Genomic DNA, 112,612 nt, shown 5'->3' with positions numbered 1-112,612 from the left:
CGGGAGGAGGCTGATCGGATCCAGGCCGAGCTGGCCGCGGCCGAGCAGGAATGGCAGGAGTGGATGGTCGCCCGTAGGCGGGTCGATGCGGTCCTGGCTCCCGGCGCCGGCACCGCCGGGACGGAGGTCTCCTCGGATCCGTCGGACGCGGAAATGCCGTCGCCGCCCGGGGATGCGATCAGGCCGAGGTCGCAGGTGCTGGTGTGGCGGGAGGGCCTTGCCCGGTCTGTGCTGTCGGTGGACTACCAGCGCATCGTGCAGGTGCTCGCGGACCGGTCCCGGCTCCATCAAGGGCCGCTGACCTGCCAGGAGATGGCCGCGGTGTTCGGGATGGACGTGGTCCCGGCGCGGGTGGAAGGTTTGCGGTCGAAGGCGAAACGCCTGGTCGCACGTGGCTGGCTGACCGAGCCGGGACCGGGCCGGTTCACGCTCGCGAAGGGTGTGGCCGGGCCAGGCGCCGGGTCATGAGCAGGGTCATCGACCAGCAGATCATCGCCTCGGCGCTGGTGGTGCGGCGTTCGTAGTCGCGTGCCAGCCGGCGGGTGCGCATCAGCCAGGCGTTGGTGCGCTCGACGATCCACCGCTTGGGCAGCACCACGAACCCCTTCCGGTCGTCGCTGCGTTTGACGATCTTCAGGACGAGAGCGAGTGCGGCCAGGCAGTGCTTGACGAGGCTGCCGGTGTAGCCGCCGTCGGCCCAGACCAGTTCCAGCCGGTGATGCGCATCGGCCACCCGCTGGAGCAGGACCTCGGCGGCGGTGCGGTCCCCGATGTCCGCGGCGGTAACCATCACGCCCAGCAGCAGGCCGAGCGTGTCCACCACGACGTGCCTTTTTCGGCCGTTGATCAGCTTGCCGCCGTCGAAGCCGCGGCTGTCCGATCCGACCACGGCATCGGCCTTGACCGACTGGGAGTCGATCACGGCGGCCGTCGGTTCCGCGTCCCGGCCCTCCCTCATCCGGACCCGGCCGCGAAGCCGGTCGTGGAACTCCCAGGCCAGGCCGTGGTCGCGCCAGCGGCGGAAGAACGCGTAGACGCGGTCCCAGGGAGGGAAATCGGCCGGCATCGCCCGCCACTTGATTCCGTTGTCGACCAGATAGCGGATCGCGTCCAGTATCGCCCGGTGGCAGTAGGCCTCCGGCTGCCCGCCCCGGCCCCGCAACCAGCCCGGCACCGGCAGCAGCGGCCGAACGGCAGCCCACTCCGCGTCCGTCATATCCGACGGATAACGCCGCTGCCGAGCTCCGTTGTCGGCCGCGTTTCCGAACTGGTGTGCCAGGCAGTCACACTCCGGGGCAACTGAACTGGACTGCCCGGCCGTCCACACGGAACACTCCAACACCGGGGCCTCCTGACGTTGCTCGGTGATTCGACACCAACGAGCTGTTCAGAAGGCCCCACCTCTATGCCGCGACGCCTCCACGATCACCCGGTCGGAAACCTCAGTTCGAGACACACCCCACACAGCCGGAACGACAACAGCGACTGAACTAAGCACGAAGGGGGTGAAGTTAGGGAGGCGAGTAGCGTTCCGGTCAGAACCGACGGAGCGGGGGGATCGTGAGCACTGAGGCCGTTGTCGCCATAGCCGGTGCCGGCGTCAGCGCGGTCGCGGCGGGGGTCGCCATCTGGCAAGCGCTGGTCGCGAAGGAGCAGGCACGCACCGCAGAAGACTCCGCGCTCTCTGCTCGTCGCCAGGCTGATGCAGCTGAAGCACAGGTGCAGCTCATGCAGAGGCAGATCGACGGCGAGGAGGCGGAGCGACACGATACCAAGGGCCCTTCTTTCACCTTCAACGATCGCCGGATCGATGAAGACCGGTGGGGGCAGCCCAGGGCGACGGTGCTTCTTGTGCAAGACAGCGGCCCCGCGCTGTCCAGGGTGTTGGTGACCGCGTCCGGACAGTACGTAACGGGCATTCGCGTGGATCCTGACGAGATGGCGGCCCAGCCGTCCCTAGACTTCGGCGGGAGTTCGGCCGGGACCGCGCTCGAAATCTGCGTCGGCATTGAGTACCGCCACGTTCTCCCTGTCCAGGTGACACTTCGGATTGACTGCACAGCGCGTGGCACCGGCGCAACATGGACTCGTGACGTAGCTGGCAGCGTTCAGCGACCTCCAGAACGACGTATCGGCCGCACCCGTCCGTGATCAGAGTGCCCGTCCACACCTGCAAGGCAGTGTTGGGGTGTCGGTCCGGTGGGCCATGATGAGCGGATGAGCGTGGACATCAGCAACTATGAACTCGTCTGGCCTGCTTCGCTGTTCATCTCGGAGGGTGAGCGGATCGTCCGCTCCACGGGCAGGTTCTGGGAGGAGCGGGCATCGTGGCTGCTGACGGAGGCGCTCGCAGGGACAACTGCGGTTGCGGACTTCGATGAGCTGCCGAGCACCAAGAAGGGCAGCGACGATCCTTGGGCCACGAGTTCTGGCTCTGGATGGGGCATCGCCGAGGTCATGGACAAGCGCGACTGGCTCGCTGAGCTGATCAAACGAGCCCCTCAACTGCGGCATGCGTCCGCTCCGCGGCCCTACTGGCCACAACGTCGCGGGATGGGTTCATCGCACGACGGGAGCACTCCGCGCGACACACGACGGGACTTCGCAAGGATCATCTGGGACTTTGCCGATCGAGGCTATCTGGTCGAAGTCTTCGGCGAGGAATGCATAGACGACCCAAGCGAACTTCCAGACGGCTCAGAGGTAATCGAAAGGCGACTTGGGATTCCCCGGCTTTGGCCGCTTGATCCGGAGTCATGGAACGAGGACACGTTCTTCGGTCTCATTGAGGTGTTTCACGATCTCGTGAGTCGTCCACGATTGCGCAACTTTCACTCGTATGGTTCGTGCGGATGGCATCACTCCGAGTTCCACACTGCTCCAGCAAGGATTCTTTATCGCTGGAAAGTCAATGAAATGCTGCGTTCTGCGGGCATCGAGTACGAACTTGCAGCAGAGGGTGAGGACATCGGACGCCTGGTGGCCGTCACGGATGATGCCCGCGGTCATCTTGTCCACCAGGTGATCAGTGCTGCTCCGGTCGATGTCAGGGCCAGGGTCGACCACGCCATCGCGCTTTTCAGGGCTCGGGGCACATCGCCTGAGGGGAAGCGGTCGGCAATCGTGACACTCGCCGGAATCTTGGAAGAGCGACGCCAGTTGATCAGAGAAGATGTGGGCAGGCAGGATGAGGGATCCCTATTCGAGATCGCCAACCGCTATGACTTGCGTCATCGCAGGGCTGACCAGCGCGGCGACTATGATGAAGCCTTTCTCGACTGGATCTTTTGGTGGTATTTGGCCACAGTAGAGCTAACCAACCGTCTGATCGCTGCACGGTCCAGCGCCTGAAAGGCGTAGGTTCGGCCGTCGCCGTGAGTGTGATCGCGGGGGTCTCGTGCAGGCAGTAGGGGTCACCCACATTTCGGCCGAGTCTCTGCCCGAGATGCATCCATGCTGGCTTAGGATGTGCTATCTAACAGGGCGTCGCCTCCATCACTTTCCGCCCGGTGAATCAGGTAGTTACCTGATTATCGGTAACGGGATGGGTCATCGGGAGGGATTCTTGACTTCGGTGGCGCGGGTAACGATCTGACTGAACGAGGGAATACAGGGTGTTTTTGATCTTGACCCAGGACCGGGACCGGACCCCGGGTTTGTAGACCGACGCGAGGTCCTTGCAGACGATTCCTTCCACATTCGCGGCCCGGGTGTGTGCGAGAGCCTGGGCGCTGCGTCCGACGACCGCGTCCGGCACCGAGCAGTTCGGCCCGGCCAGCTCCAGTGATCGAAGCGTCTGCCTTCGCTCGGCATAGGGCCGCCTCAACAGGCTGTCGGCGCCAAGAATTAAAACGTCGAACACGCAGGTGCGCGGGTACGGATTCTGCACGGCGGGCGGCCAGCTGGGGGGAGCGGGCCAGTCCCATCCGGGTCTGAAGCCGCTCGAAGTCGGCGTGGCCGTTCTCGTCCAGGGCGATGATCTCGCCGTCCAGGACTGCCGGCATTCCTCGAAGCGCCGCTCCTAGCCTCGCTGTTTCGGTTGGGCTTGGCTGAGCTGGGCTGACGTCTCTTTTCGGTGGTCGTCGCGGTTTGTGTGGGGTGGGTATGGCTTTGGCCCGACGCTCGGGTCGGGTGCTCCAGGGCTCCTCGGGTCGTGGGCGGACAGCGACTGGTCGTTGGCTCAGGTGGCTGGTCTGGGTAGGGCCGCGAGACGGGTGAATGCTGTGGTCAGCTCGTGGCGCCAGGGCCAGGTGGCGGCGATCCGCAGGTGGAGGCGTCGCCCGCCACGGGTGAGGCGGGCGGCTGCGTGCAGCAGGCGGTAGCGGAGTTTCTTCGGCTCGGCGGTGGCCAGTTCGCCGTCCAGCAGGAGGGTCTGGGTCCATGCGAGCAGGTCGATGGCGGTCAGTGCCAGCTCCAGCCACGCTTGGTTGATGGCGAAGTGGCGGGAGGGGAAGCGGCCGAAGCCGGTGGTCTTGCCGCATCGGATGCGGTCCTCGACGCGGGCATGCCCGCGGTGGCGGACCTCCAGGAACTGCAGCGAGCCTTCACCGACGGGAGTGTCGGTGATGAACGCCTGGTGGCGCATGCCCTCGTCGAGGTCGGACAGCGACAACTGCGCGCCCGGGTGGGGGCGTTCGCGTCGGACGATGATCCGGGTGCCGTCGGGGTGTCCGGCCAGGTCGAGCATGCCGGTCAGCTCGGCGACCTCGGCGCCGGCCCGCAAGGTGCCGTCCTGCTCCAGAGCCGGATGCCAGAACCGGTCGGGCAGGGCACGGACCGCCCGGCGGACCGGTTCGGTGACTGCGTATCCGACGGAGAACGACGTGCGGATGCCCCGGTCCCGCAGGGAACGCAGGTGGGCGAGGAAGGTTTTCGCGCCGCCGGCGCTGTCGGTGCGGACCAGGATCGGGGTGCCGTGGCGGTGGGCGTCGGGGATCTGGGCCAGTGCCCCATCCAGGACGGTGATGTGGTCGGTTGCGGTGTTCGCGCCCGCGTTGCCCGGCCGCAGCACGCCGGCCAGGGCCTCGCCGGTGTTGTCCAGGAAGCACAGCAGAGGGTGGTAGCCGAACCCGCGTTTGTAGGTGGGCGCCGCCTCCTCCTTGTCGGAGTGGCAGGTCACCAGGGTGGCGTCGATGTCCAGGACCAGGCCGGGCAGGTCCCGGCCGCCGGCACGGGCCGACGGTATGCCTTCTCGGGTCTCGGCGGCCTGCAGCCAGGCGAGGTCCCGGGCCGCGGCCCTGGACCCGCGCAGTCCGGCGAGTGCGGCCGGATCAAGGCCGGCCAGCAGACGCCAGGCAGTCGCGGTGGAGGCGACCGGGCCGAACACGGGGGCCTGGTCACGCAGTAGGGCCAGGTCGCTGATGGCCTCGCCGCCGTCGGCGAGCATCACCGCCACATCGACCGCGATCCTGCCCGGATCGTGCCCGGTGCCACGCGGACGAAGCCGGCGCAGTGTGTCGGTGAAGGCCGCTGTCAGGCCGGTGGCATCAGCGAGGTCGGCCAAAAGCCGGGAACCCGCGTGGCTGACCACCCCGTGACCGTCGGCCGACACGACCAGCTTGGGACGTGACCCGGTAGTGTGCACGCAGAAAGTGCCTTCCTGCTGTGGTGACAGAAGCCCTAGACAAGCCTCATCATCCCAGCTCAGAAGGCACTTTCGCGTTCCCGCTCAAGATCCGGACGCAACCGCAAACGAAACGCGAAGGCTAGAACGTGCAGGTCCGTGTAGGCCGCGGTGATGTCCTCGCCGGACCGGGACCGGAACTCCACCGTCCCGTCGCCCGGGGCGTAGATGACGACCCGCTGGCCGTCCTGCTTGGTCTCTGCCGCCCACCGGTCGTCACCGCCCGGCAGGGGCAGACGGCCCGGCGAGGCGAGCATGGGCATGATCCTCGGCAGGGTGACCATGCCCAACCATCTCCGTACCGGCCCTGCAGCGCGCACCAGCTGGCGGCGTTTCTCCCGCAACTGCGCGCCACGACCAGCCGCCCGGCCTACAGATCGCGGTGCCAAGCCGGGCGGGGGGTTGCGCCCCACAACCCGGCGGCCCAGGGTGGTTGATCCCCTACCGTGTCCGCCTCAGTAGGTTGTCCGGCGCAACGACGGCCAAGCGCTGCCGCCCCGGCCGACGCCGACTCGTGTGCGCGGATGCGGGGGTCAGTCTTCGCGGCGCTGGGACTGCTGGGTGCGGCCTCGTCCTTCCCGGTAGCGGAGGACTTCGCGCCACCAGTCGAGCTTGTCTGCTGACTGGTCCGGGATGAGGATCTGGGCTGCCAGAACGGCGGCCGAAACGAGGGCCATCGCCAGCGCGCTGGCGGCCACCGCCCACCAGGGCGTGCCGGCAATGGCCATGCCTGCCCCGGGCACCTGTCCACTGAGAAGGGTGGTGACGGTGGCGACAGGGCCATGCCAGCCCGGCTGCGGCGGTGGATCTCCGCTCGGGAGATCTTCCGGACGATCAGGAAGCCGGCTCACCGGTTTCGCGTCCTCGTCCTGCGCAGGGACTCCGCTCGCATCCCCGGCAGCAGGCGGAGCTGGCCGCGGCGCATCCGCTCGCGGGCCTTCTGACGGAAGCGGAAGCGGGCGTTCTCCACGTCGCCAATCTTCACGTGCAGCAGGTCGGCGATCCCGCTCTGCGAGTATTCGTGCAGCGTCAGCAGCATGACGGCTCTGACGCGTGGTGGCGAGCTGCTGATGAGGCCGGTCACGCGGTCGCACAGATCGGCCAGTGCCTCGGGCACCGGTTCGCGGACCGTCTGCCCCAGGGCCCGCTGGACCAGGTCGGATGGCATCCGCGCTGCCGCGGCCAGGAACCGGTCCTGGCGCTCGCCCCGCCAGGAGACGAACTCCCGCGGGAACACGATCAGGCACATGCCGAAGAAGAAGGACTTGAGCGTGGTGGGCCGGCCGTCTCGGCCCCGGTGGGCGGCCGGCCGGTACCCACCGCGCTTGAGGCGTCTGATGAAGAGCTGCATGGCTGCGGCGATCGTATGAACCGCGAGCTGATCGCGGACGGCATCGTCGCGATGCAGCGTGGACAGTTCCTCCTCCGTCATCCACAACGGCGTGGCCGACTTGCCGGCGAGAACGGTAATCTCGCAGGTGCGCATCTTCTTCCGCAGCCGGCCGTACGCGTACAGGTACAGCTCGGCGGCGAACTGCTCGTACAGCGGACCCGTGAAACCCGCCCGGGCCAGGTCCGCGACCCGTTCCAGGTCGTGCCGCACGTGATCGGGCAGCTCGGTGTCCGCGCCGCCCCCAGGGTGGCCGCCCGGCCCGCTCGTCGGTCGTCTTCCACCTAAAGCCATGAACTCTGCCTGTTCTCTCGCCGCCAACGCCTCACGGCCGATGCTGCTTGTAGAGGCCGGTCGTCCTGCTTTATGCATCAGAACGCTGTAATTCCTTCACGCACGACGAAAAAGTTGCCGAGCAATTCCCGGCGAGGCAGGCCGCCGACGCTCCTGCTGCGTCGCTCGCGGACACCACGGAACACTGTCCGGGGGCTGTCCGGACAGCCAGTCGGTCATCCGCGGCACTTGTCTGGACACCATCCGGACACCGGCGGCCGGGCCGACGACGCCGCCGTAGGCTTGACAGCCAGCCGAGCAGCCGGAGGAACCGTTGAGCAGCGCCGAGGAATTCGCCGACGACCTGCGCCGGCTGCGCGCCGCGGCAGGCGACCCCTCATTCCGGCAGTTGGCAGGCCGCACAGCCCAGGGCAAAACCACCGTCAGTGACGCGTTCATCGGGAGGCGGCTGCCCACCTGGCCGGTAGCCCGGGCACTGGTGGTCGAACTCGGCGGAGACGAAGAGGAATACCGAGGCCGCTGGGCGAAGGCCAAGAACGCGGCAGGACGCCCACCAGAAGTCCCGCAATGGCTGACCTCGGTACGCTCCGACATCCCGGACCTGGTCACCGGAGCCGACTTCGCCACAGCCTGCGCGCTCGCCTCCAGCGACCCCAAGAAGGCACTCGCCTCGGCCTGGGAGGTCGTCCGGCTGTCCGCTGTCCAGATTTCACACGCCCTGTACGACGACCTGCCCGGAAACTGGTCATCGAACATGATCGCCTCGCTGCGCCGGGCCGAGGAGGACGGCTTCCTGCCGGCAGGAACCGCGGCGGCAGCCAACGCCGTCCACCACGTCCACGTCCCGAACACAATGCTGGAGACCCCCGAGGCACCCACGCACGAGATCCTCCAAGTGGTCTTCCTCGCCTACCGGCTGGCCTGGCAGGCACACGACGTCGTCAAGAACAGCGCCGCCGCCCGCGCAGCAAGTCCCCCGCAACCCGCGGGTCGCGGAGGCAGCTCGGCGCGGCCGGCGTCCAGCACCCCGCCCGTGTCCGACCGCGCATCGGGTTGACACGTCTCGTCTCAATGGGGACCGGCCCTGCCGGATCCTGGGACAGTGGCGGCGTGATCCCTGCGAACGTGAACGACGCCCCACCCCTGGTCTATACCGACAGCATCGACGTACCGGTGCTGTTCCGGGACGGGCCGGACAGCCGGCCCTTCAAACAGTGGCGTACCGCCGCCGCCCTCCCGTGGCCGTCGAACGCCGCGTTCCCGGACCACGACGGCTGGTACCTGCCCACCACCACCTGGCGCGAGATCCTCAAGGCCGCAACCGAAGTAGGCCGCGACGTCACACCGAACCTGCTGCACGTCCCGCAGCTGGCCCACGCCGAACTCGTCGCCCGCGTCGCACCGCTGTACGCGTACATCGGCATGCACCACTTCGTTCCCAAGAAGCCCAAGGCGCCGCTGCCGGGCAGTACCGGGCGGCGGCTGACGGTCAACGCGGTCTACGAGTACGCCACCGAGCAGTCCGCACGCCACGCGCTCGGCTACCGACTGGGCATGACGATGGCCGAATGGGCGTGCCGCTCGCTGATGGGCCTGGGCCAGACCTGGCACATCGAGGACGGCGGACCCGATCCCTCTCTGGAGCACCTGTTCAAAAACCCTTCGCTGAAGCTGCCGGACCTGTGGGGCCGGCACGAGGCGGAGAACGCGTACTGGCTCATCGAGGCCAAGGGCGGCAACGTCCGGGTAAAACGGCTCAGGGACGGCTGGGTCCAGCTCGAAGGCGGCAGCAAGATCCTGGGCGCCTACGCGCACCGCCGCGTCCTGGTCGGTGCCTCGGTCCAGCCCGGGGGCGATCTGTTCCTGACCGTCGACCACGACCATCACCCGGGGAACCCGCCCCTGCCCCACCCCGGTGGCAAAATTCCGCCCGGCGCCCCCAGCACGCCGGAGGACCACCTCGGGGAGGACGACGACGCCCTCATGGGCACCGCCCGCGCCCAGATGCTCACCTTCCTCGCCCTGCGCTCCGCCCCGGCATCACGCTTGCGGACCGTCGCGCTGTCCAGCGACCGCACCACCCGCCGGCGCCGCCGCGACGGGCTGACCACCCCGCTGGAAAACGACGAGGCAACTCTCGCCGCACGCACACGTGCCCGCGGGGCGGCCATCGGCGCCGATGATCCAACCCGTTATGAATGGGCCCGGGCCATTGGCCTGGACGACTTCCTCACCTGCCGCATCCCCGGCACCGAGCTGCAACTGGGCATGTCCCGACGCCTGTTCGCCGCCTGCGCCCAGCTCCACCGCGAAGACCAGGCCATCGCGGAGCGCACCCCCGGCATGCGGGCCGAAGACCGCGACCGCGTCGAGGAGGACGCCGATGAAGACGCCGAGCTGGAACGGCGCCGGACCCAGGGGCGCATCTTCCGCGAACAGCAGGAAGACGCCCGTCCCCGTATCGCGCCCCGGGTCCGCGCCGCCTACGACCGGGGCGACACCGAACGGTGGAACCAGCTCCTGCCCAGCGCCCAGGAACCACCGCTCGACCTCACCGAGCACCCCGACCTTCTCGAAGCGGCAACCCCCGAGACCTATCTCGCCCTGCGCCAGGAAGACCTTCCGCAGCGCGGCCGGTGACTCCTCCACCACGGCAGCCTGACGCAGTGCCCGAGAACGGCAACCCACCATCCATCCGGCAGGCCGTGGGGCGTCGCAGCGTCTTCCCGTCGATGGCCCGGCAGTTGGCCATGTGCAGCACGATTGGGGGGCCGTTCGCCGCCGCCGAGGGCACGGGCGCGAAGACGCCTCGGCTCAGGCGCTGGCCGGCGCCCACGACACCGCGCCGGTTCCACCCCGTTCACTCGGGTTGAGGCTTCCGCGGGAAACCGGACGGTGACCTGCGCCGACCTGCGGGCTACCGCGGTCAGGGGTTGCGGAAGCCTCGCCCGGGGTCGCGGGCAAAGTCGGCATCGAACGCGGTGAACCAGTCGACCGGGGCGAGGTTGACCATGCCCAGCGCCTGGTTAGCCTCGTTGCCGCTGTTCTCGATGCCGTCCAGGCTCTGGTCGAACAGCATGAGCACGTCACCGTCCTCGAACAGCTCCTCGGAGGCGGCTTCCCACCCGAAGTCGCGCCGGTCCTCCGGGAGACCGGCGACGCTCTCGGCGACCAGTCGGGGGCGGTTGCGCGTCAGTGCCCGGGCGCGAGCGATGCCCAGGTGCAGCGCCATCTCCTCACCCGTACAGCGCGGCACGACCTCGACCCCGCCGGCCAGATCGGCCGCCAGGTCATCAAAGGCACGGGCCATCTGCCGCCGCCACGGCCCGCCCTGGTTGAAGGTCACCCGCGGCAGGGAACCGAACAACCCGCCGACACCCGGGCCCAACGGCTCTCCGCCCAGCGACGCCACCTCCCGCCACGCCTCATCCGACAGGTCCTCCAGCGCACGGCGCAGCACCGCCGCCGACCGGGCCGTGAGCACCGGGTAGTCCTCATCGCCGGTGCCCTCGTCGTCCTCGTCCCAGAAATCGGCGCCCACAACGGCGATGCGCGCGCACAGGTGCCCGCGTACCTGCTTCGCGGCCTGTTCCGGGGCGTCCAGAGCGGTGTCGATGATCTGCAGCTCGTCGGAGAAGTACGCGGCGCTCAGCAGTGCGGCGGCCTGCGCCAGCACCTCCTGGCAGCGTGTGGCGTCCGGTTCGTCGGCGCGGGGGAAGACCACGGCGCAGTCGTTGTCCGCCAGGCGGTCGATGATGCTGGCGACCACCCCGGCCACCAGCGCCGCGTCGTCCCAGGGCTCGGCCAGCTCCAGCAGCTCCACCACCACAATGCTGCCGGCCATCTCCACGAAAGCCTCGAACGCGGTACTGAACGACCCGTCGGAGTTCAGCAGCTGCCCGGCCACCACCTCCGGGAACCCCTGCTCATCGGACAGCCGCTCACGCAGATTGCCGCTCTTCCAGTACAAGCCGCGGGTCACCCGAAAAGTCCCCACCGGCCGGTCCTGGGCCGTAAGCCGGACCCGCCAGGTCTGCACGCCCCGCTCGGCCGGGTCCAGGAACCGGTGCACGTGGGTGAACTCCACCATCAGCTGTGTCGGGTCGGCCGGCACGGCGGCGGCTTGCTGGTTGTTCATCGGCGCCTACAACTTCCTGCACACGGGAACCTGAGACCGACCAGCCTAGGGTCTCATCGTCCTGCGCCGGATCACGACCGGACGCGGCACTCAGCACCGCCTCAGCCCGAACGCCATTACGCCGGGGTCCTCTCAGGCAGACGCCGGTCAGCCCGCTCGGCGCCACGACAGGGCCGCCGGACGTACCGCGCCAGGACCGAACCTGGCATTCAGCTCGTCGATGACAGGCTCGGCGCGCAGCCGGTTCTCCCGGGCCCGGTCCAGGCTGATCTGCCCGCCCGCGCTGCCGGCCGCGGCGAGCTTGTCCACCGTAAGGGTGATCGCGCGGATACGGGCGCGCTCCAGGTGCAGCGCCTGGAACACCCCGTACGCAGCCGTGCGCAGGTCGTCGGTGTGGCATGAGGGTTCGGGAAGCGTCCGGGTGCGGGTGATGGCTGAGCCGTCGGCGAAGGCGACCTCCAGTGCGAGGGTGCCGGCGATCTGCTGCCGGGCGCGCAGCCGGGCCCCCAGGGCGACCGCGGATTCCAGCAGCGCGGTACGAACCGCTTCGGCGTCGAGGGTGTCGCGGTCGAAGATGCGACGCTCCCTGGTGGAGGAGGGCAGGCTGGACGGGGTCACCGGGCGCGGGTCGATGCCGAGGGCGCGGTCGCGCAGCAGGCGGCCGGCCCGGCCGCCGAGGATCCGCTGCACGGTGCCCTCCGGGGTCGCGGCCAGCAGGCCGACGCTGTGCAGACCGAAGGAGACCAGCCGCTCGGCCTGGACCGGGCCGATGCCGTGCAGCATGCCGACCGGCAGCGGATCCAGGAACGACCTCACCGCCACCGAGTCGTCGGGCACCAGGGCCACCGGCAGCGGCCCCTTGGAGGCCATCGCAGCGACCGTCCAGTTCGGGCCGGCCCCCACCCGCACGTCGATCCCCAGGAGGGCCGCGGCGCGCAGCCGCAACCGCATGCCCAGATCCCAAGGGGAGGCGTCCCAGTAACGAAGCGCCCCCGCCACATCGACCAGCGCGGCAGCCGGCGGGAGCACCTGCACCACCGGCGAGACATCGCAGGCCAGGTCAAGCAGGGCCCAGTAGCCCGCTTCACCGGTTCCCGGCCGGCACCGCACATGCAGCACATGCGCTCCCCGCACAGCAGCCTGCTGCGGCATCTCCATGTGGCCACCTCCCGGATCGAACCCCAAAGCTACTCGAACTTAATTCGAACACGCTGCGCGGGATGCACTCTCCTCAGAAGCCAAGACCGGTGCGGCGATACAGCGGCCCGCGACACCCCAACGTCTCAGCCGCTACCCGAGGGCCCGCATCGCCTGGCCTACCGCGCGGAACGCGACACGGGACCGGCGTCTCCAGCCGATGGTGCGACGGACCGGCGGACGCGATGACGACCCGCCGACTGCCCTGGGTCCGAGCCCAGGCGCCTGATAACACGGAAAATGCCGTCAGGCAAAACGTCTTTTCTCAGCATCATGGAATACACACCGCCACCTCCCGCCCGTGCCGACGAAAGGAGCCGCCACCGCCACCTCCATGCGCATCCCTGACACAGAGCCGCATTCCGTGCGGGACCATCAGCGCTCCCATGTGTCAGCCCGGCGCTCGCACCCGTCGAAGCAGCTCCGCCGCAGGCACGCCGATGGGTGCCGCCCGGTCCGGCCGACACCCATCCTCGCCACCCGTAGCGGCCCGCTACGCCGCGGCGTAGCTGAGCCGCAGCAGGTCGCTGGCGCGCTCCAGGTCGTTCTCGGTGCGCAGCCGGACCTCCAGGTCACCGGTCCCGTGATGACCCAGACCGCTCACATCCCGGCTGAACCCAGGTACGAGGTCGACCTTCTTGGGATCCGCCCGCAGGTATACCAGCACCTCACTGCGGTGGCCGCGGCCGACGCAGGCGACGTTCCGCAGCCTGCGGTAGGCCCGGTACTGCTTGCGCTCGATCCGCCGCACGTCCTCGCCCAAGGACACCAGCACCTCGTCCAGCGCGTCCCGCAGCTCGCCGATCCCGCCCCCGGTCGGCTGCCTCTTCGGCATGCGCCCGGCGCGGCCCGACCCCGCTCCCCGGCCGCGGTCGCGGGCCGCGGCGGTGACGACCGGCTCAAGGCCGAGCAGGCCGGCGCCGAAGAAGCGGTAGCGGACCAGGTCGATGCAGCGGCGGATCTCACCGACCGCGTGCCGGTCGTAGCGGGTGAAATCCTCCGCGACGCAGATCAGCCTCGGTGCGCTCCACAGCACCTGGGCCGCGGTCGGAACCCCGAGCCGGTCGCGGACCAGGGCCTCGAATTCCGCCCGGTGATCGGTCAGCCATGCCAGGTAGAACAGCCCCTGGGTGATCACCCCCGGGTCACGCTCGCGCTTGTACTCCACCACTACCGGAGCACCGTTCTCGTCGATCCCCAACGAATCGATCCGCCCGCCGTGCACCGGGCCCGTGCTGTACTCGCTCGCCAGGAAGCGGACGCCCAGCAGCGCGGGCATGTTCGCCTCGACCAGCCTCTGGAGATCCCGCTCGAATCCCAGCGCCTGCGGTACGATCTCTATAGCGTTGCCATCACCCAGCGTGAACAGCTTCAACTACGCCACCCTTGCGATCCTTCACACCGATCACCGACGTGACACCAACACGGCAGGGATGCGCAATTATTTCCGGCGCAGAGGTTCACCGCAGCCGCCTGATGGGTAATCAGTTCTCAGGTCGGAGCGCGTGGCGTATTTGTGGCGCGGCGGACCCAACGTTGCGCCAGATACCTCTCTGACCTGCGGAAACGTCTGGGAGAGTAACGTCCTCCGGAGCCGTTACTCTTTCCTGCCGCCCTGCCGCCCCGCCCTGGCAGCGTATGCGTGCGTCGCAAGTGGCCTGGGTACGCCGCTTGCGTGCGGGGCTGGGACTCTTCATCGTGCTTGTGCGTCCGGTCATCTGTGTGACTTTGGCGGGCGTCCCTCCCCCGCGCTCCGCGGTCGGCCCGTGTCATCTGCGAGTGGGTCAGCGGCTGAAGGCAGTCCACGCCCGGGCGTGATAACACGGAAAATGCCGTCAGGCAAAACGCCTTTCTTGATGAAGATGGATAGCGGATCCCTGTTCAGCCAGCGGCTGTTCTCCCATGGAGAACAGCCGCTGCTTGGCTGGACTTCGTGGGGTTTGTGTCCATCGTTTTGTCTTGCTCCTGAAGCCGACGTCAAGGAAGTGCATGCCCCAACGCTCCGCCATACCAGCAGCCCACTCCGCTCCGACCCGGCACGCTGTCGATGCCACCCCCGCAGGGCTACGGACCTCACGACTGCTGACCACCGAAGAAGTGGCCCGACTCCTGCGGGTCGATCCGTCCTCGGTTCGGCGGTGGCGGGCGGAACGTCCCCCGCAGGGTCCGCCCTTTATCCGGCTGTCCGAGCGCGTGGTTCTGTACGGCGCCGATGATTTGCAGGGCTGGCTGGACGAGCGCCGTTCCGTGCCTGGCTCTCGGCGGAAGGCGGCCTGACGTGGCCTACCGTCACCAACTTCCCATCGCTGTCCCTCTGTCGCACGACGTCGAGCAGCGCCCCGGCCGGAAGCTCCCCTACAAGGCGCGCATGCGCTGGGTGGACCCCCACACCAAGCGCCGACGCTCCGTCGCCCAGATGCACGCCACTAACGAGGCGGCGCAGGATTGGATCGACTCCCTGCTCGCCTCGGCGGGCCGGGGGATCGACCCGTCGGCCGCGACCCAGTCCCTGGCCGAGTACGGCGACGCCCATATGCAACTGGCGCTGCGCGGGCTTGAGCCCAAGACCACCGACCCCTACCTGGCCGGGTGGCGGCTGCGGGTCGTGCCCGCGCTCGGGCACCTGCCGGTGACCATGGTCACCAACGGGGCCGTCGACCGCACCGTCTACGCGTGGATCGCCGACGGCGAGGGCCGCTCGACGGTCAAGAACAGCCTCGCCGTCCTGGTGCGGGTCATGGAGCAGGCTGTCCGCGACGGTCTGATCACCGCCAATCCCGCCCGGATCAAGGGATGGCAGCGGCAGTACCAGCTGGCCGAGGATGAACTCGACGACCCCCGCTCCCTGGCACTGCGTGACTGGGACGCGCTCCAGGAACTCAGCCAGGCCCTGGTCGCCAGATCCTTCGACCAGTACCGCGGCTGGGGCGATGTGGTGACCTTCGCCGCCTGCACCGCCGCCCGCATCGGCGAAGTCTCCGGCGTGCGGGTCAAGGACATCGACACCGCGAACTGGATCTGGAACCTCCGGCGGCAGACCACCCCGTCCCCCGGCGGCCTCGCCGACAAGAACACCAAGGGAAAGGTCGCCCGCCGCGTCCCGCTCATCGACGAGCTGCGTCCCATGGTTGCCCAGCGCGTGCTCGCCCTCGGCGGAAGAGCCGATGCCCGGCTGTTCACCGGCCCCCGCGGCGGCCGGATCACCACCGCCGTGCTGCGCGACGCCACCCACTGGGACGAGGTCGTCCAGTCCCTCGGCTACGAGCACCTGCGCCGGCACGACCTGCGCCACACCGGCCTGACGTGGATGGCGGACGCCGGGGTCCCCCTGCACGTCCTGCGGTTGATCGCCGGGCACGGCTCCCTGCAGACAACCCAGCGCTACCTCCACCCCGACCTGCAAAGCGTCGTCCGTGCCGGACGGGACCTCAGCACCCACCTGACCGCCACCCCGGGCCTCCCGCCGCCCTCCCCCGGCATGTCCGCGACCCTCCGCCGGTTGTAGGAACCGGACAACGCCACGCACGGCTGAGACGATCTCGGTCCCTGGCAGAATCACGTTGACCTGCGGTTTTTCCGCGGCCGTGGTCCCCAGGTGGTCCCCAGGACCCTGACGCCCCGTCACATGGAAACTGTTGCCGACAAGCCGAAGGGCCCGCTGACCTGGCCACATGCCAGTCAGCGGGCCCTTCTCGCACCGTCGGGACGACAGGATTTGAACCTGCGACCCCTTGACCCCCAGTCAAGTGCGCTACCAAGCTGCGCCACGTCCCGGTGCTTGGTCGGTGCCGATCCGGCGGGCGGTTCGGTTGACCTTGCACGAGAAGAATAGCGCACCCCGGGGGGTGGTCGCTCGCAGGTTGTCGCCGGGGGTGGCAGGGCGTGGCAGGGGTGGGCGCCGGCTCCGGTGGACGAGGACGTGGCCACCCGTCGCGGTTCGGATGTGGTCTCGGCGACGGTGCGGAGATGAGGTGGCCGCCCCACGGGGGATGAGTAGCCGTACTCATGTGGGGCCGGTCACAGCGGCGCATCGTGGGGGTATGGCGAAGGTGATTGCTCAGCAGACGACGGCGGCCTACGCGGCCCAGGCCGCGATTTCGTTCGGGGTGGCGCTCGGGGCGATGGTGATTGGGGTGGCTTACCTGCCGGTGGGCGGGTGGGTCCGGGCGTTCTTGGGGGTGGGGTTGCTGTACGTGGTGACGGCGGCGTTCACGCTGTCGAAGGTGATCCGCGACCGGCAGGAGGTCGGGCAAATGGTCAGCCGGGTGGACCAGGCCCGGCTCGACAAGCTGCTCACGGAGCACGATCCGTTCAAGGTGGAAGGGCTCTGACCGCGGGGCTCGCGGGAGCAGCATGAGCTGCGGAAGTCGCGGGGGGCTGCGACCCGCGGAAGCGGCACGAGCTGCGGGACCCGCGGAACCTACGGGAGCTGCGGGAATCGCGGGGGCTGCGGAAGTCGCGGAAGTCGCGGAAGTCGCGGAAGCTCGGGCCACCGCCCCCTCCCGCAAGGGCCGCGCCCCTCCCGCAAGGGCCACCGCCCCTCCCGCAAGGTCCCCACCCCCTCCGGCACCCCCACCGCGCCCCCTCCCCCCACCCCTCACGAGGCGCCCGGCTCGTCCCCGACGAGATACCGCGCACCCGGCCCCAGTGCCGCCGCCGCATCCCCGCTGTTGTAGAGCCCGCACCGCGTCAGCGAAAGGCACCCGCAGCCGACGCAGCTGGTCAGGCGGGCGCGCAGCCGCTGCAGGTCGGCGATCTGCGCGTCGATACGGCGCTGCCAGGTGGTCGCGACCGCGTTCCACTCCGCGGCGGTGGGGACGTGGTCGAGCGGCAGGCCGGCCAGGGAGTCGCGGACTTCGTCCAGGGTGAGGCCGATCCGCTGGGCGGCGCGGATGAAGGCGAGCCGGCGCAGGGTGGCCCGCCGGTAGCGGCGCTGGCCCCCGGCGGTGCGTTCGGCGTGGATGAGGCCGATCTCCTCGTAGTAACGCAGTGCGGACGCGGCCGTGCCGCTGCGGGCGGCCAGCTCGCCGATGGGCAGCAGATCGCGGGTGGAGAGCGCCATACGGCCGAGCGTAGCTTGACTTCAAGCCGGCTTGAAGTTGCATCGTCGTGGCATGACGACTGAGACGGGGGCCCGGGCGACCGGGCGCATGGGTACGTACGACGACCTGCGGCCACTGATGTCCCGGATGACCGGCGACGAGAAGCACGGGCCGGCCGCCACCTCAACGCTCGACGTGCTGTGGGTGCTCTACGACCGCGTACTGCGGGTCTCCGCCGACCGCCCGGACGATCCCGAACGCGACCGATTCCTGCTGTCGAAGGGGCACGGCCCGATGGCGTACTACGCGGTGCTCACCGCCAAGGGCTTCATCCCGCCGGAATGGCTCGCCGGGTTCGGGACGTACGACTCGCCGCTCGGCCACCACCCGGACCGGACGCTGGTGCCGGGGGTGGAGATCGGGTCGGGGTCGCTCGGGCACGGGCTGCCGCTCGCGGTGGGTACGGCGCTGGGGGTACGGGCCCAGGGTCTGGACCGGACGAAGGTGTGGGTCCTGGTCGGCGACGCCGAGCTGGACGAGGGCAGCAACCACGAGGCAGTGCAGTACGCGGCCGCGGTGGGCCTGGAGCAGCTGAACGTGGTGGTGGTGGACAACGCGTCGGCCACCTACCCGCCGCCCGGCGGGCTCGCCTCCCGGTTCGCGGCGGAAGGCTGGTCGGCGGTGACGGTCGACGGGCGGGATCACGCGGCGCTCCACGAGGCGTTCACCGCGCCGCACCCGGGCAGTCCGCACGCTGTCGTGGCCCGGGTCGAAGCCCAGAACTGACGGCCGCCCGCGCCCCATCCGCCGAACAGAGCAGAACCGAAAGGCCCCCCGTGGACACCATGCGTGAACGCTTCAGCACCGTCACCACCGAACTCCTCGACGACGACCCCCGGCTCGCCCTCGTGCTCGCCGTCATCTCGGGCGACCTCTTCAAGGAGGCGGCCCGCGCCCATCCGGACCGGGTGATCGACGTCGGCATCCGCGAGCAGTTGCTGGTCAGCGTCGGCGGCGGCCTCGCGCTCACCGGGCTGCGCCCGATCGTCCACACCTTCGCGAGCTTCCTGGTCGAGCGGCCCTTCGAGCAGGTCAAGCTCGACCTCGGGCACCAGGGCGTGGGCGCGGTGCTGGTCAGCGCGGGGGCGTCGTACGACGTGGCGGCCGGCGGGCGTACCCACCAGTCACCGGGCGATGTGGCGCTGCTCGACACACTGGACGGCTGGACCGTGCACGTGCCGGGGCACCCGGACGAGGCGGAGGCGCTGCTGCGGCACGCGGCGGCGGACGGCGACAGCCGTGTGTACGTACGGCTCGGGCTGCAGACCAACGCGGCGCCGCTGCCGGTGTCGCCGGGACGTTTCCCGGTGGTGCGGGAGGGGCGGGCCGGGGTGGTGCTCGCGGTCGGGCCGCTGCTGGACGCGGTGCTCGCGGCGACCGAGGGGCGGGACGTGACGGTGCTGTACGCCTCGACGGTACGGCCCTTCGACGCGGCCGGCGTCCGCGCGGTGGTGGCGGACTCGCGGCAGGCGGACCTGGTGCTGGTCGAGCCCTGCCTCGCCGGTACGTCGGCGGCCCAGGCGGACGAGGCGCTCGCCGACGTACCGCACCGCGTGCTGGCGCTGGGCACCCGCCGCGAGGAACTGCGGCGGTACGGGTCCTGGCAGGAGCACGTCGCCGCGCACGGCCTGGACGCGGCGGGCCTGCGCGGACGTATCGACGCGTTCCTGCGGGTCTGAGCGGGATGCCTCTCTTACGGGTCGTGCCTCCGGCGGCGCGTACCGGGGCGGGGGTCAGGGCGGGTCCGCTCCGCGGTCACGCCGCCGTCGTGGGCCCGCACCGGCACGTCTCCTCGCCTCACACCAACGACAGGCGGCGCCGAGCGGGTCAGCTCTGCGGTCACTTCGGCGGCGGGTTCCCGGCCGGGCCGGACGGAACCGGGTCCGCCGGGGAGTCCTCCACCGTCACCCCCGCCACCGCACCGCCCGCCGCGTCCGTGCCGGCCCCGGCGGTCACCGTCGTGTCGCCCGGTGCGGTCGTCGCCTTCGCGGTGCTGCGCGCACCCGCGCCGCGGCGGGCGTCCTCCGCGCTGTTCTGGGCACCGAGGCTGCCGAAGTAGAAGCCGGCCACGGTGGCGAGGACGGTCATCAGCGACGTGACGATCGTCTTGCGGAGGTCGCTGGAGTCGCTGCCGGAGGAGAGCATGGTGACGGCGAGGGCGAACCCGACCAGGGCCAGGATGAGCAGGGCGATGACGCTGCGGGTCAGGCCGCGGACACCACGCGGTTCGCGGAGGTCACGCAGGAAGTCCCGTACGTCCTGGTCGTCGGCGGCCCGGTCGATCAGCCGGTCGGTGAGCTGCCGGCGCCAGGCGGTGGCCCGGATCACGTCGAGGATCAGCGGGACCACCGCGACGCCGGCGATGACCACCACCACGATCGCGATGAGGACGAAGGCGTGCATGCCGTCGAGGCCGGAGATCGGCTCGGCGGCACGGGACATGCTGTGCGGCATGCGGGATCCCCCCAAAGGCTCCAGGGCGGGCATGCTCGCAGCGCGCCGGCGTACGGGTCAAGTCCCTTACGGCACACGGTGATTGGACCCGCGGGGAGCCGCCGGGAGCGGCAGGGGAAGCCGGCCCGGCTGCCACCACCGCCTGCCGGAAGCCGCCACGACGCCCACCACCGTCCCGCCGGAACACCCCCCGGCCCCCGCGACACCCCCGCTGTGACCAACCCCGCCCGAATACGTGACCGTTGCATCTAGCGGCGAAGCCCCTCGCTGCGCACAATCGAAACCGAACACCAGGTCCGTTATTCCCCGCGAAATCGACCAGATCCGATCAGCGGACCGGATCCGGACGCCCGGAACCGAAGACTCGTAGCACCGCGACAGCCGCCCCCACCGCCGACCGCACCACCCACCGCACCACCCACCGCACCCCGACCGCCCCGCCGGCCCCGGAAGCCCGTCGTCCGCCCCGGAAGCCCCCCGCCGGCCCCGCACAACTCCAAAAGATCCCGGAAGACCCCGCAAACCCCCGCACCCCAAGGGAGCAGCACGATGCACGAGGCGCCGCCGTCCGGGAGACTCCCCTACTACGAGGACGTGTCGCCGAGCACGGGAGCGCTCCCGCCGCGGGCCTGGTGGGCGGTGTCGGACGCCCGGCGGGTGAACCTCGGCGGTGCCTGGCGGTTCCGGCTGTCGGCCACCGCGACCGCGGAGGACGACTCCTTCGCCCGGCCGGGCTACGACGCCTCGCGCTGGAACGTGCTGTCGGTCCCGTCGCACTGGCCGCTCCAGGGGTACGGCAAGCCCGCGTACACCAACGTCCGTTACCCCTTCCCGGTCGACCCGCCGCGGGTGCCGACGGAGAATCCGACCGGCGACCACCTGCGGGTGTTCGATCTGCCGGACGACTGGCCCGGCGGCGCCGCGGTGCTGCGCTTCGACGGGGTGGACTCCTGCGCCCGGGTCTGGCTGAACGGCGAGGAGCTGGGCGTCTTCAAAGGCAGCCGGCTGCCGGTGGAGTTCGAGGTCGGCGAACTGCTCCGGCCACGCGGCAACACGCTCGCGGTCCGGGTGCACCAGTGGTCGTCCGGCAGTTACCTGGAGGACCAGGACATGTGGTGGCTGCCCGGGATCTTCCGGGAGGTCACGCTGCTGGAGCGGCCGGAGGGCGCGGTCACCGACTTCTTCGTGCACTGCGGCTACGACCACACCACCGGCACCGGCACCCTGCGGGTCGACTGCGACCCCCAAGGGACCATCAGCGTGCCGGAGTTGGGTCTGGACATCGCGACCGGTGAGCAGGTGATCGTGCCGGTCGAGCCGTGGTCGGCGGAGGAACCGCGGCTGTACGACGCCGAGTTGTGCACCGAAGGCGAGCGGATCCCGCTGCGGATCGGTTTCCGGACGGTCGCCGTCGAGGACGGAGTGCTGAAGGTCAACGGCCGGCGGATCCTCTTCCGCGGGGTGAACCGCCACGAGTTCGACCCCGACCACGGCCGGGTGGTGGACCTGGAGACGATGCGCCGTGATGTGCTGCTGATGAAGCAGCACAACATCAACGCGGTACGCACCAGCCACTATCCACCGCACCCGGCCTTCCTCGACCTGTGCGACGAGCTGGGGCTGTGGGTGGTCGACGAGTGCGACCTGGAGACGCACGGGTTCCTGGAGGTCGGCTGGCGCGGCAACCCGGTGGACGACGAACGGTGGACGCCGGCGCTGCTGGACCGGGCGGCCCGGACGGTGGAGCGGGACAAGAACCACCCGTCGGTGGTGATGTGGTCGCTGGGCAACGAATGCGGCACCGGCAGGGGGCTGTCCGCGACGGCGTCCTGGATCAGGCAGCGGGACCCGGCCCGGCCGATCCACTACGAGGGCGACTGGTCCTGCCCGGACGTGGACGTCTACTCGCGGATGTACGCCGACCACGCCGAGACCGAGTTGATCGGGCAGCGCGCCGAACCCCCGCTGGCGGATGAGGAGTTGGACCGGCGGCGGCGTGACATGCCGTTCGTGCTCTGCGAGTACGCGCACGCGATGGGCAACGGACCCGGCGGTCTGACGGAGTATCAGCGGATCTTCGAGACGTACGAACGCTGCCAGGGCGGCTTCGTCTGGGAGTGGATCGACCACGGACTGCGGCGCAGGACCGCGGACGGCACGGCGTACTACGCCTACGGCGGCGACTTCGGCGAGGAGGTGCACGACGGCAACTTCGTCTGCGACGGCCTGGTCTTCCCCGACCGCACCCCCTCCCCCGGCCTGGTCGAGTACAAGAAGGTGATCGAGCCGGTGCGGATGACCGGCGATGCCGCGCGCGGCATCGTCACCGTCACCAACAACCATGATTTCGCCGACCTTTCCGGACTGACCTTCCAGTGGTCGTACGAGGAGAACGGCGACGCCAGTGACGGTGGCCGGCTGAAGGTGCCGGCGCTCGCGGCGGGCGAGAGCGCCGAGGTGGAACTCCCCCGGCTGCCGCGGACCACGGACGCCCCCGAGGCGTGGTGGACGGTGCGCGCGCTGCTCACCGAGGACACCGCCTGGGCGCCGGGCGGGCACGAGGTGGCCTGGACCCAGTTCCCGGCCGCGCTGCCGGAGCCGGCGGCCCGGCCGGTGGCGTACCCCGGCAGGCCGCATACGCCGCGGCGCGCCGAGGGCGGGCTGATCGTGCTCGGCCCTGGCACCTTCGACGCGGCGAGCGGCACGCTGAGGTACATCGACGGCGCGGTGGTGCGGGGCCCGGCGCTGGATGTGTGGCGGGCGCCGACCGACAACGACCGCGGGATGGCGGACCGCCACCCCGACCGCCAACTGGACCGGCTGTGGCGGGAGTCGGGGCTGCACCGGATGCGGCACCGGGTGGACCGGGTCACCGTCGGCGGTGACACGCTGACCGTCGAGACCCGGGTCGCGCCGGCCGCCTCCGGCCTCGGGCTGCGTACCGTCTATGCGTGGTCCGCGGCCGGTGACCGGCTGCGGCTGGACGTACGGGTGACGCCGGAGGGCGACTGGCGGCTGCCGCTGCCCCGGCTCGGGGTGCGGATGGGGCTGTGCCCGACCCTGGAACAGGCCGAGTGGTTCGGCGGCGGCCCAGGCGAGGCGTATCCCGACACGCGGGCCGCTTCCCGGATCGGGCACTACCGCTCCACGGTGGACGCGCTGCAGACGCCGTACGTCCGCCCGCAGGAGAACGGAGCGCGGGCCGATGTGCGCCGGCTGGAGCTGCGCCGGGAGAACGGCACCGGGCTGCGGGTGGAGGGCTCGCCGGCGTTCTGGATGACGGTCAGGCCGTGGACCACCGAGAGCCTCGACGCGGCGGCACACACTTGTGACCTCAAGCGGGACGGCATGCTCTGGGTGCATCTGGACCACGCCCTGCACGGGGTGGGCAGCGCCTCCTGCGGACCGGAGGTGCTGCCGGCGTACCGGCTCTCGGCGGCGCCGGCCGCCTTCTCCTTCACCTTCAGCCCGCTGCCGGCGCGGGAGGACGACGAGGAAGAGGCGCAGTGACCGGGATGTGCCTGCGGGCAGGTGCGGGAACGGAACGGCCCGGTGGCCGTGGGGCCGCCGGGCGGGGACGGGGACAGGCGCTGGAGTGCGTGGCGCTCACGCCTCCGCCAGGTCCTCCTTTTCGAGGGACGCGGCCGGGTGGACCGGCCAGCCGCCCTGCGGGACGGGGGCCACTTCACGCCACCACCAGTCGTCGCTCCGGGCGGCGGAGGGTTCGAAGGGGGCACCGACGCGGGGCGTGGCGATCTTCGATCCGGTCTCCCGGGCCGCGGCGACCGTGCCCTCGGCCGGCTCGGACCAGGCGTGCTGGGCGAGGTTGAAGGTGCACCAGTGGATCGGCAGCATCACGCCGGACGGTGTGCCGCCGGAGAGGTCGACGTGGGCCCGCATGCCTTCGGCCGGGGTCATGTGGATGTCCGGCCAGAACCACACCATGTAGAGGCCGTTGTTGGTCGCGCGTCGTGTGGATCTCGCTCAGATCCACACCATCTGACACCGAACACTAGGATCGGCCAATGCCTGACATAGGGTGGTCCGCTTCCGAGCTGCGAGAGCTGGAGGATCTGCGCCGGCGAGAGACCGGAACGTGGGACGACCGCATCGGGTACATCGCCGGCAGCTACACCGTCAGCGCGTGCACTTCGACGGGTGGCTGCGGAGGGACGATTCCTCCGGGTCAGTCCGTCGTATTCACGAAGCTGGCGACCGGAACCGGTTTCACTATCCACTGATTGAACGTGCCTCTCGCCAGGCGCCCCGAAACTCTACGAGTTTCGGGGCGCCTGGCGAGAGCGTAGTTACGCTCCGTAATGCGGTTCCCTGACCGACAGACTGTTCAAAGTTTCTTTACTGGATCAAGGCGGCCCACTGGCGCCGGCCGCGCGCGCTGGCGGCCGGTGGCCGCCGTCGCTCCTGTCTACCGTCCCACCGCTCAGCGCGCAAGAAAGCAACAGTGACCCACCAGGCCCGCATATAACCCCCACCGGTCCCAGGCCAACACCATCACGGAACACACCGGGCACAGGCAGGTCACGCGAGACGGGGCACGACCGCAGCCACCACGGCACAGCAGACGCGAAACCGCCCGACGTGACGTTCACGAACGAAATGGCGTGGCTTGGCATAGTGGGGGTGCAGCGAGACACACGCGCGCCTGAGCGGTCGACAGACCCAGCGCCTTGGCTGGCTTTCCGTAGCTGAGGTCCGAACCGGCAGCAGCCAAGCGCACGGGTTCCGGCCTCCTTCGAAGGGTTTCGATGAGTGAATGAAATAAAGGAATCCCCCACTTCGGTAGAGGACGCACTTTGCCAAAACGCTCAGCCCCCACCCTCAAAGGGATGGGGGCCGTTCGAACGGTCAGAAGCGGGAGTCAGGCCAGAAGGTCCTTCTGTCCGGCTTGCACACTTGCGGTGAACAGCTCGTAGTCCCGACGAGAGACGATCAAGACCTTTGCGTCAGGGTCACCCACATCGACGGAGTCGCGCAGCGCCACAACCCCGTCGACAAAGGCGACCTCCAGGCAGTTGTCTCCACCGTTAGACAGTTCGCTCTTGGCCCAGTTGGCGTTGGTGAGGTCGACGTTACTGTTCATGTGTGGCTGTCCTTGATCAAGTCGTGGATGAAGCGGCGCGAAGCTGGGCCGTCGAGAGCCTGCGTGCGAAGGAAGTCGAGGGCCGAGGCGTATCTGCCCACGTCCCTATCTTCCTCCAGGTAGACGGAGGTTGTCATCGTCTCAACGACCGCAACCGGCGGTCCTACCTGGAAGTGTAGGAGCTGGAACGGGCCGTCGATGCCCGCATGGGCGCCGGCCGAGAAGGGGAGCACTTGGACTTCTACGTGGCTGTGCTTCTCCATCATGTCCAGCAGGTGTTGGAGCTGGCCCCTCATGACCTCCGGTCCGCCGACCGCGCGGCGGAGAGCTGCTTCGTCCAGGATGCTCCACATGGTGATGGGATTCTCCCGGGTCAGGGCGACCTGCCTGGCCAAGCGTAGATCCACGAAGTGCTTGACCTCGCGCTTCGAAGGCCACTTCTGGCTGCGTTCCACGATGGCCGTCGCGTAGTCCTCGGTCTGGAGCAGCCCAGGTACGACGTGCAGGTACGCCTCGGCCATGGCGGCCATTCCTTCCAGGTGTAGGTAGTCCTCGAACTCGTGAGTCCGGATGGCCTCCTTGTACTCGTCCAGCAGGTTCGTCCGCTTGCCGGATGCCGCGAGGGAAGCCATGGCCTTGATCTTCGCGCGTGTCTCCTCGGAGTCGACACCGTAGATCTGGAAGAAGGCCGTCAGGCCAAGGCCCGAGACCCGCTGCTTGCCGTTCTCAATCTTGCTCAGTGCAGGCTTCCCCGCGAGGCCAAGCCGCTCTGCGGCCTCTTCCATCGAGAGCCCGGCGCCGCTGCGGAGGGACCGCAGGGCCGATCCGAGCCTGCGTCGATGCACGTTGGGCCGTGCTTCCACCATCGGCCTGCCTCCCTCGTCGTCGGTTGCAGGGTAGCGCCCGCAACGTTGCTGGCATATGCCAATCCGCATATGAGCAACGTTTCTTATTCTTGAAGGTTGCCAGCAACGTTTCTCATAGTCCACAGTTGCTACCGCTGGCGGTTCAACTCCCCGTGTTGGCACCGTCATTGTCCGTACGGTGAATCGCCCGCACTTCGAACCGCGACCCGGCGAAAGGCATGACCATGACCCCCAACTCTCGCTACCTCAGCAGGCTGGACCTGGCGTGCGAGCAGTCGGCGGTTCGCCACGCGAGGAAGCACGCCGAGGTGGTCCTGCGCGAGTGGGGCTTCCCCGACGACATAGCGTTCGACGCGCTCACGATCGTGGCGGAACTCTCGTCCAACGCGGTTCGACACGCTGGGGTCGACACGCAGCCCTTCGACCCGAGCGGGGGACAGCCGCGGGTACCCACCTGTGCGCTCGTCCTCTGGATCAGTGGTGGGCGGCTGTGTCTCTCGATGTCCGACGAGAGCCCTGAGCCCCCCGTCCTGCGGCCCGAGTCCGACGACGCCGTGACCGGTCGGGGTGTGCGACTGATCGCGGGCCTGAGCGAAGGCGCCTGGGGCTATCAGCCGGCCAACGACCGACCCGGAAAGATCGTTTGGGCTTGGCTGCGCCTCCCCGCCAGAAGGCCCCGAGCCAGTACGCCCGAAGCGGACGGACGGGCTGAGAGCGTCACCCCGACGCCGTTATCCACCTCGTATCCTTCGGGCGCCCGGCAGAAGGCCGTGAGCGCGTGATGACCTCTACCGCGCTGCTGGACTCGGATGAAGATTCACATGAGACAGGCGATCTCTGGGACGAGATTGAGTCGCTTCCCCTGAGCGACACGATCATGAACGACCTGGAAGCGGTACTGGACGAGGACGCGCATCCGGAGCCGGAGGATTTTCGAGGTCTGGCGAATCGCCTTCACTCAGCGCTCCGCGCAATGCTGAGAATCGGCAGGCCGAGCCGTTCAATGGAACCGTTGACTATCAATCTCCTGCTGGAGCCGCTTCCTCAGTGTGAACTCAAGGCACTGGGATATCTCAGGCGTCTGGCCACTGCGGTTCTGGACCTTGCTGACGAGTACATAGCGTCTGTTCCCTCAGTGTCTTCCGCCGACTCCCATCGTGGCGGCCCTTAAATAGCCCCGCTCCGGTCACGAGAGCCCGCGAGGAAGATCCGTGACCGGAGCGGCCCCAGCTTGAATGAACGTATGGCGAGGAACCGCGAGAAAGCAACGGACATGACGATGACATCACTCCCCGATCCACTACGTCACGTGTGCGGCGAATCAGCACACATGTCTGACGGATTCGTCCAAAGTGTGCTCGACCTCGTGCCCGAGAGTGAGTGCGCCCCAAGCGATGTGGAGCAGGATTTTCGCTGCGCCCTGCAAGAGCACGCCTTCCCCATTCACTACGGCCTCGCCCTCGAACTGCCTTGGGACAGCACGGACATGATTTTTTCGATGGAGGTACGAGCTGACTGCCTTGCTCCCTCGTCGGACGCCTCCGATATATGCACGTTTTTCGAGCATCACCCCGGCGGCCACACCTGGGAACTTACGGAGAGCCCGTTGTTCGGAACAGTCTTCAGTCGCACATAGCACGCTCGCGCAGAACACCCCCTCGTAGCTCAAAACGGAAGGGCCCGAGACGCCCACCCCCGTAGACGGTCGTACGGCGTCCCGGTGACCTCGGTTCGAGTCCGGGCGAGGGGACGGCAGTCCGAACAAGGACTGCACTATGGAAGTGGAGAAATTTTGACCAGGAACGGGCAGAAGAAAACGAAATCGACGGCTGGGCCGACCGTTGTTGCGGGCAGGGTTCCCGTGGAGAGAATCACCCCGGACCCCAACGGCAACCGCGCCGAACGGCGCGCGGCGGCGAAGCAGAAGCCCAGCAACTGATGCCGGCGCAGAAGTCCTTACCCGGAGGCCCGGTTCCTGGTCCCGACCCCATACCCCGCACTCCACCCAAGCGGCCCGAGGTCCCCTGAGACTCCCGCCTCCGCGAATTGCCAACCGCGGGCGCTCCCAAACTCCGTGCGGCTCGCGGAGGCGGGGATTAACCCCCACTCCGGCCCTTGAGGGGCTGGGGCGGGTCAGCAAGGTAAGTACCCACCCGAAGGAATGAGAGGGACATGGAGAACACGCCCCAGACCACCGGGAGCGATCTGCTCCTCGCCAAGGGGAAGGTCGCTGCGGCTCGCGCCCGTACGGCCATCCCGTCCGACAACACCGGCGGCAAGTCCGACCAGAACGACACCTGACAGGACTGACTCATGACCGCAAAGCACCGTGCGGTCGTCGCGCGCCTCGGCGAGGACTTCCTCGCCGGGGCGTTCGGCCGCACCTTCCGCCACGTCCCTGGTGAAGCCGGCATGGTTGCCGACATCTTCGGCTGGGACGACCTCAACGAAATTCTCGGCCGGCATCGCCTGGAGGTGCCACGTCTCCGGCTCTCCGCTGATGGCGTGACCGTGCCCCAGGACGCCTACGCGCAATCCATCGTGAACCGCCGGGCCAATGTCTGGCAGAACCTTCACCCTGCGGCCTTCCACCAGCAGCTCGCCGACGGCGCAACGCTGGTGATTGATGCCCTCGAAGAACTGCACCCGCCGGTGCACCTCTTGGCTGACGACCTTCAGTCCTGGCTCCGCGCACGCATCCAGGTCAACTTGTACGCCTCCTGGACGGGCAAGGAGGGCTTCGGCACCCACTGGGACGATCACGATGTTGTGGTGGTCCAACTGGACGGCTCCAAGCGCTGGAAGCTTTACGGGCCGACGCGCATTGCGCCCATGCACCAGGACGTAGCCGAACCGGAGGCCCCTCCCGAGGAGCCCACGGCCGAGTTCGTACTGACGGCTGGAGACCTTCTCTACTTACCGCGGGGCTGGTGGCACAGCGTCTCAGCCTCGGAGGGCGAACGGTCCCTTCACCTCACCTGCGGGCTGACCTCCGTGACCGGCGCGGACCTCATAACGTGGCTGTCCGAGATCCTGCGTCGGGACGAAGCTGTACGGGCAGACCTTCCCCGGTTCGGAACGCCGGAGGAGAAGCAGCAGTTCGCCGATCGGCTGCGCGACCTGCTGATGAATGAATTCTCAGACGGTGCCGATCTGGTCGACCGCTTCGCCGCTCACCGCGATGCGACGGAACGCGTTCGGATGCGCCCCTCGCTACCTCACGTCTTCGGGGTGCCCAACGATCCGCACGTGCTCGTTCGTCTGCTGTCCACGACTCACGACGTGGCCTCCGACGAGTCCGGGAACGTCGTGCTCACGGCTGGCGGCGAGACCTGGACCTTTGCGAGTGCCGCCAGGCCAGTGCTGGACAGGCTCGCCGACCGTCACCCGCACACACTGAAGGAGCTTGTCGACGGCACCGGCCTGTCCGTCGAGCAAGCGGCAGCCCTGGTCTGGGAACTCGTCAAGGGTCAGGTGGCGGCCGTCGGGAACCTGTCGTGAGGGCGCTGCTCGGTCTAGGCACGTACCGGACCCAGGGCGTTGTGGAAGCCGCGGAGGCTGCTCTTCAGTTCGGGGTGGACTGGGTTGATACCGCACCCAACTACCAGCACGGACAGGCTGAGACCCGCCTTGCGCCTTTCCTCAAGGCGTACGGCGGTATCCGCGTCTCCACAAAGGTGGGCTTCGTGGCCGGCCCGCAGCAGGATGAGGCTGTCCAGGCTGGCGTGCTGTCCGAGGCCGAAGCGGGTTCGGGCTTCAGCCTTGACCCGCGCTATGTGACGTGGCAGGTCGCCCGCAGCGCAGCCGCGCTTGGTCGCTGCCCTGACATCACGTTCGTGCACAATCCGGAGCATGGTGACCCCGCTCCCACCGCACTGGCCGAGCGGGTTGAGCAAGCCTTCCGTGCCCTGGAAAAGTGCTGCGACCAGGGGCTGATCCATGGCTACGGCGTGGCAACGTGGTCGGCCCTGCACGACGGGTCGCTGACCGTTCCAGGGCTGATCGACCTGGCCCGCGCGGCTGGCGGCCCTTTCCACCGGCTTCGGGCTGTGCAGCTTCCCCTATCCCTGATCCAGCTCGGGCCGATCGCGGACGCCATAGACGGTCATGGTGTCCTGGCCGAAGCTCAATCAGCCGGCCTCGCGGTCTTCGCCTCTGCCCCGCTGGGCGGTGGTGAGCTGCCTGAGTTCATTACACCCGCCGCAGCAGAAGAACTTCTGCCCGGCGTTTCTCCCCTCCGGATCATCCTTGGCACGGTGGCTTATGTCCCTGGGGTGAGCCGGATTTTGCTGTCCGCGAGTACGCCGGAACACTGGGCGGAGGCCGTTCGAGCAACCTCGGGCGAGCCCTTCGACAGCGACGTACTCCGGAGGATCACGGATGCCTTCTCCACCTGATGACGCGACATCAGAGCGCATGCGCCGCTCCTGGCAAAGAGCAGCGGATGAACTCTGCGTCACGGTGGACGAAGGCGGCGAGACGTGGGGCTGGGACGCCCGCAGTCTGAGCGGCCCGGTGGCGGGTGACCGCTGGCTCCGCCTCCTGGCCGTACGCGCGGAGAAGGCCAGCACCGCCGCGTGGGACGGCCCGGAAACGGCGGAGAAAGCAATCCCCGCCACCGTCCCACGCCCCCGCCTCCACGCCGTCCACGACTGGTCTGAGGCTGACTACGCCTACCGCGCGGAACTGTACGAGCGCGTTCACGCCAGCTCCCTGAGCAAAACAGCCCTCGCACCCGCGAGTATCCGACTCCCGGACACCTGGTGGACTTCCCTCCGCGTCGCCCTGGCCGCCGTAGCGTCAACCCCCACCGACCGGACAGCCGTCCGCCAGGAACGCCTCCACTGGGCGATGCCCCAGTTCCTCGAAACGGACCTGGACACGACAGTGCCCCAGTGGTCCACAACGCACGCCGACATCCAGTGGTCGAACCTCGCTGGCCCAGATCTGTGCATCCTGGACTGGGAGCGATGGGGACTGGCACCGACCGGATACGACGAGGCGTGCCTGTACATCTCCAGCCTCGCCGTACCCGAGATCGCCGAACAGGTCCACGAGACCTTCAGGGAAGCACTTGACTCCCAAGCCGGCCGCTTCTCCCAACTCGTCGTAGCCAGCGAGTTCCTTCAAGGGATACAGCGCGGCAACAACCTGGAGTTGGAGACACCTCTTCGGCGGCATGTCGACAGCCTTCTTGAAGATGCACAGCGTCAGTGAAGGAATCAATACGCTGACATGCACAGGCCCGGTCGTTGCCTCCGGCGGCGACTGGGCTTCTGTGCAGGCCGCTGACTACGCGTCGTCTCGGATGCGAACCACGCGCACGGGCAGACGAAATGCGCCCCGCGATGCGGGCAGCGGGATGCAGTTGCTACTTGCCGCTTGTCCTCCGCGCGGAGGCCCGTCGATGGCCTTCACGACCTTCCGTCGCTCGTCTGCCGGCAAGCGCGAAAAGACATCAGTGATCTGACGAAGCTCGGCGTCCATCACGCCTCCACCGCGACCTCAGAGGGCTGTGCGGAGCCTGCCGGGTCTCTGGGCCAGACAGCCCAGCCGTTGACAGGAGTGACCGCTACGTCCCGCCACCACGGGTCAGGCTCGGGACAAGTGGCAGGCTCGAACGGCTGGCCGACGCGCGGGGACGCGGACTGCTGTCCGGCTTGGTGCGAGGCGAGCATCGTGCGTTCGGCAGGCTCGGCCCACGGGTGGAAGGCGAGGTTGAAAGTGCCCCAGTGGATGGGGAGCAGGACCCCGCCCGGCTGGCCGCCTTGCAGATCGAGGTGGGCGCGCAAGCCTTCGTCGGGTGTCATGTGAATGTCCGGCCACTGGCCTGGATCGGGCTTGCAGTCACAGGGCTCGCCCGGCGTACACTCAGTGTGGTTCTTGGGCCAGAACTCGCTGTAGGCGCCGATCTGGATCATCGTGGCGTCGAAGGGGCCGTGCTCGGCACCGATGTCGGCGAAGCCGGGGAAGTAGCCGGTGTCGCCGCTGTGGTAGATCCGGTGGGTGCCGTCGGTGACCACCCAGGACGCCCAGAGGGTCTGCTGCCGGCCGCGCAGGCCGCGCCCGCAGAAGTGCCGGGCGGGGGTGGCGGTCAGGGTGAGGCCGGCCACTTCGGTGGACTCGTTCCAGTCCAGTTCCCGCAGCCGCTCCGGCGGCACACCCCAGTACTCCAGGTGGGAGCCGACGCCCAGCGGCACCGCGAACACCACGTCGCTCCTGATCAGCGCCATGATCGTAGGCATGTCGAGGTGGTCGTAGTGGTCGTGCGAGATGACCACGACGTCGAGGCCGGTGAGCGAGGCCAGCGGCACCGGCGTGGGGTGGATACGGCGTGGTCCGACGAAGGCGAAGGGCGAACATCGCTCGCCCCAGACGGGGTCGAACAGGACCCGCCGGTCGCCGATCTCGGCGAGCACGGAGGAGTGGCCCATCCAGGTCAGCCGCAGACCGGAGGCGGCCGGCGTGGCGATGTCGGCCAGGGTGGTGGGGTGGACCGGGATCGGGCGCAGCGGTTTGCGCGACTGCCGGGCCTCCTTGCGGAGGCTGGCCGGCAGCGACTTGATCATGTCGCCGGTGGGGACGCTGCGGGCCCCCACCGGGTTGACGAACGCGCCGTCCGCCCAGTTCGGCGACCGGAGAATGCGCTCCAGCCGGGCGCCGGTCGGGTCCGCGCCAAAGGGTGCGGGGCGCAACTTCACGAGGCGGGAGGGCAGTCGGCCGGCTCCGGTCACAGGACCTCCATGCGGAATCGTCGGGCGGCGGTTTTCCGCCGTCTCCATTATGCGGCGGACCGGTGGCTCAGGTGGGGCCTTGGGTGGCTCTGGGTCACGCGTTCCGGAAGGGTTGCTCCGCAGAACAGAACCGGGATCGGCGCGGAATGGTTCCCCGCTCCGCCGGGCCGGTGCGTCGGCGGCAAGGGCGCCCGGCCCGGCGCGGTGTCACGCGAAGGCGTCAGGTGAAGGCGTCAGGTGAAGGCGTCACGTGAAGGCGACCGTCATCTGGTCACGGACCGCCGTGAAGCCGAGCCGCCGGTAGAGGCGGTTGCTGACCGGGTTCGCCAGGTCCGCGGAGAGCAGGACGGTCGCCGCGCCCGCGTCCAGTGCCGCTTGCGAGACGGCGGTGGTCACCGCGCCCGCGTAGCCGCGGCCCCGCAGCTCCCGCGGGGTGTAGACGGAGACGATCCGGATCGCGCCGTCCGCCGGGGCGGTGGAGCCGGCCATCGTGACCGGGGTGCCGTCCACTTCCCACAGGGTGCGGCCGCCGTAGGTGAGGGCGTCGTCCACCATCCGCTCGCGGCCGGGGAGGGGTTCGCCGATGTCCCGGCCGAACTCCTCGTGCCAGCGCAGCAGGAGCTCCCGGTCGCCGGGCTCGGCCACCCGGGCCCGGCCGGGCGGGGCGGGCAGCGGTGGGGTGAGGGTGCCGAGCCGGTAGGAGCGCATCTCGCGCTCGACCGTCACCGTGGCGGCGGTGCGCTCGCGCCACACCTCGGTGAAGGCGCGGACCGCCTCGCTGCCGCCGCGGACGCCGTCGAGCGGCGGCGGAAGTTCGGTGGCGAGGGCGCGGGCGGCCTCCGGGGTGCCCCGGGTGAGCAGTGGCGGGTACGGCGGGGTGCGCAGGAAGGCCGCGGCCACGGCGCCGCCGCCGTCCGGGCGCCACCAGCCGAAGTACGGCGGTTCCGCGCCGTAGACCTGGGGGCCGCGGCGCCGGATGGTGCCGCAGACGGTGCGGGGCACCGAGTTCTCCACCGGGTACCGGGCGAGGAAACCGCCGGCCTCGGCCTCGAAACGGTCCAGGTCGTCGGTGATCGTCCATCCCATCCCGCCATCCTGCGGCAGGGCGGCGGCGCACGTCATCCGGATATCCCGGAGTGCCTCAGGTGAGCAGCCCCCGGCGCTCCAGCAGTGGTTCGACCCTCGGGCCCCTCCCGCGCACTTCTTCGAAGGCCGCCATCGGGTCCTTGCTGCCGCCCCTGGACAACAGTTCGCGGCGGAAGGTGTCGCCGTTGGCGCGGCGCAGGCCGCCGTTGGACCGGAACCAGTCGACGGTGTCGGCGTCCAGGACCTCGCTCCAGATGTAGGAGTAATAGCCCGCGCTGTACTGGCTGTTGAAGATGTGCGAGAAGTACGTGGTCCGGTAGCGCGGCGGGATCGCCGGGAGGGCGAGGCCGGCTTCGTGCAGTGCCTTGGCCTCGAAGGCGAGGGCGTCGCCGGGGTCGGCGCCGGCCGGCAGGGTGTGCCAGGCCCAGTCGAGCAGGGTAGCCGCGAGGTATTCGACGGTGGCGAAGCCCTGGCCGAAGAGGGCGGCTTCCCGCATCCGGGCGACGGTCCGCTCGGGCATCGGTTCGCCGGTCTCGTGGTGGGTGGCGTAGTGGGCGAAGACCTCGGGCCACAGCGACCACATCTCGTTGACCTGCGAGGGGTATTCGACGAAGTCGCTGGGGACGGCGGTGCCGGAGAAGAAGGGGTAGCGGACCGCGGAGAACAGGCCGTGCAGGGCGTGGCCGAACTCGTGGAAGAGCGTGTCCACCTGGGTGAAGGTGAGCAGGGCGGGCTCGCCGGGGGCGGGCTTGGGGATGTTGTGGTTGTTGACGACCACCGGCCGCCGGCCGAGCAGGGCGGACTGGTCGACCAAAGAGTTCATCCAGGCGCCGCCCCGCTTGGTGTCGCGGGCGAAGAAGTCGATCAGGAAAAGGCCGATCCCGGTGCCGTCGGCGTCGAAGACCTCGAAGACCCGGACCTCCGGGTGGTAGCCGGGCAGGTCGGGGCGTTCGGTGAGGGTGATGCCGTAGAGCTGGTGGGCGGCGTGGAAGACGCCGTCGTGCAGCACCTTGTCGAGTTCGAAGTACGGGCGCAGTTCGGCGTCGTCGATGTCGTAGCGCTCCTTGCGGAGTCTGCTTGACCAGTACGCCCAGTCCCATGCCTCGACGGTGCCGCCGGCCAGTTCGGCGAGCGCTTGGGCCTCGCGCTGGGCGTTGGCGACGGCGGGCGGGACGAGCCGGGCGAGCAGGTCGGTGACGGCTTCGGTGCTGCCGGCGGTGCGGTCGGCGACGACGTAAGCGGCGTGGCTGTCGTAGCCGAGCAGGGCGGCGCGTTCGGCGCGCAGGGTGGCCAGGGTGACGGCGAGCGGGCCGTTGGTGTCCTGGGCGCGGTTCAGCGAGGCGTCCAGCAGGCGCTTGCGGACGTCCCGGTCGTCCAGGGCGGCCAGTTCGAACTGGTTGGAGAAGTTCTTCAGGCTGATCACCCAGCGGCCCTCGTGGCCCAGTTCGCGGGCGTTCTGGGCGGCGGCGGCGATGGCGTCGGGCGAGAGGCCGGCCAGCTGGGCGGGGTCGTCGAGCACCAGGGCGCCGGCCGCGTTGGCGGCCAGCAGGTTCTGGCCGAAGGCGGTGGAGGCGGCGGCGATCTCGGCGTTGAGTTCGCGCAGCCGGGCCCGGCCCCCGGCGGAGAGTTCGGCGCCGGCCCGGCGGAAGGTGGTGTGGTAGCGCTCCAGCAGCCGCAGCGACTCCGGGTCGAGGCCGAGGGTGTCGCGGGCCTCGTGCAGGGCCGAGATCCGGGCGAAGAGCGGGGCGTTGAGGTGGACGGCGTCGCTGTGGGCGGCGAGCAGCGCGCTGACCCGTGGTTCGATCTCGCGCAGGGTCTCGGTGACGTGTGACGACGCCTGGTTCTGGAAGGCCGCGCTCACCCGGCCCAGGAGGGCGCCGGAGCGCTCCAGCGCCACGAGGGTGTTCTCGAAGGTCGCGGGCTCGGGGCCGGCGGCGATCGCCTCCACCTCGGCCAGGTGCTCGGCCAGGGCGCGTTCGAAGGCGGGCAGATAGTGCTCGTCCCGGATCTCGGCGAACGGCGGCAGCTCGTAGGGCAGGGTGCTCGGGCTGAGGAAGGGATTCGTCGTCACCATTCCGACCCTACGCCGCAGGTCGCCGCCCCCGGGCGGCAATAAGACCGGCGGACCCGCGCCGGGGCGGGGGAAGAACGAGCCGGGTCGGGTGAAGAACGAGCCCGCCCGGCGGGGCTGCGGTGCCGGGCGGGCGGGGGAACAGGTGCGGTACGGCCGGGTGCGGGGCAGCCCCGGGGTGTCAGCCGCCGCTCTTGCGGCGGAACTCGCGGGGGCCGCCGGCGCGGCCGTGGGCCCCGTGGACCTTGGACTGGTCGGGGCCGCCTCCGCCGGTGCCGCCGTGGCGGGCACCCTGCTTACGGGCCAGTGCCTCGCGGAACTTCCGCTTCACCTCGTCCTCGTCCGGGTCCTGCGCCGGTGCGGGCGCCGTCTCGGGGTCCTCGGCCGCGGCGGCGTCCTGAGGGTCTGCTTCGGCGGCCACGGTGGCCTCGTGCTCTGGGTCGGTCATGGCACCAGCGTCGCATGCCCGGGGCCGACCGCCCACCCGATATCGCGCTGTGGGACAGCGCGTGTACGGTTCCGGTCACCACCTCCGAGGAGGATCAGACCCATGACCTGGCTGTTGTACGGCGCCACCGGGTACACCGGCCGCCTCATCGCCCGCCGCGCCGCCGCCGAGGGCCTGCGCCCGGTGCTGGCCGGCCGCAATGCCGCGAAGCTGGTGCCGCTGGCTGCCGAACTCAGCCTGGAACACCGGGTGTTCGGGCTCGGCGAGCCGGCCGCGATACGCCGCGGACTGGACGGCGTGACGGCGGTGGCGCACTGCGCGGGGCCGTTCGCGCGGACCGCGGTGCCGATGGCGACGGCCTGCATCGAGACCGGGACCGCGTATCTCGACATCACCGGGGAGATCGACGTCTTCGAGGCGCTGCACCGGCTCGGCCCGCGGGCCAGGGCGGCCGGGGTCACCCTGCTGCCGGGTGCGGGCTTCGACGTGGTGCCGACCGACTGCGTGGCCGCGCTGCTCGCCGCCCGGCTGCCCGACGCCACCCAGCTGGACCTGGCCTTCCTCGCCGGCGGCGGCCCCAGCCCCGGCAGCGTGCGGACCGCGCTCGAAGGCGCCTCGGACGGCGGCAGGATCCGGGCCGGGGGTGAGATCCGTACCGTCCCCTTCGGTTCGCGGCAGGTGCGGGCCGCCTTCCCGTCCGGTGCCCGCACGGTGGTGTCGGTGCCGTGGGGTGACGTCAGCACCGCCTACCACTCGACGGGCATCCCCGACATCACCACGTACACCGCGCTGCCGGGTCCGGCGCTCGCGGTCACCCGGGCGCTGCGGCTCGGCCCGCTGCGGGGGGTGGTGTCCGGTGCGGTGGGGCGGCTGGTGCGCGGGCCCGGGGAGCGCAGTCTCGGCGCCTCCCGCAGTGAGGTCTGGGGCCGTGCCCGGGACGCCGCGGGCAATACGGTGACCGCGACGCTGACCGGCCCGAGCCCGTACCGGCTCACCGCCGACGCGGTGCTGCGGATCGTGGACCTGCTGCCGGGGCTGCGGGCCGGGTTCCAGACGCCCTCGCTCGCCCTGGGCGCGGATTTCGCGGGCACCCTGGACGGTGTGACGGTGACCATGGACGCGCTGCGTTGACCGGGCAGGTGGGCGGCACGGTGCGGTTGCGCGCCGCTTACCCGGTGGAGGCCGCGGCGCTGACCGCGCTCGCCCTGCGGTCCAAGGCGCACTGGGGGTACGACGACGCCTTCATGGCCGCCTGCCGGGACGAACTCACCCTGCGCACAGGGGAGATCAGTGCCCGGCGGACGACGGTCGCCGAGGAGGACGGGACCGGGACGGTGCTCGGCTTCGTGACGATGGAGGGCGAGCCGCCGAAGGGCTCGATCGGCATGCTCTTCGTCGACCCGGACGCGATGGGCCGCGGCGCCGGCCGGCGGCTGTACGAGCACGCGCTGCGGGAGGCCGGACGGCTGGGGTTCACCCGGCTGGCCATCGACGCGGATCCGAACGCCGAGTCCTTCTACCGGGCGATGGGCGCGGTCACGGTGGGCCGGGTGCCGTCCGGTTCTGTCCCCGGCCGCACGCTGCCGCTGATGGCGGCCGAGCCCCCGGCTGCGGAGCGCCGCCAGGAACCGGCGGCGGCCGGCCGCGCCACCTTCGCGGGTTTCGACGGCACGCTGCTCGCCTGTCACCGGCGCGGTACGGGGGAGCCGCTGGTGGTGGTGCCCGGCGGGCCGATGCGGGCGTCGGCGTATCTGGGCGACCTCGGCGGGCTGAGCGCCCACCGGCAGCTGGTGCTGCTCGATCTGCGCGGCACCGGTGACTCGCAGGTGCCCGCCGACCCGGCCACGTACCGCTGCGACCGCCAGGTGGCCGATCTGGAGGCGCTGCGGGGCGAACTCGGACGGGAACGGCTCGATCTGCTCGCGCACTCCGCAGGCGCCGATCTGGCGATCCTCTACGCGGCCCGGCATCCGGAGCGGGTCCGTACGCTGACGCTGGTCGCGCCGGGCCTGGTGGCGCTGGGTGTGGAGTTCACCGCGGCGCAGCGCAAGCAGGCGCTGGCGGCGCGGCCCTTCGAGCCGTGGCACGCCGAGGCGGCCGCGGCGATGGACCGGGTGTTCGCCGGACGGGAGACCGGGGCGGACTGGGATGTGCTGGAGCCGCTGACGTACGGCCGGTGGGACGCGGCCGCGCAGGCGCTCTCGGCGGCCGACGCACGGCAGCGCAATACGGCGGCGGGCGGCAGTTACCGGAATCCGGCGGCCTTCGACCCGGCCGCGACGAAGGTGGCGCTCGCCGCTCTGGCCGCGCCGGTGCTGCTGCTGGCCGGGGAGGTCGACGGCGGCCCGCACCCGGAGGCCGCGGCGCAGGCGGCGGCGTTCTTCCCGCACGCGACGGTGGCGGTGCTGCCCGGCAGCGGGCATTACCCGTGGCTGGACGACCCGGAGGGCTTTGTGCGGGCGGTGACCGCCTTCACCGGCGCCGGGTGACCGCCGGTGGCCTTCCGGAGCTGCGACCCGGCGCTCCGCCCGCCGGCGCCGGAGCCGCTGCGGCCTTCCGGTCCCGTGATTGCACCCGCCGGCGCCGGGGCCGCTGGGACCTTCCGGTCCGGCGGGCCGGCCTCCCCGGGGGGATGAGGGGGGAAGCCGGCCTGCGGGTCAGGCCTTGCGGCCCAGGCCGCCGTAGACCGAGATCCCGCGCAGGTCCTCGGGTTCCGGCTCCGGTCCGTCCGGGCGCCACAGCGGCACCTGGACCAGGCCGGGCTCGACGAGTTCGAAGCCGGCGAAGAGGGCCAGCACCTCGGCGTGGGTGCGGGCGGTGAGCGACGCGGTGGCCTTCTTGTAGATCTCCAGGACCTCGTCCACGTGGTCCTGGTGGAAGTCGCCGGTGGCGTGCGACAGGACCAGGTGGCTGCCGGCCGGCAGCATGTCGCGGTAGGCCCCGATCATGCCGGCCGGGTCCTCGGCGTCGGTGACGAAGTGCATCACCGAGACGGTCATCAGGGCGATCGGCTGCTCGAAGTCGATCAGCTCGCCGATGGTGGGGTGCTCCATGATGCTCTGCGGGTCGCGCATGTCACCGAGGAAGAAGCCGGTGTTGCCGGCGCCGAGCAGGCGGGCGCCGGCGTGGGTGGCCACGATCGGGTCGTTGTCGATGTAGGCGACCCGGGCGTCCGGCGCCACCGACTGCGCGATCTCGTGGGTGTTGGGCGAGGTGGGGATGCCGGTGCCGATGTCGATGAACTGCCGGATGCCGCTCTCGGTGAGGTAGCGGACCGCGCGGGTGAGGAAGTCGCGGTTGGCGCGGGCGCTGGCGGGGACCTCGGGGGCGATGTCCAGTACGCGGTCGGCGGCCTCGCGGTCGACCTCGTAGTTGTCCCGGCCGCCGAGGAAGTAGTCGTACATGCGGGCCGGGTGGGGCCTGCTGGTGTCGATCTCCTCGACGGGGAATCCCTGGTCGGTCACGCCGTCCTCCGCTTCATCGATAGGTGGTGCTGGTCCTGCGCCCGGCGCCGGGCGTGCCCGTGGTGCGTGTCGTGCCCGTTCGGCACGGGGGTGAAGGTCATGAGAGGAGGAAGTCCGCCTCGCCGGCCTTGGCGCCGAGGATGAAGGTGGTGATCTCGTGATTGGTGTAGATCAGCGCCGGTCCCTGCGGGTCGGTGGACTGCCGCAGCGCCACCCGGCCGTCGTTGAGCTTCTTCGCCTCGACGCAGGAACCGCCGTTCCCGCCGCTCCAGGGCTTGCGCCAGCCGTCCGCGCCGAGCGCGGCGGCGGGCATCCCGTTGTACACCCCGTCGTAAACAGCTTCGTACAGGTCTTCGTACCCGTGGGCGCCGTCGTACATGGCTTCCACGCGGTCGTTGGTGCCGCGATCCATGGTTCAGATCTCCTTGCGCATGCCATCGAGGATGGCCTTGGTACTCTGTGCCGGCGCTGCCTGCGCGCACATCCGGTCCAGCGCTTCCAGGAACGTCGAGACGTCGTCCCGCTCATCGAAGTAGACGCCGCCGACCAGGCTCTCGGCGTACGCGATGTCGGGGATCTCCTGCAGCTGGAACCGGAAGATGTGGAACGGCCCGTACATGGCCGGGTGCGGTCCCGCGGCGTACGGGATCACCTGCAGCCGTACGTTGGGCAGTTCGGTGGCGTCCATCAGGGCGCCGATCTGGTCGCGCATCACCGTGCGGCCGCCGATCGGGCGGCGCAGCACGGTCTCGTCCATCACGACCCACAGCAGCGGCGGCGCGTCACTGCGGGCCAGCAGCGCCTGGCGCTCGATGCGCAGGGTGACCAGCCGCTCGATCTCCTCCGCGGCGGCGTGCGGCAGTCCGGCCCGCAGGACCGCGCGGGCATAGTCGGGGGTCTGCAGCAGGCCGGGGACGTAGTGCGGCTCGTAGGCGCGGATCACGGCGGCTTCGCCTTCGAGGCTGACGAAGGCGCTGAACCAGTCGGGCAGGACGTCCCGGAAGCTGTGCCACCAGCCGGGGCGGTTGGCCTCGCGGGCCAGGGCGAGGAAGCCGCCGATCTCCTCGGCGGAGGTGACGCCGTAGGTGGACAGGAGCTTCTCGACATAAGGGAGTTTCAGCCCCACTTCCGCCTTTTCCATCCGGCGGATCGTGGCGTGGGTCACATCGAGCGCACGTCCGGCTTCCTCATAGCTGAGCCCCGCCTGCTCCCGGAGATCCTGGAGGCGTTTCCCGAGCACCATGCGCAGGACGGTCGGAGCACCACCCGGCCGCGGGTCCATCACGAGTCTCATCCTCCAACTCCCTTGACTGACAAGCAGTGTGTCATGACGTCAGCGTCGGGCGACAGCATGTTCGGCCGATTCTGCAAATTACAGATCGGACCTTGCCATGTGTCCGTCACGGGCCTCATAGTTGCGGAGTGGTTCATTCACCTGACGCCGTACGGCCCCAGAGCCGTGCCGGGGTCGGCGATCCGGTCCGCCGTGACGTGTTCCGGCTGCCTGCGCTGAGCGCGTCCGTCGCGGACGCCCGCGGGCGGGTCAGAGCGCGCCTGGGCGAGTGGGGTACGGATCCGGAAGCCTGCGACGACGCGAGTCTGATCGTGACGGAACTGTTCACCAACGCCGTCCGGCACACCGACAGCGAGAAGATCAGCTGCGTCCTCCAGGAGGCCGGCGGGGTCATCCGGCTGGAGGTCACCGACCAGGGCAGGGGAACCGGGGTCCCCGAGCCTTGTGCCGCCGAAGCCGACGAGGAAGGCGGGCGGGGGCTGCTGCTGGTCAGCGTCCTCTCGCTGGCCTGGGGATCGGACCCGGCAGACAGCGGTACCGGGCGCGTGGTGTGGGCGGAGATCGCCGCCCACCACGCGCCCTACTGATTTCCGGCGGGGTTTCCGGTCGGCCCGCCCCCGCGGGCCCGCCGCCGGGCCGGTCTAGCCGCCGGGCCGGCCTAGAGCGGCAGCAGGTCCGGCCGCTTGGGCGCCACCTCGTCCCCCGAGGACTCCCCGCGCAGCCTGCGGCCGATCCACGGGACCAGATACTCCCGGGCCCACTGGATGTTGTCCCGGCGCACCGCGGACGGCGGACGCCACTGCTCCACCGGCCACGGCCGGTCCGGGTCGGCCGCCACCTCCAGGCCCAGCACCTGCGCGGCCCGCTGTGCGACCCGGGTGTGCCCCTCGGGCGACAAGTGGAGCCGGTCCTGGCTCCACGCCCGCCGGTCCTGCACCGAGCGCAGCGACCACAGATCGAGCACCGGGCAGTCGTAGCGGTCCGCGATGGCCCGGACATGGGCGGTGTACGTGGCGATCTTGCCGCGCAGATGGCGCAGCACCGGCACTCCGCGGGTGTCGAAGCCGGTGCAGACCAGCACGGTGCCGACCGCCGAGGTGAGGTCGGCGACGGCGGCCTCGAAGCGCTCCGCGATGGCGTCGGGGTCGGTGCCGGGCCGCAGGATGTCGTTGCCGCCGGCGCAGAAGGTCACCAGGTCGGGGGCGAGTTCCCGGGCCCGGGGCACCTGTTCGGCCACGATCTGGTCGAGCAGCCGGCCGCGCACCGCGAGGTTGGCGTAGCGGAAGTCGCCGGGCGGCGCGGACCGCGCCCGCCGGTCGGCGAGAAGGACGGCGAGCCGGTCGGCCCAGCCGACGTAGGTGCCATCGGGCCCGGGGTCGCCCACACCTTCGGTGAAGCTGTCCCCCACCGCCGTGTACGACCCGATCGCGCCTTTACTGTCAGTACGGTCGGTCTGCGAATCGTCAGCCACGTCGGGCCATTTTGCTCCTCCGGCCGCGACTTACGCGACCGTAGGGAGCGAGCCGTCCGCAGTGATTCATCCCACCAGGCCAAAACGGCGCCGAAAAGAATAGTTCCATCGGCCACATACCCGTCGGTACGTGGTTACCGGGCTACCGTATCGTCACCATTACGCCGGCAATGCCGCTGCGTGCCGAACAACGACCGAGGAGCGCAGGTGACGCAGGACGTGCGGGAGTCCGCCCCGACCGGATCCGAGCCCGAGCCCGAGCTGACGGGTGTACGCAACTTCCGCGACGTCGGAGGGCTGCCCACCACGGACGGCCGCCGGGTGCGGCACGGCGTGCTCTTCCGCAGCGGTCACCTCGCGCACGCCACCGCCGACGACACCGCCTTCCTCAGCGGTCTCGGCCTGCATACGGTCTTCGACTTCCGCAACGGCGACGACATCGCGCTGGAGGGCCCTGACGTGGCCATCGCCGGCGCCCGCAACCTCAACATGCCGCTGAGCGATCCGGCCGCCGGCGGCGAGGGCTTCTGGCGGACCGTCCGCGACGGCGACGTGGTGGCGCTGCGCGAGCTGCTCGGCGGGGGCAGGGGCGAGGCCCGGATGGCCGAGGCGTACCGCACGCTGATCCTGGAGCGCACCGCGGAGCACGCCAAGATGCTGGCGCTGCTCACCGAGCCGGCGGACCCGGCGGTGCCGGCGCTGCTGCACTGCGCGGCCGGCAAGGACCGGGCGGGCACCTCGGTCGCGATCATCCTGCTGGCGCTGGGGGTGGAGCGGTCCGCGATCGAGGAGGACTACCTCAAGAGCAACGCCCTGGGCCGCCGCTACAAGGTGGTCCGGGGCGACGGCGCCACCGGCACCGCGATCGACCCGGAGATCCGCGAACTGCTCAGCACGCTCTTCCAGGCCCATGTGGAGTACCTGCGCACCGCCTTCGCCACCATCGAGGAGCACTGGGGCACGGTGGACCGCTACCTGGAAGAGGGCCTCGGTCTCACCCCGGAGCGCCGCGAGCGCCTCAAGTCCCGCTTCCTCACCGCCCCCGCGACCTGACCCACCGGCCGCCGCCCGCGGGTGGTGAGGGTGTTGGCCGCGAGCGCTGTTTCCGTCGTACTGTCCGCGCTCGCGGTCACAAGGCCCTGCGTATCGCTACCTGTTGGCGACCGCCTGCTTGATCAGGGTGCGGCCGAAGTCCCACATCAGGCTGCCGCCGCTGTGGGCGTCGTCCATCACCTCGGTGAACGCGGTGACGAAGCGGTCGACGTCCGCCTCGTCGACGACCAGCGGCGGGATCAGTTTGATGACCTCGATGTGGTCACCGGAGACCTGGGTGAGGATACGGTGCCGCTGCAGCAGCGGCACCACCACCATCTGTGCGAACAGGCCCTTGCGGGCGGTCTGCAGCATCGTCCAGCGGCTGCGCAGGCCAAGGGACTTGGGGCGGCCGAACTCGATGCCGACCATGAGGCCGCGCCCGCGTACGTCCTTGAGCATCTCGTACCTGTCGGTGAGCGCCGCGAGCCGGGTGCGCAGCAGGTCGCCCATGCGGCGGGAGTTCTCCACCAGCTGCTCGTCCTCCACCACCGACAAGGTGGCCAGACCCGCCGCCATGGCCTGGGCGTTGGAGCCGAAGCTGGCCGAGTGGACCAGCACCCGGTCCATGGAGGAGTAGACCTTCTTGAAGATCCAGTCCTTGCCGAGCGTGGCGCCCACCGGCACATAGCCGCCGGAGAGGGTCTTGGCGACGGTGACCAGGTCGGGTTCCACGCCCTCCTCCTGCTGGTAGGCGTAGAAGGTCCCGGTGCGGCCGATGCCGGTCTGCACCTCGTCGCAGATGAGCAGCGCCTTGTGCTTGCGCAGCAGCTCCTGGGCGGCGCGCAGATAGCCGGGCGGCGGAAGGAACACACCGTGGCCCTGGACCGGCTCGACGATCAGGGCCGCCACATCGCCCCGCTTGAGCTCCTTCGCCAGCCCGTCGAGGTCGCCCACCTCCACCGCGGTGTCGGGCAGCAGGGGCGCGAAGCCGTCCTGGAAGCCCTCCTCGCCGTTGACGGAGAGCGAGCCGGTGGTCAGGCCGTGGAAGGAGTGCTTGCAGTACAGCACCCGGGGCTTGCCGGTGGCGTAGCGGGCGAACTTCAGCGCGGTCTCGACGGCTTCGGTACCGCTGTTGCCGAAGAAGACCCGGTCCAGGTGCGGGGTGTGCGTGAGCAGCTTCTCGGCGAGCAGTCCGGGCAGCGGCTGGCAGTCGAAACGGGTCAGGTCGGGCAGCCCCGCGTCGAGCACGTCGTGCAGCGCCTTGCGGACCACCGGATGGTGCCGGCCCACGCCCATCACCCCGAAGCCGGCCAGCATGTCGAGGTAGTCGTTGCCCTCGGCGTCCCAGAAGTGGGCGCCCTCGGCGCGCTCGTAGACCTTGTCGAAGCCGATGGTGTGCAGCATCCGGGGCAACTGGTGGTTCAGGTACGCCGTGTGCAGGTCGTAGCGCTCACCGCCGCGTTCGGCGAGCAGCTTCGCCAGGTCGAACCCCTTCGACGGCGGAGTCGCTCCGGCTCCGGGTGCGCCGCCTGCCTCGGGCGTCGCCTCAGACGATGTCATCGCTCACCTGCTCCTTGCGTGGGTGGATCCGTACCGAAGTATGCGCGGGGACCTGCGCGGGCTCGCCGGCCGCCCCTCCCGCGATACGCGTCAGGGCCGTGCCGATCCCGCCGGCGATCCCGGCCGGGGTCAGCCCGATGTCGGCGAGGATCTCGCCGCGCTTGGCATGGGCCAGGAACTCCTGCGGGATGCCGTAGTCGCGCAGCGGCACGTCCACGCCGGCGTCGCGCATCGCCTGGGCGACCGCGGAACCGACGCCGCCGGCCCGGCCGTTGTCCTCGACGACGGCCACCAGGCGGTGCCGCGCGGCGAGTTCCGGCAGCGCGGGGTCGACCGGCTTGACCCAGCGGGGGTCGACCACGGTCACCCCGATGCCGCGGCCGGCCAGCAGTTCGGCGGCCGCCAGGCAGCTGGCACCAAGAGCGCCGACCGAGACCAGCAGTACGTCGTCGGCTGTGCCCTCGGCGGGCCGGCTCAGGACGTCCATGCCGCCGATCCGGTCCACCGCGGCCAGCGGCTCGCCCGCGGTCTCCTTCGGGAAGCGGATCACCGTGGGAGCGTCGGAGACGTCCAGCGCCTCGCGCAACTGGGCCCTGAGCTGGTCGGCGTCGCGCGGGGCGGCGATCCGCAGGCCGGGCACCACCTGCAGGATCGACATGTCCCACATGCCGTTGTGCGAGGCGCCGTCCACTCCGGTCACCCCGGCGCGGTCCAGCACGAAGGTGACGCCGCACTTGTGCAGCGCGACATCCATCAGCACCTGGTCGAAGGCCCGGTTGAGGAAGGTCGCGTAGACCGCGACCACCGGGTGCAGGCCACCGGTGGCCAGCCCCGCCGCGGACGTGGCCGCGTGCTGCTCTGCGATACCGACGTCGAAGACCCGGTGCGGGTACGCCTTGGCGAACGCCTCCAGGCCGACCGGCTGCAGCATGGCCGCGGTGATGGCCACCACGTCGGGGCGCTCGTCACCGATCCGCACCATCTCGGCGCCGAAGACGGAGGTCCAGGAGGGGCCCTGGGAGGGCGCCAGCGGCAGGCAGGTCAGCGGGTCCATGGCGCCGACGGTGTGGAAGCGGTCCGCCTCGTCCTGCTCGGCGAAGGAATAGCCGCGGCCCTTCTCGGTGAGGCAGTGCACCAGCACAGGGCCGCTGAAGCGGCGGGCGCGGCGCAGTGCGGACTCCACCGCGGCGATGTCGTGGCCGTCGATCGGTCCGAGGTACTTCAGCCCCAGGTCCTCGAACATGCCCTGCGGCGCGAAGGCGTCCTTGAAGCCCTTCTTGGCACCGTGCAGGGACTCGTAGAGCGGCTGGCCGATGACGGGGGTCTGCTGGAGGACCTGCTTGCCCCAGGACAGGAAGCGTTCGTAGCCGTCGGTGGTGCGCAGCGTGCTGAGGTGGTTGGCGAGGCCGCCGATGGTGGGGGCGTAGGAGCGCTCGTTGTCGTTGACGACGATGATCAGCGGCCGGTCGCGGGCGGCCGCGATGTTGTTCAGCGCTTCCCAGGCCATACCGCCGGTGAGCGCGCCGTCGCCGATCACGGCCACCACGTGGTCGTCCCGGCCGCGGACCTCGTTCGCCTTCGCCAGGCCGTCGGCCCAGCCCAGCACGGTGGAGGCGTGGCTGTTCTCGATGACGTCGTGCTCGGACTCGGTACGCGAGGGGTAGCCGGACAGGCCGCCCTTGCTGCGGAGCTTGGAGAAGTCCTGCCGGCCGGTGAGCAGCTTGTGGACGTAGGACTGGTGGCCGGTGTCCCACAGGATCCGGTCGGCGGGTGAGTCGAAGACCCGGTGGAGCGCGATGGTCAGTTCCACCACGCCCAGATTCGGTCCCAGGTGGCCACCGGTCCTGGCCACCGCCTGGACCAGGAAGTGCCGGATGTCGGCGGCCAGTTCGTCGAGCCGGCCGTCAGGCAGCGCCTTCAGGTCGTGGGGGCTTCGGATGTTCTCCAGCATCGACATGTATGGACCTCGTTCCCCATGCGCGGATTGCTTCGTGTCGCCGGCCGCCTGTCCCCGGCCGGTGACGGTACGCCGACGAGCCACCGGCGGCGGCGCGGACACCGCGCCGGTGGCTCGACCGCGATCACCGGGAGGTCAGCTCGCGCGGTTGGACGCGACGGTCTCCCGCATGGCGCGGATGGACTCCTTCAGGGAGCCCATGGTCGCGAGTACGGCGGTGGGCTCGTAACCGCAGTGCGCCATGCAGTTGTCGCACCGGTCGTCCTTGCCGCGGCCGTACTTGTCCCAGTCGGTCTTCTCGATCAGCTCGTCGTACGTGGGCACGTACCCGTCGGCCATCAGGTAGCAGGGGCGCTGCCAGCCGAAGAGCGAGTAGTTCGGGATCGCCCACGCGGTGCACGGGAAGTCGGCTTTGCCCTCCAGGAAGTCCAGGAAGAGCGGGCTGTGGTTGAGCCGCCACTTGCGGCGGTTGCCGTTGTCGAACGCCTTCTTGAAGAGCTCACGGGTCTGCGTCACGCCCAGGAAGTGGTCCTGGTCGGGCGCCTTCTCGTAGGCGTAGGCGGGCGACAGCATCATCTCGTCGACTTCGAGCTCGTCATTGAGGAAGTTGAGCACCTCGATGATCGTCTGCGGGGTGTCGGTGTTGAAGAAGGTGGAGTTGGTGGTCACCCGGAATCCGCGGCGCTTGGCCTCCTTGATGGCCTCCACCGCCTCGTCGAAGGTGCCCTCCTTGGCCACCGACTCGTCGTGCCGCTCCCGCATGCCGTCGATGTGTACGGTAAACGCGAAATACGGCGACGGGGTGAATTTGTCCATCTTCTTCCGCATGAGCAGCGCGTTCGTGCAGAGGAACACGTACTTCTTGCGCTTGACGAGCTGGCGCACGATCTCGTCGATCTGGGGGTGCATCAGCGGCTCGCCGCCCGCGATGGAGACCATCGGGGCACCCGACTCCAGCACCGCCCCGACGGCCTGGGCCACCGGCATGCGCTGCTTCAGCACTCCGGCCGGGTGCTGGATCTTGCCGCAGCCCTCACATTTGAGGTTGCAGGCGAAGAGCGGTTCGAGTTCGACGATCAGCGGGAACTTTTCGCGTCGCCTGACCATTTTCTGTTCAAAGAGGTACGACGCGACACGGACGGTCTGACGGAGCGGCATAGCCATCTAGCTCACCTCCAGGGGAGCGCGGTAGTGCGGTGCCAATCATGAAAGGCGGGAACAAGATCTCTCAGCACCCGGAACGCGATGAATCCGGTGCGCAGCGTGCCGACCCGCACGAGTTCGAACTCGGGCGTGTCGACGACGACGCGGGCCGCCGCGATGCGGTGCACGCCCTCGGCGAGGGCGGCGCGCCGCATCGCGGCCGATTCCATGTCCACGGCGATGGCACCACTCGCCGCGAGTGCGGTGCGCTCGGCGCCCCGCACGACATGGTCGGATTCCGCAAGGGTGCCGGTGTGCACGGTGTGGCCGGCGGCTTTGAGCGCGGCGGCGAGCGCCGCGCTCTCGTGCCCGTCGTCGGAGACGACGACATCACCCGGCCGCATGCCCGGGGCGAGCCCCGCGCAGAAGCCGGTGGTCAGTACGGCCGCATCGTGCAGTGCGGGGTCGTGCAGGGCTTCGCGCACGGCCTTGTCGGCGGCTATCGGTCCCATGCCGGTACGGAGCACGGTGACCGGAGCCGCGACTCTGGCCGTGCCCCTGCGCAGCGCGAAGCGCTCGATGCGCAGGGCGCACACCACCAGCAGGGGTGGTTGTGGACGGCCCACGAACTAGGCCCCCTTTCCGGTGCTGCTGCTGCCGCCCGCCGCGGCTGCGGAGGAGCCAGTGAGGGCCGGGGCACCGGGGTGGCCGGCGCCGAACGGCTCGTTGCGCACGTAGCGCCCGAGCGCGGTCAGCGGGAAGACCATCCGGTACAGGTGGTAGTTGATGGAGAAGTCCCGGGGGAAGCCGGTCCCGGTGAAGTAGGGCTCGTCCCACGAGCCGTCCTCCAGCTGTGTCTCGGTGAGCCAGGCCACGCCGCGCCTGACCGCCTCGGTGTCGCGCCGGCCGGCCGCCAGCAGGGCCATCAGCGCCCAGGCGGTCTGCGAGGCGGTGGAGTGCCCGCGGCCCGCCCACTCCTGTTCGGAGTAGGAGCGCAGATCCTCGCCCCAGCCGCCGTCGGTGTTCTGCACCGACTCCAGCCAGGCGACGGCCCGGCGGATCGCGGGGTGGCCGGCCGACAGACCGGCGGCGGCCAGCGCGGGGACCGCGGACCCCGTGCCGTAGATGTAGTTGACCCCCCAGCGGCCGAACCAGGCGCCGTTCTCCTCCTGTTCGGCCAGCAGCCACTCGATGCCGCGGCGGGTGTGCGGGTCGTGCTCAAGACCGAGCGCGGCCATCATCTCCACCACGTGCGCGGTGACGTCGGCCGAGGGCGGGTCGATGACCTCGCCGAAGTCGGCGAACGGCAGCCGGTTGGGGAAGGGGCTGGTGTTGTCGGCGTCGAAGGCGCCCCACGCGCCGTTCCTGGACTGCATGCCGACGTTCCAGCGCACCGCCCGCTCCACCGCGGCGTCCAGCCGGGCCGGGTCCGGGTGGGCGACCCTGCGCAGCGCGAGCACCACTTCCGCGGTGTCGTCGATGTCCGGGTAGTTGTCGTTGTGGAACTCGAAGGCCCAGCCGCCGGGCGCCAGTTGCGGGCGCTGCACCGACCAGTCACCGGGCCGGGTGATCTGCTCGCCGAGCATCCAGTCGGCGGACTTGACCAGCGCCGGGTGGTCCGGGGCGAGTCCGGCGTCGGCGAGCGCGATCGCGGCCAGACAGGTGTCCCAGACCGGCGACTGGCACGCCTCGATCATCCGGACGCCCTCTTCGGGCCAGACGGCGAAACGGTCCAGCGAGTCGAGACCGGCCTTGAGCACCGGGTGTTCGAGGTCGTAGCCGAGCAGGTGCAGGGCGATCACCGAGTAGACCGCGGGCGGCTGGATGCCGCCCCAGCAGCCGTCGGCCTCCTGGCGCTCGATGATCCAGCGGGCGCAGGCGTTCATCGCCGAGCGCCGTACCGAGCGCGGGGTGTAGCGCCGGTAGAGGTGCAGCACCTGGTCCAGCCGCTGGAAGACGCCGTCCCAGCTGGTGATCGGCGCCTTGCGCTGCTTCGGGCTGGGCTGCAGCGGGTTGATGTGCAGTTCGTCGATGCCGAAGGGCGCCGGCCGGACCGGCCGGTGGGCGCCGACGATGGTCAGCGGCACGATGGTCTGCCGGGCCCAGCAGCCGAACGAGTAGATGTTCAGCGGCATCCACTTCGGCAGAAAGATCAGCTCGGGCGGCAGTTCCGGGAGGCTGTCCCAGTTCCACCAGCCGAACAGGGCGAGCCAGATCCGGGTGAAGACCCGGCTGCCGGCCACCCCTCCTTCACCCCGCGACCACTTCGCGGCGAGCGCCATGTGCGCCTGGTCCGGAGTGTCCCCGGCGAAGCGCAGTGCGACGTACGCCTCGATGGTGGCCGAGAGGTCGCCGGGGCCGCCGTGAAAGGTGGCCCAGGCGCCGTCCTCGCGTTGCTGCGAACGGATCCAACGGGCGGAAGCGGCCAGGACCTTCTCGTCCCGGATGCCGAGGAACTCCCGCAGCAGCAGGTCCTCGGCATCCATGGTCACGTTGGTCTCAAGGTCGCCCTTCCACCATCCGTCGGCGTGCTGCCGTGCCAGCAGGTGGTCGGTGGCGCGCTGCACGGCACGCTGCGCCGCCTCCTCGGTGGTTCCGGATGGAACAGGCTCCGGTTCCGAGGTGGTGCTGGCCGAGGGTGTCCGGTGAGTTGGCGTACCTGGACTGCCATCGGTCGTCGCTGTCATGGCTTCCCCTTTGCAGTTGAGACGTCTGCGGTGTCGGGGGCGGCCGTCGGCCGTCACATGAAAGGGACTGGCGACGTCAAACGCTCCACTGACTGTTCTTTACTTCTCGCGAACCACCACAAAATCCGCCAGTCCTACGAGCTTCTGCTTGATTTGTTCAGGCATGTCCATTTTGTCGAGGGCGCCGATAGCAGTCGCGTACTGCCTCCTGGCCTCTTGAGAGGTCCAGTCCCTGCCACCGGCTTCTTCGATCAACGCTGCGCGCATAGCGAACTCTTCCTCGCTGAAGGCATCGTTTTCCGGATTTTTGGCGTCGGCGGCAAGGAGTTCACCCAGCCGCTCCGACGCCGACCCGCCGGCGGCCAGCGCGGCGACCACCGGCAGCGACTTCTTGCGCTGCCGCAGGTCACTCCAGGTCTGCTTGCCGGTGGTGGCCGGATCGCCCCAGATGCCCAACAGGTCGTCAATCGCCTGGAAGGCAAGCCCCAGATGGTAGCCGTACTCCTCCAGCGCGTCGGCGTCCGCCTCCGAGGCGCCGCCGAGCACCGCACCGATGGAAGACGCGCAGGCCAGCAGCGCACCGGTCTTGTTGCCCTCCATCTCCAGGCACTCCTCGACGGTGACCCGTTCGCGGTGCTCGAAGGAGATGTCCTGGGCCTGGCCGTCGATCAGTTTGCGGGTGGCGGTGGTGAGCCGGCGGGTGGCCCGGCCGGCGTCGGCGGTGCCCTGCTCCAGCAGCACCTCGTTGGCCAGCGCGAAGAGCGCGTCGCCGACCAGGATCGCCTGCGCGGGACCGTGCACCTTCCACACCGTGTCGCGGTGCCGCCGCTGCTCGTCGCCGTCCATCAGATCGTCGTGCAGCAACGAGAAGTTGTGCACCAGCTCCACCGCCACCGCCCCGGGCACCCCGGTCTCGGCGGGCGCGCCCGCCGCCTGGGCGGACAGCAGCGCCAGCGCGGGGCGTACGGCCTTGCCGCCGTCACCGTCCGCGGGCCTGCCGGTGCTGTCGATCCAGCCGAAGTGGTAGGAGGCGACGGTGTCCATCGGGGGGGCGAGGCGTGCCACGGCAGCGCGCAGCACCGGAGTGGTCAGGATGCGGCCGTTTTCCAGCAGCCCGATGACGCTGTCAGCGGTCACGTTCTCTCCTCTTGTTGCACCAATAGCACTCATGCCGCCTCCAGAACGCCGTTGTCACAGGGCAGCCCGAGGGCGGACAACGCTTCTCGGGAGGCGTTCAACCCACTGCGTACCGCGCTCTCCATGGTCGCGGGCCAGCCGGTGGCGGTCCATGCCCCGGCCAGGAACAGCCCGGGGGCACTCGTCGCAGGTCCGGGGCGCAGTGCGGCGACGCCAGGCGCGGGCGCGAAGGTCGCCGTGCGCTCCCGGGTGACGAAGAAGTCGCGGACGCCGGCACCGCGGGCAGCGGGCAGCAGCCGCTCCAGCTCCGGCAGATAGCGGTCGCGCAACTCGGCGACCGGCAGATCGATCTCGTCCTGTGCGGCGGACTGGGACAGCGCCAGGTACTGGCCGCCGCCGGTGAGTCCGGAGGTCCCGGTGCGGTCGAAGACCCACTGGACAGGGCTGCCGAGCGCCGCGAGGAAGGGCTGTTCGAGCACCCTTCTGTCGTAGACCACATGGACATTGAGGATCGGCGCGGTGCCGATACGCAAGAGTTTTTCCGGCTCCGCCAGGGCTCCGGCCGGAAGAAGTCCGTGTGTCTCGCGCTGCGGCACCGCCAACACCACGATGTCCGCGTCGAGTTGCTCGGCCTGACCGGGACCGGTCTCGACCGACACCTGCCAACCGCCGTCCGGGCTCTGCTTGATCGCCGCGGCCCGGGTCCGCAGCAGCGTACGCACCCCCGCGGTGTCCAGCGCGGTACGGGCCCGGCCGTCGTGGAGGTCGCCGAGCGGGGCCGAGGCCCAGCCGATGTCGGCGGCGCCCGGGTCGGAGAGCAGTCCGGTCTTGAAGACCATCGCGGCCAGGGCGAGCGAGGAGTTGCCGGCCGTCGCGTTGAGAGTGGCCACTCCCACCAGGTCCCACAGCGCCTCGATGGTCCGCGGGGACTGCCCGCGGGCGCCGAGCCAGCTGCCGAAGTCGGTGTCGTCCAGCGCCGGGTCGGCCAGGTCCAGGCCGCGCAGCGCGAGGGCCGCGCGGCCGACCGAGGCGCGTTCCTTCAAGGACAGGTGCGGGTAGCGGATCAGACTCGGCGCCAGGTGCAGCGGCACCGGCAGGCCGGCCCGGCTGATCCGGCCGAGCCGCCCGCTGGCCGCGTCGCGCACGGGTACGTCGAGCCGGTCCTGCAGGGTGACCAGGTCGCGGGCGGCGATCCGGTCAAGGAACCACTGGTAGGCGGTGCAGCAGCGCAGGAAGACGTGCTGGCCGTTGTCGACGGTGAGTTCACCGCGTTTGAAGGAGAAGGCGAGGCCGCCCAGCCGGGGGCGGGCCTCGGTGAGGACCACCCGGACGCCGGCGTCGGCCAGCGCGAGCGCGGCGGTGGTGCCGGCGAGACCGCCGCCGACCACCACGGCCGTATGCGGACCCGAGCCGGTGCGCGGGTCAGCCCCGGTGTGCGTGCTGCTCATGGTGCGTCCCCTCCCCCCGAGCCGCGTGGGCTGATGCGGGAAGTGACGCAGCGCGGGTCGGTGGGGTTGCGCGGTTTACCCGGTCGTGTCCATTCGGTGGCGCGGCTGGGCCCGCGCCATCGCGGGTGGATCTCACGCGTCCCTCCGCGGCAGGCGTGCGGTACGCCGGGCGTCGAGGCCGGTGAGTCCGCGCATCGCGACGTACGCCTTCTCGCGTCCGGGCAGCGAGACCCGGCCGCGCAGCACGGCCTCGGGGTCGGCGGCGATCCGTTCCAGCAGGCGGCGGTAGATCCCCGCCATGGCCGCGACACAGGCGCCGCTGCGCCGGTCGAGCATCGGCAGCAGCTGGTAACCGGTTGCGAACAGCTTGCGGGCGCGGCGCACTTCGAACTCCACCAGACCGGTGAAGTCCGAGCCGGGCGGCGGAGTGTCGGTGTGGAAACCGGCCGCGCAGCCGAACTTGGCGAGGTCCTGTGCGGGCAGGTAGGTACGCCCGTTGCCGGCGTCCTCGCGGACGTCGCGGAGGATGTTGGTGAGTTGCAGAGCGAGGCCGAGAGTATCGGCGTATTCGGCGGCACGTGCAGGATCGTTCCCATTCACGGTGCCGAAAACGCCCAGGGAAAGCCTTCCGATCGCGCCGGCCACACAGCGGCAGTAAACGGCCAGATCGTCCCAGGTTTCATAGGTCTCGCCTCGAACGTCCATCTGAACGCCGTCGATGAGTTCGTCCAGGCCGGCGAGCGGAAGCGGGAATTTCACCGCCGCGTCGGCGAGCGCGACCGCCACCGGGTCGATGTCGTCCTCGGCGACCGCGCCGTCCCGGACCCGGGCCAGGGTGGCGCGGGTCAGATCAAGCCGGCGGACCTTCTCCTCGGGGTCGAGTTCGCCGTCACCGATGTCGTCGACGCGCCGCGAGAACGCATAGAGAGCCGACATGGCCTGCCGCTTGGGAGTGGGCAGGAGTCGGATCCCATAGGCGAAGTTGCGCGCCTCATGACCGGTCACGGTCTCACAGTATCTGTAGGCCGCAAGTACCTGTCCGGACGTCTGGGCGGAACCGTTCACGGTCCGGCTCACCCCTCTCTTCGCAATGTCGAACCCACTTCGCGCAACAGGCCGGGCTTGGTGGCCTTCGGCGAAACCGCCAGCACGTCGTATCCCGCGTTCTCCACCGCCTTCAGGGCGGCACGGCCGCCGCCGACGAAACCGGCGAGCAGCAGGCGAAGCCTGCCACGGACGCTGCCCACCAGGGGAGTACCTTCGGCCAACAGGTCGCGGGCGCGTCCGGCTTCGAACGCGATCAGCTCACGGACCTGCGGTCCCGCACTCGGTGCGGCGAGATCGGCCTCGTCCACCGAGAAGCGCTTCATGTCGTCGGCCGGCAGATAGATCCGGTCCCGGCCGAGGTCTTCCGCCACATCCTGCAGGTGCTCGACGATCTGCAGCGCGGTGCAGACCGCGTCCGAACGGCGTACCCGTTCCGGGGTTGAGGTACCGGTGATGGCCAGGACCAGGCGGCCGACCGGGTTGGCGGACAGCTCGCAGTAGGCGAGCAGGTCGTCGTAGGTGCCGTACCGACGGACCTGCTGGTCCTGCCGGTTGGCGCCGATCAGGCCCAGGAAGGGGTCGGGGGTGAGCCGGTGCCGGTTGACCGTCGGCTGCAGGGCGACCAGCAGCGGGTGCCGGGGAGCGCCGTCGAAGACCCGGCCCAGGTCCGCCTCGAAGGCGTCGAGCATGGCCAGGCGGTCGCCGGCCGCCGCCGGGTCGAGGCCGAGGTGCCGGGCGTCGTCGCGGCCGCCGTTCGCCAGGTCGCCGTCGCCGATGTCATCCACCAGTCGGGCGAATCCGTAGACGGCCATCAGGTCCTGCCGCCAGGCGCGCGGCAGGAACACGGGTGCCACCGGAAAGTTCTCGCGCGCCGCCTTGTCCAGGACGGCCCGGGACGTGTCGTCCCCGGTCACCGCGGGGTTCCCGGCACCCTGGCGGCGTACGTGCCCCGGAGCAGGATGGTCCCGATCATCATGGCCGCCACATCCCCCGTTCTACACCGCCCACTCGAAACTTCCCATTTCGGACACGCCGCGCCAGGTGTCCCACCCGGTCGGTATCGATCATCGGCAGGCTCCCAGCACCGGTACAGCTTACGTCGGGGCATCCTCCGGCGTACGCCGGGGGCGCGAAGGTCAACAGAGGTCACAACACGCGACCCCCGCCGGATCATCCGGCGGGGGTCGCCCATCATGCCCTGGAATTGTTGCAGTTCGGTCACTTGCCGCTGTGCGCTTCGTACGCCTTGATGACCTCGTCCGTCGGACCGTCCATCAGCAGCTCGCCCTTCTCCAGCCACAGCACCCGGTCGCAGGTGTCCCGGATCGACTTGTTGTTGTGGCTGACCAGGAAGACGGTGCCGGCTTCCTTGCGCAGTTCGCGGATGCGCTCCTCCGAACGGCGCTGGAAGGCGCGGTCACCGGTGGCCAGGGCCTCGTCGATCATCAGCACGTCGTGGTTCTTGGCGGCCGCGATCGAGAAGCGCAGCCGGGCGGCCATACCGGAGGAGTAGGTCCGCATCGGCAGCGAGATGAAATCGCCCTTCTCGTTGATGCCGGAGAAGTCGACGATGCCCTTGTAGCGGCTGCGCACCTCCTCCTGCGACATGCCCATGGCCAGACCGCCGAGCAGGACGTTGGTGGCGCCGGTCAGGTCGTTCATCAGCGCCGCGTTGACGCCCAGCAGGGACGGCTGGCCGTCGGTGTAGATCTTGCCGCTCTCCGGCGGCAGCAGACCCGCGATGGCCCGCAGGATCGTCGACTTGCCGGAGCCGTTGGAGCCGATGATGCCGATCGCCTCACCGCGGTAGGCGGTGAAGGTGACCCCGCGCACCGCGTGCACCCGGCGGACGTTGGGCGAGCCCTTGCGGGACAGCAGCCGGTAGAGCGCGGCGGTCGCGGTGCCACGGCCGGTGCCGGCGCCGTGCACCGTGTAGACGATATGGACGTCGTCGACGACGACGGTGGGCACGCGCGTGCCGGCGGCCGGCGTGCTTACCAGGGTCTGCTGCTCAGCCACGGCCATACTGCTCTTCAGCCTTCCAGAAGTAGATGTACCCGCCGACGCCCACCAGCACCGCCCAGCCGACCGCGCTGGCCCATACGTGCGGCGGCATCTGGGAGCCGGTGACACTGTCGATCAGCGCGAAGCGCATCAGGTCGATGTAGACCGCGGCCGGGTTGATGTCGAGCAGGATCCGGACGAAGTGCGGCGCGGTCGCGGTGAGCTTGTCGATGCTGTACATGACGCCGGAGACGTACATCCAAGTGCGGAGCATGAACGGCATCAGCTGCGCCAGGTCGGTCATCTTGCTGCCGAGCCGGGCCACGATCAGTGCCAGGCCGGTGTTGAACACCCACTGGGTCAGCAGCGCCGGGATGGCCAACAGCCAGGAGAGGTCCGGGGTCTCACCGGTCATCAGCACGATCGACAGCAGGACGAACATCGACATCAGCAGCTGCTGAAGCTGCATCAGCGTCAGCGCGATCGGCATCGAGGCGCGCGGGAAGTGCAGCGCCCGGATCAGACCGAGGTTGCCGGCGATGGCCCGGACACCACTCATCACCGAGGACTGGGTGAAGGTGAAGATGAAGACGCCGGTGACCAGGAAGGCGATGAAGTTGTCGATGCCCTTGCTGGTGCCGATCAGCAGGCCGAAGATCAAGTAGTAGACGGCCGCGTTCAGCAGCGGCGTCATCACCTGCCACAGCTGTCCGAGCCGCGCCTGGGTGTACTGGGCAGCGGTACGCGCCTTGGCGAACTCATTGATGAAATGTCGGCGGCCCCACAACTGCCGCGTGTACTCCAGCAGGCCGGGACGGGCACCGCTGACGGAGAGGCCGTACTTGGCCGCAAGCTGGGCGGGGCTCAAGCCGTCATCGGCCGAGGGCGCCGGGGGGGCACCGACGGCGACCGCACCATTGTGCGTTGTCTCGCTCACAGTTGACACTTTCGTCCTCAAGGTGCGCGCCGGGGCAGGGGGATTCCCGGGCTGCGCCTGATGCTCTCAGGTCCGAGCTTTTCAGATAATCGGGGGTCGGCCCAGCCGGGTCAACCGCCAGACCGTGCGCCAGCTCATCGGCCGCCGTTCGCCGCAGGGAGTGGTCCAGCCCTCCCGGAAACCGCCGAGCCAGGCCCGCAGCGCCGGTCGGGACGGCCGGCGCAGCAGCGTAAGAGCGAACCATACGCCGAGATAGACCGGGACGAGCACCCAGGGCAGATTGCGACGGGCCAGCCACACGCGGTTACGGGCCACCAGCCGGTGGTAGACCGCGTGCCGGGACGGCGAGGTAGCCGGATGGTGCAGTACGAGGTCGGACCGATACTCGATCTGCCAGCCGACGTCAAGAGCTCGCCAGGCCAGATCCGTCTCCTCGTGCGCGTAGAAGAACTCCTCGGGCAGCCGGCCCACCTCCCGGAAGATCCGGGTGCGGATCGCGCAGGCACCGCCGAGGAAGGTGGTGACCGGCGAGTCCCGCATCGGGTCGGAGGCGCGCAGCCGTGGGACATGGCGGCGCTGGGTGACGCCGGACACCGGATCGGCGATCCGGAAGCTGATGATGCCGAGCCTGGGATTGGCCGTGAAGGCCGCTCTGACGAGCTCCGCGGTGTCGTCGCAGGGAAGTATCCCGTCGTCGTCCAGGAAGACCACCGCGTCGACCTCGGAGCCGCCCGGGCCGAACAGGTCGACCCCGATGTTCCGGCCGCCGGGGATGCCGATGTTCTCCGGCAGCTCCACGGTGCGTACGTCCCCGGGCAGCGGCGGCAGCGGGGTGCCGTTGCCGACCACCGCGACCCGCAGCGCCGGGCCCTGCTGCTTGGCCACCGAGTCCAGCAGGTCCTGCAGCTCCTCGGGCCGGCTGCCCATGGTGATGATCACCACCCCGAGCTTCATCGGGGGCCTCCTCCTGGCGTTCTTGCGCCCCTTCCTGCGGGCGCTCACTTCAGCCTGCTGGATGCGAGGATGCTCACCAGGTGCAGCAGGGTCTGCAGTACCGCCACGGCGGCCAGCACCACCACCGCGACCCGGGTGAAGAGCAGGTCGCCGTGGAAGTGGTCGCCGATGGCCGCCAGCAGCATCAGCAAGGACGCCTCGACCCCGCCGACCAGCCGGTGGAACTTCAGCGCGGACGCGGCCCGCCGGGCCAGCGCCACCCCGGAGGAGCGCGGCACGTTCGCGGTCTCCTCCGCGGCGGGCATCCCGCGCCGGGTCCTGGCCACGTCCACCAGGTCGGTCTCGGCCTTGATCAGGATCGCGCCGAGCGCGGCCAGCGTGCCCAGGAACGCCCACTGCCACTGGGTGGACGCGCCGTCCTTGTGGAAGATGTCCGCGGCCCGGATGCCGAAGCCGACCAGCAGGGTCGCCTCGGAGAGGTAGTGCCCGACCCGGTCCAGGTAGACGCCCACGGTCGAGGTCTGGTGGCGCCAGCGGGCCAGCTCGCCGTCCACGCAGTCCAGCAGCAGGTACAGCTGGATCAGCAGCGCCCCGAGGATGCCGCCGGTGAGCCCGGGGATCAGCAGCGCGGCGCCGGCCGCCATACCGGCCACGATCATCAGATACGTGTACTGGTTGGGGCTCAGCGGCGAGTTGAGCAGCACCCGGGTGCAGCGCAGCGAGATCTCGCGCATGTACAGGCGCCCGGCCCAGTGTTCGCCGTTCTTCCGGTCCTTGATGCCACCGGGGTGAACGACCGGGCGCAGTTCAGCTACTGATGGCTTTGGCATAGTCGGCGTAAGCGTCCCTGATATCGGTGTCGGACAGGTCCAGGTGTTCGAGAATCGTGTACCTCCCGGGGCGGGTCTGCGGGGCGTACCGCACCGCCTCGGCGAACTCCCGGTCGGTGAATCCGATCTCGGCCGGCAGTACCGGTAGCCCGTGGCGGCGCAGCGCCTCCGCGATCATCCCGGAGGCCCCGTACGCACCGCGCAAATGCATCGCAAAGGCGGCGCCAAGACCGACCTGCTCGCCGTGCGCGGCGGCGCGCTGCGGGTGGAGCAGGTCCAGGGCGTGGCTGATTTCGTGGCACGCCCCGGAGGAGGGGCGGGTGTCGCCGCTGATGGACATGGCGATCCCGGAGAGCACCAGGCCCTCGGAGAGGACCACCAGGAAGTCGTCGTCGCCGATGCCGCCGGGGTGGCGCAGCACCGATTCGCCGGCGCTGCGGGCCATCGCGGCGGCCAGTCCGTCGATCGGCTCGCCGGTCTCGCGGTGCGACAGCTCCCAGTCGGCCAGCGCCGACAGATTGGAGACCGCGTCGCCGATGCCGGCCCGGACATAGCGTGCGGGCGCCTCACGGATCACGTCCAGGTCGATCACCAGCGCGATCGGTGTGGGGACGCCGTAGGACCCGCGGCCGTTGTCGTTGTCCAAGGTGGCCACCGGCGAGCAGATGCCGTCGTGCGAGAGGTTGGTGGCGACCGCGACCATCGGCAGCCCGACCCGGGCGGCGGCGTACTTGGTGACGTCGATGATCTTGCCGCCGCCCAGCCCCACCACCGCGTCGTAGCGCTTGCCGCGCATGGCGTCGGCGAGCTTGACCGCGGCGTCGATGGTGCCGCCGTGCACGGGGTACCAGTCGGCGCCGGGCAGTTCGGGCGTCAGCCGGTCGTGGAGCTTGCTGCCGGAGCCCTCGCTGACCGCGACGGCGAGCTTGCCCGAGGTCGAGATCCGCTGGTCCGCGAGGAGCTTGGAGAGGTCGGCGAGGGCGCCGCTGTTGATGTCGACGACCACCGGCGAGGGAATCAGCCGGGTCAGTACTGGCACGCGATCTCCCTTCCCCTGGCGAGGTCGGCGTGGTTGTCGATCTCCACCCAGGGCACGGCACCGATCGGTGCCACGTCGATGGTGAAGCCCCGGTCGACCAGTTCCTGGTAGCCGTCCTCGTAGTACAGCTGCGGGTCGCGCTCGAAGGTGGTCCGCAGCGCGTCGGCGAGGGCGCCGGCCGCCTCGCCCTCGATGAGGGTGACGCCGATGTACTCGCCGGTGGCCTCTGCCGGGTCCATCAGCTTGGTGATCCGGCGCATGCCCTTGGCCGGGTCGGCGACGACCTTCATCTCCTCGTCGGCGAGGTGCTTGACGGTGTCGAGCGCCAGGATGATCCGGCGGTCCCCGCCGCGGGCGGCGAGCAGTGTCTTCTCCACCGACACCGGGTGCACGGTGTCGCCGTTGGCCAGGATCACGCCCTGCCGGAGCACATCGCGCGCGCACCACAGGGAGTAGGCGTTGTTCCACTCCTCTGCCTTGTCGTTGTCGACCAGGGTGAGGGTGACGCCGTACTTGGCCTCCAGCTCCGCCTGGCGCTCGTACACCGCTTCCTTGCGGTACCCCACGACGACCGCGACCTCGGTGATCCCGACCTCGGCGAAGTTGCCGAGGGTCAGGTCGAGCACGGTGATGCTGTCCTCGGCGCCCTCGGGACCCACCGGCACCAGTGCCTTGGGCAGGGTGTCGGTATAGGGGCGCAGACGGCGTCCGGCGCCGGCCGCCAGCACGAGGCCGATCATGCGGGTTCTCCTGATTCGTCGTGTACGGCGGGAGCCCCGGAGGACACCCAGAAGCGGATGCTCTCGATCAGGACCAACAGCGCCAGCACGGCAGCGAGCACCGTCAGCGCGACCTGGAAGCCCGAGCGGTGCACCAGGGCGGCCGCGAGGACGGTCACCAGCAGTGCCCGGCCCTCGTGCCCGCCCGCCGTGCGTACCAGAACCCTGGGTGGAGCCCCGGTACCGCCGCGGATGCGGTACACCGTGTCGTAATGATGGTAGGCGACCGCCGCCACCAGCCCGAAAGCGGCTGGCAATGCTCCGTTTACCTGTGATGAGGCCGCCAATGCCAGGTAGGTGCCGTATTCGGCAGCCCGGAAGAAGGGCGGGACCAGCCAGTCCAGGGCGCCTTTGAGCGGCCGGGCCACCGCGAGGCCCGAGGTGATGACGTATACGGCGGCGGCGGCCACCGGCCAGGCGCTGCCGCGCGGGGCGAGCGCGGCGGTCGCGGTCAGCAGCGCGCCGCCGGCCAGTGCGGCCACGGGCGGCGCGAAGGACGGCAGCCGCCGGGCGAACGGCCCGGTGAGGCGGGCCACGGCTTCGGCGAGCGGCCCGCTGTCGGCGAGGTCGTCGAGCGCCCGGGCGGCCCGGTCGGTGCGGCGGGCCTTGCGGGCGAGGGAACGCAGTACGCGTCCCGCGGTGGTGTAGCAGGCGGCGAAGGCGCAGCCGATGAGCAGCACCACGAAGGTGATCCGGGGGGTGGTGGCCGCGGTGAGCACCGCGATCAGCGCCCAGCGTTCACCGATCGGCAGCACGATCATCCGGCGCAGCCAGACCGTCCAGCCGACGCTGTCCAGCCGGCCGGACAGCGCCGCGGTGGGACTGGCACCGCCCGTCGCGCCGCTCGCGTCGTGATTGGCCTCGTTGAAGGCGAAGTCCACCACGTGGCGGCAGGTCTGCAGCACCATCGCGCCCAGTGCCAGCGCCCATACGTCGTCACCGCCGCGGGCGGCGCCGAGGGCGAGCCCGGCGTAGAAGGCGTACTCCTTGGCCCGGTCGAAGGTCGCGTCCAGCCAGGCGCCGAGCGTCGAGAACCGCAGCGAGTAGCGCGCCAGCTGGCCGTCGGTGCAGTCCAGGACGAAGGAGGCGAGCAGCAGCACACCGGCCGCGAGGTAGCCGCCACGGGTGCCGGTGGCCGCGCAGCCGGCCGCGATCAGCGCCACCACCAGGGAGGCGGTGGTGACCTGGTTGGGGGTCAGGCCGCGCCGGGCGCACCAGCGGGCGATGTAGCGGGAGTACGGGCTGACGAAGTGGGTGGTGAAGAAGCCGTCCCGGGACTTCACCGCGCTGCGCAGCCGTACCGCCTCGTCGTCCACCGCGGCGACCGCCGCTTCGGCGGCGGCCCGCCCGGCGTCGTCCACGGGCACCTCGGCGACGAGGACACCCAGGTCGGGGCGGTGCGGGGCGGCTCCTTCCGCGTCCAGGGCGGCGGCGAGCAGGTCCGGCAGGCTGTCGGCGGGGGTTCCGGGGCCGCCGCCCGCGCCCTGCGGCCCGGCGGCGGGGAGGCCGCGGCCGGCCGCTGCGCCGTGTGCGGCGGCGGGCGGGCCGTGCAGCGCCGTCACCGCGCCGGCCTGGCCGGCCGGGCGGCCGGCGGAGGCGCCCGCGCCGGCGGTCTTCTCTTGGAGCGCCTTCGCCAGGGCCGGCCGGGCGGCGGCCTGTACGGACAGGGCGCCCGGGACCGCCGCCACGTCGAAGCGGGGGTCGGTGAGGGCGAGCCGCAGGGTGTGGCGGTGTCCGACGAAGCGGGCGTCGACCACGGCCACCCGCTCGGCGGGCGGGATCGCGGCGAGCCGGGCGGCCGCTTCCACCGGGGTCGCCGCCGCCACGACCTGGAATCCGAGGGCCCGCAGATCGTCGGCCGGCGACGACGGCGCCCCGGTGCCGGGGCCGGTCAGGATGGCGGTCGACAGAGGTACCCACTCCCTCAAGGCGAGGCAAGGCGTGCGGAAAAGTGCCCGCTGACCACCGGCTACTCCGCCGGACCGGGCATGACCGCGAGGCTATCGGATACCGGTCGGGCATCGTTCACTGCGTGTTCGCCCACCCGTGATAGGCCCCGGCCGGCCGCACCGGGCCCCGCGTTCCGCCCGTGTTCCGCCCGCCTCACCCGTACCGCCCGCCTCCGCCGTACGGGTGAGGCCGGCGGCCATTCGCCCTCTCGTTCCGCGCGCCTCATCACCGCAGGTCACCGCACATGACAACGGTCTCCAGTACCGGCTTGCCCACGGTGGGTGACCGGTGTTGACTGGCCGGCGCACACGCAAACCGGCACGGGTACGGATGCCGCGGCGGACCGGGCGGAAGGGGACCGCGACCATGGGGGCAGGGCACAGCCACAGTCACGGCCACACTCCGGCGCGCACCGCCGGAGCGGTGTACCGCGGCCGGCTGCTGATCGCGCTCGGCATCACCTTGCTGGTGCTGGTCACCGAGGTGACCGGAAGCCTGCTGACCGGCTCGCTTGCGCTCTTCGCGGACGCCGGGCACATGGCCACCGACGCGGCCGGTCTCGGTATGGCGCTGCTGGCCATCCAGATCGCCTCCCGCCCGCCGACCGAGCGCCGCACCTTCGGCTTCGCCCGCGCAGAGATCCTGGCCGCCGTACTCAACGGTGTGCTGCTCTTCGGGGTCGGCGCGTTCATCTTCTACGAGGGCATCAGGCGGCTGATCACCCCGCACGGGATCGACGGCGGCGCCACCATCGTCTTCGGTCTGATCGGGCTGGTGGCCAACTCGGTGTCGCTGCTGGTGCTGATGCGCGGCCAGCAGGAGAGCCTCAACGTCCGCGGCGCGTTCCTTGAGGTGATGGCGGACGCGTTCGGCTCGCTCGCGGTGGTCGTGGCGGCAGTGGTCTTCCTCGCCTCGGGCTGGCGGCAGGCGGACGCGGTGGCGTCGCTGCTGATCGGCGTGCTGATCGTGCCGCGCACCTGGCGGCTGCTGCGTGAAGCGGTGGACGTCCTGCTGGAGGCGGCGCCCAAGGGTGTGGACATCGGCCAGATCCGCCGGCACATCGAGGAGCTCAACGGCGTCGAGGGCCTGCACGACCTGCATGTGTGGACGATCACCTCGGGCCTGCCGGTGCTCTCCGCCCATGTGGTGGTCAGCCAGGACGTACTGGACGCGGTCGGCTACGAGAAGATGCTGCATGATCTGCAGGGCTGCCTCGGCACCCACTTCGACGTGGAGCACTGCACCTTCCAGCTGGAGCCCGGCGGCCACGCGGAGCACGAAGCGGGGCTGTGCCGCTGACCGGCGCGGCCGGAAGCGGAAGGCGGAGCGCGGGCGCCCCGCGGGTCCCACCGCCGTACCCCGAAGCGCCGGTCCCGGTGCGCGATGCGGTCGCGGGCGGGGACGGTGGGTGAGGCAGACTAAGGTCTTGTCGTCGAACGCGAAGGATGGATATGCCCACCAGTCCTGCCACCGGCCGACCCGGCGCGGTCTCGGCCCCGCCGTCCCCGAACGGGGTCGCGGAACCGATCATGCTCGAACTCGTCGACGAGGACGGCGTGACCATCGGTACGGCGGAGAAGCTGTCGGCGCACCTGGCGCCCGGGCGGCTGCACCGCGCCTTCTCGGTCTTCCTCTTCGACGACGAGGGCCGGCTGCTGCTCCAGCGCCGGGCGCTGGGCAAGTACCACTCCCCCGGTGTCTGGTCCAACACCTGCTGCGGGCACCCGTACCCCGACGAGAAGCCGTTCGTGGCCGCGGCCCGGCGGACCGCCGAGGAGCTGGGTGTCGCCCCGGTGCTGATGCGCGAGGCCGGCACCGTCCGCTACAACCACCCGGACCCGGCCTCCGGGCTGGTCGAGCAGGAGTACAACCACCTCTTCGTCGGGCTGGTCCACGACCGGCTGCGGCCGGACCCGGAGGAGATCGAGGAGACCTCCTTCGTCGGTCCCGAGGAGCTGGAGCGGCTGCGCGCCGACGGGCCGTTCTCCGCCTGGTTCCAGACCGTGCTGGACGCGGTGCTGCCGACGGTCCGCGAGATCACCGGCGGCAAGGCCGGCTGGTAGCCGGGGCCGGGAGGGGGCTCAACCCGCGGCGGCGCGCAACGGGAGCGCCGCCCAGATGACCTTGCCGCCGGTCGGGGTCTGGGTGACGTCGCAGGAGCCGCCTGCGTCGTCGGTGATGCTCTTGACCAGCAGCAGCCCGCGTCCGCCGGTACGCCCGTGGTCCGTCTCCAGGGCCTTGGGGCGGTAGGGGTGGTTGTCCTCGACGGCGACCCTGATCCACTCGGCGCCGACCGCGACCTCCACCGAGATCTCCGGCGAGAGCACCGCCGCGTGCTTGACCGCGTTGGTGACCAGCTCCGAGACGATCAGCAGCAACCCGTAGAACAGGTCCTCCTCCATCGGGACACCCAGGTCGGCGACGAGTCCGCGGACGCCGTGCCGCACCTGCGGGACGGACGAGTCGATGGCCGGGACGGTGAACCGCCACACCCCCTCGTACGGTCTCGGAGCCGGAGCCTGACCTGTCGGAACGCTCCCGCGGACCTCCATGACCGCACCCACCCGCGCCTTCCCGTGACGTGTCCCCGCATCCGCGGCCGGCCGTCCGGCAGCTTCCGCCTTACAGGTCAAAGTGTCGACGCCCGTTGCAACTGCACGTGCAGGAAATCGTAAGTCCGCGCCTTTCCGCGGTTTTCGACTCTTCCCGACGCAATCAGTCCGCGGGGCGACCACTTCCGGCTGTGAGCGGCCCGGAAGTGATCTCCGTCCGATCCGTACCATCCGTAGTGTCCGATCTTCCGCATGCCGGAAGCGCCGGAGATCCAGAAAGAGGTGAGGGGCCCGTATGACCGTGCCAGGTCCTGGTCTGCTGGTGCGCGTCGAGGGCGGCACCGCCACCGTCACCATCGGCAACGCCGCCCGGCGCAACGCGATGACGCTCGCCATGTGGGAGGCGCTGCCGGAGGTGCTGGCACCGCTGGCCGCCGATCCACGGGTACGGGTGCTGGTGCTCACCGGCGCGGGCGGCACCTTCTGCGCCGGCGCGGACATCAACGACCTGTCGCGGCCGGGCGGCGTCGAGGCGGGCCGGGCCGCGTCGGTGGCGGCCGAGGAGGCACTGGCGGCCTTCCCCAAGCCGACGCTCGCGGTGATCCGCGGCTTCTGTGTGGGCGGCGGCTGCCAGCTCGCGGTCGCCTGCGATCTGCGGTTCGCGGCGGAGGGCGCGCGCTTCGGGGTGACCCCGGCCCGGCTCGGGATCGTCTACCCGGCCGCCACCACCCGGCGGCTGGTCGCGCTCACCGGACCGTCGGCCGCGAAGCACCTGCTCTTCTCGGCCGAGCTGATCGACCACGAGCGGGCGCTGCGGACCGGTCTGGTCGACGAGGTGCTGCCGGCCGGCGCGCTGGACCGGCGGGTGCGCGAGTACACCGCGCTGCTCGGGTCCCGCTCGCAGCTGACCCAGGTCACCGCGAAGGAGTCCGCCGCCCTGCCGCCGGAGGGGAAGGCCCTGCCGCCGGAGGGGAAACCGGGCGCCGACCGCGATCCCCGCCCGGCGGGGGCCGAGCGGGAGGCGGCCGAGGGCATCGCCGCGTTCCTGGAGCGCCGCGAGCCGCGGTTCACCTGGGCCCGGCCGGCCGGCTGAGCGGGGGAACCTCACTCGACCCGGGTCGCGCCCACCTTCGGCTTGGGCGGGGCGCCGGTGGGCATCGCGGGGTGCCGGCCCAGCAGGACGACGCCGATCACGATCGCGACCAGTCCGGCAACCTCCCAGGCCAGGGCGCCCGGGGTGACCCGGAGCCGGTCGCCGAGGAAGCCCACTCCGCAGGCGATACCGGCCAGTGGCTGGGCGGCGGTGAGGGAGGGCAGCGACATCCGCAGCGGGGCCATCTCAAAGGCGCTCTGCACCAGCAGCATGCCGGTCAGGCCGATCGCGCCGACGCCGTAGGGCTGCCAGTGCGTGAAGAGACTGGCGATGCCCTCGTCCTGGACGATCTGGCCGCAGACGCGGGTGAGCGCGTCCTGGAGCCCGTAGAGGAGTCCCGCGGCCAGCCCCAGCAGCGCCGCCTCGGCCGACGGCTGGAGCCTGCGGGCTTTGAGAGTGAGCAGCAGTGCGAGCCCGGCGACGATGCCGAAGACCAGCCAGTGCCGCAGCGCTCCGGCCTCGTGGCCGCCGCCCTGTGGTCGCCCGCCGACGATGAAGGAGGTCACACCGAGTGCCAGCAGGAGGACACCGCACCATCCCGACCAGCCCAGCGGCTGCCGGGTGATCCAGCGGGACAGCGCCATCGCGAAGAGCAGGTTCGTCGCGGTCAGCGGCTCGACGAGGGAGATCTCACCGTAGGCGAGCGCGACCGCGCCGAGCACCTGGCCGCAGACCATCAGCGCCACGCCCAGCAGCCAGTCCGGCATCCGGATCAGGTCGAGCAGCAGCCGGAAGGAGAGGAAGTCCGCGATCGGGGCACGGGCAGCTGCGCGCTGCTGCAGCACGAAACCCCAGCCGAGGCAGCAGGCGGCACCGACTCCGAGCAGGAACACGGCCACGCCGTCACTGTAACGCCCGGGATGTCCCGTCCGGCCTGTTCGGCGCGGTTCCGGACGCACCTCACAGCCGCTCCCGGCCGGGAATCCCGGTCAGGGCCTGCCCACCGGTTCCGCCTGTGCTCCATCCCACACCGTGAGGAAGGCCAGCCGCAGGCACGCGGCGAGCGCGGGGTGCTCGATGTAGAGCGCGGTGGTGGCTCCGGTCCCGGCCACCGGGTCGGGCATGTCACAGAGCACCAGGGTCGCGTCCGCGACCACCAGCTTCAGCGGCAGCTCCGCGGCGAAACGGCTCTCCTCCCCCGCGGCCCGCGAGCGGCGCACGTTCTCCAGGACGTCGTCGTCGTCCAGCGCCTCGTGGGTGTAGACCGCCCGGACCGAGCCGCCGGCCCGGCGCAGCCGCCGTACCGCCTTGATGCCCGGGGTGTTCAGCGCCGGGGCGACGAAGGGCGGTTTGCAGAAGCTGAGCAGTTCGTTCCTCGCCTGGGCCTGGATGTCCAGGAACGCCTCGGCGATGGCCTTGGGGTCGCGCAGGATCTCGACGTAGTCCAGCGGGACGGTGTGGGTGCGGCCGTCGGACCAGACCGGGACGAGGGCGGCGGTCAGGGTCGAGGAGACTCGGTCGAGCCGTTCCAGCGTCTCGCGCTGCAGCGTCATCAGCCGGGCGACGGCCAGTTCCGGCGCGACCGCGGAGAAGGTGGCGACCCGGCCGGGGTGGGCGGTGGCCAACCGCCGGCGGACCAGCGCGTCGAGCACGTCGTAGACGCGCTGCCGCGGTACATCCGCCTCGCGGGCGACCTCGGCCGCGGTGTACGACTCGCGGCGGATGAGCGCGAGGTAGACCCGGGCCTCGTAGCGGGCCAGGCCCAGCGCCACGAGGTCGTTGACCGGTCCTTCCTCCGTCTCCATGGCGCCTCAAGGTATACGGCGGAGATCGTCCGGCGGAAGCGCGGGGCGGATGGTGGAAGCCGGGGGGAATCCTTTGCCATTCCCCGGTAATCCCTTGACGCACCGCTCACTACCTTCAGTCCGGTCACCACTCAACGGGGTGGCAGTCAGCAGGAGTTGGCAGCCGTTGACAGTCGTTGACCGTCATTGACAGCCAGATCACCAGTGAACGTGCGCCACACGCAGTCCCGGGCGATGCCGTACCACCGTGCGATCGGTTGCAAGATTGTCATGACCTTGACCAGCCCCTCGGTCAACGGATTGTCATGCGCTTGACATATGACGCCGGCCGTACGGAACAGCCCATTGGGAGCCGATCCCCCCATGGAGGGCAGTTCATTGCAGTTGAAGAGTCCCGGCCGGGTCGCGCGGGCTGTCCGCCGCGCCACCCTCGCGCTCGTCGCGACCGGCGCCCTCGTCACCGGCGGCCTCATGGCCACCGCCGCGCCGTCCGTCGCCGCCGCTCCGGCGGCCGTCCACCCTGCCGCCAAGGCAGCCCCCCGGATCTCCGTCCAGGCGTCCACCCCGCAGACCGAGCGCGTCTGTGCCACCCCCGCCAAGCAGGGATACATGTCCTGTCTGTCGCTGGTGCGCACCGACGTGGTGCACCACCTCGGCATCACCCCGAACGCCACCCCGTCCGGCTACGGCCCCACCGACCTGCGCAGCGCCTACGCCCTGCCGTCGAGCGCCGGATCCGGCGCTACGGTGGCCATCGTGGACGCGCAGGACGACCCCAACGCCGAGGCCGACCTGGGCACCTACCGCTCGCAGTACGGCCTGTCGGCCTGCACCACGGCCAACGGCTGCTTCAAGAAGGTCAACCAGACCGGCGGCACCAGCTACCCGAGCCCGGACTCCGGCTGGGCCGGTGAGATCTCGCTCGACCTCGACATGGTCAGCGCGGTCTGCCCGCAGTGCCACATCCTGCTGGTCGAGGCGACCTCGGCGAGCATGTCCAACCTGGGCACCGCGGTGAACACCGCCGTGTCGCTCGGCGCGAAGTACGTCTCCAACAGCTACGGCGGCAGCGAGTCGTCCTCGGACACCTCCTACGACAGCTCGTACTTCAACCACCCGGGCGTCGCCATCACCGTCAGCTCAGGCGACGAGGGCTACGGCGCCGAATACCCGGCCGCCTCCAAGTACGTCACCGCGGTCGGCGGCACCTCGCTGAGCCGGTCCAGCGGCTCCTCGCGCGGCTGGACCGAGTCGGTGTGGGGCTCCAGCTCCGGTGGTGAAGGCGCCGGCTCCGGCTGCTCCGCCTACGACACCAAGCAGTCCTGGCAGACCGACACCGGCTGCAGCAAGCGCACCATCGCCGACGTCTCCGCGGTCGCCGACCCGAACACCGGTCTGGCCGTCTACGACAGCTACCAGGCGAGCGGCTGGCAGGTCTACGGCGGCACCAGTGCCTCGTCGCCGATCATCGCCTCGGTCTACGCGCTGGCCGGCACCCCCGCGGCCGGTACGGTCCCCGCCTCCTACCCCTACTCCCACACCGGGTCGCTCAACGACGTGACCAGCGGCGCCAACGGCTCGTGCGGCAGCAGCTACCTGTGCACCGCCAAGTCCGGCTACGACGGTCCGACCGGCCTCGGCACCCCGAACGGCACCGCGGCCTTCACCAACGGCGGCTCGACCGGCGGCAACACGGTGACGGTCACCAGCCCGGGCAACCAGTCGACGCAGGTGAACACCGCGGCCAGCCTGCAGGTCCACGCCACTGACTCGGCCTCCGGCCAGACCCTGACCTACAGTGCGACGGGCCTGCCGGCCGGGCTGTCGATCAACGCCTCCACCGGCCTGATCTCCGGCACCCCCACCGCCACCGGCACCTCCAGCGTCACCGTCACCGCCACGGACTCCACCAACGCCACCGGCTCGGCCTCCTTCACCTGGACCGTCACCAGCTCAGGCGGCGGCGGAGGCTGCACCGCCGGCCAGCTCCTCACCAACCCCGGCTTCGAATCAGGCGCCACCGGCTGGACCCAGTCCACCGGCGTCATCGACAACAGCACCGGCGCCCCCGCCCACACCGGCTCCTACAAGGCCTGGCTCGACGGCTACGGCACCACCCACACCGACACCCTCTCCCAGTCGGTGACCATCCCCGCCACCTGCACCAGCGCCACCTTCACCTACTACCTCTACATCAGCTCCCAGGAGACCAGCAGCACCGCCTACGACAAGCTCACCGTCCAGGCCGGCTCCACCACCATCGCCAGCTACTCCAACGCCAACAAGGGCACCGGCTACGTCCAGCGCAGCGTCAGCCTCACCCCCTACATCGGCCAGACCGTCACCCTGAAGTTCACCGGCACCGAGGACAGCTCCCTCTCCACCAGCTTCCTCATCGACGACACGGCGGTCAGCGTCAGCTGATCACCTGAAGGAGCAGGGAAAGACTCAGCGACAATCAGCGACAAGACGAAGGACCCGGACCGGCCCCCATTGCCGGTCCGGGTCCTTCGTCCGTCACCGCCGGGCACGTCTGCTCAGCGCACCCGGACGGTGACCCGCCACCCGGCGATGCCGTCACACGCGACTTCCCCGGGCTTCGCGGTCGGGCACAGGCGCCGCTGACCGCTCAGCTCGGCGCTGCCCGCCCGGGCGCCACGGAAGACGCCTGGGGAGATCTGGGTGAGTGCGGTGCCGGTCGCGTGGGCGGAGTTGTTCCCCTGGCCGAAGTCCAGCCGCAGGGTGCGGCCGAGCCCCACACAGACCTCGCTGCCGCTGGTCGGGGTGAGCACGACATCGCCGCACCCCGCCGAACTGCCCGGCGCGGAGGGTGTCGTACTTCCCCCGCCGCCCGAGCCGCCGCCCGAGCCGCCGCTCGTACTCCCGCCGGAACCGCCGTCCGAACCGCAGCCCGCGATCAGCACGGCGGCCGCGGCCACGGCGGCCAGCACGGCCGGTGTCCGAGTGCGTATCCGCTTCCCCACTCTTCCTCCCTCACCGTGCCCCGGGTGTCCGGTCGGGGATGTGACGCGGCGGAGGCGGAAGCGGTTCCCTGCCCGGGTCTCGTACGGGCGGCGGCTCAGCGCTCGGTGATCCGCCCGTCGGCGACCTCGATGCGGCGGGTGACGTCGACGGCGTCCAGCATCCGCCGGTCGTGGGTGACCAGCAGCAAGGTGCCCTGGTACGCGGCCAGTGCCGCCTCCAGTTGCTCGATGGCCGGCAGGTCGAGGTGGTTGGTGGGCTCGTCGAGCACCAGCAGATTGACGCCGCGGGCCTGGAGCAGTGCCAGGGCGGCGCGGGTGCGCTCACCGGGCGACAAGGTGGCCGCGGGCCGCAGCACATGGGCCGCCTTGAGACCGAACTTGGCGAGCAGGGTGCGGATGTCGGCCGGATCCAGGTCGGGCGCGGGGGCCCGGAAGGCGTCCAGCAGCGGTTCGTCGCCGCGGAAGAGCGCCCTGGCCTGGTCGACCTCGCCGATCAGTACGCCGGGGCCGAGGGTGGCCTGCCCTTCGTCCAGCGGCAGCCGGCCGAGCAGCGCGGCCAGCAGGGTGGACTTGCCCGAGCCGTTGGCGCCGGTGATCGCCACCCGGTCGGCCCAGTCGATCTGCAGGTCCACCGGGCCGAAGGCGAAGTCCCCGCGCCGCACGCGGGCGCCGCGCAGGGTGGCGACGACCGCGCCCGAGCGGGGCGCCGCGGCGATCTCCATCCGCAGCTCCCACTCCTTGCGGGGCTCCTCCACGGTGTCGAGACGCTCGATCATCCGGTCGGTCTGGCGGGCCTTGGCGGCCTGCTTCTCGCTGCTCTCGGTCCTGGCCTTGCGGGCGATCTTGTCGTTGTCGGGGGCCTTGCGGACGGCGTTGCGCAGGCCCTTGTCCATCCAGCCGCGCTGCATCCGGGCCCGGGCCTCCAGGCCCGCCCTGGTGTCGGCGTACTCCTCGTACTCCTCCCGGGCGTGCCGGCGGGCGGTCTCCCGCTCCTCCAGGTACGAGGTGTAGCCACCGCCGTAGACGTTGACCTGCTGCTGGGCGAGGTCGAGTTCGACGACACGGGTGACGGTACGGGTGAGGAACTCGCGGTCGTGGCTGACCAGGACGGTGCCGGCGCGCAGGCCGGTGACGAACTTCTCCAGCCGCTCCAGGCCGTCGAGGTCCAGGTCGTTGGTGGGCTCGTCCAGCAGGAAGACGTCGTACCGGCTGAGCAGCAGTGAGGCGAGGCCGGCGCGGGCGGCCTGGCCGCCGGAGAGTGCGTACATCTCCAGGTCGAGGCTGACACCGAGGCCGAGGGTGGCGGCGGCCTCCTCGGCCCGCTCGTCGAGGTCGGCGCCGCCCAGCGCCAGCCAGCGCTCCAGACCGTCGGCGTAGGCGTCGTCGGCGCCGGGCGCCGCGTCGACCAGCGCCTGGGTGGCGGCGTCCAGTGCGGCCTGCGCTGCCGCGACCCCGGTCCTGCGGGCCAGGAACTCCCGTACGGTCTCGCCGCCGGGCCGCCGCTCGGGCTCCTGCGGCAGATGCCCGACGGTCGCCGTCGGCGGATTGAGCCGCAGCGTGCCGTCCTCCGGGGTGGCGAGCCCGGCGAGCAGCCGCAGCAGCGTCGACTTCCCGGCCCCGTTGGCACCGACCAGACCGATCACGTCCCCCGGCGCGACGACCAGGTCGAGCCCGCTGAACAACGCACGGTCGCCGTGCCCGGCGGCGAGATTCTTGGCAACGAGAGTGGCACTCATCAGATTCCGGATTTTATCCGCTGCGGGGGCGAGCCTCCGACCGGTTTACGGGGGGGCGCCCGCGGGGCGGGGTGGGCGGTGGCGCGTGGGTCGGCGGTGGCGCGTGGGTGGGGGGTGAGGTTCTCGTGGGGGAAAAATGCAAGCACGCTTGATTGTTTTTCCGGCCCCTGCCACGCTCGTTCCGCAGTGTGACCGGAAGGGGTGGCCCGTGGCCGACGCGCAGGCGGTGCGTGCCGTGCTGGCGGACCTGCGCGCCGAGGGGGACGCGCTGGAGCAGCTGGTCGGCGGGGCAGGGGCCGCGGCGTGGCGGCGGGCGACGCCGGCCGAGGGGTGGACGGTCGCGCATCAGATCGCGCATCTCGCCTGGACGGACCGGCTGGCGCTGCTCGCGGTGCGCGATCCGGACGGCTTCGCCCGAGAAGTCGGCACCGCCGCCGCCCACGTGACCACGCACGTGGAGGACGGAGCCCGCGCCGGCGCCCACATGCCGCCGGAGACGCTGCTCAAGCGGTGGCGGGCGGGCCGTTCGCTGCTGTGGACGACGCTCGCGGAGCAGCCGCCCGGGGCCCGCTTCCCCTGGCTCGGCCCGCCGATGAGCACTGCCTCGATGGCCACCGCACGGCTGATGGAGACCTGGGCGCACGGCGAGGACGTGGCCGACGCGCTGGGCGTGCGCAGGACGCCGACCGCCCGGCTGTGGCATGTCGCACGGATCGCCGTACGCGCCCGCGACTACTCCTTCGCGGTACACCGCCAACCCGCGCCCGGCGAGGAGTTCCGGGTCGAACTGCGCGCCCCCGACGGCACGTTGTGGACCTTCGGCCCGGCCGGCGCGGCCCAGCGGGTGACCGGGCCCGCGCTCGACTTCTGTCTGCTGGCCGTGCGGCGCAGGCACCGCGACGATCTGGCGGTACGCGCGGTGGGACCGGACGCGGACGCATGGCTGTCGGTGGCACAGGCATTCGCCGGCCCGCCGGGCAAGGGCCGCCCGGCGGGCGTACCAGGAAAGGGCGCATCGTGACGGAACTCGACCTGCGCGGGGCGGACTTCGCCGAGCGGCGGGCGGTGATGCTGGAGCGGCTGGCCGAGGTCGCGGCGGCGCACGGCGAGGCGCTGGCCGGCGGCGGCCCCAAGTACCGCGAGCGGCACCACGATCGCGGCAAGCTGCTCGCCCGGGAGCGCATAGAGCTGCTGCTCGACCCGGACACGCCGTTCCTCGAACTGTCCCCGCTGGCCGGCTGGGGCAGCGACTTCACCACCGGCGCCTCGATCGTCACCGGCATCGGCGTGATCGAGGGCGTCGAGTGCCTGGTGACCGCCAACGACCCGACGGTACGCGGCGGGGCGAGCAATCCGTGGACGCTGAAGAAGGCCCTGCGGGCCAACGAGATCGCCTTCGCCAACCGGCTGCCGGTGGTGAGCCTGGTGGAGTCCGGCGGCGCCGATCTGCCCAGCCAGAAGGAGATCTTCATACCCGGCGGCGCCCTCTTCCGCGATCTGACCCGGCTGTCGGCGGCCGGTATCCCCACCGTGGCCGTGGTGTTCGGCAACTCGACGGCCGGCGGCGCGTATGTGCCCGGCATGTCGGACCACGTGATCATGGTCAAGGAACGGTCCAAGGTCTTCCTCGGCGGTCCCCCGCTGGTGAAGATGGCCACCGGCGAGGAGAGCGACGACGAGTCGCTGGGCGGCGCCGACATGCACGCCCGGGTCTCCGGTCTCGCCGACTACTTCGCCCTGGACGAACCGGACGCGCTGCGCACCGCCCGTCGGGTGGTGGCCCGGCTCAACTGGCGCAAGGCGGGGCCCCGTCCGCGTCCCGGTCCGCGCCCGCCGCTCTTCGACGCCGAGGACCTGCTGGGCATCGTGCCCGGCGACCTGCGCACCCCGTTCGACCCGCGCGAGGTGATCGTACGCATCGCGGACGGCTCGGAGTTCGACGAGTTCAAGCCGCTCTACGGGCCGAGCCTGGCGACCGGCTGGGCCGAGGTGCACGGCTATCCCGTCGGCATCCTCGCCAACCGGCAGGGCGTGCTCTTCAGCGCGGAGTCGCAGAAGGCGGCGCAGTTCATCCAGTTGGCCAACCAGCGGGACGTCCCGCTGCTCTTCCTGCACAACACCACCGGCTACATGGTGGGCCGGGAGTACGAGCAGGGCGGCATCATCAAGCACGGCGCGATGATGATCAACGCGGTCTCCAACTCGCGGGTCCCGCACATCTCGGTGCTGATGGGGGCGAGTTACGGTGCCGGGCACTACGGCATGTGCGGCCGTGCCTACGACCCGCGGTTCCTCTTCTGCTGGCCGAGCGCCAAGTCCGCGGTGATGGGCCCGGCGCAGCTGGCCGGGGTGCTGTCGATCGTGGCCCGCCAGTCGGCGCTGGCCAAGGGGATGCCGTACGACGAGGACGGGGACGCGGCGCTGCGGGCGATGGTGGAACAGCAGATCGAGGCGGAGTCGCTGCCGATGTTCCTGTCCGGGCGGCTGTACGACGACGGTGTCATCGATCCGCGCGACACCCGTACGGTCCTCGGCCTGTGTCTGTCCGCCGTCCACGGCGCCCCGGTCGAGGGCGCACGTGGCGGCTTCGGCGTCTTCCGGATGTGAGGTGCTGTGCTGATGAACGCTGACATCGGGTCCGTACTGGTGGCCAACCGGGGGGAGATCGCCCGCCGGGTCTTCCGCAGTTGCCGGGAGCTGGGGATCGCCACGGTGGCCGTGCACTCCGACGCCGACGCGGGTGCGGCGCACGTGCGGGAGGCGGACGCGGCGGTACGGCTGCCCGGTGACGCGCCGGGCGAGACGTATCTGCGGGCCGGCCTGCTGGTGGCGGCGGCGCTCGCCGCGGGCGCGGACGCGGTGCACCCGGGATATGGATTCCTCTCCGAGAGCGCGGAGTTCGCCCGGGCGGTGGAGGCCGCCGGGCTGGTGTGGATCGGTCCGCCGCCGGACGCGGTGGCGGCGATGGGTTCCAAGACCCGCGCCAAGAAGCTGATGGCGGCGGCCGGCGTACCGCTCTTCGCCGCGCTGGACCCGGCGGCGGTGACGGACGCCGATCTGCCGGTGCTGGTGAAGGCGGCGGCCGGCGGAGGCGGCCGAGGGATGCGGGTGGTGCGCGAACTCTCCCAACTGGAAGGGGAGTTGGCGGCGGCCCAGGCGGAGGCCGCGGCTGCCTTCGGGGACGGCGAGGTGTTCGTCGAGCCGTACGCGGAAGGCGCCCGGCACATCGAGGTGCAGGTGCTCGCCGACGCGCACGGCACGGTGTGGACGCTCGGCGAGCGGGACTGCTCGGTGCAGCGCCGGCACCAGAAGGTGATCGAGGAGACCCCGGCGCCGGGGCTGAGCGGCGAGGTGCGGGCGGCACTGTACGAAGCGGCGGCGCGGGCGGCCCGGACGATCGGCTACACCGGCGCGGGCACGGTGGAGTTCCTGGTCGGCCGGGACGGGCGGCCCCGCTTCCTGGAGATGAACACCCGGCTCCAGGTCGAGCACCCGGTCACCGAGTGCGTCACCGGTCTGGACCTGGTCGCCTGGCAGATCCGCGTCGCCGAGGGCGCGGCCCTGCCCCCGGAGCCGCCGGGGCCGCGCGGCCACGCGATCGAGGTCCGGCTCTACGCGGAGGACCCGGCCCGCGGCTGGCGCCCGCAGCCCGGACCGCTGCACCGCCTCGACGTCCCTGGCGTCGACGTGGAGTTCGGCGTTGCGCCGGGCCGCGAGGCGGGCCTGCGGCTGGACGCGGGCGTCACCGGCGGCGAGGAGATCGGCGTCCACTACGACCCCATGCTCGCCAAGCTCATCGCCTGGGCCCCCACCCGCGCCGAGGCGGTCCGCCGCCTCGCCCACGCGCTGCGGCGCACCCGGCTGCACGGTCCGCCGACCAACCGGGAGCTGCTGATCCGCGTACTGCGGCACCCGGATTTCGCCGCCGGCCGCCTGGACACGGGATTCCTGGAACGGCACGCGGCGGACCTGGGCCTGCTCCCCACCTCCGGCGGGGAACCCGCGGCGGACCCGGACCGGGCGGACCCGAGCGAGCGGGCCACGGACCAAACGGAGTCGCGTGACCCCGTCACGGTCCGCGGGGAGCCGGACGGACCCACCACGGACCGCGCGAAGCCGGGCAACCCCACCGCGGACCACGCAGAGCCGCACGACCCCACCGCGGACCACGCGAAGCCGGACGGACCCACCACGGACCACGCAGAGCCGCGCAACCCCACCACGGTCCGCGGGGAGCCGGACGGACCCACCACGGACCGCGCAGAGCCGGGCGACCCCACCGCGGACCGGGCGAGCGTGCCTGCGCCGCGGGCGCGCGGCGCCGGCGCGGGCCCGCAGGGCGGTGCCCCGGCTCCCGGCGGCTCCGGTGGCGGTTTCCTGGAACTCGCCGCGCTGGCCGCGGCGCTCGCCGACGCGGCGGGCCGCACCGCCCGGGCGGCCACCGACGGCCGGCCCGTCGCCGCGCGCCTCGGCGCCTGGCGGAGTCTGCCCTCGCAGCCGCAGCTGAAGACCTACCGCGGGGAGCCGGACGGCCACCCGTACGAGGTCCGCTACCGGTGGGAACGGCAGGGCCCGGCCCCCGAGGGCCTGCCCGGCACCACCGTGGTGAGCGCCGCCCCTGAGCGGGTGGTGCTCGACGTGGGCGGGGTGCGGCGGACCTTCGACGTCGCGGTCTACGGCGACCAGGTGTACGTCGACTCCGCCCTCGGGTCCGCCGCCCTGACCGCGCTGCCCCGGTTCGCCGACCCGCGGCAGCAGACCGTACCGGGGTCACTGCGGGCACCCATGCCCGGAACGGTCGTACGGACCGCCGGGTTCGGTGCCGGCGACCGGGTCGAGGCCGGGCAGCCGCTGCTGTGGCTGGAGGCGATGAAGATGGAGCACGTGATCACCGCACCGGTCACCGGAACGCTCACCGAACTGACCGCCGGCGTCGGCCGGCAGGTCGAACTCGGCGCCGTACTCGCCGTCGTCAAGGAGGAATCGGGACCATGAGCACCGCCCAGGGCACCTTCGACAGCGCACTGCTCGAAAGCGAGGAACGGCGTGCCCTGCGCGGCGCCGTCGCCGGCCTCGGGCGCCGCTACGGCCGGGACTACTTCACCGCGACCGTCCGGGCCGGCAAACACACCGACGAACTCTGGCAGGAGGCGGGCCGCCTCGGTTATCTCGGTGTCAATCTGCCGGCGGAGTACGGCGGCGGGGGCGGCGGTCTCGCCGAACTCTCCATCGTACTGGAGGAGTTGGGCGCTGCCGGCTGTCCGCTGCTGCTGATGGTGGTCTCCCCCGCCATCTGCGGCACGGTGATCGCCCGGTTCGGCACCGACGCGCAGAAGCAGCGCTGGCTGCCGGGCCTGGCCGACGGGTCGCTGCGGATGGCCTTCGGCATCACCGAGCCCGACGCCGGCTCCAATTCCCACCGCATCACCACCACCGCCCGCCGCGACCCGGCGAGCGGCGGCTGGCTGCTCACCGGCCGCAAGGTCTTCATCTCCGGCGTGGACATCGCCGACGCCACCTTGATCGTCGGCCGCACCGAGGACGCCCGCACCGGCCGGCTCAAGCCGTGCCTGTTCATCGTCGAACGGGAGACGCCCGGCTTCGAGTTCCGGCAGATCGAGATGGAACTGTCCGCGCCGGAGAAGCAGTTCCAGCTCTTCCTCGACGATGTGGCGCTGCCCGCCGACGCGTTGGTGGGCGACGAGGACGCGGGCCTGCTCCAGCTCTTCGCCGGGCTCAACCCCGAGCGCGTCATGACCGCCGCCTTCTCCATCGGCATGGGCCGTTACGCACTCGGCAAGGCCGTGGAGTACGCGAGCACCCGCCAGGTGTGGGGCGCCCCGATCGGCTCGCACCAGGCCGTGGCGCACCCCCTTGCCCAGGCCCATATCGAGCTGGAACTGGCCCGGTTGATGATGCAGAAGGCCGCGCATCTCTACGACGCGGGCGACGACATGGCGGCGGGCGAGGCGGCGAACATGGCGAAGTACGCGGCGGCCGAGGCGGGGGTGAAGGCGGTGGACCAGGCGGTGCACACGCTCGGCGGCAACGGCCTCACCACGGAGTACGGTCTGGCGTCGCTGATCACCGCGTCCCGGGTGGGCCGGATCGCGCCGGTCAGCCGGGAGATGATCCTCAACTTCGTCTCGCACCACACCCTGGGGCTGCCCAAGTCCTACTGACCCGGGCCGCGTCGAGCCCAGCCCCCGTTCACCCGGCCCGGAAGGAAAGGAATCCGTACGTGACGACGGCACCCCTGGTGCGCCGTGAGTACGACCGCGGTGTCGCGGTCCTCACCCTCGACTCCCCGCACAACCGCAACGCGCTCTCCGCCCGGTTGCTGGCCGAGCTCACCGACGCGCTGGCCGCGGCCGCCTGCCACGCGCCGACCCGCGCGGTGCTGCTCACCCACACCGGCGGCACCTTCTGCGCCGGCGCCGATCTGCGGGAAGCCGGTGCCGCCGACGGCCCGCGGCGGCTGGTGGAGCTGCTGCGTACCGTCGCCGAACTGCCCAAGCCGGTGGTGGCGGCGGTCCGCGGGCATGCCAGGGCCGGCGGGCTCGGCCTGGTGGCCGGCTGCGACATCGCGGTGGCCGGCCCGGGCGCCACCTTCGCCTTCACCGAGGCCAGGCTCGGCCTCGCGCCCGCGGTGATCTCACTGCCGGTGCTGGCCCGCGCCGAACCGCGGGCAGTGGCCCGCTACTTCCTCACCGGTGAGACCTTCGGTCCCCAAGAGGCCGTCGGGATGGGCCTGGTGACCGCGCTTGACGGCGAACTGGAGCCGGTCCTCGACGGTTTGCGGGCGGGTTCGCCACAGGGCCTCGCCGAGTCGAAGGCGCTGGCCACCGAGCCGCTGCGGCGGGCACTGGACGAGTTCGGCAGCCATGTCGTGGCGGTCAGCGCCCGGTTGTTCGCCTCGGATGAGGCCGCCGAGGGCATGCGGGCGTTCCTGGAGAAGCGGAAGCCGTCATGGACGTCGTGACCGGCCCTCTGGCCGAGCAGGACGGTCCGGCCACGCGGGGGCGTCCGCCCCAGCAGGACCGCAGCCGCGCGACCCGGCTGCGGGTCCTGGAGGCCGCGGTGGCCTGTCTGGCGGAACGCGGTTGGTCCGGCAGCACCCTCGCGGTGGTCTGCGCCCGCGCCGGGGTCTCCCGGGGCGCCGCCCAGCACCACTTCCCCACCCGCGAGGAGCTCTTCACCGCCGCCATCGCGCACGTCGCCGAGCAGTGGCTGACCGCCGTACGGGACCGGGCCCGCGCACTGCCGCGCGACGCCCCGGACCGTACCTACGCGGTGGTCGACATGCTGGTGGCCCTGCACACCGGGCCGCTCTTCCGGGCCGCCCTCCATCTGTGGGTGACGGCCGCGGAGGAGGAGGCGCTGCGCCCCCGGGTCCAGGCCCTGGAGGCCCGGATCGGCCGTGAGGCGCACCGGCTGGCGGTGGAGTTCCTGGGCGCGGACGAGTCGGTCCCGGGGACGCGGGAGACCGTCCAGGCCACCTTGGACATGGCCCGCGGGCTCGGCCTGGCCAATCTGCTCACCGACGACTCCGCCCGCCGCGCCCGGATCGTCCGCCACTGGGCTCGGATCCTCGACACGGTGCTGCACGAAAAGGGCGAAGAGGGCGCCGACCCGGCCTAGTGCAGGGAGGTGTCCGCGGGGCCGGTGGCGAGGCGGGTGAAGCGTACGCGCAGGCCGGCGCGTTGCGGGGAGCAGCAGAAAAGGCCGGCGCGGGCGTCGGCGGCCGGGTCGAGCCAGGCCAGCCGGACCGTGCGCCAGGGCTCGTCCGCGCACCGGGCCCGTACCGTCACCGCGTCCCCGGCGCGGCTGACCCGGACGGTGACCTCGCGGCCCGCCCACCGCGGGACCGGCGCGAGCGACCAGTCGGAGGTGCCGTGGGTGACCACCGCGCCCAACTGCGGCTCCCCGTCGGAGAGTTCGACGCCCGCCTTGATCCAGGTCCCCGCGTCGACCCGGATCAGGGCGCCGGCCTGGTCGTACAGCTCGGTGACGTCGGCGACGAAGGTGACCTCCAGCGCGCTGCCCACCGGGAAGGGGACGAGGAGGGCGTGGCCGTCGTCGCGGACGAAGCCGTAACTCGTGGTGCGCCAGAAGTCGCTGCCCTCGCGTGTGGTGACCACGAGGTCGGCGCCGTCCTGTTCGGCGGCGGCCGGCGGGTTGAGCCAGCGGCCCGCGGACCAGGGAAGGTCATGTTCGGTCGGTGAGGTCACGGGAGTACCGCCATTCGGTGCCGCAGGGCTCGTAGCCCAGCCGTCGGTTGACTGCCGGCATCGCCGCGTTGCCGTCGTCGTTGCCGGTGTACGCGGCCCGCAGCCCACGGGCGCGGGCGAGCCGCAGGGAGTACGTCTTGGCCGCGGTGGCCAGGCCCCGGCCGCGGAAGGCCCGGCGGGTGCCGGTGCCGCCGGACCAGTACCGTTCGCCGTCGGTCTGCGCGATGACGAAGGCGGCGACCTGCCCGTCGGCCACCGCGGCCGTACTCAGTGCGGGGTCGAAGTCCGGGCGGTCCCAGGTGATGGCGCGCCAGTCGGCGTAGCCGATCGCGTCGGCCGGCACATCGCCGGGTTCGTCCTGGAAGCACTCCAGGTCGGTCTCGTACAGGGGCCGCGGGTCGTCGGCCCAGTGCGTGGCGGGCAGCAGCCGGACGCCCGCCGGGAGGTCCGGGGGCGCGGGCAGCGGGCTCCCTTCGCCGAGGTCGAGCCGGTGGAAGCCGGCGGAGCGGCCCCGCCGGTAGCCGCGGCGGACCGCGAAGGTGTGCGCGGCGGGGGTGTCGTCGGCCCAGGCATGGACGGTACGGACGCCGATCCCGGCCAGGTGCGCCTCGGCGGCGGCGAGCAGCGCGCCGCCGGTGCCGTGGCCGCGGTCGGCAGCGCGTACGGCGAGGTTGGCGAAGCCGAGGCCCGGGTCGCTGACGTCCGCGAACCGGCCGGCCCTGGCACAGCCGACCAGCCGCCCGCCGTCCTCGGCGATCAGCAGGCGGAAGTGCCCGCGGGCGGGCGAGGCGACGGCCTGGGCGTGCAGAGCCGCGCCGGAGAGAACCAGGTGGGGGTGGGTCTCCCGGAGCAGCGCGGCCACCGCGTCGGTGTCCGGCCCGGCCTGCGGGCAGTCGTATGTCCTGATGATCATCGCCACGGTGAGGCACCCTATGCGGTCCGCCCGGCCGGCGCCCCACGTTTTTGCGGCCCTCCTCCTCGGTGGGCGGCCCGAGATCTGGGCAGGCGCGCCTCGGGGAGAGCTCCCGCCGGGCGGCTGCCGGGTGGATGCTGGGAAGTGGGAGATGTGAGAGATGACGCCCTTGCGCAGAAGCGGATCGGAACCGGTACAGGCCCGCAGCCCGCTGCGGCTGCGGCTCGGGCTCGCCCTGTTCGGAGTGGTCTGGGGCGCCGCCGCCGCGGTCGGCTTCGCCTGGGCCGGGGAGCCGGCGTGGGCCGCGGTGGTGGCCGCGATCGGGGCGCTGGCCGCGATCGACGCGGGCCTGGTGATCCGGCGTATCCGCCAGGGCTCGCGGTACCAGCCGGGCCGGAACGTCCCGCCGTACCGCCCGGCCGAACGAACCCGGAAACGCCGCTGACGCGGTGGACTGCGGCCCGGGGGTGACGCTGACCCGGCCGGACGCGGGCCCGAGGCAGCGCTGACCTGGCCGGACGCGGACCCGAGGCAGCACCGACCTGGCCGGACGCGGCGCCCACGCGGGCGGACGTGGCCCGGGAGTGGCGCCGACGCGGGCGGGAGCCGACCGGAAACGGCGCTCACGCAGACAGGTACGGCTGGGAAACGGCGCCGACCTGGGCGAACGCGGCGCTGAGGCGGATGTGGCGCGACCCGGGAGTGGCGCCGACGCGGGCGGGCGCGACCCGGAGACGGCGCCAATCTGGGCGGACGCCGCGCGGGGGTGGCGCTGGTGCGGACGCGCGCGGCCCGCGGCGCTGACGCGGGCCCGCGGGCGGACAGGCGCGGAGCGGCGGTGGCGCTGAACCGGTAGAGCGCGGCGCGGGCCAAGCGGGGCCCCGGATAAGCGAAAGGGCCCGGCACCTGAGTGCCAGACCCTTCCTTCTTTGTAGCGGGGACAGGATTTGAACCTGCGACCTCTGGGTTATGAGCCCAGCGAGCTACCGAGCTGCTCCACCCCGCGTCGGTGAACACCACCTTACGGGGTGTTCACCCGCACGCCAAATCCATTGCCCGGCCCTCCGCGGGCGGGCTGCGCGGGCCGGTTCCCGGGCGGCCTACGCGGTCGGGCGCGGCCAGCGGGCGGACGAGGCGCGGCCGGTAGCGGCCAGCAGCCGGCGGGGACGGGGCGCGGCCCGGGTCGGGTCGGACACCCACCTCTGCGGCCGGCTGCCCGCGCCCAGCGGCGGAGGCACGACGGGGTTGGGCATCCGGCCGGGGCGGGTGGAAGGTTTGACCGTGGGCGCGGTGTGCCAGGTAGGGACCATGACCAGTGAGCGATCTGTACCCCGCAGCCCGGCCGTCGCCCTCTCCGAGGAGGTCGCGGACGCCCTCGCCCGCCGCGCCCCCGTCGTGGCCCTGGAGTCCACGATCATCGCCCACGGCCTGCCCCGGCCGCGCAACCTCCAGGTCGCCCGTGAGCTGGAGGGGATCGTCCGGGACGCGGGGGCGGTGCCGGCCACCGTGGCGGTGCTCGACGGGGTACCGCGGGTCGGGCTGGACAAGGAACAGGTGGAGCGGATCGCCGAGGACTCCTCGCTGCGGAAGCTCGGGTTCCGCGATCTCGCGCCGGCGCTCGCGGTGGGCGCGAGCGGGGCGACGACCGTGTCCGGTACGGCGTTCCTGGCGGCCCGGGCGGGTATCCGGGTCTTCGGCACGGGCGGGCTCGGCGGGGTGCACCGCGGCTGGGTGACCGTCCAGGACGAGTCGGCGGACCTGTCGCTGCTGGCCAGGACGCGGATCACGGTCGTGTGCGCGGGGGTGAAGTCCATCCTGGACGTGCCGGCTACCCTCCAGCGCCTGGAGACCCTCGGGATCGGCGTCCTCGGTTACGGCACCGACCGCTTCCCCGGCTTCTATCTCACGGACTCGGGCGAGCCGGTGGACTGGACGGTGACCGGGCCCGAGCAGATCGCGGCGGTCATGGCGGCCCAGGACGCGCTCGGCGGCCACGAGTCGGCGCTGATCATCGCGAATCCGGTGCCCCGTGACCTCCAGCTCGACCCCGCCCTGCACGACCGCGTCCTCGCGGACGCACTGGCCGCCGCCGACCGGGAGGGCATCACCGGACAGGCGATCACCCCCTTCCTCCTCGCCTACCTCACCGACCACACCGCCGGCGCGTCCCTGGAGGCCAACCTCGCGGCCGTCCGCGGCAACGTCGCGCTCGCCGCGTCGATCGCGGTGCGGTGGTCGCAACGGCGGAACGCGTGAGCGAGTCGGGTGCCCCCGCGGAGCCGACCGGACCGCGGACCGCCGCGGTGCGGGAGGCGAGTGGCGCCGCGGGCCAGGACGGGGTGCGGGTCACCCCGGGGCCAGGGCCGGGACCAGCGGTCACCGAAGCGGGTGGCGCGGCGGGCCAGGACAGGGTACGGGTCACCCCGGGGCCAGGGCCGGGACCAGCGGTCACCGAAGCGGGTGGCGCGGCGGGCCAGGACAGGGTACGGGTCACCCCGGGGCCAGGGGCGGGACCAGTGGTCAATGAGGCGGGTGGCGGTACGGGGCAGGGCGGGGGGCGGGGTGGGCTGTTGGTGGTCGGGGATGTGGTCACCGATGTGGTCGCCCGGCACGCGGAGCCGCTGGCGCGTGATACCGACACCGCGGCGCGGATCGCGCTGCGGCCGGGCGGGGCGGGCGCCAATGTGGCCTGCTGGGCGGCCGGAGCGGGGGCGAGGGCGCGGCTGCTGGCCCGGGTCGGCGCGGACACCGCGCAGTGGCACCGCGGGGAGTTGCTGAAGGCCGGGGTCGAACCGGTGCTCCGGATCGACCCGTCGCTGCCCACCGCGGTGGTGATCGCCCTGGTGGACGCGGCAGCAGAACGCACGCTGGTCACCGACAGCGGTGCCTCCCTCGCGCTCGGCCCGGCCGACTGGTCGGAGGACCTGCTGGACGGCGTCGGCCACGTCCACCTCTCCGGCTACCTCTTCTTCTGCGCACCCGGCCGCGAACTCGCCGCCGTGGTCGGCGCGGCGGCACACGCCCGCGGCCTGCCGGTCAGCGTCGACCCCGCCTCCGCGGGGTTTCTCCGCCGCCTCGGCGTCCCGCGCTTCCTCGCCGCGGTCGCCGGTACGGATCTGCTCCTGCCCAACGCCGCCGAAGCGGCCCTCCTCTCCGGGCGGCCCGAACCCGCGGACGCGGCAGCGGAGTTGAGCGCGCTGTGCGGTGGCGCGGAGGTCGTCGTCACGTTGGGCGCCGAGGGCGCGCTGGCCGCCGCCGACGGCCGTGTCGTCGCCCGCGTTCCCGCGGTGCAGGCCCGCCCGCTCGACACCACGGGAGCCGGGGACGCCTTCACCGGCGGCCTCCTCGCGGCCCGCCTCGCCGGCGCGGACCTCCCGGCCGCCCTCACCGCGGCCTGTGCCTCGGGTGCCGCCGCGGTCCGCCTCGTCGGCGCCCGCCCAGCGCCCTCCCATCCGACCGCCTACGCGGGCCCGTAACCCCCGGCCGGTACGGGCTCAGCCCACGCAAAGCACGTCCGCCACCCGAGCCCGCCAAGTGGCCGGACCGCCAGCGCCGTTGACATCGGGCACGCCCGCGCCGGCTACCGCACACCCCGGGTCACGCCGGTACCGCCGCGGTGAGGTCGAGCTCCACCAGCTGGCCGGTGAAGCCGAGTTGGGTCACACCGAGCAGGGTGCTCGCCGTGGAGAAGGCCGCGCCCAGCGGCGACGCGTTGAGGGCCTGCCAGACCGCCGACAGGTGCTCCCGGTCCGCGCTGACCACGTAGATCACCGACCGCACCACGTCCTGCGGGCCGGCGCCGGCCGCCGCCAGGGCGAGCAGCGCGTTGGCGGCCACCTGTGCGGCCTGCTCCGTATGGTCCCGCCCGACGAGCACGCCGTGCGCGTCGAGCGGGCACTGTCCGGCGAGGTACGCGGTGCGGCCGGCCTCGGCGACCGTGATGTGGTGGTATCCCGGGGTCTCGTGCAGCCCGGAGGGGTTGAGCCGGGTGATCCTGGTGTCCATGGGGACGAGTGTGGCCGCGCCCCAGCCGCATGACCCACAGGTTTTCGGCACCCCGACACCCCCCGATACCACCCCTGGCGCCCCGGCACCCCCCGCCGACCCTGCGGCGACCGGCAATCGCCGCCTCCCGCACGGGCGTACGCGGCCTCTCGCTCCGGAGAGCAGAAAAAACAGATGGTGCCGGTCGGAATCCGACCGGCACCGTCTGGGGTCCTGCGACTGTGTCCGAGGGGGGACTTGAACCCCCACGCCCGATAAAGGGCACTAGCACCTCAAGCTAGCGCGTCTGCCATTCCGCCACCCGGACGGGGTGTGTGTGCCGCCGCGACCTGCGAAGTCGTGGTGACGGGGAACACGATACCAAGGTTTGGCGGTGCTCCTCACCTGGGATTCCGGCCGTGCCGCACACGCTCGGGAGGGGTCAGACGGCGGGGTCGGCGGGACGGGGGCGGGCAGCGATGGCGCGGTGGTGGCGGACCACTTCGTCGATGATGAAGTTGAGGAACTTCTCGGCGAACGCGGGGTCGAGGCGGGCGTCGGCGGCCAGCCGGCGCAGCCGGGCGATCTGGTCGGCCTCACGGGCCGGGTCGGCCGGCGGCAGGTGGTGGGCGGCCTTGAGTTCGCCGACCTGCTGGGTGCACTTGAAGCGCTCCGCCAGCAGGTGGACCAGCGCCGCGTCGAGGTTGTCGATGCTGCCGCGCAGGGCCCGCAGTCGTTCCAGTGCCTGTTCGTCGCCCACCAGGTTCCCCTCGGCGGTCGGCTGGTCGTTCATCTCGCTCTGCCATCCTGGTAGGTCACGTGGTTACCGCTGCGGTGCCGGTCGTCAGCCCATGAAGCTTATGACACCGTGTGCGGAGGTCAGCGCGGGTACAGCGAGAGAGCCGGGGCGATGAGCATGGGCAGGGTCACCGAACGACGCCGGGTACTGCGGATCAGGGACGGCGTGGCAGGGCACCGGGCGGACACGCTCGTCGCCGAGGAGCCGCTGGAGATCCGGCTGAACGGCAAGCCGCTCGCGATCACCATGCGCACCCCCGGCGACGACTTCGCGCTGGCCACCGGTTTCCTGGTGAGCGAGGGCGTTCTCGCGTCGGCCGACGAGGTGCGTTCTGTGGTCTACTGCGCCGGGGCGACCGCCGACGGGGTCAATACCTACAACGTGGTGGATGTGGCCCTGGCGCCCGGTGTGCCGGTGCCGGACATCACCCTGGAGCGGAACGTCTACACCACGTCGTCCTGCGGTCTGTGCGGCAAGGCGAGCCTGGACGCGGTGCGCACCGCGACCCGGCTGCCGATCGCCCCGGCCGGCGACGCCTGGGTCACGCCCGGGCTGCTGGCCACCCTGCCGGACCGGCTGCGGGCGGCGCAGGCCGTCTTCGAGCGGACCGGCGGGCTGCACGCGGCGGCGCTCTTCACCGCGGCGGGCGAACTGCTGGACGTCCGGGAGGACGTGGGGCGGCACAACGCGGTGGACAAGCTGGTCGGGCGGGCGCTGCGGGAGGGCCAACTGCCGCTGGCGGACCGGATCCTGATGGTCTCCGGCCGGGCCTCGTTCGAGCTGGCGCAGAAGGCGGTGATGGCCGGCATCCCGGTGCTCGCGGCGGTCTCGGCGCCGTCGTCGCTCGCGGTGGACCTGGCGGCCGAGTCGGGGCTGACCCTGGTCGGCTTCCTGCGGGGCAGTTCGATGAACGTGTACGCGGGCGAGGACCGGATCGCACTGGACCCGGCCCCCGCGGCCCACTCCGCCTGACCGGCCGGCCGGCGGGGGTGCCCTGCCAGGTCAGCGGCCTGCGGAGCCGTCGTAGAGCTCGCGCAGGATGTCGGCGTGCCCGGCGTGGCGGCCGGTCTCCTCGATCATGTGGGCCAGGATCCACCGCATGGACGGCGGGGCGGTCTCGCGCAGCGAGCGGGCGCCGGGGACGCCGAGGTCGGTGCACCCGGTGATCACCGCGTCGGCCCGGCGGATCGCGTCGCGGTAGGCGGCGATCGCGCTCTCCACGGTCTCGCCCTCGGCCGGGGTGAGGTCGTCGTCCCAGCGTTCGCCGCCGACGCCTTCGTAGGCCCAGACGAACCAGTTGAGTTCCACCGCGGCCAGGTGCCTGACCAGGCCGAGCAGGCTTGTCCCGGACGGCACCGGGGAGGTGCGGGCGGCATGGTCGGGGACGCCCTCGGCCTTGCGGATGACGGCCTCGCGGAGGTAGCCGAGGAAGGTCAGCTGGGTGCCGCGCTCGTCATCGTGTGCCTCCGGCGGGCGCAGATCGTTTGCCTCAGGCGGGCGCGGATCGGCGCTGGGCGGGCGCCGCGTCGCGGTTGTGGCCGGCTCGGTCGTCTCGGTCATCGCGCCACGCTACCTCCGCGGCCGGCTGCCGCGCCCAGCGCTTGGCGATCACCGCGCACACCATCAGCTGCAACTGGTGGAAGAGCATCAGCGGCAGCACGGTCAGGCCCGCGTGGCCGCCGAAGAGCACGGTGGCCATGGGCAGTCCCGAGGCGAGGCTCTTCTTGGACCCGGCGAAGACGATGGTGATCCGGTCGGCCCGGCCGAAGCCCAGCCGGCCGGCGCCGTAGAAGGTCACACCGAGCATCACCGCGAGCAGTACGGCCTCGACGCCGAGGAGTTCCAGCAGCCGGGGCACCGGCACCTGGTGCCAGATGCCTTCGGCCATGCCCGCGCTGAAGGCGGTGTAGACGACCAGCAGGATCGAGCCGCGGTCGACGTAGCCCAGCGCCTTGCGGTGCCGGGCGAGCGGGGCTGCGGTCCAGCGGCGCAGCAACTGCCCGGCGAGGAAGGGCGCGAGCAGTTGCAGGGCGATGTCGGCGACGGAGTGGGCGCTGATGCCGGCGTCGCCGCCGATCAGCAGGGCGGCGAGCAGCGGGGTGAGCACGATGCCGGCGAGGGAGGAGAAGGACCCGGCGCAGATCGCGGCGGCGACGTTGCCGCGGGCGATGGAGGTGAAGGCGATGGAGGACTGGATGGTGGACGGCAGCAGGCACAAGAAGAGGAAGCCGGGGTAGAGCTGCGGTGCCAGGATGTGCGGCTCCAGCCCGCGGGCGGCCAGGCCGAGCAGCGGGAAGACCACGAAGGTGCAGGCCAGCACGGTCAGGTGCAGCCGCCAGTGCCGCAGCCCCTGCATCGCCTCGCCGGTCGACAGCCGGGTGCCGTAGAGGAAGAAGAGCAGTCCGACGGCGGTGTTCGCGGCGTCGTCGGCGATGTGGGCGGCGCCGCCGGTGGCCGGGAAGAGGGCGGCGATGCCCACCGTGCCGAGCAGGGACGCGATGAAGGGGTCGACCGGGAGCCGGGCGGTGGCCTGCCGCAGGCGGCCGGCGCGTGGGCCGCTCACCGGGCGCGCGTGCCGGGCGGCACGGGGCGGGCGGGGTCCGTCGGGCACGGTCTGGGGCGCGGCGGGCGCGCGGCATCGCATGGTGGCACTCCCCCAGCATGATCCGGCCGGCTGTGATCGGGAAGCCCGGTGGCCGTACTCACTGTCATCACGGTATGCGATAACCGGAGGTAGGCTCGGGACCGTGTTCGAGCCGGTGCAATTGCGTACGTTCCTCGCCGTCGCCCAGACGCTGAGCTTCACCCAGGCCGCCCAGCGCCTGGGGGTGCGGCAGTCCACGGTCAGCCAGCAGGTGCGGCGGCTGGAGGAGGCCGCGGGCAGCAGGCTCTTCGCCCGGGACACGCACGGCGTGGAGCTGACCGAGGACGGCGAGGCGATGCTGGGCTTCGCCCGGACCATCCTGGAGGCCAACGAGCGGGCGGCGGGCTTCTTCGCCGGCACCCGGCTGCGCGGGCGGCTGCGGTTCGGGGTCTCGGAGGACTTCGTGCTGACCCGGCTGCCGGAGATCCTGGCCGGCTTCCGGTACGAACACCCCGAGGTCGACCTGGAGTTGACGGTCGAACTGTCCGGCACCCTGCACCAGCGGCTGGACGCGGGGCAGCTGGACCTCTGTCTGGCCAAGCGGGACGGCGCCGACGGCCCCGGGCAGCTGGTGTGGCGGGACAAGCTGGTGTGGATCGGCAGCGGGCAATTGCGGCTCGACCCGCGGCGGCCGGTGCCGCTGATCGTCTTCCCGCCGCCCGGCATCACCCGGGCCCGCGCCCTGGACGTGCTCGAACGGCACGGCCGGCCCTGGCGGGTGGCCTGCACCAGCGCCTCGCTCAGCGGACTGGTCGCCGCGGCACGCGCCGGGCTGGGGGTGATGGCCCACGCCCAGGGCCTGATCCCGGCAGGTCTGGTGCGGCTGCCGGGGCGGGCCGGGCTGCCGGAGCTGGGCGGTGTGGACTTCGTCCTGCTGCACGGTCGCCGCCAGGCCCGCGCCCAGGAGGCGGCGGACGCGCTGGCGGAGGCGATCCTGGCCGGCGGGGACCGGCTGCACCGGCCGCTGCCCTGAGCCCGCCGGCGGCACCGCCGCATGTGCGCAGGGCGGCTTGCCCTCGGCGGCTCGATCCCGCCGGAGGTGGAGGCCGCCGCATGTGCGCAGGCCGGCTTGCCTTCGGCGACTTGATCCTGCCGGAGGTGGAGGCCGCCGCATGTGCGCAGGCCGGCTGCAATTGCGTCCGCGGTCCGGGCGGGCGGGATGGAGCGACCGTGACAGGCAGGCGCAGATTTCGTGCAGATTCGCCATCCTGGTTTCACACCCGCGCGGGCACAGAGGGCCACGGCGCCCTTGTCAGGCCCGGGTTGTGCGCCCTACCAGCACAGACGTCCGAGAACCCGGCCATGCCACACCTCTCCCGCCGACCGCGGGGATCGGATAGCTTACGGGCCCGCGAGAGCCCTCTAGGAGAACACCAGTTGCGTCAGTTCACTGTGCCCCCACTGGTCACGACACCACAGGCGGGAGGCTTGGCGGATGCCGTCTTCGGCAACGCCTCGCAGAGCCCCGACGCCGTGGTGCTCTGCCGTGCGGACGGGCAGGGCGGCTGGCTCGAGGTGACGGCCGCCGAGTTCCGCGACCAGGTACTGGCGGTGGCCAAGGGGCTGCTGGCCGAGGGGATCCGGTTCGGTGACCGGGTCGCCCTGATGTCGCGCACCCGCTACGAGTGGACGCTCTTCGACTTCGCGCTGTGGACGATCGGCGCCCAGTCCGTACCCGTCTATCCGACCTCCTCCTCCGACCAGGTGCGCTGGATGCTGCACGACTCGGGCGCGGTCGCCGCGATCGTGGAGCACGAGGACCACGCGATGACCGTCGGCGCCGCGGTGGACGAACTGCCGCGGCTGTCCCGGCTGTGGCAGCTGGACGCGGACTGCGTCGCCGAACTCAGCCACGCCGGCCGCCACATCACCGACGAGACGGTGGAAAGGCACCGGCTCGCGGTCACCCCCGAGGCCATCGCGACCGTCATCTACACCTCGGGCACCACCGGCCGGCCCAAGGGCTGTGTGATCACCCACGCCAACTTCATGGCGGAGACCGACAACGTGGTGGCCCGCTGGGAGCCGGTCTTCGCCGACAAGGCGAACGAGGTGCCCTCCACGCTGCTCTTCCTGCCGCTGGCCCATGTCTTCGGCCGGATGGTGGAAGTGGCCTGCGTCCGGCACAAGATCCGCCTCGCCCACCAGCCGAGCATGACGGCGAGCGATCTGATCGCCGACCTCGTCTCGCTGCGGCCGACCTTCGTACTGGCCGTGCCGTACGTCTTCGAGAAGGTATTCCAGAGCGCCCGCCGCAAGGCCGAGGCCGGCGGGCGGCTGGCGGTCTTCGAGAAGGCGGTGGATGTCGCGGTCCGGCACGCCGAGGCGATGGAGGCCCGGGCGTTCGGCACCGGCCCGGGGCCCAGCGCCTCCTTGCGGATGCAGCACCAGTTCTACGACAAGCTGGTCTACAGCAAGGTGCGCGACGCGCTCGGCGGACGGGTCCGGCACGGCATCTCCGGCGGCTCGGCGATGGAACGGCGGCTCGGCCTCTTCTTCTGCGGCGCCGGTGTCACCATCTACGAGGGCTACGGCCTCACCGAGACCACCGCCGCCGCCACCGCGAACCCGCCCGAGCAGACCAGATTCGGCACCGTCGGCCTGCCGGTGCCGGGCACCACCGTGCTGATCGCGGACGACGGCGAGATCTGGCTGAGCGGGGGCCAGGTCTTCGACGGCTACCTCAACAACGAGAAGGCCACCGGCGAAGTGCTGCGGGACGGCTGGCTGGCCACCGGCGACCTCGGCGTGCTGGACGAGGACGGCTATCTGACCATCACCGGCCGCAAGAAGGAGATCCTGGTCACCAGCGGCGGCAAGAGCGTGTCACCGGCGCCGCTGGAAGACCGGGTGCGGGCCCACCCGCTGGTCGCCCAGTGCATAGCCGTCGGCAACAACCGCCCGTACATCGCCGCGCTGATCACCCTGGACCGGGAGGCGGTCACGCACTGGCTGTCGATGCGCGGCAAGCCGCGGATGAGCACCGCGGAGCTGGTCAGGGACCACGATCTGGAGGCGGAGATACGGCGGGCGGTGGTGGCCGCCAACACCCTGGTCTCGCAGGCCGAGTCGATCCGCACCTTCCGAATCCTCGGGGGCCAGTTCACCGAGGAGCGCGGCACGCTCACCCCGTCGCTGAAGCTCAAGCGGCGGGCCATCGAGAGCGCGTACGCGGCAGAGGTGGAAGCGCTCTACAAGGGCTGAACCGGAACGGGCCCGGCGGCCGCCCGCGCACGGTTCCCCGGCGGCCGGCTATGTCCCCGGTGTCCGCTCCGCCGGCGACGCCCCGCCCTGCTCCTGGAGTTGACGGGTGCGGGCGCTGAACTCCGCCTGCCAGCTTGCCGTCTCCGATTCGATCTCGTTGCGGACCGCGGCGACCAGACGGCCGATGAGGGCCAACTGCCGCTCGACCTCCGCGGGTTCGAGCGGGCCGTGGGAGCGGGCGCCGACCGGGCCGGCCCGCAGGACGTCGGTGGCCCACTCCAGCCGGACCGCGTTGAGCTCGCCGCGCAGGGCGTGGGCGGCGCCGATGTCGCGCATCCAGGTGGAGGAGAGCCCGAAGAAGTGGTCGAAGCCTTTGCAGCCGGCGGCCACCGCGAGCAGCACATAGCCCCAGCCCTGGCCGGAGCCGCCGGCCGCGGCCGTACCGAGCGGCACCGCCGTGCCGGCCACCGCGAAGGCGATGGCGAGGCCCTGCAGGACACGGGAGCCGGTGCGCTTGCGCTTCTTGTCCCGCAGATACCAGTCCATGGCGTCCTCGGCGCTGAGCTCCGCCCATGCCCGCAGCCGGGCGAGCGCCTCGCGCTGGGCGGCCGGGTCGCCGGCGCTGATCTCCGGGAAGGGACGCATGGGGAGATCCCGGCGGCTCCCGGGTCGCGGGTCCTGCCGGGCCGCGGCCGTCCCCGGTGTCCCGGCCGGCTGGGCCGTCCGCGTCACCGCGCCGTCCGGATGTGCCATCGGCCCCCGCTCCCCTCGTGGCTCCCGCACCAGAACGTGAGGCTATCGGCTGCGGCGGGCGGCGGCGGCCTGAATACGATGACCCACGCGGCCCGGCGGCGGTCGTAGGTGGGCCTCGCGGCAGGGTGCTGAAGTTTACGTACGCCCCACTACGTAACCGGGACGCAAGACGGCGGGTCGAGCCCTGTTCACCTCGGCGCTCTAGCATGTCCCACATGCTGGACTACGACGTCGAGGCGGCGCGCTACGACGCGACGCGCGGGGGTGTGCCGAGGGCACGGTCCGCGGCGCGCGCGATTCTCGCGCTCGTGCCCGACCGGACCCGCACCCTGCTGGACGTGGGGTGCGGAACCGGCCTGGTCACCGAGGAACTGCTCCGCCCGGACCTGCGGGTGTTCGGGGTGGACGCGTCGCCGGGGATGGCCCGGATGGCGGCGCGGCGGCTGGGTGCGTCACTGGTGCTGGGCAACTGCCACCGGCTGCCGTTCGCCGAGGCGTCGCTGGACGCGGTGAGCGCGGTGTGGCTGCTCCATCTGCTGCCGGACGCGCCTTCGGTGATCGCCGAGTGCGCCCGGGTGCTGCGGCCGGGCGGGGTGTTCGTCACCACGGTGGACAAACACGCAGGTCACGGCATGGACAGCGATGTGGAGGAGCTGCTGGCGCCGTTCCGGGTGCGGAAGGCGTACGACGCGGCGTCGCGGGTGCTCGCGGTGGCTTCCGAGCACGGGCTGCGGCGGGTCGGCGAGGCCCGGTTCACCGGGCACGGCCAGGGCAGATCACCCTCCCAGACCGCGGGGGACGTGGCGCGCGGCCAGTACGGCCAGGCGCTCGCGCTCGACGACGCGCAGTGCGACGTCCTGGTGTCGCGGCTGTCCCGGCTGCCGGATCCCGAGGTGCCGCGCGCCGATCCCGTATACAGGCTGCTGGCGCTGCGCAAAGAGGGCTGAGCCGTGACGGACCGGACACCGGCCCCGCTCACCCGGTGCGCCGGGCCGGTTTCGCCACGACCCAGGTCTCCACGATGTCGTGCCGGATCCCGAGGCCGGTGAGGGCGATCGCCGCCGGGTCCTGGTCGTCGCTGAGTACGCCGAGCAGGATGTGCTCGGTGCCGATGTAGTTGTGGCCGAGGCGGACGGCCTCGCGGAGCACGAGTTGCAGGGTCTTCTCGACAACCTGTGGTTGACGTTTTTCTGCCGGGTGGCCCGTCCGGGCTACCGCGAACCGTTGGGGACCGGCGCGCCCTCGGCGGCGTCCCGGGCCTGCGGGAGCAGGTCGCGGCCGGGTGCCTGCGCGCGGCCCGTGAGCCACTCCCGGAAGAGCCCGTGCACGGCTTCGGCTCCCGCCAGCGGGCAGTCGGGGAGCGGCAGTTGGACCGGGGCCAGCACGAAAGGACGGGACTGGGGACCGCCCAGGCCGCCGTGCGAGCCCGCCTGGTGCTCGAAGGAGTGGACGGTGCCTGCCGCCGGATCGACGGCGGAGTTGATCATCAGGTCGGCGGTGTGCGGGAAGGCGTCCGTCCGCAGCAGCGCCGCGGCGGCGTGGTCGCCGAAGGGCGCCAGCGGGTCGGGGCCGTGCACCCGGCCGGTGGCGAGTTCATGGACACCGCCGGCCGGACCGAGGGCCAGCGGCCCGCGCTCGGCGCTGCGGACGAGGACGAAGCCGATGCCGGGGTGACCGGTGAGCAGAGCCGTCAGCTCAGGGCAGCGCCGCTCGATCTCCTCCAGGGTCGCCCGGCCGGCGATGTCGGGGAAGCTGACCAGGCCGAGGTTGCCGGAGGCCAGCACGATCGGCTCGGACGGCGGCCCCTCGCACTCCGCCTGCGCCGCCTCGCGCCGGCGCAGCGCGGTCCGGGCCGCGTCCCGCGCCTCCGCCCCGCCCTTGCGCCGGGCCCGCCGTGGCACGCCGTGGTCCGGCAGTCCGCAGCCGGCCCGCACCAGCTCCCGCAGGCTCACCCCGTAAGCACCCTCGAAGGTCTCCCCGCCGCTCTGCCCGTGGTCCGAGAGCAGCACGATCCGGTACGGCCGGGGCGCGTAGCGGGCGGCGTCCGCGATGAGGCGGACCGAGCGGTCCAGCCGGGAGAGCACCTTGCGGGCGTCCTTGCTGTACGGCCCGGAGTGGTGGGCCACCTCGTCATATGCCACCAGGTCCGCGTACACCGCGGACCGCCCGGCCAGCATGTCGCCGATCACCGCGGCGACCGCCACGTCCCGTTCCACCACCGTGGCGAAGGCGCGGACCAGCGGATAGAGGCCGCCGCGCTTGACCCGCGGAGTCACTCCGCGCAGCCGCGCCGCCGAGGACTCGGTGATCTCCCGGCCCACCTCGGCGAAGAACGACCAGGCGGTACGGACCGCGTTCGCCGGGTCCGAGAAGTACGCGAAGTAGCCGGACCGCGGGCGGCTGAAGGTACCGGCCCGTACCGCCACCGACATCACCAGTGCGGACTGCTCGGCGCCGCCGCTGAAGAGGTTGCCGCGGCTGGCGCCGTCCTCGGCGAGCAGTCCTGGCGAGCCGGTGCGGGCCACCGTCCGGCGCTCCAGTTCCGCGGCGCTCGACGGGCGGTTGCAGACCATGAGGTGCCCGGTCTCCTTCTCGTACCAGCGGAACGCGGGCACGTCGAAGTTGCTGCCGTGCAGGATCGCCAGCTGGCTGGCGCCGGTCTGGCTGCTCCAGTCGGTGCGCCAGGGGGCGAGCCGGTGGCTGCCGGAGCCGAGCCAGTGGGCGACGGTCGGCATCGCGGGCGGTGAGCCGGCGAGCGCGTCGCAGAGCACATCGTGGCCGACGCCGTCGAGCTGGAGGAAGACGGTGCCGGGGGTGGTGGGCAGCGGCGGGTCGTCGGCGTGCCGCCTGCGGCGGCCGGCCAGCCGGGCCAGCCGGCGCCCGTACGCGGCGTCGTCCCGCATCGCCAGCGTCGTGCTGGTCGCCGAGGACGCCGCCGACATCACCGCGGCGATCACCACCGCGGTCACCGGGGTGACTTCGCCGCGGCCGTCGGGCGTGAAGCGCAGCGCGATCAGCAGCAGCGAGCCGTTGAGGAAGAACACCAGGCCGCCGAGGAGGAAGGCGGGCACCAGCAGCAGCGCGCGGACCAGCAGCGGCCACACCAGCGCGCTCAGGACACCGAAGGCGCCGGCGCCGGCGCCCGCGGTCAGCGCGATCTGTGTGGGGCTGTCCCCGCCGGGTGCCTCGATCCTGAAGTCCGGGAGCACGGCGGCGAGTACGGCCAGCGTCGCCGACGCCACCACCCACACCGCGAGCACCCGCCCCACGGTCCGTACCGCGCTCCGGCCCGCGGCCCGTCGTCGACTCTCTCCCGGCTGAGGCACGCCTCCACCCTGCCATACCCGCAGGTCCGTCCGGCCGGGAGCCCGGCGTGCCCCACCGCCGGGAGGGCATACGCTCGGGGGCGAGGACGGGCACCGGGCGGGTCGGCGCCCGGTGAAGGGACGGGCGCGGTGGCGGTGGAGATCACGTGGTGGGGCCATGCCACGGTGACCGTGCGGGACTCGGGGGTACGGGTGTTGACCGATCCCCTCTTTGTCCGGCGGCTCGCGCACCTGAAGAGACGGAGCGGCGCCGTACCGCCGCCGGCCGCGGCCGAGGCGGACCTGGTGCTGGTCTCCCATCTGCACGCCGACCACCTGCACCTGGGCTCGCTGCGGCGGCTCGCCCCCGGCACGCCGGTGCTGCTGCCGAAGGGCGCGCTGGCCGGGACACCGGGCCTGCGGCGGCTGCGGGACCGGCTGCGGCTGGTGGAGGTCGAGGCCGGGGAGACCTACGAACAGGGCGGGTTGACGGTCCGCGCGGTGCCCGCGGCACACGACGGGCGGCGGCTGCCGTACGGGCCGCAGCGGGCGCCCGCGCTGGGGTACGTCCTGGCCGGCGAGGCGCGGACCTACTTCGCCGGCGACACCGGGCTCTTCGACGCGATGGCCGAGGCGGTCGGGCCGTGCGATGTGGCGCTGCTGCCGGTGGGCGGCTGGGGGCCGTTCCTCGGACACGGGCACCTCAACCCGGAGCGGGCCGCGCGGGCGCTGGCCCAACTGGCCCCGCGGGCCGCGGTACCCGTGCACTACGGCACCTACTGGCCGATCGGGATGGACGCGGTGCGCCCGCGCGAATTCGAGCCGCCCGGCGCGGAGTTCGCGGCCCTCGCGGCTCAACTGGCGCCCGGGGTCGCGGTGCACCGGCTGGAGCACGGGGAGAGCGTGCGGGTCGCGGTGGCGGGCCGGGAGGACGCCGGATGATCGGCCTGCTGGCTTCCGCCGCCGCGCACCAGCCGGCCTCGCAGAGCACGCAGCAGGCGATCGGTTATCCGACGCTGTTCCTGCTGGTGGTGCTGGGGTCGCTGGTTCCGGTGGTGCCGACCGGGGCACTGGTGTCGAGTGCCGCGGTGGTCGCCTTCCACCAGACGGAACCGGTCGCGCTCGCGGTGGTGTTCGCGGTGGCGTCCTTCGCGGCCTTCCTCGGCGATGTGGCGCTCTACTGGCTGGGGCTGCGCGGCGTCCGCTCCCGGGGCGGCTCCCGGTGGCTGCACCGGCTGCAGGACCGGGTGGACCCGGGGACCCTGGCCAAGGCCGAGCGGCAGCTCGACGAGCACGGCGCGGCGGTCCTGGTGCTCTCCCGGCTGATCCCGGCCGGCCGGCTCCCGGTGATGGTGGCGTGCCTGCTCGGGGAGATGCCGCTGCGGCGGTTCGTCCGCGGTGACATCGTCGCCTGCCTGGCCTGGGCGGCGGCCTATCAGGTGATCGGCGTCGTCGGCGGCTCCCTCTTCCCCGAGCCCTGGCAGGGCGTGGCCCTCGCGGTGGGTCTGACCTTCGCCATCGCGGCGGGGCCCACCGTGGTGCGGCGGCTGCGCGGGGACGCGGCCGGCTCCGACGCGCCGCACGACCCGGTGCGGCCGGCGGACACGTAAAGCGGACACGTGAGGCGGACACCCAGGACACCCCAAGGCGGGCGGACAAGGGCGGCGGACAAAGGCAGCGGACAAGGCCGACGGACAAGACGGGGTAAAGCGCGGGGTTCAGCCCTCCGCCAGCACCCGTGAGCCGCCCACCGGCAGGTCCCACAGGGCGCTGGGCGGCAGTCCGGCCTCCGCCCAGGCCGCGCGCACCCGGCGCAGCGGTTCGAGCGGCGGCTCACCGGAGAGCAGGAACGTCGCCCAGTGCATGGGCGCCATCGCGGCGGCGCCCACGTCGAGGAACGCCTGGACCGCCTCCTCGGGGTCGGTGTGCACCGGGCCCAGCATCGACCGGGGGGCGTACGCGCCGATCGGCAGCAGCGCCAGGTCGATACCGGGGTGGGCGCGGCCGATCTCGCGGAAGAAGTGGCCGTATCCGCTGTCGCCGGCGAAGTAGATCCGCGGCCCGGCGGCGTCGGAGAGCACCCAGCCGCCCCACAGCGACCGGGAGCCGTCGGCGAGGGTGCGGCGGCTCCAGTGGTGGGCGGGGACGAAGTCGAAGCGCACACCGCCGAGTTCGGCCGCCTCCCACCAGTCGAGTTCGGTCACCCGGGTGAACCGCCGGCGCCGGAACCAGGCGCCGAGCCCGGCAGGGACGAACAGCGCGGTGTGCCGCGGCAGCCGCCGCAGCGTCGGGGCGTCCATATGGTCGTAGTGGTTGTGGCTGATGACCACCGCGTCGACCGGCGGCAGCGCCGACCACGGCACCCCGACCGGGGTGACCCTGGCCGGCGTGCCGGGGATGCGGCGGGACCAGACCGGGTCGGTCAGCACGGTGAGGCCGCCGATCCGCACCACCCAGCTGGCGTGCCCGGCCCAGGTCACGCTGACCGTGCCGGGTCCCGCGTGCGGCACCGCCCCCTGCTCGACCGGCAGCAGCGCCACTTCCTTGAGGGTATGGGCGGGCGGCCGTACCGCGCACTCGCGCACCACCCGGACCAGGTCCCGTACGCCCGGCCGCGGGTCGGTCAGCCGGTCGGCGAAGGAGCGCGGCCAGCGGCGCAGCTCACCCAGCGGGCGCGTCGCGGCGAGGGTCCGCTCACTCTGATCGGTCATGCACGGCTCCTTACGGCGCTCCCGTCGGCCCGGCCTGCACTGCGCACCGCCGGCTTGCGGCGACGGCGGGTCAGCCCCCGCCGCGCGATCCCGTACCGGCCGGGCCGCCGACCCGCGACTGGCCCGCAGGCTCCTCGAAGGCCGCGGTGAGGGCGGCGAGCGCCGCCGCGACGTGCGGCACGGTGAGCGGGTTGGCGGCGGCCATCGCGGTACGCCGTTCGGCGTCGGTGGCGCCGTGCAGCGGGCCGGTGTCGATCCGTACCCGCGGCTCCAGCGGGTCGTCGCCGAAGCGGTGCCCGCCGAGCACCCGGCGCCCCAGCGCGGCGGTGAGACGGTCCTCCAGGTCGGCCGCCCGCATACCGGGTCCGCCGAGCTCCGGGTAGAGCTGGAAGCCGGCCTTCGGCGGCCGGCACACCGCGCCGGCGTCGGTGATGGCCCGGGCGGCGGCCGCCGCGACCCGCGCGTGCAGCCGGACCGCGGCCGCGCTGTGGTCGGTGACCTCGGCGGGTTCGGTCAGCACATACGTGGTGGCGGCGGCGACCGGGCCGGAGAGCACGGCCCGCAGCGCGGCCAGGATCGCGGCGGTCCGCTCCCGCCACGCGGTGCCGTGGTCGCTGCCCGGGAAGCGCGCGAGCGCGGCGGGCACCGACGAGGGGACCAGGGTGGCGCCGAGGTCGGTGAGGACCACGGTGTGGTCGGGCAGCATCTCCGCGGGGCTGAGCAGGACGGTGTCATGGCGGTGCAGGGTGTCGCTGTAGGTCTCGTCGGAGACGATCAGCAGCCCGGCCTCCGCGGCGGCCTCGCAGGTCTCGTGGAGCAGTTCGGGGGCGCTGACCGTACCGCTGGGGTCGTCGACCGCGGAGAGCACCAGCAGCCGCGGGTCACGGCCGTCCGCACGGGCCCGGCGGACCGTCTCCAGCAGCGCGAACGGGTCGGGTACGCCGCCGCCCTCGGCCGCGGTGGGCACGGTGTGCACCGGGCGGCCGAGCAGCCGGGCGACCGGTGCCTGCCAGGCGGCGGCCGGCCGGGCCAGCACCGGGTCGCCCTCGGCCGCGGCGAGCAGCGCCAGCAGCAGTGTCTCGGCGCCGGGCGCGGCCAGCACCCGGCCGGTGTCGGCGGCCAGGCCGCGGCGGGCCCAGTAACCCTCGGCGGCGGCCAGCAGCCCGGGCCCGCCGCCGGGCGGCTGGGCGGGCGCCGAGAGATCCAGGTGTTCGTCCCAGTAACCGGGCACGGGCAGCCCCGGATCGGGCCGCAGGTCGTACGGGAGGGTGAGCCGCATGTCCGCACCTCCGCTGGATGGGGGCCGCGCCGGCGTGCGGCCCTACCAGCCCACCTTCCCCCGGCACACGGTTTCCCGCACCGCGAGCGGAGAGCTCCTCCGGCTCGCGGTCACGCCCGTGCTCACGCGAGCAGCAGCCCGGGCAGCTTCCGCATGTCGTCGAAGACGGTGGTGCCGGGGCCTTCGAGCCAGGCCGCCGGGGTGAGGCCGCCGTAGTAGCCGTAGGAGCGCATCCCGGCGGCGCGGGCCGCCGCCACGCCGTAGCGGCTGTCCTCCACCACCACGCAGCGCTCCGGGGCCACCCCGAGACTGCGGGCGGCGTGCAGGAAGAGGTCGGGGGCGGGTTTGCCGCGGGCGACGTCGGCGGCGCTGAATATCCGCCCCGCGAAACGGTCGTAGAGCCCGGTGCGGCCGAGCCGGTGCCGCAGGCCCGAATGGCTGGTGCTCGACGCCACGCAGGTCGGCAGTGTGATCGCGTCCAGTGCCTCCACCACGCCGTCCACCGGGGTGAGTTCGCGGTCGAGCGCCTCCCGGTACAGCGCCGTGTACGGCGTGTCCCAGCCGGCCGGCAGCGGGCGGCCGAGGTGCTCCTCGATGGCGGCGGTCATGTCGGCGAAGGAGCGGCCGACGAAGCGCCGGACGACCTCGTCCTCGGTCAGCGGCCAGCCCAGGTCGGCGAGCACCCGGACGTCGATCTTCACCGCGATCTTCTCGCTGTCGACGAGCACCCCGTCACAGTCGAAGATCACCAGTTCGGGTGGGGAATGCTCGCTGCTCACGCGGGGAGCGTACAGCGGCTGCGTGCCACGGCCCCAGCAGGGTAATGGGACGGTCATGACGTATCCCTGGAAAGGCTGGGACAAGGCGCTGTTCGCCCTGGTGGCGAACCGGCACTGGCCGGGCGCGGAGCCGGTGCTGCCCCGGCTGAGCCGGTCGGCGAACCACGGCCGGCTCTGGTTCGCGGTGGCCGCCGGTATGGCGGCCACCGGCGGCAGGAGCGGGCGGCGGGCCGCCGCGCGGGGGCTGGGCTCGCTCGCACTGGCCTCCCTGACCGTCAACACGGTCGGCAAGAGCGCGGTCCGCCGCAACCGCCCGATACTCGACTCCGTTCCGGTGATACGGCAGCTGCACCGGCAGCCGATCACCTCCTCCTTCCCGTCCGGGCACTCCGCTTCTGCGGCGGCCTTCGTGGCCGGCGCCGCGATGGAGTCCCCGGCCTGGGGCACGGCGCTGGCGCCGGTCGCGGCGAGCGTGGCCTTCTCCCGGATCTACACCGGGGTGCACTACCCCAGCGACGTGGTGGTCGGCGCCGCCCTGGGTGTCGGCGCGGCACTGACCGTGCGGGCGCTGCTGCCGCCGGCCTCGCCCCAGCCCGAGCCCGGCCCGTCCACCGGGGCGCCGGCGCTGCCGGACGGCGAGGGGCTGCACGTCGTGGTGAACACCGCGTCCGGGCCGCCGCCGCTGCTAATGACGCCGGGCGACCGGATCCGTACGGTGCTGCCGCAGGCCACGGTCACCGAGCGGACCGAGGACGACGACCTGGTCGAGCTGCTGGAGAAGGCGGCCCGCTCGGCGCTGGAGGCCGGTGGCGCGCTGGGCGTGTGCGGCGGCGACGGTACGGTCAGCCGGGCCGCCGCGATCGCCCTGCGCCACGGGCTGCCGCTGGCGGTCTTCCCCGGCGGCACCCGCAACCACTTCGCGCTCGACCTGGGCTTCGAGTCGGTGGAGGACACCGCGGTCGCGGTACTGGCCGGGCGGGCCGCGTCGGTGGACGTGGCCCGGCACACCGATCCGGTCAGCGGCACCAGCGCCCTGTTCCTCAACACCTTCAGCATCGGCTCGTACCCCGACCTGGTCCGGATCAGGGAGCGCTGGTCACGGCGGGTGGGCAGCTGGCCGGCCACCGTGCTGGCGGCGGTGCACGTGCTGCGGACCTGCACGCCGGTCGATGTGGAGATCAACGGACGGCCCCGGTCGGTGTGGATGGTCTTCGCCGGGAACTGCCGTTACTCCAGTTGGGGCCCGACCCCCGTGCGGCGGCGGGATCTGGCCGACGGCGTGCTCGATGTGCGGATCGTCGACGGCGGGCCGTTCGCCAGGACCCGGATGCTCGGGGCGGCGCTGACCGGGGTGCTCACCGGGTCGCCGGTCTACACCGTGGCGTCGGTGCCGCGGCTGCGGCTGCGCGTGCGGGGCCCGGGCGTCCACCTCGCGTATGACGGGGAGGTGGCGCCCGCGCCCGGGGAACTGCTGCTGGACAAGATCCCCCGGGGGCTGGTGGTCTTCCGGGGGTGACCTCACCGATCGGCCGCCGGCCGGGCCGCATGCGGCTCGGCCGGCGGCCGGCGGGTCAGTGGGCCGGCGAGGTGGTCAGTTGGTGCCGCCGACGAGACCGGCCAGGGCGCGTACGCCCTCCCCGGAGATGCTCAGCGCGTCCTCGCTGCCGGTGTCGATGGACAGGATCAGCTCGTCCGACGGCCAGGCGCCGCTGAGCGCGGCGAGCTGGACCAGCCGGTAGCGGCGGGTGGCGGGCAGTGCATCGGCCATCCGGGTCTCGGAGGTGAAGACGGGGACCAGCTGCCGCCCGTCCTCCTGCTCGTACACCGGGAGCTGGATCTCCCGTGGCGGTTCGGCGCCGGCACCCGCGCCGGCCTCTTCGGGGTAGTCGTCGGGGGCCGGGACCGGCAGCAGCACCTCGCTGATCGCGAGGGTGCTGAGCGCGATGACGTTCTCGCTGCCGTGGGCGATCTCGTGCAGGGCGCGCTGTGCCGGGGGCAGGGCGCCGTCGGAGTTGATGTCGGTCATGCCGGTGGCTTCCTCTCGCCGCGTCACTTCGGTCCGCGGGGTCTGTAGGGGCTGGCGTGTCCGTAGAGGTGGCTGAACCCCGCGCGTACCCAAGGGCACGCGGAGCATGCCGTCCGGGCGGTGAAAACGCTTTGACCCCGGCGGTGGCCCGCCGACTACGGTGCGGCCATGGTTGCCAAGAGCCCCGCTCCCACCGCCCTCGAAGGCCGTTTCGTGCGCCTCGAACCCCTCGACCCGTCCGCCCACGCCGCGGACCTCTTCGCCGCGGGCGGCGGTGACGAGGAGGTGTGGCGGTGGCTGCCCGCCGAGCCGCCCGCCACCGAGGAGGAGCTGCGGGAACTGGCCGGCCGGGTGGCCGCTGCCGCCCGTGCCGCGGGCGGCCTGGCCTTCGCGGTACGGGAACGGGCCGGCGGCCGGGCGGTCGGCTGGACCACGTACCACGATGTGAGCACGGTGGACGAGCGGCTGGAGATCGGCTGGACCTGGTACGGGCGCGCGCACTGGCGCACCCCGGTCAACACCGAGACGAAGCTGCTGCTCATGGGGCACGCTTTCGACACGCTCGGCATGGGCCGGATCTGCTGGAAGACCGACCATCTCAATGTCCGCTCGCAGCAGGCGATCGTCCGGCTGGGGGCCGTGCGGGAGGGCGTCTTCCGGCGGCACCGGCTGCGGTCGGACGGGGTGACGTGGCGGGACAGCGTCTACTTCTCGATGCTCGCGACGGAGTGGCCGGACGCGGAGGCACGGCTCCGCGCCCGGCTGGAGAGCTGAGCGGCCCGCTGCGCCGGCCCGGGCGGCGCGCGCCCGGCTCACTCGTACTCGGTGCCGCCCTTGCGGGTCAGACAGGCGTCGCTGACCACTTTGGCGATCGCCCGGCCGCGGAGTTCCTCTCCCCCGGCCGCCGCCCGCGCCAGGTCGACGCTCTGGAGCGCGGCGGGGCGGCAGACGACGCCCTGCGAGATCTCACCGCGCAGCCGCACCGCCCTGACCCGGTTGTACGCAGGCGGGCGCCGGTTTTCCCGGCACGATTCCTGCCGGGTCTCCCGGCAGGCTTCCCCGTGGGCAGCCGCTTCCGGCCGGCCGGACGGGGTGTGCGAGGGTGACCGGTATGCGATACGTCATCATCGGGGCAGGGGCGGTCGGCGGCACGATCGGCGGCCGGCTCTTCGACAGCGGGCACGACGTGGTCCTGGTGGCGCGGGGCGCTCACGAGCGGGTACTGCGGGAGCGCGGGCTGCGCCTGGAACTGCCGGACCGGACACTGCGGTTGCCGATCCCGGTGGCCGCGGGCCCGGACGATCTCACGCCCCGCCGGGACGACGTGCTGGTACTCGCGGTGAAGACGCAGGACACCGCGGCCGTCCTGTCGGCCTGGGCCTCGTACGGCGACCGGCCGGCGGTGGTGTGCGCGCAGAACGGGGTGGAGAACGAGCGTCTCGCGCTGCGCCGCTTCCCCGATGTGCACGCGATGTGCGTCTGGCTGCCGAGCACGCATCTGGAGCCGGGGGTGGTGCGGGCGCCGTGCGCGCCGCTCAGCGGGATGCTGCACCTGGGCCGCTATCCGTCGGGCGCGGACGACACGACACGGGCGATCGCGGCCGATCTGAACGATTCGGGTTTCGAGGCGCCGGTCAGCGACGCGGTGATGGCGTGGAAGTACGCCAAGCTGCTGGGGAATCTGGCCAACGCCGTGGAGGCGGTCTTCGGCACGCTCGTGCACGGGGCCGGCGAGGGGCCGGCGCTCGACGTGGCGCGGCGGGCCCAGGCCGAGGGCCGGGCGGTACTGGACGCGGCGGGGATCGCGTACACCGATGACGAGCAGGCCGCCCGGATGCGCGACGGGAAGCTCGACGTGCAGCCGATGGGCCGGCGCGGTCTCGGTTCGTCGTGGCAGAGCCTGATGCGCGGCACGGGTTCGATCGAGACCGACTACCTCAACGGGGAAATCGTGCTGCTGGGCCGCCGGGTGGGGGTTCCGGTGCCGGTCAACGAGGAGTTGCAGCGGGTCGCCGGTCTCTTCGCGCGGGAGGGCCGCCGGCCGGGTGAACTGACGGACCGCGAGCGGGCGGAGCTGCTCGCGGTGTGACCGGCCGGCTGCCTGTCCCCTGTTGTCACCCGGGCGCCGGCCCTCAGTCGTCCGGGCCCATCCGGAAGTCGTAGGCGGCGGGCAGCGGGTGTTCGCGGCGGGCCCGGGCCCGCACGGCGTCGTCCACCGGGCCGTCGCCGGCCACCAGGAGTTCGGCGACGGCGTACCAGGTCTCGCCGAGTTCACGCGCTCCTTCCCGCAGGTCGGCCACGGCGAATCCGTCGTCGAACAGGGCCCGGGCGGTGGCCGCGTCGCCCCGGGCGAGCGCGGTCCTGGCCCGCAGCAGTGTGATCCGGCCACCGTCCAGCGGCGCGGTGCCGCCAGCCGCGGGCCCGGCGAGGACGCGGTCGGCGTCGTCGGGGCGGCCGGCGGCCAGCAGGACGGGCACCGCCTCCCGGACGAGGGCGCGTTGCACGGTCCGGGCGGCTTCCGCGGTGTCGCCGGTCCACTCGGCCGGTTCAGTCCACCCGGCACCCCCGGCGCCACCCAGGAAGGTCTCCAGCAGACAGTCGTAAGCCGCCAGATGGCGCTCGGCAGCCCGCCCGGTGTCCCCCGCGACGGCCTCGGCGACGGCCAGGGCGCGCAGCGCCCACGGCGAGGGGTGGGCGGCGACCGAGCGTTCCCAGCTGCGGACGGCCTGGGCGCGGTCGCCGGCCGCCCACTGGGCGATGCCGAGGTGGTAGTCGCGGAACCACTCGTCGCCCGGACGGGTGTCCGCGGACTCCAGCAGGTCACGCCAGTACGGGGAGACCGGACCGGGCCCGGGGGCGGCGCCGGCCACCGGGCAGGGGAAGACGCCGGTCCGCAGGAGTTCCCGCCACGGCTGCTGGGCGGCGCCGAGGGTGGTGGCGGGGAAAGGGGTGCCGGGCAGGTGGTGCCGGCCGCGCTCGGTCTCCAGGGCGCCCCAGCCGGAACCGGTGGCGAGGATGTCCTTGGGGTCGGTGTCCGCGCAGCCGAGCCAGCTCTCGTAGGCGGCCTCGACGGCCGCCCGCGGGAGCACCGCTTCCAGGCTCCGGGCGGCCTCGCCGCGGGCGGCGGTCCAGTCGGCGCCGTGCACCGCGGCCGGGTCGGCGGTGAGCGGGCCGTACGCCTCCAGCCAGGAGAACTCCGACTCCGCGGGCATCGGGATGTGTTCGAGCTGGGTACGGGCGAGGCCGGCCTGGATCTCCAGGTAGCCGCCGGTGCCGGGTGCGGTCAGCCACTCCTGCCAGCGGCGGCCGCCGCGGCCATGGCCCCAGAGAAAGAGCTTGCGGCCGCGGAGGTGGTCGGTGGAGGTCTGCACGAGGCCCCGGCCGTCGCCGTCGAGCGCGGTGATCCAGCGGCGGTCGCCGGCGGGGATGTCGAAGAAGTAGTCGGCGGCGTGTTCCGGGCGGGTGGTGCAGGTGACGTCGGGGGCGCCGGGTCCCGGTACGGGGACCGGGACATGGCTGAGGGTGCGGCGGTAGCCGAAGTGCCAGGCGGCGTCGGCGGGGGCGAGCACCCGGGTGCGCTCGGTCTCCGGCACCGCGATGTTGGACCACCAGTAGGTCGGGACGGTGCGGCCGTGCGGATTGCGGACCCGGATGCCGGCGTGGAGGAAGTCCGAACCGGCGGGCAGCCACAGGTCGATCTGGAAGGGCAGGTCGCGCAGCCGCTCCCACTCCCACAGCCGCAGCATCTCGCCGCCGTCGGGGGCGGGGACGCGGGCGGCGTGCAACGGGGCGCAGGTGAGGGACCAGTGGCCGGTGGCGCCGAGGTTCCACTCGACGCCGCCGGAGAACCAGGCGCCGGCCAGCGCGAGGTCGGCGGGCTGGAACACCGGGTTGACGTAGAGGAGTTCGCGGCCGGTCGGCTTGTGGAACAGCGAGTGGAGCCGGCCGCCGAGGCCGGGCAGGACGGTGGCGCGGACCCGGTCGTTCTCGATCACCAGCGCGTCGAAGCGGGCGGTGGCGCGGTCGCGTCCGTAACCGTCGAGGACCCGCACCGGCAGCACCGAGCGCAGCGGTGCGTAGCCGAGCCCGCGGGCCATGTCAGGGGGCAGGCCGGCGCGTTCGGCGGGGTCGAGGTGGTGGGGTTCGTCGAGCGGGCGGAGCGCGGGCAGCGGGTTCTCCGGTCCGAGCGGAGCTGCCGGGAGGGTCACAGCGGTACGTCGCACGGTCGTCGCCATCGAAGCCAAGGCCACCTCATCCTGCCGCCGGAGGCCGCCTTCACCGCGGCGGCCGGTGATGACCATGGAACAGGGTTCCCGGCCGGCTGACCAGAGAGCGCGGGCGTCAGGATGGGGCAGAACCCAGGGAACCGGCCGGCGGCTCCGTGCGGTGCCCGGCCCTGTCCGGTACCGGTGAGCGCCCGCACCGGCAACGACCGGGCGGAGCAGCGCAGATGCGCTCCGGCCGACTGTCGGCCACCGCTGCTACAACGGACCGCATGACGACTTCGCACTCCCCCGCCCCCGTACTGACCTACCCCCAGTGGCTGGAGCTGATCGAGGACCGGTCGGCCGCGCTCCGCAGGGCGGCGGAGGCGTCGCTGGCGGCGGATCCGCCGGCGCGGGTGCCGGGTTGCCCGGACTGGACGGCGCGGGACCTGGTGACGCATCTGGGCGGGGTGCAGCGGTTCTGGGCGGCGGCGGTGGCGGCGGGCCCGGCGGGGCAGCCGCCGGCGCAGGAGGCGGTGCGGGACAGCCGGCCGGCGAACCCCGGGCCGGTGGACAACCTGCTGGAGTGGTCGGCCGGTTCGACCGCGGTCCTGCTGGACGCGCTGCGCACCGCGGGCCCTGACGCCGGCTGCTGGACCTGGTGGGCGGAGTCCTCCACCCCGGCCACCTCGGGCGCGGTGGCGCGGCACCAGATGCAGGAGGCGGCGGTGCACGCCCGGGACGCCCAGGAGACCGCCGACGCCGCGGAACCGCTGCCGTCCGCGCTGGCGGTCGACGCGCTCGACGAGATGCTGCACGTCGGCTTCGCCATGATGGACGGCTGGCCGCACGCCCCCGCCCGGGTGGTGCTGGCCGCCGACGAGGGTCCGGCGTGGACGCTGATCCTGGACGCCACCGGAGCTTCGGTGGTGCGCGGCGGACCGGGCGGGGGTCCGGCGGCCGGCGCGGTCCTCGCAGGACCGGCCGGTGATCTGCTGCTCAGCCTCTACCGCCGGCTCGCCTGGGACGGCCCTTCGCTGCGGGTGACCGGAGATCCCGATCTTGTACGGCAGTTGGTGGTCTGGCCGCCGCTCGGCTGAGGACGTACCGTCCTGACGGAGGGGTGATGCGTATGCGGATGCCCATGTCAGGTCGATGGCGCCGGGGATGGCGGTCGGCCGCGGTCGCGGCCGGCGCTCTGGCGTTACTGGCGGCATGCACGACAGGAGCCAAGTCCGACGCGGCGGCCTCCGCCCCGCCGATCGCCGGTTCGCCGCCGCCACCGATCGGCAGCATCACCCACCCGCGGCCGGTGGAGTGCATCGAAGGCACCACCTACCCGCCGCCCGGGACCGCCGCCGGATCCGGCGGCGGTCATCCGCCCTCCTCCACGTCCCCCGCGTCCCCGGTTCCTCCCGCGCCCCCCGCCTCCCCTGCCTTCACCGACCCTGTCCGGCCCCCGGCTTCCAAGGACGACGTGACGGTCGGGCCGGTGACCTGGCACGGCCTGGGCGCGCTGGCCGCCGGCGACCAGACCGCCCGTGGCATCCACAACTCCGAGGGCTGGCACTATCCCGTCAACCCGGACATCATGGGCGCCGTGCTGGTCACCATGACCGTCGGCGCCGAGGAGCGGGCCAGCGCCGGCCTGGAGTACGGCATCGGCTACGGCCTGACCCCGGCCCCCGCGGTCACCTTCCACGGCTGCCCGGGCGGCGGCACCGTCTTCCGCGGCACGGTCTTCGTCGCCGGGGACGGCCGGGCCTGCGTGCCCCTCGACATCCGGATCGGTGACGGCCCCACGCGCCGCGTCGTCATCTCCTTTTTCCACGGTCGCTGCCCTGCGTAGGGTGGAGTCCATGACCGAGCCCACCCCCGGCCAGAATCCGGCTGACGGCCCTGACGCCGATCCCGAACTCATCGCCTTCGCCACCCGCCTCTTCGACCTCGCCCGGCAGGGCGACACCGCCCAGCTGGCGGCCTACGTCGACGCCGGCGTCTCGGCGAACCTCACCAACGACCGCGGCGACAGCCTGCTGATGCTCGCCGCCTACCACGGCCACGCCGCGGCGGTCCAGGCACTGCTGGACCGCGGCGCCGACCCGGACCGCGCCAACGACCGGGGCCAGACCCCGTTGGCGGGCGCCGTCTTCAAGGGCGAGCAGGACGTGATCACCGCCCTGGTGAAGGCCGGCGCCGACCCCAGCGCGGGCGCCCCGTCCGCGATCGACACCGCCCGCGTCTTCGGCAAGCAGGAACTGCTGGCGCTCTTCGGCGCCCAGTGACGCCCGCCCCGTCTCCTCCCGGCCTCCCCGACCCCCGGTACTGGAACCACTGGCGCCGTGAACCCCTCGCCTACGCCGAAGGTCTCACCGCCACCGCCACCGCCACCGCCTTCGCCGACGCCGGTATCGAAGGCCCCCGCCTGCTCGACCGGACGGAACGCCCCGACGGCTCCTTCGTCCTCTGGCTTGAGGACGTCTCCGGCACGCCAGGCCACCAGTGGCCGGTGGCGGGGCCGGCTTCCTTCGCCCGCTCCCTCGGCGCCGCCCATGTCCTGACCGACTGACCGAGGAGCCGCCCGTGTTCACCGACGCCGACGCAGCCGTGCTGTACGACCTGCTGAACCCGTGGGACCCCGGGCACCAGCCGGGGGACGCCTACTACAACGAGCTGATCACGGCCGCGGACTCTGTCCTGGACGTCGGCTGCGGCACCGGCGCCATGCTCGCCTTCGCCCGCGATCACGGCCACCGCGGCCGTCTTGTCGGCCTTGACCCGGACACCGCCGCCCTCGACCGGGCCCGGCGGCACACCGGCATCGAGTGGGTCGAGGGCACCGCCGCCGGCGCCGCGTGGACGGCCGAGTTCGAGCTGGCGATCATGACGGGCCATGCCTTCCAATCCCTCATCAGCGACGACGACCTGCGCGCTTCGCTCGCCGCCGTCCACACCGCGCTGCGCCCGGGCGGGCGTTTCGCCTTCGAGACGCGCCACCCCCAGGCGCGCGCCTGGGAGGGGTGGAACCGGTCGGACCCCGCCGACGTCGTCGAGCTCACCCACCCGACCGGCGGTCCCCTGCGGGTCTGGCACGAGGTCGACTCGGTCGCGGGCGACCTGGTCACCTTCCACGGGACGACCGCCCGGCCGGACGGGACCGTGCTCCGCACCGACCACGCCACCCTGCGCTTCCTGGATGCCGCCGCCCTCGACGCGCTGCTGGCCGAGGCCGGTTTCGAGATCGATGCCCACTACGGGGACTGGATGCGCGGACCCGTCACCGGCGCCAGCCGCGAGATCATCGTCGTCGCCCGCCGCCCCTGATCCCGGCGGAATCCCGTCCGCGGGGCTGCCGCGGGGGTCCGGCGGCGCGCCCCCGCGGACGCCGGCGCCGGACCCCCGCGTGCTAGCTGATCTCCTCCGTCCGCTTCGCCAGCCGCGCCGCGCCCGCCACCGTGAGGGAGCCGTGCAGGCGGAGCCGGGAGATGCCGCCGTCGGGGTGGATGTCGAGCCTGGCGTGGGTGGCGGGCAGCTGGTTGACCAGGAAGCGGTGGACGGTGTCGGGCTGCAGCCGGACCCGGGGCAGCAGGGGGACCCAGGGCGCGTCGGCGCCGTCCCGTACGGACAGGGACGCCCAGCCCGCTGAGTTGCCCTTGAGATAGGCGGTGTCGATCTCGACGGCCCGGATCTCGCCCTGTTCGGCCAGCCGGTACTCGATCCAGTCGTGCCCGCTGTCCCGGCGCCTGCGGGTCTCCCAGCCGTCGTCCATCCGGTGGGAGCGCCCGGGCAGGATGGTGTGCTCGGGCGGCGAGTAGAAGCGGTCGGAGGCGTCTTCGACGGTGCCGCCGTTCTCCAGGGCGACCAGGTCGAAGGTGCCCAGTTCGGCCAGCCAGCCGGGGTCGGGGGCGACCCGGCCGGGGACCCGCAGCCTGGCGACGCCCCCGTCCGGGTACTGGCGCAGCCGCAGATGGGTGAAGCGGCGCTCCAGCCGGACCGCGAAGGCGTTCGCCGCGTGGCCGCCGACCGGTGTGCGGGGGACGACCTCGGTCCACTCGGTGCCGGCGTCCAGCAGGTCCTCCGGCGCGGCGGACAGGGAGTGGGAGGTGGCCTCGACCGAGACGGCCTGCGGGTAGTTGCCCCGGAAGTGGGCGGTGTCGACGACGATTCCGTGGATCACCCCGGGCACCCCGAGCCGTACCAGTGCCCAGTCGTGGTCGGCCTCCTCGGGGTGCGGGACGTCGGCGGACCGGCCACGGCGGCGCCGGGTCTCCCAGCCGTCCATCACCTTGCCCTTGTGGCCGAAGCGCTCGGGGTCGAAGACGGCGGCCCCGGGCAGCAGCAGATTCTCCCGCTCGGCGAAGAACTCGTC

106 protein-coding genes, 4 tRNA genes and 1 pseudogene (2 of these 111 cut by a window edge) are annotated in these 112,612 nt (G+C 71.9%); 49 read left to right on the top strand and 62 right to left on the bottom strand.

What is annotated here, in order from left to right; all coding sequences use genetic code 11:
- Positions 1–468: the 3' portion of a hypothetical protein gene (locus OG552_RS29710; protein ID WP_329138140.1), read on the top strand. Its footprint begins 66 nt before the window's first position; the window shows 468 of its 534 coding nt (coding positions 67–534); its start codon lies off the left edge, out of view; it ends in the stop codon at positions 466–468.
- Here OG552_RS29710 and OG552_RS29705 read toward each other — a convergent pair.
- Complete coding sequence (locus tag OG552_RS29705; RefSeq protein WP_329138138.1) at positions 425–1,216, bottom strand: IS5 family transposase; 792 nt, start codon at positions 1,214–1,216, stop codon at positions 425–427. The genes OG552_RS29710 and OG552_RS29705 overlap by 44 nt on opposite strands.
- 344 nt (positions 1,217–1,560) lie before the next feature.
- Here OG552_RS29705 and OG552_RS29700 point away from each other — a divergent pair, with 344 nt between their 5' ends.
- The gene (locus OG552_RS29700) at positions 1,561–2,151 is read left to right on the top strand and encodes a hypothetical protein (protein ID WP_329138136.1); all 591 of its coding nucleotides are present in this window, start codon (positions 1,561–1,563) and stop codon (positions 2,149–2,151) included.
- 66 nt (positions 2,152–2,217) lie between these two features.
- On the top strand, positions 2,218–3,351 hold the full coding sequence (locus tag OG552_RS29695; RefSeq protein ID WP_329138134.1) for a hypothetical protein: 1,134 nt from the start codon (positions 2,218–2,220) through the stop codon (positions 3,349–3,351).
- A gap of 163 nt (positions 3,352–3,514) precedes the next feature.
- Here the strand turns inward: OG552_RS29695 and OG552_RS29690 are convergent, their stop codons facing one another.
- The 5 genes and pseudogenes from OG552_RS29690 to OG552_RS29670 form a co-directional block, all read right to left on the bottom strand.
- A complete protein-coding gene (locus OG552_RS29690) occupies positions 3,515–3,889 on the bottom strand; it encodes an ATP-dependent DNA ligase (protein WP_329138132.1) in 375 nt (124 codons plus the stop codon).
- 291 nt (positions 3,890–4,180) lie between these two features.
- On the bottom strand, positions 4,181–5,584 hold the full coding sequence (locus tag OG552_RS29685) for an IS1380 family transposase (RefSeq protein WP_443071073.1): 1,404 nt from the start codon (positions 5,582–5,584) through the stop codon (positions 4,181–4,183).
- Positions 5,585–5,697: 113 nt separating this feature from the next.
- Positions 5,698–5,907, bottom strand: a pseudogene (locus tag OG552_RS29680) (ATP-dependent DNA ligase); the annotation flags it as partial.
- 249 nt (positions 5,908–6,156) lie between these two features.
- On the bottom strand, positions 6,157–6,351 hold the full coding sequence (locus OG552_RS29675; RefSeq protein ID WP_329138130.1) for a hypothetical protein: 195 nt from the start codon (positions 6,349–6,351) through the stop codon (positions 6,157–6,159).
- A gap of 119 nt (positions 6,352–6,470) precedes the next feature.
- The gene (locus OG552_RS29670; protein WP_329138128.1) at positions 6,471–7,385 is read right to left on the bottom strand and encodes a hypothetical protein; all 915 of its coding nucleotides are present in this window, start codon (positions 7,383–7,385) and stop codon (positions 6,471–6,473) included.
- Positions 7,386–7,620: 235 nt separating this feature from the next.
- Here OG552_RS29670 and OG552_RS29665 point away from each other — a divergent pair, with 235 nt between their 5' ends.
- Entirely contained in the window at positions 7,621–8,364 is a 744-nt protein-coding gene (locus OG552_RS29665) for a helix-turn-helix domain-containing protein (RefSeq protein ID WP_329138126.1), read from the top strand.
- Positions 8,365–8,417: 53 nt separating this feature from the next.
- A complete protein-coding gene (locus OG552_RS29660; RefSeq protein ID WP_329138124.1) occupies positions 8,418–9,947 on the top strand; it encodes a gamma-glutamyltransferase in 1,530 nt (509 codons plus the stop codon).
- 286 nt (positions 9,948–10,233) lie between these two features.
- Here the strand turns inward: OG552_RS29660 and OG552_RS29655 are convergent, their stop codons facing one another.
- The 3 genes from OG552_RS29655 to OG552_RS29645 all read right to left on the bottom strand — a co-directional run bounded on the left by OG552_RS29655 (position 10,234) and on the right by OG552_RS29645 (position 14,011).
- Entirely contained in the window at positions 10,234–11,445 is a 1,212-nt protein-coding gene (locus OG552_RS29655; protein ID WP_329138122.1) for a hypothetical protein, read from the bottom strand.
- A 147-nt stretch (positions 11,446–11,592) separates the two neighbouring features.
- The gene (locus tag OG552_RS29650) at positions 11,593–12,603 is read right to left on the bottom strand and encodes a DNA polymerase Y family protein (protein WP_329138120.1); all 1,011 of its coding nucleotides are present in this window, start codon (positions 12,601–12,603) and stop codon (positions 11,593–11,595) included.
- 532 nt (positions 12,604–13,135) lie between these two features.
- Positions 13,136–14,011, bottom strand: a complete 876-nt coding sequence (locus OG552_RS29645) for a DUF5655 domain-containing protein (RefSeq protein ID WP_443071212.1) — start codon at positions 14,009–14,011, stop codon at positions 13,136–13,138.
- 533 nt (positions 14,012–14,544) lie between these two features.
- On the opposite strand from OG552_RS29645, the gene OG552_RS29640 reads away from it, so the two are divergent.
- Positions 14,545–14,919, top strand: a complete 375-nt coding sequence (locus OG552_RS29640) for a helix-turn-helix transcriptional regulator (RefSeq protein WP_329138118.1) — start codon at positions 14,545–14,547, stop codon at positions 14,917–14,919.
- A gap of 1 nt (position 14,920) precedes the next feature.
- Positions 14,921–16,147: a tyrosine-type recombinase/integrase gene (locus OG552_RS29635; RefSeq protein WP_329138116.1), complete on the top strand. Its 1,227-nt coding sequence runs from the start codon at positions 14,921–14,923 to the stop codon at positions 16,145–16,147.
- A gap of 195 nt (positions 16,148–16,342) precedes the next feature.
- Here the strand turns inward: OG552_RS29635 and OG552_RS29630 are convergent.
- Positions 16,343–16,416 (bottom strand) — tRNA-Pro (locus tag OG552_RS29630).
- A gap of 266 nt (positions 16,417–16,682) precedes the next feature.
- Here OG552_RS29630 and OG552_RS29625 point away from each other — a divergent pair.
- Entirely contained in the window at positions 16,683–16,973 is a 291-nt protein-coding gene (locus OG552_RS29625; protein WP_329138114.1) for a YiaA/YiaB family inner membrane protein, read from the top strand.
- Between the two features lie 266 nt (positions 16,974–17,239).
- On the opposite strand, the gene soxR is transcribed toward OG552_RS29625, so the two are convergent.
- Positions 17,240–17,704 carry a redox-sensitive transcriptional activator SoxR gene (gene soxR / locus OG552_RS29620; RefSeq protein ID WP_329138112.1) on the bottom strand — a complete coding sequence of 155 codons (465 nt, stop codon included), beginning with the start codon at positions 17,702–17,704 and terminating at the stop codon, positions 17,240–17,242.
- Positions 17,705–17,756: 52 nt separating this feature from the next.
- Between soxR and OG552_RS29615 the strand changes: the two genes are divergently transcribed.
- Positions 17,757–18,470, top strand: coding sequence for a transketolase (locus OG552_RS29615; protein ID WP_329138110.1), 714 nt, complete (start codon positions 17,757–17,759; stop codon positions 18,468–18,470).
- 50 nt (positions 18,471–18,520) lie between these two features.
- Positions 18,521–19,423: a transketolase family protein gene (locus tag OG552_RS29610; protein WP_329138108.1), complete on the top strand. Its 903-nt coding sequence runs from the start codon at positions 18,521–18,523 to the stop codon at positions 19,421–19,423.
- 160 nt (positions 19,424–19,583) lie between these two features.
- Here OG552_RS29610 and OG552_RS29605 read toward each other — a convergent pair whose 3' ends face one another.
- The gene (locus OG552_RS29605) at positions 19,584–20,198 is read right to left on the bottom strand and encodes a hypothetical protein (protein WP_329138106.1); all 615 of its coding nucleotides are present in this window, start codon (positions 20,196–20,198) and stop codon (positions 19,584–19,586) included.
- A gap of 549 nt (positions 20,199–20,747) precedes the next feature.
- Between OG552_RS29605 and OG552_RS29600 the strand changes: the two genes are divergently transcribed.
- Positions 20,748–23,708, top strand: a complete 2,961-nt coding sequence (locus OG552_RS29600; RefSeq protein WP_329138104.1) for a glycoside hydrolase family 2 TIM barrel-domain containing protein — start codon at positions 20,748–20,750, stop codon at positions 23,706–23,708.
- A 96-nt stretch (positions 23,709–23,804) separates the two neighbouring features.
- Here OG552_RS29600 and OG552_RS29595 read toward each other — a convergent pair whose 3' ends face one another.
- The 3 genes from OG552_RS29595 to OG552_RS29585 all read right to left on the bottom strand — a co-directional run bounded on the left by OG552_RS29595 (position 23,805) and on the right by OG552_RS29585 (position 26,165).
- Positions 23,805–24,143, bottom strand: coding sequence for a hypothetical protein (locus OG552_RS29595; RefSeq protein ID WP_443071072.1), 339 nt, complete (start codon positions 24,141–24,143; stop codon positions 23,805–23,807).
- A gap of 934 nt (positions 24,144–25,077) precedes the next feature.
- Positions 25,078–25,299: a DUF397 domain-containing protein gene (locus tag OG552_RS29590; RefSeq protein ID WP_329138102.1), complete on the bottom strand. Its 222-nt coding sequence runs from the start codon at positions 25,297–25,299 to the stop codon at positions 25,078–25,080.
- Positions 25,296–26,165, bottom strand: coding sequence for a helix-turn-helix domain-containing protein (locus OG552_RS29585; protein ID WP_329138100.1), 870 nt, complete (start codon positions 26,163–26,165; stop codon positions 25,296–25,298). The genes OG552_RS29590 and OG552_RS29585 overlap by 4 nt, the downstream gene beginning before the upstream one ends.
- A 224-nt stretch (positions 26,166–26,389) precedes the next feature.
- On the opposite strand from OG552_RS29585, the gene OG552_RS29580 reads away from it, so the two are divergent.
- From OG552_RS29580 to OG552_RS29550, 7 genes are all read left to right on the top strand, one after another.
- The gene (locus tag OG552_RS29580) at positions 26,390–26,947 is read left to right on the top strand and encodes an ATP-binding protein (RefSeq protein WP_329138099.1); all 558 of its coding nucleotides are present in this window, start codon (positions 26,390–26,392) and stop codon (positions 26,945–26,947) included.
- Positions 26,947–27,336, top strand: coding sequence for a hypothetical protein (locus tag OG552_RS29575; protein ID WP_329138097.1), 390 nt, complete (start codon positions 26,947–26,949; stop codon positions 27,334–27,336). Before OG552_RS29580 ends, OG552_RS29575 begins: the two co-directional genes overlap by 1 nt.
- 483 nt (positions 27,337–27,819) lie before the next feature.
- Positions 27,820–27,915 (top strand) — tRNA-Leu (locus tag OG552_RS29570).
- Between the two features lie 422 nt (positions 27,916–28,337).
- Positions 28,338–28,466: a hypothetical protein gene (locus OG552_RS29565; RefSeq protein ID WP_329138095.1), complete on the top strand. Its 129-nt coding sequence runs from the start codon at positions 28,338–28,340 to the stop codon at positions 28,464–28,466.
- Between the two features lie 12 nt (positions 28,467–28,478).
- The gene (locus OG552_RS29560) at positions 28,479–29,666 is read left to right on the top strand and encodes a JmjC domain-containing protein (protein ID WP_329138092.1); all 1,188 of its coding nucleotides are present in this window, start codon (positions 28,479–28,481) and stop codon (positions 29,664–29,666) included.
- Entirely contained in the window at positions 29,663–30,562 is a 900-nt protein-coding gene (locus OG552_RS29555) for an aldo/keto reductase (RefSeq protein WP_329138090.1), read from the top strand. The genes OG552_RS29560 and OG552_RS29555 overlap by 4 nt, the downstream gene beginning before the upstream one ends.
- A gap of 64 nt (positions 30,563–30,626) precedes the next feature.
- Entirely contained in the window at positions 30,627–31,382 is a 756-nt protein-coding gene (locus OG552_RS29550; protein ID WP_329138088.1) for a hypothetical protein, read from the top strand.
- Positions 31,383–31,651: 269 nt separating this feature from the next.
- Here OG552_RS29550 and OG552_RS29545 read toward each other — a convergent pair whose 3' ends face one another.
- The 4 genes from OG552_RS29545 to OG552_RS29530 form a co-directional block, all read right to left on the bottom strand.
- Positions 31,652–32,899: an MBL fold metallo-hydrolase gene (locus OG552_RS29545; protein ID WP_329138086.1), complete on the bottom strand. Its 1,248-nt coding sequence runs from the start codon at positions 32,897–32,899 to the stop codon at positions 31,652–31,654.
- A gap of 246 nt (positions 32,900–33,145) precedes the next feature.
- A complete protein-coding gene (locus OG552_RS29540) occupies positions 33,146–33,985 on the bottom strand; it encodes a GNAT family N-acetyltransferase (RefSeq protein WP_329138084.1) in 840 nt (279 codons plus the stop codon).
- Between the two features lie 55 nt (positions 33,986–34,040).
- A complete protein-coding gene (locus OG552_RS29535) occupies positions 34,041–36,059 on the bottom strand; it encodes a M3 family metallopeptidase (protein WP_329138082.1) in 2,019 nt (672 codons plus the stop codon).
- 178 nt (positions 36,060–36,237) lie between these two features.
- Positions 36,238–36,504: a DUF5302 domain-containing protein gene (locus tag OG552_RS29530; protein ID WP_329138080.1), complete on the bottom strand. Its 267-nt coding sequence runs from the start codon at positions 36,502–36,504 to the stop codon at positions 36,238–36,240.
- Positions 36,505–36,606: 102 nt separating this feature from the next.
- On the opposite strand from OG552_RS29530, the gene OG552_RS29525 reads away from it, so the two are divergent.
- On the top strand, positions 36,607–37,635 hold the full coding sequence (locus tag OG552_RS29525) for a saccharopine dehydrogenase family protein (RefSeq protein WP_329138078.1): 1,029 nt from the start codon (positions 36,607–36,609) through the stop codon (positions 37,633–37,635).
- Complete coding sequence (locus OG552_RS29520) at positions 37,632–38,993, top strand: alpha/beta fold hydrolase (RefSeq protein WP_329138076.1); 1,362 nt, start codon at positions 37,632–37,634, stop codon at positions 38,991–38,993. The genes OG552_RS29525 and OG552_RS29520 overlap by 4 nt, the downstream gene beginning before the upstream one ends.
- A gap of 168 nt (positions 38,994–39,161) precedes the next feature.
- Here the strand turns inward: OG552_RS29520 and OG552_RS29515 are convergent, their stop codons facing one another.
- From OG552_RS29515 to OG552_RS29505, 3 genes are all read right to left on the bottom strand, one after another.
- Positions 39,162–39,968: an SAM-dependent methyltransferase gene (locus OG552_RS29515; RefSeq protein ID WP_329138074.1), complete on the bottom strand. Its 807-nt coding sequence runs from the start codon at positions 39,966–39,968 to the stop codon at positions 39,162–39,164.
- A gap of 97 nt (positions 39,969–40,065) precedes the next feature.
- On the bottom strand, positions 40,066–40,347 hold the full coding sequence (locus OG552_RS29510; protein ID WP_329141251.1) for a DUF397 domain-containing protein: 282 nt from the start codon (positions 40,345–40,347) through the stop codon (positions 40,066–40,068).
- A gap of 36 nt (positions 40,348–40,383) precedes the next feature.
- Complete coding sequence (locus tag OG552_RS29505; RefSeq protein ID WP_329141250.1) at positions 40,384–41,211, bottom strand: helix-turn-helix domain-containing protein; 828 nt, start codon at positions 41,209–41,211, stop codon at positions 40,384–40,386.
- 179 nt (positions 41,212–41,390) lie between these two features.
- Here OG552_RS29505 and OG552_RS29500 point away from each other — a divergent pair, with 179 nt between their 5' ends.
- Positions 41,391–41,849 carry an ATP-binding protein gene (locus OG552_RS29500; RefSeq protein WP_329138072.1) on the top strand — a complete coding sequence of 153 codons (459 nt, stop codon included), beginning with the start codon at positions 41,391–41,393 and terminating at the stop codon, positions 41,847–41,849.
- A gap of 71 nt (positions 41,850–41,920) precedes the next feature.
- Here OG552_RS29500 and OG552_RS29495 read toward each other — a convergent pair whose 3' ends face one another.
- Positions 41,921–42,733: an SGNH/GDSL hydrolase family protein gene (locus OG552_RS29495; RefSeq protein ID WP_329138070.1), complete on the bottom strand. Its 813-nt coding sequence runs from the start codon at positions 42,731–42,733 to the stop codon at positions 41,921–41,923.
- A 207-nt stretch (positions 42,734–42,940) separates the two neighbouring features.
- Here OG552_RS29495 and OG552_RS29490 point away from each other — a divergent pair, with 207 nt between their 5' ends.
- Positions 42,941–43,786 carry a tyrosine-protein phosphatase gene (locus OG552_RS29490; RefSeq protein WP_329138069.1) on the top strand — a complete coding sequence of 282 codons (846 nt, stop codon included), beginning with the start codon at positions 42,941–42,943 and terminating at the stop codon, positions 43,784–43,786.
- Positions 43,787–43,882: 96 nt separating this feature from the next.
- On the opposite strand, the gene OG552_RS29485 is transcribed toward OG552_RS29490, so the two are convergent.
- The 16 genes from OG552_RS29485 to OG552_RS29410 form a co-directional block, all read right to left on the bottom strand.
- A complete protein-coding gene (locus tag OG552_RS29485; protein ID WP_329138067.1) occupies positions 43,883–45,328 on the bottom strand; it encodes an aspartate aminotransferase family protein in 1,446 nt (481 codons plus the stop codon).
- Positions 45,315–47,285, bottom strand: a complete 1,971-nt coding sequence (gene dxs / locus OG552_RS29480; RefSeq protein WP_329138065.1) for a 1-deoxy-D-xylulose-5-phosphate synthase — start codon at positions 47,283–47,285, stop codon at positions 45,315–45,317. The genes OG552_RS29485 and dxs overlap by 14 nt, the downstream gene beginning before the upstream one ends.
- 135 nt (positions 47,286–47,420) lie before the next feature.
- Positions 47,421–48,449, bottom strand: coding sequence for an adenosyl-hopene transferase HpnH (gene hpnH, locus OG552_RS29475; protein WP_329138063.1), 1,029 nt, complete (start codon positions 48,447–48,449; stop codon positions 47,421–47,423).
- 5 nt (positions 48,450–48,454) lie between these two features.
- Positions 48,455–49,054, bottom strand: coding sequence for a phosphorylase family protein (locus OG552_RS29470; RefSeq protein WP_329138061.1), 600 nt, complete (start codon positions 49,052–49,054; stop codon positions 48,455–48,457).
- 3 nt (positions 49,055–49,057) lie between these two features.
- Positions 49,058–51,115 carry a squalene--hopene cyclase gene (gene shc / locus OG552_RS29465; RefSeq protein ID WP_329138059.1) on the bottom strand — a complete coding sequence of 686 codons (2,058 nt, stop codon included), beginning with the start codon at positions 51,113–51,115 and terminating at the stop codon, positions 49,058–49,060.
- A gap of 99 nt (positions 51,116–51,214) precedes the next feature.
- On the bottom strand, positions 51,215–52,285 hold the full coding sequence (locus tag OG552_RS29460) for a polyprenyl synthetase family protein (protein WP_329138057.1): 1,071 nt from the start codon (positions 52,283–52,285) through the stop codon (positions 51,215–51,217).
- Positions 52,282–53,700, bottom strand: a complete 1,419-nt coding sequence (gene hpnE / locus OG552_RS29455) for a hydroxysqualene dehydroxylase HpnE (RefSeq protein WP_329138056.1) — start codon at positions 53,698–53,700, stop codon at positions 52,282–52,284. Before hpnE ends, OG552_RS29460 begins: the two co-directional genes overlap by 4 nt.
- Before the next feature lie 132 nt (positions 53,701–53,832).
- Positions 53,833–54,777: a presqualene diphosphate synthase HpnD gene (gene hpnD, locus OG552_RS29450; RefSeq protein ID WP_329138054.1), complete on the bottom strand. Its 945-nt coding sequence runs from the start codon at positions 54,775–54,777 to the stop codon at positions 53,833–53,835.
- A complete protein-coding gene (gene hpnC, locus OG552_RS29445) occupies positions 54,774–55,661 on the bottom strand; it encodes a squalene synthase HpnC (protein WP_329138052.1) in 888 nt (295 codons plus the stop codon). The genes hpnD and hpnC overlap by 4 nt, the downstream gene beginning before the upstream one ends.
- Before the next feature lie 304 nt (positions 55,662–55,965).
- The gene (locus OG552_RS29440; RefSeq protein WP_443071071.1) at positions 55,966–56,766 is read right to left on the bottom strand and encodes an ABC transporter ATP-binding protein; all 801 of its coding nucleotides are present in this window, start codon (positions 56,764–56,766) and stop codon (positions 55,966–55,968) included.
- Positions 56,759–57,688: an ABC transporter permease gene (locus OG552_RS29435; RefSeq protein WP_329138048.1), complete on the bottom strand. Its 930-nt coding sequence runs from the start codon at positions 57,686–57,688 to the stop codon at positions 56,759–56,761. Before OG552_RS29435 ends, OG552_RS29440 begins: the two co-directional genes overlap by 8 nt.
- 81 nt (positions 57,689–57,769) lie before the next feature.
- A complete protein-coding gene (locus tag OG552_RS29430; RefSeq protein WP_329138046.1) occupies positions 57,770–58,642 on the bottom strand; it encodes a glycosyltransferase family 2 protein in 873 nt (290 codons plus the stop codon).
- Positions 58,643–58,686: 44 nt separating this feature from the next.
- Positions 58,687–59,472 (bottom strand): CDP-alcohol phosphatidyltransferase family protein, encoded by a 786-nt coding sequence (locus OG552_RS29425; protein WP_329138044.1) that lies wholly within the window; start codon positions 59,470–59,472, stop codon positions 58,687–58,689.
- Entirely contained in the window at positions 59,450–60,511 is a 1,062-nt protein-coding gene (locus OG552_RS29420) for an iron-containing alcohol dehydrogenase family protein (RefSeq protein WP_329138042.1), read from the bottom strand. Before OG552_RS29420 ends, OG552_RS29425 begins: the two co-directional genes overlap by 23 nt.
- Positions 60,499–61,251 (bottom strand): phosphocholine cytidylyltransferase family protein, encoded by a 753-nt coding sequence (locus OG552_RS29415; protein WP_329138040.1) that lies wholly within the window; start codon positions 61,249–61,251, stop codon positions 60,499–60,501. Before OG552_RS29415 ends, OG552_RS29420 begins: the two co-directional genes overlap by 13 nt.
- On the bottom strand, positions 61,248–63,140 hold the full coding sequence (locus tag OG552_RS29410; RefSeq protein WP_443071211.1) for a DUF5941 domain-containing protein: 1,893 nt from the start codon (positions 63,138–63,140) through the stop codon (positions 61,248–61,250). Before OG552_RS29410 ends, OG552_RS29415 begins: the two co-directional genes overlap by 4 nt.
- 466 nt (positions 63,141–63,606) lie before the next feature.
- Here OG552_RS29410 and OG552_RS29405 point away from each other — a divergent pair, with 466 nt between their 5' ends.
- Positions 63,607–64,539, top strand: coding sequence for a cation diffusion facilitator family transporter (locus tag OG552_RS29405; RefSeq protein ID WP_329138038.1), 933 nt, complete (start codon positions 63,607–63,609; stop codon positions 64,537–64,539).
- A gap of 152 nt (positions 64,540–64,691) precedes the next feature.
- Positions 64,692–65,303, top strand: a complete 612-nt coding sequence (gene idi, locus OG552_RS29400) for an isopentenyl-diphosphate Delta-isomerase (protein WP_329138035.1) — start codon at positions 64,692–64,694, stop codon at positions 65,301–65,303.
- 18 nt (positions 65,304–65,321) lie between these two features.
- On the opposite strand, the gene OG552_RS29395 is transcribed toward idi, so the two are convergent.
- Positions 65,322–65,792 (bottom strand): ATP-binding protein, encoded by a 471-nt coding sequence (locus OG552_RS29395; protein WP_329138033.1) that lies wholly within the window; start codon positions 65,790–65,792, stop codon positions 65,322–65,324.
- A gap of 295 nt (positions 65,793–66,087) precedes the next feature.
- Between OG552_RS29395 and OG552_RS29390 the strand changes: the two genes are divergently transcribed.
- Positions 66,088–66,885, top strand: coding sequence for an enoyl-CoA hydratase-related protein (locus tag OG552_RS29390; protein WP_329138032.1), 798 nt, complete (start codon positions 66,088–66,090; stop codon positions 66,883–66,885).
- An 11-nt stretch (positions 66,886–66,896) separates the two neighbouring features.
- Here the strand turns inward: OG552_RS29390 and OG552_RS29385 are convergent, their stop codons facing one another.
- Both OG552_RS29385 and OG552_RS29380 read right to left on the bottom strand, forming a co-directional pair.
- On the bottom strand, positions 66,897–67,784 hold the full coding sequence (locus tag OG552_RS29385; protein WP_329138030.1) for a DMT family transporter: 888 nt from the start codon (positions 67,782–67,784) through the stop codon (positions 66,897–66,899).
- Positions 67,785–67,874: 90 nt separating this feature from the next.
- Positions 67,875–68,690, bottom strand: a complete 816-nt coding sequence (locus OG552_RS29380; RefSeq protein ID WP_329138028.1) for a TrmB family transcriptional regulator — start codon at positions 68,688–68,690, stop codon at positions 67,875–67,877.
- 363 nt (positions 68,691–69,053) lie between these two features.
- On the opposite strand from OG552_RS29380, the gene OG552_RS29375 reads away from it, so the two are divergent.
- Positions 69,054–71,114 (top strand): putative Ig domain-containing protein, encoded by a 2,061-nt coding sequence (locus OG552_RS29375; protein ID WP_329138025.1) that lies wholly within the window; start codon positions 69,054–69,056, stop codon positions 71,112–71,114.
- A gap of 113 nt (positions 71,115–71,227) precedes the next feature.
- Here OG552_RS29375 and OG552_RS29370 read toward each other — a convergent pair whose 3' ends face one another.
- Positions 71,228–71,674, bottom strand: coding sequence for a hypothetical protein (locus OG552_RS29370; protein WP_329138024.1), 447 nt, complete (start codon positions 71,672–71,674; stop codon positions 71,228–71,230).
- Between the two features lie 95 nt (positions 71,675–71,769).
- Positions 71,770–73,410, bottom strand: coding sequence for an ABC-F family ATP-binding cassette domain-containing protein (locus tag OG552_RS29365; protein WP_329138022.1), 1,641 nt, complete (start codon positions 73,408–73,410; stop codon positions 71,770–71,772).
- Positions 73,411–73,618: 208 nt separating this feature from the next.
- Between OG552_RS29365 and OG552_RS29360 the strand changes: the two genes are divergently transcribed.
- From OG552_RS29360 to OG552_RS29335, 6 genes are read left to right on the top strand one after another with little or no spacing between them, the layout of a single operon-like run.
- Positions 73,619–74,431 (top strand): TIGR03084 family metal-binding protein, encoded by an 813-nt coding sequence (locus OG552_RS29360; RefSeq protein WP_329138020.1) that lies wholly within the window; start codon positions 73,619–73,621, stop codon positions 74,429–74,431.
- 47 nt (positions 74,432–74,478) lie between these two features.
- Positions 74,479–76,017 carry an acyl-CoA carboxylase subunit beta gene (locus tag OG552_RS29355; protein ID WP_329141247.1) on the top strand — a complete coding sequence of 513 codons (1,539 nt, stop codon included), beginning with the start codon at positions 74,479–74,481 and terminating at the stop codon, positions 76,015–76,017.
- 12 nt (positions 76,018–76,029) lie between these two features.
- Complete coding sequence (locus OG552_RS29350) at positions 76,030–78,405, top strand: ATP-binding protein (RefSeq protein ID WP_329138018.1); 2,376 nt, start codon at positions 76,030–76,032, stop codon at positions 78,403–78,405.
- A complete protein-coding gene (locus tag OG552_RS29345; protein ID WP_329138016.1) occupies positions 78,402–79,592 on the top strand; it encodes an acyl-CoA dehydrogenase family protein in 1,191 nt (396 codons plus the stop codon). The genes OG552_RS29350 and OG552_RS29345 overlap by 4 nt, the downstream gene beginning before the upstream one ends.
- A 59-nt stretch (positions 79,593–79,651) precedes the next feature.
- Complete coding sequence (locus tag OG552_RS29340) at positions 79,652–80,392, top strand: enoyl-CoA hydratase family protein (RefSeq protein WP_329138014.1); 741 nt, start codon at positions 79,652–79,654, stop codon at positions 80,390–80,392.
- Positions 80,380–81,051 (top strand): TetR/AcrR family transcriptional regulator, encoded by a 672-nt coding sequence (locus OG552_RS29335; protein ID WP_329138012.1) that lies wholly within the window; start codon positions 80,380–80,382, stop codon positions 81,049–81,051. The genes OG552_RS29340 and OG552_RS29335 overlap by 13 nt, the downstream gene beginning before the upstream one ends.
- Here OG552_RS29335 and OG552_RS29330 read toward each other — a convergent pair.
- Positions 81,048–81,641: a DUF1349 domain-containing protein gene (locus OG552_RS29330; RefSeq protein ID WP_329138010.1), complete on the bottom strand. Its 594-nt coding sequence runs from the start codon at positions 81,639–81,641 to the stop codon at positions 81,048–81,050. The genes OG552_RS29335 and OG552_RS29330 overlap by 4 nt on opposite strands.
- Complete coding sequence (locus tag OG552_RS29325) at positions 81,619–82,554, bottom strand: GNAT family N-acetyltransferase (protein WP_329141245.1); 936 nt, start codon at positions 82,552–82,554, stop codon at positions 81,619–81,621. Before OG552_RS29325 ends, OG552_RS29330 begins: the two co-directional genes overlap by 23 nt.
- 160 nt (positions 82,555–82,714) lie before the next feature.
- Here OG552_RS29325 and OG552_RS29320 point away from each other — a divergent pair, with 160 nt between their 5' ends.
- Entirely contained in the window at positions 82,715–82,999 is a 285-nt protein-coding gene (locus OG552_RS29320; RefSeq protein ID WP_443071070.1) for a DUF6343 family protein, read from the top strand.
- A 487-nt stretch (positions 83,000–83,486) separates the two neighbouring features.
- On the opposite strand, the gene OG552_RS29315 is transcribed toward OG552_RS29320, so the two are convergent.
- Positions 83,487–83,560, bottom strand: a tRNA-Met gene (locus tag OG552_RS29315).
- A 302-nt stretch (positions 83,561–83,862) separates the two neighbouring features.
- Between OG552_RS29315 and OG552_RS29310 the strand changes: the two genes are divergently transcribed.
- Both OG552_RS29310 and OG552_RS29305 read left to right on the top strand, forming a co-directional pair.
- Positions 83,863–84,810, top strand: a complete 948-nt coding sequence (locus tag OG552_RS29310) for a pseudouridine-5'-phosphate glycosidase (protein WP_329138006.1) — start codon at positions 83,863–83,865, stop codon at positions 84,808–84,810.
- Positions 84,811–85,121: 311 nt separating this feature from the next.
- Positions 85,122–86,030 (top strand): carbohydrate kinase family protein, encoded by a 909-nt coding sequence (locus tag OG552_RS29305; RefSeq protein ID WP_443071210.1) that lies wholly within the window; start codon positions 85,122–85,124, stop codon positions 86,028–86,030.
- 121 nt (positions 86,031–86,151) lie between these two features.
- Here OG552_RS29305 and OG552_RS29300 read toward each other — a convergent pair whose 3' ends face one another.
- The 3 genes from OG552_RS29300 to OG552_RS29290 form a co-directional block, all read right to left on the bottom strand.
- The gene (locus tag OG552_RS29300) at positions 86,152–86,559 is read right to left on the bottom strand and encodes a RidA family protein (protein WP_329138002.1); all 408 of its coding nucleotides are present in this window, start codon (positions 86,557–86,559) and stop codon (positions 86,152–86,154) included.
- Positions 86,560–86,781: 222 nt separating this feature from the next.
- Positions 86,782–86,866: transfer RNA gene (locus OG552_RS29295), tRNA-Leu, on the bottom strand.
- A 114-nt stretch (positions 86,867–86,980) separates the two neighbouring features.
- A complete protein-coding gene (locus OG552_RS29290) occupies positions 86,981–87,331 on the bottom strand; it encodes a chorismate mutase (RefSeq protein WP_329138000.1) in 351 nt (116 codons plus the stop codon).
- A gap of 123 nt (positions 87,332–87,454) precedes the next feature.
- Between OG552_RS29290 and fdhD the strand changes: the two genes are divergently transcribed.
- Positions 87,455–88,309: a formate dehydrogenase accessory sulfurtransferase FdhD gene (gene fdhD, locus OG552_RS29285; protein WP_329141243.1), complete on the top strand. Its 855-nt coding sequence runs from the start codon at positions 87,455–87,457 to the stop codon at positions 88,307–88,309.
- Positions 88,310–88,339: 30 nt separating this feature from the next.
- Here fdhD and OG552_RS29280 read toward each other — a convergent pair whose 3' ends face one another.
- Together OG552_RS29280 and OG552_RS29275 are read right to left on the bottom strand one after the other, a co-directional pair.
- Positions 88,340–88,897, bottom strand: a complete 558-nt coding sequence (locus OG552_RS29280) for a DinB family protein (protein WP_329137998.1) — start codon at positions 88,895–88,897, stop codon at positions 88,340–88,342.
- The gene (locus tag OG552_RS29275) at positions 88,827–89,900 is read right to left on the bottom strand and encodes a bile acid:sodium symporter family protein (protein ID WP_329137996.1); all 1,074 of its coding nucleotides are present in this window, start codon (positions 89,898–89,900) and stop codon (positions 88,827–88,829) included. The genes OG552_RS29280 and OG552_RS29275 overlap by 71 nt, the downstream gene beginning before the upstream one ends.
- A gap of 184 nt (positions 89,901–90,084) precedes the next feature.
- Between OG552_RS29275 and OG552_RS29270 the strand changes: the two genes are divergently transcribed.
- Positions 90,085–90,954, top strand: a complete 870-nt coding sequence (locus OG552_RS29270; protein ID WP_329137994.1) for a LysR substrate-binding domain-containing protein — start codon at positions 90,085–90,087, stop codon at positions 90,952–90,954.
- Positions 90,955–91,358: 404 nt separating this feature from the next.
- Entirely contained in the window at positions 91,359–93,185 is a 1,827-nt protein-coding gene (locus OG552_RS29265; RefSeq protein WP_329137992.1) for an AMP-dependent synthetase/ligase, read from the top strand.
- 48 nt (positions 93,186–93,233) lie between these two features.
- Here the strand turns inward: OG552_RS29265 and OG552_RS29260 are convergent, their stop codons facing one another.
- Positions 93,234–93,830: an SLATT domain-containing protein gene (locus tag OG552_RS29260; RefSeq protein WP_329137990.1), complete on the bottom strand. Its 597-nt coding sequence runs from the start codon at positions 93,828–93,830 to the stop codon at positions 93,234–93,236.
- Between the two features lie 323 nt (positions 93,831–94,153).
- On the opposite strand from OG552_RS29260, the gene OG552_RS29255 reads away from it, so the two are divergent.
- Positions 94,154–94,885, top strand: coding sequence for a class I SAM-dependent methyltransferase (locus OG552_RS29255; protein ID WP_329137988.1), 732 nt, complete (start codon positions 94,154–94,156; stop codon positions 94,883–94,885).
- Positions 94,886–94,913: 28 nt separating this feature from the next.
- Here the strand turns inward: OG552_RS29255 and OG552_RS29250 are convergent, their stop codons facing one another.
- On the bottom strand, positions 94,914–95,087 hold the full coding sequence (locus OG552_RS29250) for a Clp protease N-terminal domain-containing protein (RefSeq protein ID WP_443071067.1): 174 nt from the start codon (positions 95,085–95,087) through the stop codon (positions 94,914–94,916).
- A 62-nt stretch (positions 95,088–95,149) separates the two neighbouring features.
- On the bottom strand, positions 95,150–97,264 hold the full coding sequence (locus OG552_RS29245) for a phage holin family protein (RefSeq protein WP_329137986.1): 2,115 nt from the start codon (positions 97,262–97,264) through the stop codon (positions 95,150–95,152).
- Positions 97,265–97,393: 129 nt separating this feature from the next.
- Here OG552_RS29245 and OG552_RS29240 point away from each other — a divergent pair, with 129 nt between their 5' ends.
- Together OG552_RS29240 and OG552_RS29235 are read left to right on the top strand one after the other, a co-directional pair.
- On the top strand, positions 97,394–98,185 hold the full coding sequence (locus tag OG552_RS29240; RefSeq protein WP_329137984.1) for an MBL fold metallo-hydrolase: 792 nt from the start codon (positions 97,394–97,396) through the stop codon (positions 98,183–98,185).
- Positions 98,182–98,853: a DedA family protein gene (locus OG552_RS29235; RefSeq protein WP_329137982.1), complete on the top strand. Its 672-nt coding sequence runs from the start codon at positions 98,182–98,184 to the stop codon at positions 98,851–98,853. Before OG552_RS29240 ends, OG552_RS29235 begins: the two co-directional genes overlap by 4 nt.
- A gap of 108 nt (positions 98,854–98,961) precedes the next feature.
- Here OG552_RS29235 and OG552_RS29230 read toward each other — a convergent pair whose 3' ends face one another.
- The 3 genes from OG552_RS29230 to OG552_RS29220 form a co-directional block, all read right to left on the bottom strand.
- Complete coding sequence (locus OG552_RS29230) at positions 98,962–99,954, bottom strand: MBL fold metallo-hydrolase (protein ID WP_329137980.1); 993 nt, start codon at positions 99,952–99,954, stop codon at positions 98,962–98,964.
- 70 nt (positions 99,955–100,024) lie between these two features.
- The gene (locus tag OG552_RS29225; protein ID WP_329137978.1) at positions 100,025–101,233 is read right to left on the bottom strand and encodes an aminotransferase class I/II-fold pyridoxal phosphate-dependent enzyme; all 1,209 of its coding nucleotides are present in this window, start codon (positions 101,231–101,233) and stop codon (positions 100,025–100,027) included.
- Between the two features lie 122 nt (positions 101,234–101,355).
- Positions 101,356–101,982 carry an HAD family hydrolase gene (locus OG552_RS29220; RefSeq protein ID WP_329141242.1) on the bottom strand — a complete coding sequence of 209 codons (627 nt, stop codon included), beginning with the start codon at positions 101,980–101,982 and terminating at the stop codon, positions 101,356–101,358.
- Positions 101,983–102,067: 85 nt separating this feature from the next.
- Between OG552_RS29220 and OG552_RS29215 the strand changes: the two genes are divergently transcribed.
- A complete protein-coding gene (locus OG552_RS29215; protein ID WP_329137976.1) occupies positions 102,068–103,528 on the top strand; it encodes a bifunctional phosphatase PAP2/diacylglycerol kinase family protein in 1,461 nt (486 codons plus the stop codon).
- A 75-nt stretch (positions 103,529–103,603) separates the two neighbouring features.
- On the opposite strand, the gene OG552_RS29210 is transcribed toward OG552_RS29215, so the two are convergent.
- Positions 103,604–104,038 carry an SseB family protein gene (locus OG552_RS29210; protein ID WP_329137974.1) on the bottom strand — a complete coding sequence of 145 codons (435 nt, stop codon included), beginning with the start codon at positions 104,036–104,038 and terminating at the stop codon, positions 103,604–103,606.
- A 168-nt stretch (positions 104,039–104,206) separates the two neighbouring features.
- Here OG552_RS29210 and OG552_RS29205 point away from each other — a divergent pair, with 168 nt between their 5' ends.
- Positions 104,207–104,812: a GNAT family N-acetyltransferase gene (locus tag OG552_RS29205; RefSeq protein WP_329137973.1), complete on the top strand. Its 606-nt coding sequence runs from the start codon at positions 104,207–104,209 to the stop codon at positions 104,810–104,812.
- A gap of 38 nt (positions 104,813–104,850) precedes the next feature.
- On the opposite strand, the gene OG552_RS29200 is transcribed toward OG552_RS29205, so the two are convergent.
- The gene (locus OG552_RS29200; RefSeq protein WP_329137971.1) at positions 104,851–105,021 is read right to left on the bottom strand and encodes a hypothetical protein; all 171 of its coding nucleotides are present in this window, start codon (positions 105,019–105,021) and stop codon (positions 104,851–104,853) included.
- Positions 105,022–105,149: 128 nt separating this feature from the next.
- Between OG552_RS29200 and OG552_RS29195 the strand changes: the two genes are divergently transcribed.
- Entirely contained in the window at positions 105,150–106,127 is a 978-nt protein-coding gene (locus tag OG552_RS29195) for a ketopantoate reductase family protein (protein WP_329137969.1), read from the top strand.
- Between the two features lie 43 nt (positions 106,128–106,170).
- On the opposite strand, the gene OG552_RS29190 is transcribed toward OG552_RS29195, so the two are convergent.
- Positions 106,171–108,273, bottom strand: a complete 2,103-nt coding sequence (locus tag OG552_RS29190) for a DUF5107 domain-containing protein (RefSeq protein WP_329137967.1) — start codon at positions 108,271–108,273, stop codon at positions 106,171–106,173.
- A 260-nt stretch (positions 108,274–108,533) separates the two neighbouring features.
- Between OG552_RS29190 and OG552_RS29185 the strand changes: the two genes are divergently transcribed.
- From OG552_RS29185 to OG552_RS29165, 5 genes are read left to right on the top strand one after another with little or no spacing between them, the layout of a single operon-like run.
- The gene (locus OG552_RS29185; RefSeq protein ID WP_329137965.1) at positions 108,534–109,343 is read left to right on the top strand and encodes a maleylpyruvate isomerase family mycothiol-dependent enzyme; all 810 of its coding nucleotides are present in this window, start codon (positions 108,534–108,536) and stop codon (positions 109,341–109,343) included.
- A gap of 44 nt (positions 109,344–109,387) precedes the next feature.
- Complete coding sequence (locus OG552_RS29180; protein ID WP_329137963.1) at positions 109,388–110,092, top strand: hypothetical protein; 705 nt, start codon at positions 109,388–109,390, stop codon at positions 110,090–110,092.
- Between the two features lie 10 nt (positions 110,093–110,102).
- Entirely contained in the window at positions 110,103–110,528 is a 426-nt protein-coding gene (locus OG552_RS29175) for an ankyrin repeat domain-containing protein (protein ID WP_329137961.1), read from the top strand.
- Entirely contained in the window at positions 110,525–110,812 is a 288-nt protein-coding gene (locus OG552_RS29170) for a hypothetical protein (RefSeq protein ID WP_329137960.1), read from the top strand. The genes OG552_RS29175 and OG552_RS29170 overlap by 4 nt, the downstream gene beginning before the upstream one ends.
- A gap of 14 nt (positions 110,813–110,826) precedes the next feature.
- Positions 110,827–111,567 carry a class I SAM-dependent methyltransferase gene (locus tag OG552_RS29165; protein ID WP_329137958.1) on the top strand — a complete coding sequence of 247 codons (741 nt, stop codon included), beginning with the start codon at positions 110,827–110,829 and terminating at the stop codon, positions 111,565–111,567.
- An 82-nt stretch (positions 111,568–111,649) separates the two neighbouring features.
- Here OG552_RS29165 and alc read toward each other — a convergent pair whose 3' ends face one another.
- On the bottom strand, positions 111,650–112,612 hold the 3' portion of the coding sequence (gene alc / locus OG552_RS29160; RefSeq protein WP_329137956.1) for an allantoicase. The gene runs 198 nt beyond the window's last position; only the last 963 of its 1,161 coding nucleotides appear in the window; the start codon falls outside the window, past its right edge; it ends in the stop codon at positions 111,650–111,652.

Source organism: Streptomyces sp. NBC_01476, from assembly GCF_036227265.1.
Classification (GTDB): Bacteria; Actinomycetota; Actinomycetes; order Streptomycetales; family Streptomycetaceae; genus Actinacidiphila.
This window is presented reverse-complemented; position numbering and strand designations above follow the sequence as displayed.

Bases quoted from the DNA above. Each gene is read 5' to 3' on its own strand.
- OG552_RS29705 (WP_329138138.1), bottom strand. From the start codon at position 1,216: ATGACGGACGCGGAGTGGGCTGCCGTTCGGCCGCTGCTGCCGGTGCCG.
- OG552_RS29695 (WP_329138134.1), top strand. From the start codon at position 2,218: ATGAGCGTGGACATCAGCAACTATGAACTCGTCTGGCCTGCTTCGCTG.
- OG552_RS29675 (WP_329138130.1), bottom strand. From the start codon at position 6,351: ATGGCCATTGCCGGCACGCCCTGGTGGGCGGTGGCCGCCAGCGCGCTG.
- OG552_RS29670 (WP_329138128.1), bottom strand. From the start codon at position 7,385: ATGCATAAAGCAGGACGACCGGCCTCTACAAGCAGCATCGGCCGTGAG.
- OG552_RS29655 (WP_329138122.1), bottom strand. From the start codon at position 11,445: ATGAACAACCAGCAAGCCGCCGCCGTGCCGGCCGACCCGACACAGCTG.
- OG552_RS29650 (WP_329138120.1), bottom strand. From the start codon at position 12,603: ATGGAGATGCCGCAGCAGGCTGCTGTGCGGGGAGCGCATGTGCTGCAT.
- OG552_RS29640 (WP_329138118.1), top strand. From the start codon at position 14,545: ATGGAGAACAGCCGCTGCTTGGCTGGACTTCGTGGGGTTTGTGTCCAT.
- OG552_RS29625 (WP_329138114.1), top strand. From the start codon at position 16,683: ATGGCGAAGGTGATTGCTCAGCAGACGACGGCGGCCTACGCGGCCCAG.
- soxR (WP_329138112.1), bottom strand. From the start codon at position 17,704: ATGGCGCTCTCCACCCGCGATCTGCTGCCCATCGGCGAGCTGGCCGCC.
- OG552_RS29615 (WP_329138110.1), top strand. From the start codon at position 17,757: ATGACGACTGAGACGGGGGCCCGGGCGACCGGGCGCATGGGTACGTAC.
- OG552_RS29605 (WP_329138106.1), bottom strand. From the start codon at position 20,198: ATGCCGCACAGCATGTCCCGTGCCGCCGAGCCGATCTCCGGCCTCGAC.
- OG552_RS29600 (WP_329138104.1), top strand. From the start codon at position 20,748: ATGCACGAGGCGCCGCCGTCCGGGAGACTCCCCTACTACGAGGACGTG.
- OG552_RS29595 (WP_443071072.1), bottom strand. From the start codon at position 24,143: ATGGTGTGGTTCTGGCCGGACATCCACATGACCCCGGCCGAAGGCATG.
- OG552_RS29590 (WP_329138102.1), bottom strand. From the start codon at position 25,299: ATGAACAGTAACGTCGACCTCACCAACGCCAACTGGGCCAAGAGCGAA.
- OG552_RS29585 (WP_329138100.1), bottom strand. From the start codon at position 26,165: ATGGTGGAAGCACGGCCCAACGTGCATCGACGCAGGCTCGGATCGGCC.
- OG552_RS29580 (WP_329138099.1), top strand. From the start codon at position 26,390: ATGACCCCCAACTCTCGCTACCTCAGCAGGCTGGACCTGGCGTGCGAG.
- OG552_RS29575 (WP_329138097.1), top strand. From the start codon at position 26,947: ATGACCTCTACCGCGCTGCTGGACTCGGATGAAGATTCACATGAGACA.
- OG552_RS29565 (WP_329138095.1), top strand. From the start codon at position 28,338: ATGGAGAACACGCCCCAGACCACCGGGAGCGATCTGCTCCTCGCCAAG.
- OG552_RS29560 (WP_329138092.1), top strand. From the start codon at position 28,479: ATGACCGCAAAGCACCGTGCGGTCGTCGCGCGCCTCGGCGAGGACTTC.
- OG552_RS29540 (WP_329138084.1), bottom strand. From the start codon at position 33,985: ATGGGATGGACGATCACCGACGACCTGGACCGTTTCGAGGCCGAGGCC.
- OG552_RS29535 (WP_329138082.1), bottom strand. From the start codon at position 36,059: ATGGTGACGACGAATCCCTTCCTCAGCCCGAGCACCCTGCCCTACGAG.
- OG552_RS29530 (WP_329138080.1), bottom strand. From the start codon at position 36,504: ATGACCGACCCAGAGCACGAGGCCACCGTGGCCGCCGAAGCAGACCCT.
- OG552_RS29525 (WP_329138078.1), top strand. From the start codon at position 36,607: ATGACCTGGCTGTTGTACGGCGCCACCGGGTACACCGGCCGCCTCATC.
- OG552_RS29510 (WP_329141251.1), bottom strand. From the start codon at position 40,347: ATGTACGACGGCGCCCACGGGTACGAAGACCTGTACGAAGCTGTTTAC.
- OG552_RS29505 (WP_329141250.1), bottom strand. From the start codon at position 41,211: ATGGTGCTCGGGAAACGCCTCCAGGATCTCCGGGAGCAGGCGGGGCTC.
- OG552_RS29485 (WP_329138067.1), bottom strand. From the start codon at position 45,328: ATGACATCGTCTGAGGCGACGCCCGAGGCAGGCGGCGCACCCGGAGCC.
- dxs (WP_329138065.1), bottom strand. From the start codon at position 47,285: ATGTCGATGCTGGAGAACATCCGAAGCCCCCACGACCTGAAGGCGCTG.
- hpnH (WP_329138063.1), bottom strand. From the start codon at position 48,449: ATGGCTATGCCGCTCCGTCAGACCGTCCGTGTCGCGTCGTACCTCTTT.
- shc (WP_329138059.1), bottom strand. From the start codon at position 51,115: ATGACAGCGACGACCGATGGCAGTCCAGGTACGCCAACTCACCGGACA.
- OG552_RS29460 (WP_329138057.1), bottom strand. From the start codon at position 52,285: ATGAGTGCTATTGGTGCAACAAGAGGAGAGAACGTGACCGCTGACAGC.
- hpnE (WP_329138056.1), bottom strand. From the start codon at position 53,700: ATGAGCAGCACGCACACCGGGGCTGACCCGCGCACCGGCTCGGGTCCG.
- OG552_RS29430 (WP_329138046.1), bottom strand. From the start codon at position 58,642: ATGAAGCTCGGGGTGGTGATCATCACCATGGGCAGCCGGCCCGAGGAG.
- OG552_RS29425 (WP_329138044.1), bottom strand. From the start codon at position 59,472: ATGCCAAAGCCATCAGTAGCTGAACTGCGCCCGGTCGTTCACCCCGGT.
- OG552_RS29415 (WP_329138040.1), bottom strand. From the start codon at position 61,251: ATGATCGGCCTCGTGCTGGCGGCCGGCGCCGGACGCCGTCTGCGCCCC.
- OG552_RS29405 (WP_329138038.1), top strand. From the start codon at position 63,607: ATGGGGGCAGGGCACAGCCACAGTCACGGCCACACTCCGGCGCGCACC.
- idi (WP_329138035.1), top strand. From the start codon at position 64,692: ATGCCCACCAGTCCTGCCACCGGCCGACCCGGCGCGGTCTCGGCCCCG.
- OG552_RS29395 (WP_329138033.1), bottom strand. From the start codon at position 65,792: ATGGAGGTCCGCGGGAGCGTTCCGACAGGTCAGGCTCCGGCTCCGAGA.
- OG552_RS29390 (WP_329138032.1), top strand. From the start codon at position 66,088: ATGACCGTGCCAGGTCCTGGTCTGCTGGTGCGCGTCGAGGGCGGCACC.
- OG552_RS29380 (WP_329138028.1), bottom strand. From the start codon at position 68,690: ATGGAGACGGAGGAAGGACCGGTCAACGACCTCGTGGCGCTGGGCCTG.
- OG552_RS29375 (WP_329138025.1), top strand. From the start codon at position 69,054: ATGGAGGGCAGTTCATTGCAGTTGAAGAGTCCCGGCCGGGTCGCGCGG.
- OG552_RS29365 (WP_329138022.1), bottom strand. From the start codon at position 73,410: ATGAGTGCCACTCTCGTTGCCAAGAATCTCGCCGCCGGGCACGGCGAC.
- OG552_RS29355 (WP_329141247.1), top strand. From the start codon at position 74,479: ATGCTGGAGCGGCTGGCCGAGGTCGCGGCGGCGCACGGCGAGGCGCTG.
- OG552_RS29350 (WP_329138018.1), top strand. From the start codon at position 76,030: ATGAACGCTGACATCGGGTCCGTACTGGTGGCCAACCGGGGGGAGATC.
- OG552_RS29345 (WP_329138016.1), top strand. From the start codon at position 78,402: ATGAGCACCGCCCAGGGCACCTTCGACAGCGCACTGCTCGAAAGCGAG.
- OG552_RS29335 (WP_329138012.1), top strand. From the start codon at position 80,380: ATGGACGTCGTGACCGGCCCTCTGGCCGAGCAGGACGGTCCGGCCACG.
- OG552_RS29325 (WP_329141245.1), bottom strand. From the start codon at position 82,554: ATGATCATCAGGACATACGACTGCCCGCAGGCCGGGCCGGACACCGAC.
- OG552_RS29320 (WP_443071070.1), top strand. From the start codon at position 82,715: ATGACGCCCTTGCGCAGAAGCGGATCGGAACCGGTACAGGCCCGCAGC.
- OG552_RS29310 (WP_329138006.1), top strand. From the start codon at position 83,863: ATGACCAGTGAGCGATCTGTACCCCGCAGCCCGGCCGTCGCCCTCTCC.
- OG552_RS29300 (WP_329138002.1), bottom strand. From the start codon at position 86,559: ATGGACACCAGGATCACCCGGCTCAACCCCTCCGGGCTGCACGAGACC.
- OG552_RS29290 (WP_329138000.1), bottom strand. From the start codon at position 87,331: ATGAACGACCAGCCGACCGCCGAGGGGAACCTGGTGGGCGACGAACAG.
- fdhD (WP_329141243.1), top strand. From the start codon at position 87,455: ATGGGCAGGGTCACCGAACGACGCCGGGTACTGCGGATCAGGGACGGC.
- OG552_RS29280 (WP_329137998.1), bottom strand. From the start codon at position 88,897: ATGACCGAGACGACCGAGCCGGCCACAACCGCGACGCGGCGCCCGCCC.
- OG552_RS29260 (WP_329137990.1), bottom strand. From the start codon at position 93,830: ATGCGTCCCTTCCCGGAGATCAGCGCCGGCGACCCGGCCGCCCAGCGC.
- OG552_RS29255 (WP_329137988.1), top strand. From the start codon at position 94,154: ATGCTGGACTACGACGTCGAGGCGGCGCGCTACGACGCGACGCGCGGG.
- OG552_RS29235 (WP_329137982.1), top strand. From the start codon at position 98,182: ATGATCGGCCTGCTGGCTTCCGCCGCCGCGCACCAGCCGGCCTCGCAG.
- OG552_RS29230 (WP_329137980.1), bottom strand. From the start codon at position 99,954: ATGACCGATCAGAGTGAGCGGACCCTCGCCGCGACGCGCCCGCTGGGT.
- OG552_RS29225 (WP_329137978.1), bottom strand. From the start codon at position 101,233: ATGCGGCTCACCCTCCCGTACGACCTGCGGCCCGATCCGGGGCTGCCC.
- OG552_RS29215 (WP_329137976.1), top strand. From the start codon at position 102,068: ATGACGTATCCCTGGAAAGGCTGGGACAAGGCGCTGTTCGCCCTGGTG.
- OG552_RS29210 (WP_329137974.1), bottom strand. From the start codon at position 104,038: ATGACCGACATCAACTCCGACGGCGCCCTGCCCCCGGCACAGCGCGCC.
- OG552_RS29205 (WP_329137973.1), top strand. From the start codon at position 104,207: ATGGTTGCCAAGAGCCCCGCTCCCACCGCCCTCGAAGGCCGTTTCGTG.
- OG552_RS29195 (WP_329137969.1), top strand. From the start codon at position 105,150: ATGCGATACGTCATCATCGGGGCAGGGGCGGTCGGCGGCACGATCGGC.
- OG552_RS29190 (WP_329137967.1), bottom strand. From the start codon at position 108,273: ATGGCGACGACCGTGCGACGTACCGCTGTGACCCTCCCGGCAGCTCCG.
- OG552_RS29185 (WP_329137965.1), top strand. From the start codon at position 108,534: ATGACGACTTCGCACTCCCCCGCCCCCGTACTGACCTACCCCCAGTGG.
- OG552_RS29180 (WP_329137963.1), top strand. From the start codon at position 109,388: ATGTCAGGTCGATGGCGCCGGGGATGGCGGTCGGCCGCGGTCGCGGCC.
- OG552_RS29175 (WP_329137961.1), top strand. From the start codon at position 110,103: ATGACCGAGCCCACCCCCGGCCAGAATCCGGCTGACGGCCCTGACGCC.